Consider the following 115,343-nt stretch of genomic DNA (forward strand, 5'->3'; position numbering starts at 1 on the left):
CAAATTTCGATTTTTCACCGTTTTGCAACACGTCTTGCCACTCCGGAGACTTGTCCCCAATATGATTGAAAACCGCATCCAACATGATTTTAATGCCACGTTTATGCGCTTCTTGCACCAATTTACGGAATGTCTCTTTATCTCCAAAATGCGGATCGATTTCAAAATAATTAAGCGTATCATACTTATGATTCGTCGATGCCTCAAACACTGGTGTTAAGTAGATTCCGTTGATTCCAAGCTCTTCCAAATAATCCAAGTGCCCAATAATTCCAACAATATCTCCACCAAAAAAATCATCACGCCCAGGATCTTTGCTTCCCCAAGGTAACGCATTCGCTGGTGAAATTTCTGGATTCCCATTATCAAATCGCTCTGGGAAAATCTGATACCAAATCGTTTCTTTCACCCATTCAGGTGCCTGAAAAACCTCTGTCTCATGTAAAAACGGGAATTTGAAATAATAATCCATAATAGAACGGTTATCAGGTGTATTGTCGTAGAAACCACGCCCACCATAAAAAACGTCCTCTCCAACCGTATCTGTTAGAACAAAGCCATATTGCAGTCTACGTTGCTCTGGTTTTATAGCAACCAGCCAATAATCATGCTCTTTTGTCGTCGCAACTTTCCGAAGCGATGTTTCCTCAGATGCCCAGCCAGTCGTTGTTTGCAAATAAGGATCCGCGGCGATTAATACCACCTCTTTGATATCATCTCGCTTACTTCTAATCTTGATATGTAACGTTTGCGAATCATAGCCATATGCATAAGAACTGAAAGGCTGATGATAAATTGCTGCTTTTTCCATAACAAAAAAACCTCCTTTAATATCTACATCCAAGTTAGCATGCTTTGAAAACACTTACAATCAATTTTCGCTTGTTATCGGTAACAGAATGAAAACTTAGCATGAAAAACATGAAGGCTCACACTCCTCTTGATACTCTAATAAAGCAACTTGATATCAACTATTTCCAAGATCTTAAGCTAAACGGAAGCCAGTTTCGTTACAATCAAGTGCCTCGCTAGGATCTGGATTCCGAATATTTCTCAATCTATTTTGTTCTACTCCCTTCCAATCACCGTTGACCCTCTAATAATCAACTCTGGTGGAAACAAGATTGACCCCTGTTTCGCGCCGCCCTCATTAATTTTCTTCAATAATAATTGGGCACACGTTTCCCCCATCTCAATCACTGGCGAGCGAACGGTCGTTATTTTTGGCGAGGAAATTCTATCTAAGAAAACGCCATCGAATCCTGTCACTGCAACGTCTTCTCCAAATCGCTTGTTCAGCGACATCGCAGCTCGAACGACACCCACAGCCATACGATCTGACGCACAAATGACAGCTATTGGTTCCTTCACCTTACTCAAAATATCTAGCGCTTTCCTCTCTGCTATCCGTGAACTATTTTTCATGAAATAACTCTCTTCTGTCAAATCATGCTCCTTCATCACTTCCGAATATCCTGTGAGTCTAGAACGCATGAACTCTTCCTCTAACAAATTGATGCCAAAAAAAATAATATGACGAAAACCAATCTCATACACATGTTTCGTCGCAAGCTCTGCACCTAGCCGATTATCCACATCAATCGCGTCTAAATCACGCCTATTCTCCCCATAAGCAATCACTGGTTTTTCCAACCCAGACATCACTTTCTCAATTTCACGATCACGCATTCCTGTAACAATTAGCCCATCATAAGCACCAATATTTTTAGACTTCTGCGTCACTAATTGTAGTGAATATGAATGCTTATCCAACTCACGACTTATTCCCGTTAGTAAATTCATATAGTAAGGCTCCACCGTATCAATTTCCTCTAAAATGAGGAATTTAACAACTTGTGTTCGATTTTGCACGAGTGCTCTAGCTGCATAATTTGGAACATATTCCAGTTCTTCCATCGACGTGTATACTAATTGTTTCAGTTCATCAGAAACCTGATCCGGATGATTAATAACACGCGATACAGTCATCTTAGAAACATTTGCTTTTTTCGCAACATCAGCTAATGTAGCCATCCATATCCTCCCTTACTACTTCTTCTCCACTCAATTGTAGCAGGTTTTTTATAAAAAGGTAGTGTTTTAATTTTCAATAATTCCGCCTAAAAAGCAATTCTAGCCACAAAAAAAGCATCTCCCTATAGGAAAAATGCTTAGAATGTATGTAATCTATCTTTTTGGTACCGTTATAACTTTTTTTACAGTGCGATGTTCCTTCCAATTGTGAAAGAAGCGTACACACCATTTAATTCCAATCACAAGCCAGCCACATACAGTACCAGTCAGAATCGCAATTAGCCCCACAATGAGAAAGCCAGCGACAGGAGAAACAAGACCACTAATAGCAGCAATACCAAGAATAAATACAACAATCATCGGAATAACAAAATACCGTATCTCATGATCCCCCACATCAAGCGCTCCTTTGCAAACATAATACTGTAACTAGACTTTTGTACCTAAATCTTAGTTCCAGTATACTCCCAAAAATCACTTTTTTCAACACGTACAACGCTTACATTTACGGTGTTCTTAAAAATTTAATTCCTCGCCCACTCATTGGTATCACTCATTTCCATTGAAATCTGCTTATTTTTTTACATAAAAGAAATATTTGTCTACAAATTGTAATACTTATTTCAGCTTCAAAAATGGTCTATTTGCATATTTTTTACTTGGAAATACTCTTCTAAAAGAGATACGACGAACTGTGATGTTTTATTTTTATCATCATTTAGTGGGTTTATTCCAACAAAAGTCATGGCATCAATTTTATCACTTAACGCCAAATTTTTCATAAAGTAACGAATTTCTCGCCAATAAATTCCGCCTTGAGAGATGAAGTCCGTTCCCGGCGTAAATTCGGGATCAATGGCGTCTACGTCTAAAACTAGATGAACATTTCCATCCTGCTTAGCCAACCACTGAATAATTTCATCTGTTACCATCGCAAATCCCATTCTATCTATCGTTGTCATCTCGTAATGAAGAATTCCTTCTTCCTCAATCACCCTTAATTCATCGTAATCAATCCGCCTTGTGCCAACAATACAAACGTTATCCCCAGATACAAAACGATGATTCATAATAGCTCCAAGTTCTGCAGGGCCTCTCCCAATAACAGTCGCCATCACATTATGACATAAATTATCTTGCTTTAACTCCCGCCCCATATCTGCATGTGCATTCACCCAGATAACCGTCCGCTCTATCTCCTCGTCTTCCATACCAGCGATGGAACTAAGCGATATCAGTTGATCGCCGCCAAACACAATCGGTATGCCTCCCTCTACTTTCATATCCACGACAATCTCTCTCAGCTCTTTCAATTTATATGTAATCGCTTTCAAATCCTTCGATTTCAAAATGGCTTCTTGTTCCATATCCGTGAAGAAAGCCATATTGTGATAATCTTTAACCACATCCACCAGCTTTTCTAACATGCCCATAACACCCGTATATCTCATTGCATATGGCGCTAATGCCACTCCTTGCCGCTCCTCATGAAACATCCAAGGTACACCGAGGATCCCGATTTTCTTCATCCCATCCACCTACTCTACCTATTATTACCTTACATTCTATCATAAGTACTGCCTTTTCAAAAATATAAAACTTTTTATTTCTAGTTAAATTTGTATTTTAGTAACCATTTATGCCCTGAAAAGACGTTTTTCTTCTTAGACTAAAATGCAATTTCACTCTAAAAAATGGCTTCAAATTGCTTTTTTACTGCTTTTACACTTACCAACTTATTTGTTAGGATGATGTTAGTCCTCCTGTACAAGCTTTCTGTATGGTAGCGAATTGTTAAGAACAGGCGAAGAGATGACACGCTCCCCCCTTTTATTCCTAGGAGTTCCCCCAGAATTTTATAGGTTTAATCGTGGCATCTCTTTGCCATTTCTATTCTTTCAAATGATATGGATACGTCGCTACGACAACATCCTTCTTAAATAGTAATTTCGTTCGAATCAATAAACTTGTCTGATTGTGCAATATATTTTGCCATCCTTTTTTAGGAATGAACTGTGGTATTAGCACCGTTAATGAGTAATTATCTTGATTTGCTTTTTGCTGAGCCGTATCAATGAACTTCATCAAAGGCTCTGTAATCGAACGATACGTTGAATACAAATCCGCAATCCGAACTTCTGGATGTATCCTATTCCATCGTTCCACGAATTCTTTTCCTTCTTGTTTATCCAAAGAAACGTGAACCGCAATAACTGTATCCCCAATTGACTTAGCATAGCGAAGCGCTCCTTCAACTACTTTTGTTGTATCAGATACACAAATAATAACGGCATTTCCTTCAAACGCAGGCAGATTCATTTGCTCGTCAATCCTTAGTTGTGGCGCTAATTTTGCGTAATGACTTCGCGTTCTATGGAAAACATAGATCATAGCTGGCATAAAGATAAACACAGGCCACACCTCACTTATTCTCGTGATGAAAAGAACCATGAGTACAGTAAACGAAATAAGTGCGCCTAAAAGGTTGGCAGATAGCTTTTTCATATAACCTTCTGGCTTTTCTTTCACCCATTTGATAATCATACCAGTTTGAGACAAAGTGAAAGGAATAAAAACACCCACAGAATATAGCGGTATGAGCGATTCTGTTTTTCCTTGGAATAAGATGATAAGTAATATGGAGCCTAATGCCAATGTAATGATACCATTGGAGTAACCCAATCTGTCCCCTTTATCTAGATACATTCGTGGCATATATTTATCCTTGGAAAGGTTAAAAGCAAGCATTGGAAACGCTGAAAATCCTGTGTTCGCAGCTAATACTAATATAAGTGCAGTTGTCGCTTGAATAAAATAATAAAAGAAATTTCGACCAAATATATTTTCAGCAATTTGAGATAGTACCGTCGATTTTAATTCAGGTACTACACCATAGAAATATGCCAACAATGTCACGCCAACAAAGAAGAAACCAAGAATAGATGCCATCATAATTAACGTTCTAGAAGCGTTCTTCGCCTTCGGATCCTTAAATAGAGGAACAGCATTCGAAATTGCCTCAATCCCCGTAAGTGATGCTGACCCCGATGCAAAGGCTCTAAGTAACAAAATAAGTGTCACACCTGAAACATGTGTCCCTACAGAAGCTGTCTCATGCGAAACATCCTGTCCCAGCGCTAGCTTAACCAGACCTGTGATTATCATAACAACCATAGAAAATACAAAAAGATAGACTGGCACCGCTAAAATAGTAGCAGATTCTGTTACCCCGCGTAAATTAATGATGGTAACGATGATAACCAGTATAATCGCTAATGGAACAGTGAACTGATACAAAGATGGGATTGCTGCAATGATGGCATCCGTTCCAGACGATACACTTACTGCAACAGTCAACATATAATCGACCAGCAAAGATCCACCTGCAATTAGCCCAGCATTCTTTCCAATATTTTCTCTGGAGACAACGTACGCTCCGCCACCTTGTGGATAGGCATAGATAATTTGACGATAAGATAAGCTTAGTGCGAATAAGAGCACCAACACGCATAGTGCAATGGGTAGCGAATACCACATCGCCGTGGCTCCAACAGTTATCAAAACTAGCAATATCTGCTCTGTCCCATACGCAACCGAAGATAAAGCATCCGATGATAATACAGCTAAAGCCTTTAGTTTCCCTAATTTTTGATCTCCAGCCTCTGACGACTTAAGTGGCCTTCCAATCAGCATTCTTTTTAATGGAGATGCCATTTTACTCCCTGCCTTTTTTAACTAAATTTTTCTTCTGAAAATTCCATACGTCACATTATAACATAGCTATTTTAAAATGAAATAGCTTTTTATTTTAAACAGTATAAGCATGTTCATCTGTTTAAAATCAGCTCATTGCCCCTGTAAAAATCACGAATTCAAATAAATTTTTCAAAGTAATGTATCCTCCTATTCCCTTCTTGTTCTAAGCTTGAAACCTATTTTTTATTTTTCAGAATAAAAAGACTTTAATTTAAGTATTTACAAAACACCCATTCTCTTTATATAATAGTTTTCGGCTGGTAAATTTGCTAGCCACATGGCCCGTTGGTCAAGCGGTTAAGACACCGCCCTTTCACGGCGGTATCACGGGTTCGATTCCCGTACGGGTCATTTTTTAAAATTTATATAGCAAAACACTGGTCAAAACAGAAAATATGTTATATTATGAAGTAGTATCATTTATGGGGGCTTAGCTCAGCTGGGAGAGCATCTGCCTTACAAGCAGAGGGTCAGCGGTTCGATCCCGTTAGCCCCCACCATTCATCTGTAATTGTTACTAGGAAACAGTTCTCTTGGGCGGTTAAACAGTTTTTCTGTTTTGCCAACTTAGCTCAATCTGGTAGAGCAACTGAATCGTAATCAGTAGGTTGCGGGTTCAATTCCTGCAGTTGGCATTGATGATTTTGAAATTTTATATGGAGGGGTAGCGAAGTGGCTAAACGCGGCGGACTGTAAATCCGCTCCTTCGGGTTCGGCAGTTCGAATCTGCCCCCCTCCACCATTTTTATTGGGCTATAGCCAAGCGGTAAGGCAACGGATTTTGATTCCGTCACGCGTTGGTTCGAATCCAGCTAGCCCAGCCATTTTTAGAGCCGTTAGCTCAGTTGGTAGAGCATCTGACTTTTAATCAGAGGGTCGATGGTTCGAGCCCATCACGGCTCATCAAGTAAAAAAGGTAGCAGAATAAATTCTGCTACCTTTTTTGTGTTCATCTAAATAGAATACTGATTATGATAATAATACCTATAATAGCAACGATGGATAGCCATGCTATTGGTTTCGCCATGTTAATTGTCCAGCCAACACCAAAACGCTTTTCAACAAAGAGTGCAGGATCTTTATGATTGAAATAAAACACACCCATTTTCCAATTAGCGTCATCATCTCGAATTGGTCTTGGTTCATCTTTTTGTTCAGTTTCCTCTAATTTCAATCTGCTACCGCCTTGTCCCACCCGTACCATCAAGAATATTAGACCACCGAAAATAATAACAAGCATTGCGATTACCATGGTCATGATAACGGTTTGTGAGATGGCAAAGATAAAGGATAGTTGAATGACCATAAATAAGAGAATGAGTAGCAGGCACATAACAAAATTGAATTTACTATAGATAAGCCTGAATAATACGCTTCTTCGCATAGAATCTGTTGGGTTATCATTATCAATGACTTGTTTGCTACGTGACATCATATAGTTAATAAATAGGAATAGTCCTAGCATGAGCAACTGCATCACCGGCATCATCATAACTGTGCGATAGCTTTTAGTAGCCATTCTTGTTACTTCATTATCAAAATTATATTGCATCGGAATCTGGCTAGCAATTTGATTATAGTAAATAGCGGTTAACCCCACTGTGATAAAAATAAGAACAAGCGGAATCAGATACCAAGCGTAAGAAATTGTTAGCTTTTGACGGTGGAATGTTGTGTCTACCATTACTATGTCCACCTTATTTTCACCCCTCTGCAAATTCTCGTGTTTCCAAGCTAAAGATGCTTTGTAAAATCGGATGTATATGAGAAATGAAATAATGAGAATCGTAAAAATCGCGATAATGAAAATTGTTGCCTGCCCATTTTCATTGGATATCATGACTAATAATACTGTAGCAATAGTCGTTACTAAAATACCAATCACGATATTCCACTGTAAGAACTGTCGCTTCATTTTGCGCAGCACCGAGTCATTTGCTGCTTTTTCCCCCACCATTACACCAAAACTCTCGCCGCGACGTATGACATATGGTGTTACGGCTTGCAATACGATAATCACCAGCATCATCGCGATAAAAAATAAAATCTCCATTACTGCTCCTCCTCGGGTTCAATTTCTTCATAGATAGTCGCGCAGATTGTGTCCCACTCCGTTTTGGAAACAGATCGGGAAATTGATTCTGCAATGAGTGGTCTTACTTTTCTTCTTAGTTTTTCGTAAAAGACTTCCGTCGCTTTTTCTACACCATCAGGATGAATCACGACTCCCTTTTGGCGATGGATTAAAATAAAGCCTTCTTGTTTCAATAACTGGTAGGCTTTATTTACTGTGTGAAAATTTATCCCGATATCGCTTGCCAGACTTCGCACAGACGGCAAATCATCGCCTGGTTTTAGCTCTTTCTTTGCAATGCCCTCAATAATTTGATGCATAATCTGTGTATAAATGGGCTCCTCGGCCTGTAAGTCTATTTGGAGTAGCATCTACGCACCTTCTTTCTATAACTGTTATATATATAGTATAACAACTATACAGGTTAAGTCAAGTTATAGATTAGAGTGGTTTTTTCAGTGCGATAATGGTACTATTAATGGTAGTCTACATATGGAAAACGCTAGGCTCAGTAAGGTACTTACAAATACAATATAGAAAGGGGACCTATCATGAAAATGTCGCGCTTCAAAGAGTCCAAATTATTTTTTTGGACGTTAGAAATCTTAGCGTTAGTGGCAATCTTATTTGTACTTAATAAGATGAGCTTTATCTTCGCACCTGTTGGGACTGTTGTTTCTACGCTATTCCTTCCGATTATGATTGCTGGTTTTTTATTCTACTTGTTCAATCCAATCGTTTTATTTTTAGAAAAAAGGAAGGTGCCGCGATTAGTTAGTGTCTTAAGTATTTTTGTCGCTTTTATTGTTCTCTTAGTATTAGCCGTCGTACAACTTGGACCAATTTTAGCGGATCAAGTGGCTTCTCTCGTAAAAGCCGCACCTCAGTATTGGGAACAATTCCAACATTGGTGGGACAATTTAGTTAAGGATAGCAATATTAAAAATATCGATATTAAAGCGGAAATGGAGAAACTAAACATCTCGATTCCGAAAATTTTAAATACGGTTGTTAACAGTTTGACTGGTAGTTTGGGCTTAATTTTTGGTTTTATCTCCAGTTTTGTCATGATTCTCGTGACTGTGCCATTTATCTTGTTTTATATGTTTAAAGATGGTCATAAGTTCATTGATTCCACCGAGAAATTTTTCCCACAAGGTATTCGTACGGAGGCTCGTGAAATTATCAAGGCGATGAATAAAACCATCTCCACATATATTTCAAGCCAAGCGATTGATTGTATGTTTGTTGGTATTTTTACGATGATTGGGTATTTCATTATCGGTGAACCGTATGCTTTATTGTTCGGATTAATCGCTGGTGTGACGAATATTATTCCTTATTTGGGACCGTTTATCGGGGCGGCTCCGGCTGTTGTTGTGGCCCTATTTGATTCACCGCTCCAAGCAGTTCTCGTTATTGTTGTCGTAACGATCGTGCAACAAATCGACTCGAACTTGCTGTCACCTTACATCATGGGTAAATCGCTTGCCATCCACCCGTTAACAATCATTATTATCTTGATCGTGGCTGGTAACTTAGCAGGAATTCTAGGTATGATTTTAGGTGTACCAACATACGCTCTTGCAAAAACACTAATTGTAAACTTAACACGACTGATAAAATTACGACGCGAAGGAATCGAAGCTGAAAATAGCGAGAAACCTGTTGTTTAAATGAAATCTAAAAAAGCGCTGAAATCTTGAGTTATAAAAATTCAAGATTTCAGCGCTTTAGACTGTAGAAAAACTATATTTCACGCAAAACTTAGCTATTTCTCCAAACCTCAGCGTGTCGACAAATGCCTAGTTTCTAGGCAAAAGTGAGTACCGAAGCAGAGCCTACTAGAGTACGTGAGCATCGGAACGGAGCTTTTAACATAAAGGATTACAAGCTCACTCTGTTCTCCTGCATATTGGAGTCGTAACTCGTTTTACTTCGAACGATTCCAACAATAGGCGTTTGTCGACACGCTGTAGCACTTTTCTTATTTGAAAATAACGATAAACGTTAATACTTCCTCTTTCCATTCCACTTTGAAACTCGCTCCTAGCTTTTTCGCAAGTAAATCGATAATTGCTAGGCCCAGACCCGTGTTATTACCGCTACGGACGCGGTCAGCTGTGTAGAACCGCTCAATTAAGCGTGGAACATCCGCCTCGGTTAATTGGCTCGCTTTATTAGCGAACAGCAAAGTAGCCTTCCCACTTCGCTTCGTCAGCGTTATTTGCATTGGACCTTCGCCGTGTTTTAGCATATTCGAGATGAAATTATCCACCATTCGTTGTAATGCTTTACGGTCTGCGTTTACACTTATTTCAGAGGCAATCGATAGTTCTGGCGTCATTCCTTTTTTCGAAAAATCTTCATAATAGGATGCTACTGCCTCTGTCATGAAATCAGATAGGTTCACCGATTCTAATTGTAACTTTCCTTCATCACTGGATAGCTTCGACAGCACAAAGAAGTTTTCGACGAGTTCGGTTAAGGTCTGAATTTTACTTTTGATGATGAGGTTGTATTTATCGCGTTCTTCTGGTGTGAGCGTGTCGCGATCCATGAGTTGTAAATAGCCAGATAGAGAGGTTAGCGGTGTTCTTAAATCATGGGAGACGTTTTCGATTGTCTCGCGTAATTCTTTGTTTAGCGTCTGGAATTGTCGCTCTGTTTTTGACTTGGCTTCTAGTAATTCGTTGACATGAAGGAGCAGTTGCCTGATTTCTGGTGAAGCGATATCCATCGTTAGTCGCTCGTTGGATCCTCGTCTTGTCGCGATATCTTTTATTTTTGCTGATGTGGCACGTAGCTGTTTTTTGATTAGAAATATCCAGCCAAGTAAGACTACGATTACAGCGCCTAAGAGGTATACCATGCTATCCGCTCCTTCCTTCGTCTCTATTTTATCATACTACTTAATTTCTTTAAATCGGAATAACATCCAGCCGAGTATTGTGAAGACGGCCATGTATGCTACGCCTGTTAAAATGTTCGTCGTGATTACATGCTGGCTGAGGGCTGATAAATCCGACATTGTGCTGATTTTGCTGAACAAGAACATGTCTTTGATGATTGTCCATTTTGGTAGGAAAACATTGACTAGGTTCTTAATAATAGGTTCGATGAATAAAAATGCTAAGATATACGTCACAATGGCGATGCTTTCTTTTGGGATGATGATAAAGATGAAGAAACCAATCGTGATCAATGCTAGGTATAATGGGAGTTGTGCTAACATTCCGAGCAATATTGTCACAAAATCAACATGCCCTACAAAAAGTTGGGATGAGATCGCGATGGATGCTGTATACACGATTAGCATCAAGGCGCCAACTGCCCATCCTGTTATAAGTTTTGAAAAATAAAACGTCGTTCGTGAAACGCCTGATACGAGCACATTTTTCGCAACTCCAGCTGAGAATTCGATGCTCCATAGGTTGGAAAAAATCGAGATGAAGGCCATGGCTAGGACGATACTAAAGGAAAGCATCAACTGCGTCATTTGTGTGTCTGTTAATGTCGCGCTAAGTAATGCTTTATCTTGTGCCGTGAGTGCTTCCCCGTCTTGTGTTAAGGATATCCAATCTACGTTTAAAGCTAGATAAATCAAACCCGCGACTGCTACTGCAATCACCATCAACGTGACAAAAGGCATCCACATTTTTCCCTTTGTTAAACGATAACTATCCGCTCGAATCAATCCTATCATTTGTCTTCCCCTCCAATTAAATCAATAAAGTATTCTTCCAAATTTGCCTCAACAACACGAAGCTCGGTAATGATAATTCCTGCATCAAACATGACCTGACTGACTTTTTCCGGTTGATCAATGTAGTCAAAAATTCGGATACTGCCGTCGCTGTGAACCTCGTATTGGTTTACCCCCAGGAAACTTTCTAAATGTGGCACCGCAGCCTCTTTGTTTACTGTTTTCAGCACGAGATAGCGTCTACTTTCCGACTCTAAATCTTCTTTTGACAGCTCCTTCACAAGGCGACCATTATTAATGATGCCGTAGCGATTTGCGACCAGCGACAGCTCCGTCAAAATATGACTTGAAATAAAGACCGTCGTGCCGTATGTTTCATTCAGTTTTAAGATAATGTTCCGAATTTCGATAATTCCCATCGGATCCAAGCCGTTAATCGGTTCATCTAAAATCAGGAAATCCGGATGATGTAAAACGGCAAGCGCGATACCGAGCCGCTGCTTCATCCCCATCGAGAAATTACGATACTTTTTGCGTCCTGTATTTTCCAAACCGACAAATTCTAATACTTCATCAATACGTTTTTTATCTGGAATGCCTTTTTGTAAGATGTAATAGTTCAGATTCTGATACGCCGTTAAATTGGGATATAAAGACGGCCCTTCAATAACCGCGCCAATCCGCGTCCGAGCCTGACGAATATCCTTCGGGTGACTCGAGCCAAACAACGCAACATCCCCGCCGTTCGTATGCATTAAGTCCGTTACCAGACGAATAAAAGTTGTCTTCCCAGCACCATTTTTACCAATAAAGCCATAAATATCCCCCTTTTGAACCGTCATATTCACATGATCCACCGCATAATTATTCCCAAATTTTTTCGAAAGCGCTGCGGTCTCCAAAATCGTTTCTCTCATATCGCCCAATCCCTTCTTTCTTTTCGATAGGTTAACTATAACAAGGATGTCTCAAGGATGTGTGAAGGGGGGCTTAAGAAAGTATTAAGAATGAAAAGCTGAGGAAGCCCGTTATGCAAGGAACGAATGTTCACTATGTTCGCACTCGTATTGAGGCTCTAAATCGGCAAGCAATGCCTCATAAGAGCCACAAAAGTCAAAATACGCACACCTTTGTCGGACTTCTTGATGGATCAATAGGCTAGGGAATGCACAAAATAGCGCTAACAAGGCTGTTGTGGACAGCTTTGTTAGCGCTTTGGCATGTGAAACTTGAAGATTACACTGTCAATTATCAACAGCTACAAGTCATGCTTCTTACTCCACGTTCGTTTCCGCAAAAGAACCGTGATAAATCTGTTCCCCGCTATCCACCGTGATCGTATCCCCCGTCTGTAAGCGAGCTAATTGCCCTTTACTATTCAGGTTGAAGCGGCTATAAATTTTAAAATGGCCATCCTGTTCAATTTGTCCGGCACCTGAGCTTTGTGGCGTAATCACGCGTTGCGGGACCCCGTTGACTATCAGACGCAAGGTTTGCGAGCCCGGCAATGTTTGTCCCGTGATGTAGTCCGTACGCGCTTGTACCGGATCGAGTGTGGTTGGTCGGCGGGCGTCTTGTACGATTTGTCTGGTGATCAGATGTTCCGCGGTATTTGGGCCAAAATCGACTTGGATTTTATCGCCGCCACGAATGGGACGATTCGATAACCCATAGGACGTCACCAGCTTCCGCGCAGGTACCGTGTAATAGCCTTGGGCATCGGTATCGACTTCGCGTTGCACAATGCCATTCACGAGCACACGTACACGAGTTCGACCATCGATAACACGCCCGCTAATGGCTTGAAGTCCAGTTGTCACTGGGTTTAATTGCGGTGGAATACCGTCGACGATCGCCGCATGAACAGGAACGCCTTCTGTGCCCGTTGGATCACTAATGGTGACCACATATGGCGTCCCAACAGGATACATGCCGATTGTTACATCAAAAGCCCCCGTGTCATCCGCCACGACTTGGTAGGTTTTCCCGTCGATAGCCACTTGGACATGGTAATGTGGACTCGTTTTCCCGTGCAGCGTATCTTGTAGCTCCGATACGGGCGTTAACGTTGGTGGTTTAGGAATATCCAACACGTGAACCTTGGTCTGCACTTGATAACCAGGAATCACTTCACTTGTCAACGTGGTCATCCCGCCTTTCGTCGCTTCAATCGGAATACTCGTCTGCGTGGGTTTCGTACTTGTTAGAATCGCAGGGCTACTTGTCACCGTATTCCTTTGTTTCGCGAAGGGTACGTTGACATATTTGTCTATTAACAAATCTCCGTAGCTATCTGTTTCCAAGGGCACGCCATTGTAAGTCCACGTCATCGGCAATATGGTGCGCTCACCAATGGCTAATTCCGTTGTCTCGGTCGGCAATTGGGCGGCATACTGATTCGGTTGTCCTGGAATAAAATTGCCATCCCAGATGACATTTTGTAATGCAGGTAAGGCGTTAATCGAATCGGTTGACGTAAACCAATTATTCGTGAGATCCAAGTGTGTCAAATGAGCTAACGGCGCTAAGAAGCTTGCATCTTGTAATCCTTGATTCTGGATGCGGAGGGACTCTAAGTTGGACAATGTCAAGATAGGACTGAAATCTAATGGTTGGTTCGTATGGTACAGCGAGAGTGATTTTAATCGAGTTAAATGACGTAACGCCGAGATATCGGTTAGCGAATCATTTTCCTTAAATCTGCCCCCTAAATCTAGTGTTTCTAGTGCTGTATTCCCAGCTAAGAAATTCAAGTCAGCCATGTTATAGGGGTCCTTTACAGTGAGTTCCCGTAATTCGGTTAAGGAAGCAAAGGAAGGATACAGCTGGCGAGTTCCAGGGATAGGACCTAATTCCAAGGTCTCCAAGTGATGTAACTGGAGGATACGTGTCAAATTATCTCCTTTATAACCTTTATCCGTTGATATGAATTGACGCAAATTGACTGCATATTCTAAGCCGGTGGTATCATCAATCCCTCTGTATAGATTCAACGAAGTAAGTGAGGCCATCATTGATTGCGTCACTGGAGTCCCTTCTTTCAGATGTAGGGCATACGTGATGTAATCGTGCAGGTCACTATCAGGTATTGTCACCACCGGATCTTCCGCGGTTTTTGTAGGAGGTGCTTCCACCTGCTTCTCTGTTTTTGGTTCTGGTGGGGATGATTTCTCTGCTTGGCGTGGTACTTCTGTGTTTGTTTCTGCCGCTACGACAGGAGAGGTCGGTGCTACGATGCTGTTTTTTTCTTCTGTGGCACTTTCATCCTTGGCTGTTGAGATTTCTGCGGTTGCAGGTGCTGTTGTTTCTTCTGAATCTGGTGTTTCAGTTGACTCCGTTGTCACCGAGTCGTTTGGTGTTGAAGTTTCAGGATTCTCTTGTTCCTCCGTTGTTGGCACATCTGTCGGTGCCGCTGTTTCTTCGGATGCCCAGGTCATACTGGGGATAATCAAGGCGGTGATTAATACGGTGATACCTAGTTTCTTCTTCATCTGTTTCTCTCCTCATCTTCTCTATTTTTCGTTCGTCAGTAGGGGTTTCCCGCTCTCCATTTCATAATAGGAGCGTTCGTCTGGTAACAGGTTAGGTTCCTTTTCTAAATAATCCCAAGCTGGCATGCTCTCCAATGGCTGCGTTAGGATGGTAGGTAGTGTATCGGTTTGGAGCGCATTGGACGCGCTCTCGGCTTCTTGCAAAATCGCTTGGAAAGAAGCACCAACTCCTAGTATATTGTCTCGCACATTCGTACCTGCATCCGTGGGTTTATCTGGGATGGCGTAAACATTCGAGTCTTCCCCATTATTATGCGAGCCTCGAATACCAATATCTGCAGTTTTACCTGTTCCTGTATTATCTATCATGCCTGAGATCTTATTCCCCGACATATTGGTTTTTTTATTGGAACTCATGAAAACAAGGCCATTCATCTCGGAATTGGTCAAAATATTATTGACAATGTTCGCTGCTTTCGTCACATGAATACTAATCCCGCCGCGAGAAGGGATGGTGGTTTTAATGGCATTGACATGATTATTATCAATGGTAAGCCCTTCTAAAAAGCCAAGAGTATTTGGATTCTGTAACAAATCCTGATACTTGGTTCCTGTTGCCACAATCCCGCGTTCCGATGTTAGCTTGTTCGTCTGGTAGATTGTGCCATCTGAGTCTTGGTTAATAAAATTGTCCTTAATAAGAATTTTTTTTGGTGGATAGGCGGCAATTAGATTTTCCGTTCCCTCCTCTGGATAATCCATTCCACCGACGACAATCGGGAATCGCACCCCTAACAGCCGGTTATTTTTGAAATTAATATCATAGCCTGAATGGGTGTCGAGTCCTTCCCACGTCGGGATGTTCATAATAGTACTATTCGTTACGGTGTCATGTTGACTGCGATAATAGCCTTGCGTATACGTTGCATTACTCTGTGCGGCCTTTCCTTCTGTCGTCGTTGGGAATCGACTCGGGTCATCCTCCGCCAATTGATCCGCATCGGTGGTTCCTTTCTTCCAGCTAAACGCCATGCCATAAGCTTGTTGTCCAGAAACCCCGACACCATCCACGAATGTCCAATTGACATCTACGTTATTTGCAGAATACCCTGCAATCCCTGCGTAGCCGAGGTTTTCCAGTCGGTTCGTTTCTTTTCCTGCTACTGTAGGGCTTCCTTTGATTTTGATATTATCCACAAACTCCATATAAATCCCTGCCCCACCCATATTCCGAATCGTCATATCTTGAATGGTCACATCATGCTTGCGTCCCCAACCGACATAATATTTGGGAGAAGTAGGACTGGTTGGATCAGGTAGCTTGGTTAAGGGATGCAACACAATCCCACGTTGATAGATATCCAATTGTTTACTAGCGGGATCCCACTGGCCGTCCAAGGTCAGTTTCTGAATCGTCGTTGGTGCCTCTTTTGTTCCACTAGCCGCGGTGAGCATCGCCTTTTCTTCCGGTTTTGTTTGTGGCGCCAACTGGATGGTAGTGAGATTGTTCCCGTCGTCGGTCGTTCCCTCTAGGATAAGCGATTTGTTGACGTTTAATCGATGGGCTAGCGTATAAGTGCCTGGAGACAAATGGACGCGTGTATAGCCGTTTTCCGTTGCAATGTCCATGCTCCCATCTACCGCTATCGATAGGGCCTCTGGACTCAAATCTTCTGGACTAGCATGGTTTATTTTATCAATAATGTAGGTCCTTTCAAGTGTATCTCCGGTGTAGTAGGTAATTGTTGCGGGTTCTGCTGCATAAACTGGTGTGCTAGAGAGCATGACGCCAAGAGAAATGGCGCAACCTCCCATTATGTAGATTCTCCATTTAAGTATGTGTGGCATATGACTGCTCCCTTTCATCTGTTATTCTCTTGTAGTGAACACCATTATACTCCTTTCTATAAAGTAGACGAAACAGCCAGTATAGCAGATTCGAGGAGGACTTTTTTTGACCGGTACGCCTTTTTCCCCTTATTTTATGATGATTTTGTGACAATTAATGAATCTATATTTTTAAGGAACTTTACATATCGTTTTTTGCGCCATGCATGCATAATTGTGTAAATTATATCAAATGTAGAAAAGTACGCTAAGGTTCTTCAAGATAAATGAAAATACTATAGCAGATTGAAAGATAAGTGAACTAATTTCATAATTCAAAAGTGTTGCGGCACAGTGCCTTTCAGAACGTCAAAAAGGGCTACCTCCCCATGTCACTTATATAAATACCATAAAATAATTAATGTAAGGTTTTCAAATCTCATTGCCTGAGCTATTTCGAAATAAAATGGGGTATTATTCCTCCGAAAACAAAAGCGGAGTTATGAAATTGGTTCAATAATTATCGCTATCAATGGAATCTCAAAAAGACGGCTCCTGTACAATACAGAAACCATCTTCTAGCAAGTGCTTAATTCTTTTTTACAAATGTCCTTTACATAGGTACCACTTTACTTTTCATAATTGACTATTCTATCCTTTTAAAATTTGTCTCCCTACGAACTTGCTTTCTACATAGAAACAAGCCTCATCGTCTTATTTGGCTTGTTTCCACTTCTTATTCTTTGCAACTCATAACGGAGTCAATTACTACTTTGATGGATGACATTTTCAAAACAAAGTTCTTTCTATCTTTTCTTTTCCTCGCAAGGCCTCTATCCATTCCCTAGGTATCCCTTCCCATCCATATATAATACCAGCAAGACCACCTGTGACAGCTGCAACAGTGTCAGTATCTTTACCAAGATTCACTGCTTTTAAGACGGCGTCACGGTAATTATTCGTATGCAGCAGAGACCAAATTGCCGCTTCTAATGTGTGTACTACGTAACCGGTTGATTGTATTTCAGTTTCATCTAATGTCTGAATGTATGCCAATCTCTCGTAAGGAGTTTCAAATCTTATCGCACTTATTATTTCCTGTAAAGCATCACCTTTTATAAGCTTTCTTGCTATATCCACATATAAGACACAGCCATACGTCGAAGTATCATGCGCATGTGTTATGGCAGAAATCTTCTCAATATCCGCTCTACTGGCATCAACAAATGCTACTGGTAAGATTCTCATAAGCGATCCATTACCATTGGACCTTTCAGCATTCTCACCATATCCTTGTTTAATTGCAGCATACGTTGTTATTCCGTAGTCAAATACTATGCCGTCGACCGTATATTGACCATCAAAGATCCAGTTCTGAAACCTAGTATACATATCATGCACATCAATACTACCGCATCTCTTAATAGAATCACAAGTTGCAATAGTCAAACTTGTATCGTCCGACCACGTTCCCCGAGGCTGACTGTGCACTCCAAAACCTAGCATTTCAGTAACTCTAAACGTACCTCTATTTTTAAATTCTACTGGTACACCCAGAGCATCACCAATAGCAAGGCCAAATATAGCAGCTCTTAATTTATCCTTCATTCAGATTCTCCTCGATTCTATAAAGAATACTTCTTTCAATGGCACTAGCTCAGACTTATCTCTGGTGGGCTCTCATACACTGAGAGAAGGTAAGTAGAACAAGCCAAATCTTCTGAGCTGGCTTGTTCCGATTTCTTGCTATAGTTCATTTCAAATTAATGGGTGAAAGCAATTTTACTTGCTAAATCACCAGAGTAGGGCTCATGCGAAACGTAGACAGTAATATCTTTTCCTGCTGCATCTTTCCCAGTCCTTTTATAAGTAAATTTCTTGTTGTTAAGCTCTGTTAACTCCAATGGTGCTGCATAGTTTTTCCCCAGAGAGACGTGAAAACGCATTTTATTGTTATTCACCACATCGAAATAGCCGTAGTCTCCCGAAGTTGCTCCGGTTTCAGTATTAAAGAATTCGTATTTATTCGTTTTATTATCATATTTTGCAATACTAATGAAATTCTTATTGAATGCTGTCACGTCATTTCCTTGTTCATCCATCACAACCGTACCATGCCATAATGTATTAGCAAGGATATCTCTTCCTGGTTTGCTAGTATCGATATCGCCAGTAGATTTTGTTAAAGTCGGTGCAGGATTGGTAAACTTGAGGTCACCACTATACGGAACATGTTCCACTGAAACCTGAATATCTTTTCCATCTGCATCTTTACCAGTGCGTTCGTAAACAAATTTATCATTTTGCAAAGTTACTAAATCAACCACCACATTATAATTTTTCGTTGTTGATGATAAAACTCGTTTTGCGCCATCTTGTGTAACGAAATAATAACCTTCGTCACCACGCGCTTTTCCTTCTTTATCAAAAAATTCATATCTAGCCGTTACATTATCATACTTAGCGAGCCCAATGAAGTCTTGGTTGTATTGTGTTACGTCATTCCCTTTGTCATCGGTTACTTTTGTACCTTGCCAGTTGGTGCTGCTTAAAACGTCTTGTGTATCTTTGTTTTTAGCTGCTGTATCTTTTTTATTGCTCGTTTCTGTTGTTTTAGCTTTGTCGTTATCTTTTGCAGTATCATTATTATCACCGCAAGCCGCTAATACAGTTGTTGATAATGCTGTTACTGCCAAAATTGTAGCTAATTTCTTATTAAATTTCATTTTATTATCCTCCTCTTTTATCTCATGCTTGATATTAATTCGAACACTTCTGCACTAAGGAATCCACCCATACCATTTCCATTTCTCACTATTTTTCATGTCTTATCGCTCCGCTTTCGAATCTTTTTTCTCTATGTTCTACTAACATCTGCTGTTATAAAAGTCCCGTGCTTCTTATTCCTCATTATAACATTCGTATCTAAGGAAAAAAGTGACGATTCCATGAACCTTTTTTCTTGCCCAATTTCTCACTAGAATCCAAATAAAGATATAATAACTATTTTAAAAACAGTTATTACACCCTTATATATCAACACTTACAAAATATTTACCTTCTCTGTCTTCTATATGTATATCCTATTTATTCATAACAAAAAAATCAGAAAAAGATGCTACCCAGTAACATTTCCACCTGATTTACCTATTATTCCCTGTATAGTGAAATACGATTTCTCAGGTCCTTTTTGCTTTTCGGAGGATTCAAGCATAACGACCCACCAATCTCTAGAATCCTACTTCACTCCAACTCTAAAGAAAAAAACGAACGGTGTCTCCCGCTCAGTTTTATTTTATTAATCAGATGAATAGGAACGACAGTGAGTATACAAATTCATGCGTTACATCACGTTTCCCGCCTTCGGATCCAGCTTCAAGAGCCAGCCTCTCGGAAATTTCGTGGCCTCCGCAAAAGTCAAAAGAGGACTTTCACTGCGCCCTCTAACAATTTCTGTCGAGGCTAAACGGGCTCTTTCAGCTTTTCATTTTAAACCCAATCCCCCAAACCGTCTCCACAAACTCTCGGTCTGGCGCTACTTTCCCTAACTTCCCGCGAATATTACTCATATGTACATTCACCGTGTTCTCATCAATGAACTCCGTCTCGCCCCATACCGACGAAAAAATATTCTCCTTCGTGAAAACCTTGTTCGGATTACTAAGCAACAATTTTAAAATTCCAAACTCACGGGCGGTCAAACGAATATCCACACCATCAACCTGCGCACTATAACGATCCTCTGACAAAGATAACCCATTCCAAACTAACGTATCCGGGACGTCAGCCGCAGTACTCCCTTTTCGCAATTGAACTTCCACACGTGCCAATAACTCCTCAATATCAAATGGTTTCGTCATGTAATCACTGGCTCCCAATTTCAACAAATCCACTTTATCCATCACCGTATTTTTAGCCGAAATCACGATAATCGCCGCTGCTTGTTTCGCTGTAATTTCTTCCACCAACTCCTCACCAGTCATTCCAGGCAACATCAAATCGCACAGCAGCAAGTCAAACGCCTCACTGTTCCAATATAATTTTGCCTCTGTGCCGGAAAATGCTTGCGTTACGGTATAGCCCTCGCGCGTCAACACGTCTGAAATCAGATGGTTAATATCATTGTCGTCCTCTGCAATCAAAATTTTTCCTAAACTCATGAACCCACGCTCCTTCTTGTCCATCTTCTCACAATTAGTTAAAAATCGCAAAAAAAGATAGCAATCAAAGACCGCTACCTTTTTCTAACTTATAACTTCTCTTGTAAAAATTCACTGATCAATTCATACGTCTCATCCGTTGCAGCAGAAGGCGTACTCATGAAGCCATGTGTTACCTTCTCCAAACGTTTCGCGTAAACTGGAACGCCAGCATCTTTTAATTTCTCAGCATAAGCTTCACCTTGATCGCGCAATGGATCGTATTCAGCAGTCGCCACAAATGCTACTGGTAAGTCAGAAATATCTTTACTACGAATCGGTGCAACAAGTGGATCATATTTGCGATCGCCAGCACCGGATAAGTAAAGTTTGAAATATTTATCCAGTGATTCTTTCGTCAAAACATAGCCTTCCGCGAACTCATCCATGGACGGATAAAGTACCGAAGCATCTCTTGAGAAAATATCAACAGGCGGATACAGCAAAATTTGTTTGGAAATATTCGGTGTTCCTTTTGATTTAGCTAACTGGGCAACAACGGCCGCGATATTCCCGCCGGCGCTATCCCCTGCAACAACAATATCTTTTGATTTCGCACGTAAACTCGTTAAATGCTTCGAAACCCAAGCTACCGTCGCATATGCGTCTTCAATCGCTGCTGGGAACGGATTTTCAGGTGCTAAACGATAATCCACCGAAATCACGCGATATCCAGTTGTTTGGACTAATTTACGAGCAATGCCATCTGTTGTTTGTACGCTACCAGTTACAAAGCCGCCACCATGGAAATATACCATCAATGGATACGGGCCATCAGCTTCTGGTGAATAAATACGAAGACTGATTTTGCCGCCGGGGCCATCGATTTTCTTATTTTCAATTTCGCCGACTTCGATATCTTTCGCTGCTGGAAGTGCTTTTTCAGCTAGGCGGATGTATTTGTAACGGGAATCTACATCCGATAGTGGTGCTGTCTTTTTCACATAATCTTGTGCTGCTTCTTCTAGATTGTCAAGAACCTTTGGATCGTACTCCCGTTTACCGACTGCCTTCTTGTAAATAAAGAAAATAGCAACCAATGGTAACAATACAATACTGACTAAAACAATTCCAATCCATTTCAATGTCTGTTTCAATTACGCTCACTCCTCAAATATAATCTCAAGTAATTCACCTCTTAAGTATAGCAGTTTTAAAAAATTTTAACCAATTTGTAGGCTAGGAAAACACGCAAGTTGATGCGATTCCGCTTTCGTTTTTATGGATATTTAATCATTTTTATGAATAAAAATAAATAAAATAGTTGAATTAACATTAGTATGATGGTATTATTAGTTTTATCGAAATGTATATTTATTAATAAAAGGGGATGTAGAGATGACAAAAGAAAAAATCGTTCTTGCTTATTCTGGTGGTTTAGATACCTCCGTTGCGATTCAGTGGTTGGCCGAAGAAAATTATGACGTGATTGCCTGTTGTTTAGATGTTGGCGAAGGAAAAGACTTGGAATTTATTAAAGAAAAGGCTCTGACAGTCGGTGCATCGGCGTCATACACGATTGATGCGCGTGAGGAATTTGCGGAAGATTTCGCTTTAATCGCGTTGCAGGCCCATGCTTATTATGAAGGAAAGTATCCACTGATTTCAGCGCTCTCTCGTCCATTGATTGCGAAGAAGCTCGTGGAAGTGGCTAGACAAGAAGGTGCCGCTGCCATCGCTCACGGTTGTACTGGGAAAGGAAATGACCAAGTTCGTTTCGAAGTGGCGATCCATGCCCTAGCACCAGATTTGAAAGTCGTTGCGCCCGTTCGTGATTGGAAATGGTCGCGTGAAGAAGAAATCGAATATGCACAAAAACATAATATCCCGGTTCCAATTGACCTTGATAATCCGTTTTCTATCGATCAAAACTTGTGGGGACGTTCGAATGAGTGTGGCGTTTTGGAAAATCCATGGGTTGCTCCACCAGAAGCTGCGTATGACTTAACCGTGGCGCTAGAAGACACGCCAAATACACCAGAAATCATCGAAATCGAGTTTTTAGCCGGGGTTCCGGTTGCTTTGAACGGTGAATCCCTAAGCCTCGCTGTTCTGATTCAAAAATTAAACAAGATAGCCGGCGCGCATGGGGTTGGTCGGATTGATCATATTGAAAACCGTCTTGTCGGCATTAAATCACGGGAAGTCTACGAATGCCCTGCCGCGGTTGCCCTAATTACGGCGCATAAAGAGCTGGAAGATTTGACGTTTGTTCGTGAAGTCGCGCATTTTAAACCGGTAATCGAGCAGAAAATTAGCGAAGTTATCTATAACGCGCTTTGGTTCTCGCCGCTTACAAGTTCGCTCGTGGCCTTCTTGAAAGATACGCAAAAATATGTGAACGGTACGATTCGGATGAAACTTTTCAAAGGACATGCGATTGTGGAAGGTCGGAAATCACCGAATTCACTTTATGACGAGAACTTGGCGACATACACTTCGGCGGATACATTCGATCAAGACGCAGCGGTTGGATTCATCAAGCTTTGGGGCTTGCCAACGAAAGTTAGCGCAGAAGTCAATGCAAAATTAAACGCGAAAACAGAGGTGTAAACAATGGAAAAATTATGGGGCGGTCGTTTTCAAGGAAAAAGTGAGGCGTGGATCGATGAATTCGGCGCCTCGATTTCCTTTGATGCAAAACTGGCAAAACAAGATATTACGGGAAGTTTGGCGCATGTGGCAATGCTCGGAAAATGTGGCATTATTTCAGCGGATGAAGCGGCGCAAATCACGGCTGGGCTTGAAGTTTTAGCTGGAAAATTGGCGGCTGGCGAACTGGAATTCAGTGTGGTGAACGAGGATATTCATCTGAACATCGAGAAATTGCTACATGAAGAAATAGGCCCTGTAGCTGGGAAATTACATACGGCGCGGAGTCGGAATGATCAAGTCGCGACGGATATGCATTTGTATTTGAAGGAAGCGGTGACCGAGATTATAGCTTCTTTGGCGCATTTGCGAACGGTGCTTGTGGTGAAAGCGGAGAGTCATGTCGAGACGATTATGCCTGGTTATACGCATTTACAGCACGCCCAACCGATTTCTTTTGCGCATCATTTATTGGCTTACTACGGTATGTTTAGCCGTGACTTGGAGCGCTTGACGGAGAGCATGAAGCGGATTGATATTTCCCCACTTGGTTGCGCGGCGCTTGCTGGGACGACTTTTCCGATTGATCGGGCGTTTAGTGCTGAACAGCTTGGTTTTAGCGCGATGTATGATAACAGTTTGGACGGCGTTAGTGATCGCGATTTTATTATCGAATTTTTGAGTAATAGCGCCCTTTTGATGACGCATTTGTCGCGTTTTTGTGAGGAATTGATTTTGTGGACGAGTCATGAGTTCCAGTTTGTCGAGTTGATTGATGCGTTTGCGACGGGAAGCAGTATTATGCCACAGAAAAAAAACCCCGATATGGCGGAGTTGATTCGTGGGAAAACTGGTCGTGTTTACGGTAATTTATTCGGATTACTGACAGTCTTAAAAGGCTTACCGCTCGCGTATAACAAGGATTTGCAGGAAGATAAAGAAGGCATGTTTGACACGGTTCATACAGTGAAAACGAGCCTCGATATATTCGCTGGGATGATTGAAACAATGAAAGTCAACACGTCTGTTATGGAGCAATCGACGCAAAAAGATTTTTCCAATGCGACCGAACTTGCCGACTACCTTGCTAAAAAAGGCGTGCCGTTCCGTGAAGCCCATGAAATTGTTGGGAAACTAGTTCTCGATTGCACGCAAAAAGGGATTTATTTGCAGGATGTCACGCTCGAAGACTATCAAGCGATTCAACCCATTATTGAGCAAGATATTTATGACGCGCTTGCCTCCTATACCGCAGTCGCGAAACGTAATTCCTACGGTGGTACAGGTTTCGACCAGATTAGAGCCATGATTGAAAAAGCAAAACAAACGTTATAATTACAAAACGAGGACTACCCAATTTTCAGTGGAGTCCTCGTTTTTTGTTCACTTATTTTCAATGTATACTTTTTTGTATGGATACATTACAATGATAAGGATTAAAACTAAAAGGAGTGACAAAATGGTACAAGCAAAAATGGTTTTTCTAACGTTACCTGTAAAAAAATTAAACGCATCGGTGGATTTCTTCACAGCACTAGGCTTTGAATTCAACCCACAATTCACGGATGAAAATGCGACATGCTTGATTTTAAATGATACTACAATGGTTATGTTGGTAGTAGAGGATTATTTCAAAACGTTCACGAAGAAAGAAATTTCAGACGCTACAACATCAACTGAAGCTATTCTAGGCTTTTCTGCCGATAGTCGCGAAGGTGTCGACATGTTTGTTGAAAAAGCACTCGCTTCTGGTGGTTCTGTATCCAACGAGAAAGTAGACCACGGCTTTATGTATAGCGGCAGTTTCCAAGATGTTGACGGACATTTATGGGAAGTTATGTACATGGATCCCAACTTCGTACAATAAAATATAACAAGAGTCTTGATTACCTCAATAATAAGGTTCTCAGGACTCTTTTTATATTGCTTTATTTTATAGTCAATGCGCTCGCCGTTTTTGTTGCCTGTGTCATCATTTCTTGAATCAGCGCGTCAACTGGCTTGATTTCTGTAATCATGCCCGTAATTTGTCCAGCCATAACCGAGCCGTTTTCCGTATCGCCTTCTTGCACGGCTTTTCGTAAAGAGCCAAGCGTCAGTTCTTCAAGCACATCGCGATCCACGTTCTCATCCTCTAAACGCTGATATTCCTTGATCATCTGATTTTTAATACTACGAACCGGAGCACCATTTCGGCGACCAGTCACGACCGTATCACGATCTTTCGCCTTCAAACACGCTAATTTAAAATTCTCGTGAACCGGGCATTCATCCGTTGCAAGGAAACGCGTACCAATTTGCACACCTTGAGCCCCCAGCGCAAAAGCAGCCGCAATCCCGCGTCCATCACCAATTCCACCCGCCCCAATGACCGGAATCGAAACAGCATCAACCACTTGCGGCAAAAGCGCCATCGTCGTCGTCTCACCAACATGTCCACCAGCTTCCGTGCCCTCTGCCACCACCGCATCCGCGCCGAGCTGCTCCATTTTGCGAGCAATCATCACAGACGGCACAACCGGAATAACCGTTATGCCAGCCTCTTTCCAGATAGGCATATACGTTTTCGGCGTTCCAGCCCCAGTCGTCACTACTTTCACACCTTCTTCTATAATAACCGCCGTCAATTCCTCGATATTCGTCATCATCAGCATTAAGTTAACGCCAAACGGTTTATCCGTCAAGGCTTTTGTTTTCTGAATCTCAGCGCGCAATTCCTCTCCGCTCATACCGCCCGATGCGATAATTCCGAGTCCGCCAGCATTCGATACAGCTGCAACAAGCGGCGCCTTCGCGATTTGTGCCATCGCACCTTGCATAATAGGATATTTGATGTGTAATAATTCCGTTATTGACATGATTTTCTCCTCCGATACAGTTTTCCATAAGATCCTTACTCCATGTATATTTTCTCACAAAGATTCCTAAAAAACAACCACTTCTCCTAAAAATGGCTGTCCTTTCGTAAAAATTTACGCTTCATTCTTCGTCTGCACGGCTAGCAAGATGCACCCAGTAACCCCAGCATCATCCTCCAATTTCGGCGGTACAATATATTCCTCCAAATCCGGTAACTGAATATAGCCCGCAATCAACGTTTTTAATTTCTGACGAACGAGCGGGAAAACTTGGCGCTGCTTCATGACACCGCCCCCAATTACAATTCGTTCCGGTGACAAAATCAAACTATAATTCATCAAAGCTTGCGCGATATAATGCGCTTCCAAATTCCAAACTTCCTCATTTTCCGCTAGTTCCACGCCTTTCTTACCCCAACGTTTTTCGATAGCTCCACCTGCCGCGAGTCCTTCCAAACAATCATCATGGTACGGACAATTGCCCTGATAGCGATCATGCTTATGTCGGCGAACCATAATATGCCCCATTTCTGGATGTGAATAACCCTCTAACATTTTGCCATTCACAACAGCACCCGCACCGATTCCCGTCCCAATCGTGATATACATACAGCTCGAAAGCCCTTCTGCCGCACCAAGTGTCACCTCGCCAAGTGCCGCTGCATTCACATCCGTCGTAAAGCCAATTGGCACCTCAAATGCCTTTTTCAGCGCGCCAACAATATCATAATTCCGCCACGCTAATTTCGGTGTAGACGTGATGTAGCCGTATGTTGGGCTCGATTTCCGCACATCAATAGGACCAAATGAACCGACACCAATCGCCTCCAAATCCCCCTCATATTGCTTAAAAAACCGTTCCACAGATTTCATCGTCTCGGCCGGCTCCGTTGTAGGATACGTCTCACGCTTCAAAACCTTACCAGACGCATCTCCCACTGCCACAACAAACTTCGTACCGCCTGCCTCAATCGCTCCAAAAACCATTCCAATCCACTCCAATCTCATTATGTATTCGTTTACATTCTACATCAAAAAACACAACTTGAGAAGCTTATTATCTAACAATTATTATTATTGATTATATATACCTAATTTAACAGACAATTAAAGGTGAGGAAAATCACTTTCTGAAAATCCAATGACACAGTCGCTCATATTGCTTAAAATACGCCGGAATCTCCTCTTTTTCTAGTCCCACGTACATATTCGCCACAATGCTCTCATTGTACCATTTCTGCAAGTCATACCCACGCTTAAAATAGCTCCAGACCTTATTTCCTTCTGAGCTCAGCGCATATTTAACCGATTGCAAATTATCCAGTTTATCCGCCACAATAATCGCTTTTTGCTCCAATGTGCCCGTGCGAACAACATCAATCGTATGAGCCTTTCGTTCCTCCCAGGTCTGCGATTTATCCTCCGTATGAGAAGCCACAAGCTCCGCAACATCCATACCAAAAGCCGCTCGAATCTCCTCCAGCGTCACCGGCGTATCCTCCACCACATCATGCAAAAATCCCGCCGCCACAACTTCTTCACGAAATCCCGCATCACGCAATATATGAGCCACATTCCGCGGATGCGTAAAATAAGGCTCCCCTGTTATTTTACGACGCTGCGTCCGATGTGCCTGTTCTGCAAAATCACTAGCTAGCCGATACATCCCACATTTCCCCCTATCTATTTTTTAAAAGGGCCTTGGCAATTCACCAAAGCCCCAGTTTGAGTGCATTTCTCTAAAAATACAACGTCTGTCGTCACGCGCTGTGATGAATTTGCCTATCACCTAGCTCTTGAAGCGGTCGATTCGTATCCTCGATAATATCTTGGAAAGCTTCAAAATCTTCTTCAGCAACGCTCGTCGCGTCTCTCAGAACAATCCATGTCACGCCTTCAAAAGTCGGTGGCGTCGTGAGTGATCCTTGATACGTAAAGTATGCCCTATTATCAGGTAAAAATCCACTAACATCTAGCGAAAGCTCTTTTTCAATACCGAAATCAGCAAAAACCTCTGGGAAAATCGAAGCTAACTCCCCAAAATCGCTACCTTCCAATTCCTGCTCCATCCAAATCCCTAAAACGAGACGTTCACCCGCTTCATTCATATGCACCAAATGCCATTCCATCGCAAAATAATGCTCGTTTAGTGTATGTTCACTTGGGACATGACCATGAAAAGCAATCAAATTATACCGCTGTCCACCATACGTTAATCCCTGTTCCTTACTCTGTGGAAAAAGATGTACCGAATTCTCCACACGTCTCACCGTATATTTCGTTTCCTTGTAATCTAGTTCGAGCGGCGGAGCCCCCTGTACTTCCATCACTTTCTCCATATGAATATCAATTGGTGACTGATTCTTTCCTGTTTTCGCGATCTCATACTCATCACAAATATGTCCCCAATAATGCGGTCCCTTTTCCCCTTTATAGGACCATTTCACAAGTGGCTCTGTCATGCATCATTCCTCTTTTCATTAAAAAATTGCGCTCTATTTTGTAATCCCTATTATGCGAATATTTCGTGAATAGTTCTTCAAGTTGTTTTTTTATGTTCTTTTTATTATACTGAAAATCCGTCAAATTGCCAGTATGTTTTCTCGAAAGTGGAAAAAACAATTTCATAAAGCCGCAAGAATCCCACTAAATAGCCAATCCTTACACAAAAAAAGAAGACCACCAAAATCAGTAGTCTTCCCCCATTTAAAAGTAATCTGAAAAATACGGCGTCTCATTAGGAATCATTTTCTCCAACTGCTTCACAACCGCATCGCTCGCCATTAATCGTCCAATTTTACGCAAATATTTCGGGCGTTTGTAGCCAAAAAACATGGTCGTCAGCGTCTGAATGTCAATCTCAACCGCTTCCCCATCCGCCTCTTTGACCATCTCAAAATCACCATTTTCATGCCAAGTAAAAGCGAAAGTTCCCTGATTCCAATCCAGCAAATCATCCGTCACTCTGAAATGAAAATCCGCCTGCTTCTCCGCAAAAGGATACTTCTTGAAAAAGCCCTCCACATCAACAATCCGCGCCATATAATAAGGATGAATCGTCTCCGTAATATCACTATCCTCCATCAAAAATGCAATCGGCGCATTGGTATACATTTTCCCTTTTACATGCGTCACCATCGAGAAATGCGCACTAATAAAGTTCCACAAACCATGCCGCGCCTCTTGGGTTAAATACACCATTTCCTTCATATGAAAAATATCATCAGCAATCCAATAATACATAAATCCTTGGGGTTCGTTCGCCTCGTCATAATACACAGCCGCAATCATCTCTTCGCGTTCCCAGCGCCAGTATTCTTCCCAGGCCAGCGAATCACGAATCATCGCAACGTGCTGATTCCGAGCAAAACGGTCATACGTTTTCAATACATCTTCATGCTCAATATCGAGGCGCTCCACCATTCCCTTCACAGGAACATTCTCCGGAAGCTGCGTATCCTTAATCGAAAATGTCATCACGTCCGTTATAATCTCCCAACCTTTACGGCGATAATACGGAATAGAATACGGATACAAATAAGAAATCGTCTGCTCTCGGTCGCGCATCTCCTTCAAACTTTGTCGCATCAGACGGTGCATCAAGCCAAAGTTCGCATACTCAGGATACGTCCCAACGCCTGTCACACCGCCCATTTTATATATCTCGCCGAAAATATTCACATTCATCGGGTACACTGCCATTTGTGAAATCAGTTTATCTCCGTCGAACCAACCGATAACGTCCGCTTTTCGTAACACGGGACGTTTTGCTTGCTCAATTTCGTCTTCCGCCCAGCCAACTTCATGAAGCTCCTGATTCGTCACCTGGAACACGTACCGCAGCAAATCATTGAATTGCGATAAGTGCTCCATCTCTAATGTTTTCATTTTCAACCTATCTTGGACATTCTGCTGCCCCATATTTTCTACCTCTCTCCTAAAAGCTTGCCAACCTACCTCTATTGTACATTGAAATCATGCCCCTTCGCAATTCCTTTACTTCCGTTTCGCGACAACTTCTTGGTAGCGTTTCTCGAGCTCAGCTTTTTCGGTAGCGGTTAATCTCGGCTCCATTAATTTGGCCGCAATGGCTGACATCTCCATTTCCAACAACAATTTGTCCTCCTCAACCCGCGTTTCCACCGTCTTTTTCGCATTCTCCCAGTCCGCATACGTCCCGTCAAATAACGTCAATTTCGCCTCTTCCAAAACTAAAAGGGACGTCGCGACCTTCCTAACAAAAGTCCGATCATGCGACACGAACAATACCGTTCCAGAATAACCACTAATCAAACTTTCCAAAGCCTTCATTGCATTAATATCCAAATAATTCGTCGGCTCATCCAAAATAAGCACATTCGCATCACTCAGCAGAATCATCGCGAGCGCTAATTTCACCCGTTCCCCACCAGATAAAACTGTCGTATCTTTCGCCAAATCAGCCGCGGTAAACTGCAAACTCCCAAGACAATCTCGGTTCATTTGATCATCATGAATGCTCACTTCTTGTATGTTCTCCCACAACGTCTTCGTCAAATCCACTTGCTTTAACTGCTGATCAAAATAGGCAATTTTCACTTTATCGCCACGCTTAATCGCCTCGTTTGATTGCATAATTTGTCGTAGGAAAGTCGTTTTTCCACTCGCATTTTTCCCAATAAGCGCCACTTTCTCACCGCTCTTCAAGCTAAATGTCGCATCTGAAAACAACACTCGTTTGCTGACCTTCGCCTGCAATTGATTCACACGGATGACCGTATTCCCTTGCTTGATTTGATTCTGTTCAGGAAGCGTAATCTTAATCGCTTTTTGCTGAAACGGCTTGTCAACTCTCTCCAACCGATCAATTCGTTGCTCCAACGCCTTGATTGTTTTATGTTGCTTCTTCTCCTGCACGCCTTTTCCCGGTTTTGCAGCCCGAATCTGCCTTGACGAAAATCGCTTATTTGGCTTCCGAAGACCCTGCGCTGTTTTCTCGTGATGTTGTTGCGACTCCTCTAATTGTCGCTTTTTCGCCTGGTACTGCTCATACCCTGCTTCGGCCCTATCCTGCTCCGCTTGTTTCGCCGCCTCATAAGCACTATAATTCCCCGGATAAACTGTGATTCGCGCCTGATCCAGCTCCCAAATTGTCGTACAAATCGCATCCAAAAACATCCGATCATGTGAGATAACAAACAACGTCCCAGCATACCGCTTCCACTGGCGCTCCAAATGTTTCACGCTGTCCACATCCAAATTAGACGTCGGCTCATCGGCAAAAAGCAAGTTCGGCTGCTCCGCCAAAATCCGTTGCACAGCCTTCCTCGTTTTTTCACCACCAGAAAGTTTCGCATCCTCCGGCAAAATTTGCGGCAAGTAACCCGTCGTGCCATTTCGCGTCACAACCCCTTGATCCGGCGTCGTCACCCCAGCCATTATCTCAAGCAGCGTTGTCTTGCCGAGCCCATTCCGGCCAACAATCCCAATCCGCTCCCCACGATTCGCCATCAGATGCGGAATCTCAAACAACACCCGATCCGCTATCTCTTTCTTCACATCATGAATCTCTAAAATTAACATAAAAAAACCTCCTATTTATCTAGAATAGGAAGTCAGAAAACAAGCCTGTCAGCCATTTTGCCAACACACAAACCTGTCTTTATTCGCTCTGCGTCATTTTGAGCACAGCAATCCCATTCTAGAAAATTTCGTTCGCTAATAAAACAGACCACAATCCGTTCCATTCAACGCTTATTCGAATTCTCTTAAAAAATAGGATTACATTTTCATCGGCTCAAAAGACACCCCTTTGCATTTATTGACTTTATATTAACGCATTTCTTGAAAAAAATCAACCCCAGCGCACAGACTTAACGACGAAGATCTATGTTTGTCGGCTCGCTGGGGTTCGGTGGTACTTTCATGAACCTACAAGCTTTAGTCTTCTACTGGAATTTTTGCTTCGAATTCTTTTTCTTTTGGTGCGGCTTTTTTATAGGCTAGGTAGTAAAATAGGGAAACAAATATGGCGCCTCCGACTACGTTGCCTAAATAAACGGGGATTACATTGCTGATGAATTGGCTCCATGAGTAGCTTCCTGCAAAAATTGCTGCTGGAATGATGAACATATTTGCAACAACGTGCTGAAAACCAATCGCAACGAATGCCATAACGGGGAACCAAATTCCTAAAATTTTGCCGGTGAAGTCTTTCGCTGCGTAACAAAGCCAAACCGCAATGCTCACGAACCAGTTACAGCCAATGCCTGACACAAAGGCGACCCAGAATGGATCCTTAATCTTCGCACCAGCCGTGGCAATTGTTTTTGCTAGAAAATCGCCTTCTGTGAGTCCAACAAAATGCCCGAAGAAGAAGGCAATCGCGAGTGCTCCGACGAAATTCATAATCGTCACAATCGCCCAATTGCGTAATAACTGGCCAACCGAAATTTTGCGATCAAACCAAGCGAGCGCAACGACCATCATGTTTCCTGTGATCAATTCGCCGCCTCCCAGTAAAATACAAACAAGACCAACTGGGAACAGACTCGCCCCGATAAATGTAGCAAAGCTCCCCCACTCATGCGGCATTGTCCCAACTGCGCGAATATAAAGCAAATATCCAAGTGAAATAAAAGCGCCCCCAAGAAATCCTAAAATAATGAGTGTCAGCGTGGAAGAACCAGCCTTTGCTACCCCCTTTTTAATTGTTTCGTCTACTGTCTCTTGTGGTGTGAAATATGCAGCCACAAAAATCCCCTCTTTCTGCTCATGTATGTTTTATCTATATATGATCCTAGTTTACCATTGCGAAAATATGTTAATAATATCACAATATAACGCCTGACATTTCCTTTTTTTCAACATCTCGCGGTAAATCAGGTAATTGCAATCGCTTACTTTTATTATATGCAAGACCAAATAAACAACTTCACCAAAAGCTGTTTATTTGATCCATGTGCCTTAGCCTAAATGCTTCACGATTGGAATCATAATATGAAATCCCTGTTCGTTTCGTGGTACATCAATAGCGCTACTATACACCTCAATTTTGAATGGTAATTCGTCAAAAACGGGATATTCCACCGTAATATATGGTCGATAATCGCGTGCTGCAATGCGTTCTGCGACTTCTTTGTAAGTTTCATTTATATCCGTACCCGCAACATGATCGCACACAAAATACGTATGTGCTGGAATCTCAATCCACTCCATGTCATCCGGGATATTTTCAGGTTTCCAGTTGGCCTTCACAGCTGAATAATACGTGAAACCATCTTCTAAATTATGCACAGACATCCCGAGCAACGTCTTATCGTGCTTCAGACTCTCTTGAGACTCCGCCCAGCTTTCTATTCTCTTGATTGTTTTATGCACCTCACCGTGAAACGCTTCTTCAAAAGTGCCCTTCCAAACAAAAGCAAGCGCAGTAAATCCTTCATGTTCTTCAAAACGTGCAGCTGATAAAGCCATTTTAATCAACTCCTTCATGGGATTTCATTGCTTCTTCTAATCACGTAAATCATACCACAAATCGCAAAAATAATCTCATAATACGTATGAAGAAAATGACAATCCCACGTTTACCAAGAAATTGGCGCTTTCCCCACAGCTTGCAAATAAGCATTGATTTGGCTATACGGCTTGCTCCCGAAAAAGCCATTGTAAGCGGATAAAGGGCTCGGATGGACCGCTGTAATCACTTTATGTTGCCGATTCGTAATCAAAACCTGCTTTTTCTTCGCATCTGCCCCCCAGAGTACAAAAATAACCTGCTCTTCTTTTTCGTTCAGCAATCGGATAATCGCATCCGTGAACTGCTCCCAACCTTTTTTTCGGTGAGATGCGGCTTTTCCAGCTTGTACCGTGAGCACCGTGTTCAGAAGCAACACGCCTTGTTCTGCCCAATCCGTCAAGTTAATATCCGTCCGTGACACACCCAAATCCGCCTCGAGCTCCTTAAACATATTGCGTACAGACGGTGGAAATTTCGCCTCACTAGACGCCACAGAAAAACTCAACCCGTGCGCCTGATTCGGACCGTGATAAGGATCTTGCCCCAAAATAACTACTTTTGTATCCACATAACTCGTCAAATCCAGCGCATGATAAATTGCCTCGCGCGGCGGATAAATCGTCGTTGTTGCGTATTCCTCCTCCACAAAATGCATTAAATCCTTGAAATACGCCTTTTCCTGCTCTTCTTTTAAAAGTACTTGCCAATCATTTTGCATAAAAACGCCTCATTTCTGTATGTATACCCACATCACATATGCGGGCCTTGATTATTTCGATGAATCCAATCTTTAATCTCAGCGTCCGTTTGCTCCTGATTATCTGATTTTTTCCATTTACGATCCGTTAAATTAGGCAGGAAAAACAAAAGCGCGCATACGACCACAATAAGTAACATGATAAACCACATCTCCTGTGCCTCTCTCTATTTTTATAGTATAGCTTTTTTCTTGAACAGAAGCCAGATTTTCTATAAATTAGCAGAAAAATTGTAAACTTTTAAACCTTTATACCTATTAGTAGTTCAATATTACCAAACATCTTTTTTCATGGTAAATTAAAATAGTTTTAGTGAGCATTTTTAGCTACTAGGATAACTAACCATTTGAGGGAGAGATACAGATGCAACACAGGAAAACATGGGGGAAAGCAGTAATAGCCTTTCTTTTACTATTAACAGCTTTATCTATGAGTCTGAATAAAGCAAACGCAGCAGAAGTAACCGATTGGACAATGGTCACTTGGAATGTCATGGGAGATAGCTTGACAACGGAAAACAACACGTTAGCAACCAAGCGTTATTTCAACTACATCCAAGAAGACCTGCACATCAAGCAGGTCAACAACTACGGGATGAATGGCTCGACAGTTGGCAATCTTTTCGCACCGATAAGTGAACGCTATACAACCATGGACAGTACCGCAAACCTAATCACTGTTTTTGCGGGTATTAATGACTACGGCAAAGGGCAGCCACTCGGTATGGCCAGTGATACGACAAATAAGACATATTACGGTGCGCTCGATGTTCTTTTAAAAGGCCTAACTAAGAAATATCCCGGCCAAAAAATCGCGTTCATATCCATGTATAAACAAGCCTTTTTCCCACCAGAAAATAAGTTAGGCATTCCAGATTATGCATATATCAACGCAGCCATCGAGGTCTGTCACCGTTACAATATCAAGCATTTGAATCTTTACGATTTAGATTCGTTTGACCTTTCAAAACCAGACGTGAATGGCTATAGCGTTGGCGACGGCATTCATTTGAATAATAAGGGCCATCGACATCTTGCGGATACAATGGAAGTATTTTTTAAAGGATTGTAAAAGACAGAGAAGCCCCGAAACAAGCTACTATGTTCTTGTCTGGGGCTTCCTTATAAAAAAGCGTTTAAAACAAACCTTGATTGTAATCAGCCATTTTACCATTAAAATTAATGATTTCGCTGTTGTGATTCTTCCCATCAAAAATAATGTCAGCAATCAACTTTCCAGCCTCAGGAGCCGTTTTCATGAAATCACCTGTCATGTTGCCATTCAAATCCGTTGTTGTTCCACCTGGCATAATCGCGAAAATTTCCAGCGGTTTTTCTGCCTGCGTAAAATTCTGTGCTAAGCTTTGCGTTATTGCGTTCAGCGACGCCTTGCTCATTTTATAGGCAAACGGGTTGAAGAAATCCGACATGCCAATCGGTATCGAGATATTTAGGATACGCCCGCTATTAACTTCAAGGGTCGGCAACAATTGCTGCGTAAGATCGAATGTCCCGAAAACATTAGTTTCCATGACTTCTCTTAGTTCGTCTAAAGTGAACTCGTAACCAGGTTTTCTCATATCACCCGGAATCGCCACGTTATTAATCAGCATTGTAAGGTCTGGATGCTGTGATTTAATGGTGTTGACTGCGCTTGAAATTGTTTCTGGATTTTGCAAATCAATGTTTACATAAATCGCGTCGATGCCTTCTGATTTAAGCTCGTCAACAGCTGCGAGTCCTCGGCTTTCATCGCGCGCACCGGCCAAAATAGTCCAACCGTTCTTTCCCATTTGACGCGCGATTTCTTTCCCAATTCCTTTGTTTGCTCCGGTAATAAAAACTTTTTTTATCATCGTATATTCTCCTCCTCTTTCGTTACACTCTGGATTAAAAAATATCAATCCATACTGCTTTTTCTTTTAATATGCGTTTGACATCTACTTCTATTTTTTACACTAGTCGACAAATCTAAGGTATACCTAACCATTTTATATTACTCATAACTACCTTTTTAACATCTTCCATCAGTACTTTTCCCACATAACCAAACCCCCAAATTTAATCTACCTCACTGTCTGGCTTTTAATGTTTGAGCAAACGAATCTTCCAACGTAAATATGGTTGGTCTACTCTTGATTTTCTCTAGATATCCTAATTTACTATACTTCCATAAAATTGTATCCATTCTTTTTCTACCAAAACTAAATAACTCAGTCAATTCTGCTACGCTAATACAATATTTTTTATGTTCAAATAGCCATGCTTGAGCTAAGATAAATAATACATTTCTTTCATCATCATTTTTTATCAATGTATTTAAATTTTTACTGATAGTATGGAGAAGCTCCTTTTTTTCCTCTAAGTTCGCAATTATTTTTTCTTGCCCATTTTTCAATATAGTCAATGTGTCTATACAAAAAAAAGTCACCTCACCTTTATTAAGCGATTTAGAAGTATTCTCGAAAGATTTGTAATACTGATTCCTATTTCTATTCACCATATATGAAAAAGTTATAGAACTAAAATAGTCTAATTTTTTAGCAAGGTAAGAACACATAATATATCGTCCCGTTCTGCCATTACCATCATAAAATGGATGAATGTATTCAAAATAGTAATGAACTACCGCGTATTTATAGAGATCTGGAACAGAACTTTCTAAAAAAGAAATCATCCTCGCTAAACCTGAAACAATTTTAACCTCTGGCACTACTCCAACGTGGTATGTTTTACTTCCACCTTTTATATAAACAGGACCTTTCCTAAACAATTCTCCATCAAGCACGTCACAAGGCTTAATTTCATCAGATACCAAGACATCATATATTCGCCTAAAGTCCTCCACGTTTTTGATGTTATCTGATTCCTCTAAATAAGCATATAATTTAGCTAATCCTAGAAACCTCTTCTCTTTACTTGCATCTCCCTTTTTCTGCACGCTTTCTAAAACCTCAGCAATCTCTTGCTTACTACTCCTAATCCCCTCAATTTCATTCGTACTCTGCAATTCATTAATTAACAAATTAGTCATAAAATGTTGGACTGAAACCTTGGGCATATCCTTTAATAGCAACTCTATTTTTTTACTGTTCATTAAAACAGCTTCATTCAAAGCACTAAGCTCAGGAATATTTACTATGAATAGCTCCTCTGTTGTATCAGAAAAAGTCCCGTTCTCAATAGGTCTTATATACAAGTTGGTCTTATAAGTAGCATAGCTATAAAATCTATTATTATACTCTTTCTGATGCTCTTTATAATTATTCATATAATGAATTTTATCTAAAGGGTAGTATTTATCCATATATCTCACCTCTTATTCACATAATACTCCATAAGGTTTATTATAGCAAATTCAACTCCATTATAAAACGACTTTTTATGTAAAAAGGCGATTTATATTGAGGTTGAATGCCGTATAAATGAAAATAAGCTTAGACAAACTAGATGACGCAAGCTATGTAGAATCGAAGAAGAATATACCGCACAGCTTCTGACGCGTCACATTCGAAACGATGCAAGCATATAGTTTCATATAACCAGCAATATGAAGAAAGAAGCTTCTGCCAAGATAAATAATTTGGCTAAAAGCTTCCTTCCATAATTTTTTGTATTTTTAGTGGGCAAAACAATTAATTTTACCACCGTCACCTCATTTAAACGTTAGTATAAAGCTAATTGCAAGTGAAGCTTTACATCATTCCGCCCATACCGCCCATTCCCATATCAGGAACGCCGCCGCCAGCATTTTCGTCTGGACGGTCTGCAACGACTGCTTCTGTTGTAAGAAGAAGTGCGGCAACGGATGATGCGTTTTGTAATGCGGAGCGGGTTACTTTTGTTGGATCGACAATGCCGGCTTCGATCATGTTTACCCATTCGCCGTTCGCTGCGTTAAAGCCTACGCCGATTTTTTCATTTTTCAAGCGTTCTACGATAACGGAGCCTTCTAAGCCTGCGTTATGCGCGATTTGGCGAACTGGCTCTTCTAATGAACGAAGAACGATTTTCACACCAGTTGCTTCGTCGCCAGTTGCTTCGATGGCTGCCACTTTGTTGTATACGTTGACAAGGGCTGTACCACCGCCGGATACGATACCTTCTTCAACGGCTGCACGTGTGGAGTTTAGCGCGTCTTCAATGCGTAGTTTACGTTCTTGTAGTTCGGTTTCTGTTGCTGCGCCGACTTTAACGACCGCAACACCACCTGCTAATTTAGCCAAGCGTTCTTGTAATTTCTCTTTATCAAACTCGGAAGTCGTTTCTTCCATTTGAGCGCGTAATTGGTTCACACGAGTCGAGATTTGCGAGCTGTTTCCAGCGCCTTCTACGATTGTTGTTGCTTCTTTTGTAACCATTACTTTAGCCGCGTTACCAAGTTGTTCCATTGTTGTTGTTTTTAGCTCTAGGCCTAGTTCTTCGGTGATTACTTGGCCGCCAGTCAGGATGCTGATATCTTCCAACATTGCTTTACGACGATCGCCGAATCCTGGTGCTTTCACTGCAACAACATTGAATGTACCACGTAATTTGTTTAAAACGAGCGTTTGTTGCGCTTCGCCTTCTACGTCTTCTGCGATAATAAGAAGTGGGCGATTTTGCTGAACCACTTGCTCTAAAATTGGCAGGATTTCTTGCGTGTTGTTGATTTTTTTGTCCGTGATTAAGATATATGGATTTTCCAAAACGGCTTCCATTTTATCCGGATCTGTAACCATATAGGGGCTTGAGTAGCCACGGTCGAATTGCATACCTTCAACGACATCCAATTCTGTTGCAAAACCTTTCGATTCTTCAATTGTGATAACGCCGTCGTTTCCAACACGCTCCATTGCTTCGGCGATCAGTGTACCAACTTCTTCGTCTCCTGATGAGATAGCGGCAACTTGAGCGATTGATTCCTTACCTTCGATTGGTTTAGAAATGGCTTTTAGCTCTGTAATCGCTGTTGCTACTGCTTTCTCGATTCCGCGACGAATACCAACTGGGTTCGCGCCAGCTGTTACGTTTTTTAGGCCTTCTTGAATCATTGCTTGTGCCAAAACTGTCGCCGTTGTTGTTCCATCACCGGCAACGTCGTTTGTTTTGCTCGCAACTTCGGATACTAATTTTGCACCCATATTTTCAAAAGGATCTTCCAGTTCAATTTCTTTCGCGATTGTTACGCCATCATTCGTGATTAGCGGTGAACCGAATTTCTTTTCAAGTACAACATTACGTCCTTTTGGTCCTAGCGTTACTTTTACAGCATTTGCTAATTGATCAACACCACGAAGCATTGCGCGACGTGCGTCTTCACTAAATTTAATATCTTTTGCCATTTTTGTGTTTCCTCCTTAGTTAATCTTCCTTATTTCAGCTTTGTTGTGGCTCTATGGTTGTCAGTCTCGCGTTGCTCCACTGCCTATTGATTCACTAAATCAAACCAAACGACGGTTTGAAAGTTCATCAACATAAACAGGCTCTTTCTGCTTCCTTATTTAATTACTGCCAATATATCCGATTCTCTCACGATCAAGTAATCTTTCCCGTCATACGTGACTTCTGTGCCTGAGTATTTGGAGAAAATAATGTGATCTTGTTCTGCGACTTCTAGTGCTACTGCATCGCCGTTATCTAATACGCGGCCGCTTCCGACTGCTACGACTTTACCTTCTTGTGGCTTTTCTTGCGCCGAATCTGGTAGTACGATACCACTTGCCGTTTTCTCTTCTGCTTCCAAAACTTCGATAATAACGCGATCTCCTAATGGTTTTAACAATTAAAACAACCTCCTCAAGTCTATGTTTATGATTTTTAGCACTCTTAACATTAGAGTGCTAACCCACTTCTTATATTATAAAAAATGAGCGGAAAATGCAAGTATTTGCACCTAAAAAAGGAGACGCATTTCTTTACTGCGCATCCCCGTTGTTGCTTGTTACTCTAATAATTAGTACAATAGGGAAATGAGATAAATGGCAGACATTTGTACTGCTTATGTATTGAAAGGTCGTGTTATTTTTGAATAGACGTTATTGGTATGTGCTACTTACATACTTCGCTGCTTACTTTTCTTCGCTTATTGGAGCTCCGATTTTGATGGGGATTTTGCGTGCGGCAACTGATTTATCGGATAAGCAAGTCGTCACGTATGCCTCGGTTTATTGGAGTGTTTTCAGTAATTTAGTGGCCGTAATTATTATTTGGATGCTACTTCGAAAACAACCACGAACGACGAAAATTGAAAAAGGAGAACCTGCCTCAATCGGAAAAAGTGTCGCTTATGCGTTGCTTGGTTTCGTGGCACTACTTTTCGGCCAATCGCTATCCGTTTTTATCATGGGATTATTCGGCATAAGTGGACTCTCTCCGAATACCGAAATGCTCGGTGAACTTGCCCGTGCGGTGCCATTGATGATTGTCTTCACTTCGATTTTGGCGCCAATTTTGGAAGAAATCGTTTTTCGGAAAATCATTTTCGGGGGCTTGGCGTCACGGATGAATATTCACGTTGCGGCTGTGATTAGCTCTGTTTTCTTCGGATTGATGCACATGGATATGACGTTCCTACTCGTTTATGTCGTGATTGGGCTCATTCTGTGTTACATTTATACGAAAACCAAACGAATCGCGGTGCCAATAGCGGCGCATATGTTGATGAACGTATTGGCGATGGCTATGCAGTTCATTGTAGGAGGTAGCTTATTGTGAAAAATCCTTTAGCTATGCAGGGACTCATTTATTTAATACTCGCCATTGTCTTTACTTATTTCGCGATTAGCCAAGTGAATACAAGCGGTTGGTCGATTATGACGTATTTAATGATTGCGATGGCTACTGTTAATTTCGTGACTGGGATTAAGTTTGTAGCGATTGGTTTGGCGAAAAGGAAAGAGTAGGCTTAGGCTTACTCTCAGACTGTAGAAAAACTAAATCTCACGCAAAACCTAGCCGTTTCTCCAAACCTCAGCGTGTCGACAAATGCCTAGTTTCTAGGCAAAAGTGAGTACGGAAGCGGAGCGTACTAGAGTACGTGAGCATCGGAACGGAACTTTTAACGACGAAAATGGGCGGTTGTCGACACACTGAGAGTAGGCTTAGGCTTACTCTTTTTACATACCTTCATATTGAATTTCAGCGGCTTGTTTCTCTAGTCGTGATGCAAAGCGTTCTAGTTCTTGCTTGATTTCAGTCTCAAAACATGACTCTTCAAAGTAGGAAATCGTGAATTGTAGGTTTTCTTTTTTCCATTCGTATTTCCATAGTCCGATGGCGCGGTTTCCTGCTATGATAATCGCGGAGCAGTGGCCATTGACTGTCCAGGCTGATTTTCGCTGTGCTTCTGTCATTATCCATGTTGGATCTTTATAGGCGATCACGGATTGGTCGAATTTTCCTGATAAAAATACTTTTTCGGACGCTGGTACGGTTTGTTCGCCTTTTAGCGCATGATAGGTTTGGCCTTCTAGCGTGAATGTGTCGATTTCTGCTACCAGCCTTGCTATCGCTGGTTTTATTTCACCGATGTTCAAACCACTCCAATGTCTGAAATCATCCCAAGTCGCGGGACCATATCCTGCTAAATAGCGGCGTATCAGCGTCATCATTGCCTCGATATCTTGCTCAGGATTACTCGTCCACGTTTTATAATTGCCTAATCGCATGCGGTGGCTGTAATTTCTGATTGTATCGCTTGATGGCAGAAGATATAAAATGCCTTGTATCGCTGATTGTGCAATGATTGCGGATCTGATTTGCGCGGAATAATCGCCAATAATCGCCTCTAGTTCCTTACGACTCACCACTTCTTGATTTCTTCCAATCTTGTCTATTTCCCCCAAAATCGACTCTAAATCAATGCCTTCTTTTTTACAAAGTCGGTGTACAATATTCGCCCGTGTTCCAAAAACGCGGAACACCATTTCCCAATCCTCTACTAAAAAAGTATGGAGTGTCAATCGGTTTGCCCAAATTTTAATGACTTGGTTATCTTCAAAGAATTGTTCTGCGTCACGCCAACTCATGTCTACATGTTGCAAAAAGTTCACGAGTGCTGGTTGATGATTTTGTGATTGTAGGGCGATTGCTTGGTTCATGAATGTTGTTGGCTCTGTGAATGGTTTATTCATTCCAAGTTTGCTAAGTCTTATTTGCGTTATTTCTGCTTTTGTGAACAATGTCATCCCTCCTGTATGTCTCTTAATAAGCGCTTCATTCCTTCTATTTTAGCTGTTGGCAGTTCAAATTGGTAATGTTGGCTGATAAAATGTGATACTTCTTCAAATAAGGCGATTTCTGCCCACATGGCTTGCCAGTTTGCCGCTAATGAGTAATCTGGAAAAATTGATGGGAAACGCTTAAGATTACTCGGTTCCATCCAACTTTCAATTTTGCGGCCTGAAAAGAAGACATCCCGTTCATGGATGCGCGCTTGCTCTTCTAGGAATGGTAACAGGTAATTATCGCGTATTCCTGCTTGGATGCTCTGCACAAACCAGATTTCTTCACGTTTTAAGAACTTAGCTACGTAATGTAACTCGAACCAGAATTCGTTTACGATGTGATCGAAATATGATTTTTTCATCGAGATATACTTCTTTTCGCATAGGCACAAGTTGATTTGTTCTGTATGCCTGTCTTTATCCAGCAAAATTTCCATTTTTTCATAGTACGGGAATGGCTTTTCTAAGTAAGCAATTGGCCAGAAGGAAAAATCGACTTTGACGCCGTTTTGGAAGAGCACGAGTTGAGTTGCCACTTCCCCTGCTGGGGAATCCATATGTAGCTGATTTTCAATGAGCACGTCGCCGATTTCTGCGAGCCAGTCTACCGTTTTCCCGAATGACACGTCTCCTGTGAACCAGACGTTGATGTCTAAGTCTGACAGTTGATCCACGCCTTGCTGTTTTGCAAGTGAGCCTTCTAAAACGAGTGCACAAACCTGCTCCTGTTGCTCGCCCCATAGGATAATTTTTTCTACTATTTCTGTTCTTTTCAAATTCATGAAGTCAGCCCCCTTCTCATTACCTCTATTATGATAGAAAATCTTTTGTAAGTCGATGATTTTTATCTTGAGATTAGATATTGTATATTTTTACAAACGTAACATTTACACATCTTTCCTTACTAAAAAGCGAAAAAGCTAAGAAAGATTCTTTAAATTGACACATTTATTGGAAATTTTTCGTGGTAATATTAGTATATAAATATAAAAAAAGAGGTGGTCCAATGGTTAAATACTTTAGAAATGTAAAAGAATTTGGCGCTATAGGGGATGGAAAAACAGATGACACGCGTGCTATACAAAATGCTATTATTCAGGTCGCTGGAAATGATGGTGGGTTATATTTTCCAAATGGCAACTATCGAATAGATGGTTCTATCGATCTCCTTTCAAAACTACACATCAAAGGTAGCGGGGAAGCATGTCTCGATTTCTCTCAACGCAAATATTTTTCGACAGATCGTTATTTGATAGCCGGTGTTGGAGCAGCCACAGAAGTAGCAAGAATAAAGAGTACATTGAAAGGAACAGATGCTTTCACAATACACCCCAACAAAGTAAGCGCTTTAAAAGAAGGTGATTTAATTGGCTTAGCCTCCCCTGAAAAACAAGTAAGTGAAGGTGGGAGTATACAGTTAGGCGAATTAGCTCGAATCCAAGCCATTTCTGCGGATGCCATAGAACGAGTCTACCGAATGACCCACGAATATCACCATTCCTACCCTACTGATACGATTGTTTATAAAATCAACCCTATTGAGGATGTAACTTTGGAGGGGCTTCATTTCAAAGGAAAAGGAAAAAATAGCGTCTATCGAGAAACAACGAAAAAAATGGATATAGGCGACTTTGGAATTGGTATCATCTATGGAGAAAATGTACATGTGAAAGATTGTGTTTTCAATGATTTAGATCGTCTGCACCTTGAATTTAAAAGTTGCTATCAATTCAGCGCAACTGGTAATTATCATTACACTCAAAAATTGACATACTTTGATACGAAACTAAATCGTGTTCGAAGCTTTACAGAAAAAGATGGCGATGATTTTACGACTACTAATTCACCAGCTTTACAATATCAAATTCGTGTCGCAGATGCTTGTTATGACGGCTATATTTCTAATTGTTACGGTGAAGGTTCGCGTCATATGTTTAATTTAGGGTACTCCGATAGTTGGTTTGCTGATGGAGGTATATCGAAAGAGCAACCAGTTTTCGGATTTTCACACCATATCAATATTATCAACTGTGTTTCGACAGGAAGCACACTAGCCGCTTTTGCTTCACATGATTGTAGTCAGCATATTTTATTTAACGGTTGTCGCGCAGAGGCTGGCTGGGCCTATGGATTCGATTTTCGGTCTGACCACATAACGATGAAAAATTGTGTCGCCACTGAATGCATGTATGGAGCCATTCTTCGCGGTCCTTTTTCAAATGTTTTTATTAAAAACAATGAATTTATTCGCTCAGCGCATTCAGGAATTATCTTTGGTGGGGATTCGGAGCAAGATCATGGTGAAGTTATCATTTCAGATAATTACTTTGAAGCTGGGTTACAGGGCATTTATCTCTATAGCAGCCTAGCCAACAGTACACCGAAAGGAAGCGGTCACTTTCTTATTAAGGATAATGTGCTAATCGGCATGACAGTTACTAAAGAAGGTTACTCCAAGCATTGGGGCAGAGGCGCTATTTGTATTTCCTATTTAGGTGCTCCTTATCAATTCAATATTATGGACAATTATCTAGATCGATTTCAAATCAGTCCAGAGACGCCACAAAATGACGGTAACAATGTGGCGAGTGTCTTTTTGCGAGGCTGTGATGTAGTTCTATTGAAAAACAATACCATTAGTCGGACAACAAAGGGCATCGGGGCGGATAATACGAGAGAGATGACTTTATTGGATAACGTCTTTAAACAGATGGAGAGTATAAATCAAGTAGTAGAAGTATCCGGAAAAAATCTAAATAAAAATAGCTACTTTCTTCAAAATAATAGCTATTCTACTGTGGAAACTGGTTCATTTTCTGAGTTCACAAAGATTACAATATAGAAAAATTTCTTTGAGAAGCCTCCATAAAACGTGATCCCTTCTTCATAGTAAGCATAAAAATACCTCGTATCGGTGGGATAATATATATCGCCAACCAATGCGAGGTATTTGTTTATTAAATCATCTAGTTTATTTGTTCGGATAATTCTCTAGGAAGTAAATCAATGTTTGTAGTTCGGTTGTTAGATCAATATGATGCACGCGAACATGTTTTGGTACGCTAATACGTGCTGGTGTGAAGTTTAGAATTCCTTTCACATCGGCTTCTAGCAAGCGATCTACGGTTGTTTGTGCTTCGTCGGATGGCACTGTCAAAATAACGACTTCGACTTTGTTCTCCTTCAGCAAATCTTGCATGTCGTTTAAGTGAAAAATTGGAATATCTTGTTGCACCGTTCCAACTTTATTTGCGTCAACGTCAAATGCTGCGACAATTTTTATATTATTATTTTTCATGAAATTGTAGTGTAATAGTGCGGTCCCCAAATTACCAACACCGATAATGGCTACGTTCGTTTGCTTGTCTTGGCTCAGCGTCTTGCTAAAGAAGTCCAAAATGTAGGACACGTTATAGCCGTAGCCTTTCTTGCCTAGTGCTCCAAAATAGGAGAAATCGCGACGAATCGTTGCTGAATCAACTTTCACAGCCTCGCTTAATTCTGCGGATGATACGCGTTCTTTTCCTGATTCATGCAAATATTTCAAATAGCGGTGGTACAGCGGCAAACGCTTTGCTGTGGCTTGTGGAATCTTGCCCGTTTCCTCGATCATGTGTGTTTCCCTTCTTCCTTTTGATTTGTGAGTGGACAGTTGCTTTCGCGCGCCATCCTTGTGCTACTAAACATGGAGATTTAACAAAAACGATTGCGCTAATTCATATCGTTGTTCATTTCACATGCTTGCTTATTCACTATAAACATTTCACATAGATTTCACAATGTTTTTGCTCAAATGTTATGTTACTATTTTGTTACAACGCTTGTTGGATTCCATTATACAGCAAAAGATACCAGATTGCTAGTGATTTCACAAAGAAAAGTTTGTGAATTATTATACCGTAAGCGTTTCCTTTCTCAAGACATTGCTTCTCGCCTTGCTTTACGATAAACTAGGAAGAGATAGATCTTTGAGATGAAGGAGAAATTAGAAATGATACTTTTACAAGTGCAACAGATTGTCAAAAACTTTGGCGCTGAAACGATATTAGAAAATATAAAATTAGAAGTGCAGACGAATGATCGGATTGCGCTAGTTGGTCGAAATGGTGCGGGTAAATCCACGCTTTTAAAAATTATTGCTGGGCAAATTAGTTATGATGGTGGCACGATTTCGAAGCCGAAACATGTCCAAATTGGTTATTTAGCGCAAAATACTGGCCTTGAATCTTCGAAAACGATTTGGAATGAAATGCTGGATGTGTTTACAGGACTGCGAGCGATGGAACAGGACTTGCGCGCGCTTGAGACGCGGCTTGGTGACCCTGCTATTTATGAGAATAAGGAGCAGTATGAGCAAACAATGAAGGAATACGACCAATTGCAGCATGCGTTTAAGGAGCAAGGGGGTTACCAATACGAGGCCGATATTCGGTCTGTCTTGCACGGTTTGCGTTTTTTCGAAGCGGATTATGAGAAACTGATTGAATCCCTCAGCGGTGGTCAGAAAACGCGACTTGCTTTGGCGAAACTGCTTCTGGCGCGCCATGATATTCTGATTCTCGATGAGCCGACGAACCATCTGGACATCGCGACGCTTTCTTGGCTCGAGTCTTACTTGCAGAACTACAAGGGTGCGCTACTCATTGTGTCGCATGATCGGTATTTCCTGGATAAGGTCGTGAATCAGGTGTACGAAATTAGCCGTACGCAGATTGATCGTTATGTTGGGAACTACTCGCGCTACCTCGTTCAGAAGCAAGCGAAGTTGGAGCAACAATGGAAAGAATTTGATAAACAGCAGGATAAAATTTCAAAATTAGAAGATTTTGTGGCGCGAAATATCGTTCGGGCTTCAACGACAAAACGGGCGCAGAGTCGCCGGAAACAGTTGGAGAAATTAGATCGGCTAGACCGCCCGCAAGGTAGTGAGAAAACAGCCCATTTTGGTTTCCAATTTGACCGGGCTAGTGGTAAGGATGTCCTTTTTGTGGAGGATTTGGCGATTGGTTATGCGGTTGATAAGCGTGTTTCTGAAAAACTGACTTTCGATATGAAACGTCATGAAAGTATTGCGCTCGTTGGGCCGAATGGGATTGGGAAATCGACGTTGCTCAAAACATTGATTAGAGACATTCCTCCGCTTTCTGGTGAGTTTCGCTTTGGTACCAACGTTCAGATTGGTTATTATGATCAAGAGCAGGCGAAACTGAATTCCAATAAATCGATTTTGCACGAGCTTTGGGATGATTATCCTGAACTAAATGAGCAGGCGATTCGCACGACATTGGGGAATTTCTTATTTTCTGATGATGATGTTTTGAAGGTGGTCAATACGCTCAGTGGTGGCGAGAAGGCGCGTGTTGCCCTTGCAAAATTGACGTTGATTGGTGCTAATTTGCTGATTCTGGATGAGCCGACGAACCATCTGGACATTGAGAGTAAAGAAGTTTTGGAGGCAGCGTTGATTGATTTTGAGGGGACGATTTTGTTCGTATCGCATGACCGGTATTTTATCAACCGTATCGCTTCCAAAATTGTTGAGATGCATCCGGAGCACGCGCAGGTTTACCTCGGCGATTACGATTATTATCAGGATAAAATCGCAGAGCAAAAGGAACATGCGCGACTTGATGCGTTGCAAAAACAACAGACGAACCCTGAGGAGAAGCAATTAGCAACGAATAAGCAGGCGTATCATTTGGATAAGGAACAGCAAAAAGTGATGCGTCAGAAAAAGCGTAAATTAGAGGAAATCGAGGAACGTATGGAAGAAACCGACCTCAAAATAAGCGAGATTGAGCAAGAGCTCTTGGATCCAGCTGTATATCAAGATCATGAAGCTGCTTATGAACGGACAGAGCAGCTCGACCTTCTGAAACAATCAAGTGAGAATTTAATGGAGGAATGGACGATTCTGAGTGAGGAATTGGAAGAATAACATGAAAACAGGTTGCATCCATGAAACACGATGCAACCTGCTTTTTTAATCCCATTCGCGAATCTTCACGACTTTTTTCTTCGAGAGATATAGTGGGACATTTTCTACTTGAACATCGCTGTACTCTAAGCCAAACCAATTTTCAGGTGAGGTGGTGAATCGTTTGATGAACAATTTACTTCTCATGATCATGCGTTGCCAATTTGTAAGGTCAGCCTCTGTGCTCAGCTCGTCTTTCACAATAACAAAGCAGAAATCGCCGAGTTTTCGACCGTTCTTGGCTGTATACTTCCGTTTTTGCTGTTCGAGCGCTCCTTTTGAAATGAGGTCTTTCGCAATTTGCTTGAGGAAAACGTTAATATCTTGCTCGACGCGAAAACCTAGTTTCAATTGAACGCGGATAACGAAATCACTCTCAAAACTTTCGACCGTATAATACGCGGCGTATGGCCCATCAACAACTTGGACGTTCACAAACCAGTAGACATCCGCACGCTTTGGACGTTTATCAAGAATGGATGCCATGACTTCATGTTCGACGCGATACGGGTTTCGACTACTTGTTAAATAGACTAGGTTATGCGCAAATTTTGGATAGGCTGTATCTACTTTTAATTTGGCAAGCATTGGTATGAATTTCTTCAGGGAGACGTTTTTCACTAGCTTCGTTTTTAGTTGGTAGCCGCTGAACCAGATGTACATGAGCGCCATGATTACGACTGCCATAATAACCGCTACAAAACCACCGTGCATGAATTTCGCAGCGCTTGAGAGGAAGAAGGCAAATTCGAGCACGCCAAATGTCATGAGGATCGCTGTCGTGACCAGTTTTGAGAACCCTTTTCGTAATAGGAATTGGAAAAGAAGTACGGTCGTCATTAGCATCGTGACGGTGATCGATAGGCCGTATGCTGCTTCCATGTGCGTTGAATCTTGGAAATAGAGGACTACTCCCACACAAGCGATCCAGAGCACGGTCGTGACGGTTGGAATATAGACCTGCCCTTTCGTCTCGGATGGATAACGAATGCTCAAGCGTGGTAATAAATTCAATGCGATGGCTTCAGAAACGAGCGTGTAAGCCCCTGTTATCAAGGATTGCGAGGCGATGATTGCCGCAAGTGTCGCAATTAATACGCCATACATAATAAATGGTTCTGGCATACTTTGGAAAAATGGATTCACGAATGGATCGTCCACATTTTTTAGTGAGATAATCCACGCGCCCTGCCCAAAATAATTAAGTAGTAGGCACACTTTGACGAACGGCCATGTGATGTAGATATTTTTGCGACCGACATGTCCTAAATCGGAATACAAGGCTTCGGCACCGGTCGTGGCTAGAAATACGCTACCGAGGATGAGGAAGCCGGCTTTATTTTGATCGCTAAAAAGGAGTTCTATAGCATAGTATGGCGAAAAAGCTCGGAAAATCGATAAGTCGCCAAGAATATTGATGATCCCTAATATACCTAAAATAGAAAACCAGAGAAACATCGTTGGGCCAAAAATCCGCCCGATAAACATCGTTCCATATCGCTGCATAAAGAAAATAGCGCTAAGAATAACGATAACGATGATAATAATGAGTGTTGTGTTTCCTGTGAATAGCGCGTCAAAGGCCGGAATTTCTTCTAACCCTTCGATGGCTGATGTGACGGTTACGGCGGGTGTTAAGACACCATCTGCGAGCAAAGCTGCCCCACCGATCATCGCGGGAATAACGAGCCATTTGCCGCGTTTTCTGACCAACGCATATAAAGAAAATATGCCACCCTCTCCATGATTGTCTGCTCGTAGTGCGATGATAACATATTTGATTGTCGTAAGTAAGGTCAGCGTCCAAAAAATGAGCGATAATGAGCCTATAATATAGTCCTCAGATACGTGATTTAACCCGCCGTTACTCGCAACAATGGACTTCATAACATAAAGAGGTGACGTCCCGATGTCGCCATAAACAATGCCGAGCGTACCGATTGCCAACCCAAGCCGAATTTTATCTTTTCTTTCCATATGTATCCCCCTCATAAACGCTATACAACATGGACGTATTATACCACAATACTCTAAAAAGGCGAATATATTTCTACTCCTATTTTTCAGGGCAGAAATGTATTCGTCTTAACTTAATACGTATCTTCAAAAAGTAAGCCCGGACTCGCGTTCATCGTTAAATCGCCGTGGATTCCTTTTTCAAATAATACGGTTCCTGCTGCGGCAATCATCGCGGCATTGTCACCGCATAGTGATAAGGGCGGGATGATGAGCTGGACGTTTGGAATTTCTAACGTGGTTTCTTTAATAAGTCGTTCACGAAGGCCTTGATTCGCTGCAACGCCACCTGCTAGAAGGAGTTGTGTCACATTGAATTCTTTTGCCGCGCGGATTGTTTTTGCCACGAGAACATCGACAACGCTTGCTTGGAAACTGGCTGCTAAATCGGCTTCGTTGATTGGCATATCTTTTTGACGTAGGTTATGGACTGTATTGATAAAAGAGGATTTTAGTCCGCTAAAACTAAAGTCATAACTTGCTTCGTTCATCATTGCGCGCGGGAAATGAAACGTGTCTTCTCCGGTCGCTGCTAAACGGTCGATTTGGACGCCACCTGGGTAGGTTAAACCGAGTGTCCGTGCTACTTTATCATACGCTTCGCCGGCTGCGTCATCGCGTGTTTCACCGATAATTTCGAATTTGCCGTGTTCGTGCATGATAACGAGTTCTGTATGTCCGCCACTGACAACGAGGGACAGGAGTGGAAACGTCATTTCGGTTTCGAAACGGTTCGCGTAAATATGCCCTGCGATGTGATGGACGCCGATAATCGGTTTATTGTGAATGAACGCCAGTGTTTTGGCTGCATTGACGCCGATGAGGAGCGCGCCTACAAGTCCTGGCCCTTCTGTAACTGCAATCGCGTCGATATCATTCATCGTGATGCCGGCTTGCGACAGAGCTTCTTCTATGACAATCGTGATTTGCTCGACGTGATGGCGAGAAGCAATTTCCGGGACAACACCGCCAAACCTTTTGTGGCTCTCAATTTGGGACGCAATAACGTTCGATAGCATCTCTGTGCCATTCTTAACGACAGATGCTGCGGTTTCATCACAGCTCGATTCGATACCAAGTATTAATGTATTTTTTTTCATCATTCTTCCACCCACATAACTAGCGCGTCTTCTTGATTATCCGGATAGTATTTTTTCCGAATCGCGCCATCTTTAAATCCAAATTTTTTATATAGTTGCTGTGCTTTCGTGTTTGAGACGCGGACTTCTAGTGTTAATCGCGTCACGCTGTGCTCCTTCGCAATTCGCAGTAATTCGGCTAAAAGTGCCTTGCCATAGCCATTACCTTGCTGATCTGGATGAATCGCGACATTCGTAATATGACCTTCATCGAGAATTATCCACACGCCTGCGTACCCAATAACAGCTTCGTTTTGTTCCGCCACAATATAATACGCAAACTGATTCGTGTAAAATTCATTTCGAAAAGCTTTCTCGCTCCACGGTGAGCTAAATACGGCTGTTTCAATTCGTAACAGGCTTTTGACATCGGCTATTGTCGCTTGACGAAATGTGACCTCATTCATGTTTATTTGCCTCCAACCACTTGCTCTCCGCCTCGGCTAATTTTAAGTATGTCGGGACAAATGTATGCGCAGGAATACCATCTTTCGTTTTTGCGAGTTCACCGAGAAAAGCTGGTCGTGGATAGCAGAGAGTTGCATCTGCAATCGTTGCACGCGTGCCAATTGTCGCGGCAATATCTGCTTCAAAATTCGCTAAACCATCGCCGATAAATAGAATTTTGGACTTTTCCTCAAGTTTTGTAAGTAAATCCGTGAATGCGAGATGTTGGTCCACCTCCACGCTTTCCCCTTCTGCCGTATATATGCCCGCGTAAACATTGCCACGCCTCGCATCCATCACAGGTACGACAAGCCCATCAAAAAAGCGCCCATTTTGCGCCATTAAAGCTAAACTCGAAACGCCGACAAGTGGAATTTGTAAGTCCCAAGCCATTGTTTTTGCGACTGTTACGCCAATTCTAAGCCCAGTATAAGAGCCTGGTCCTTCTGCGACAGCAATCTTTGTCAGCTCTTGTGGTGTCACATCGCATTCCTTCATCAACTCCGCAATCGCCGGCAACAAACGAATGCTGTGATTTTTTTTCAAATTGGTTACGAGTTCTCCGATGACTTTATTATCACGCCATAAACTGACACCTAGCGTATCGTTGGATGTATCTATGCCAAGTATTATCATTCTCCAAAAACCTCCGAACAAAGTGCTTCATATCTCGCGCCCACTGGTTCTATCTCCATTGCACGCGTATTTTCTGTCAGGTGCTTCAACGTAATTCGAATATAATCAGCCGGAAGATCTTGCTCGATAAAGTGTGCCCATTCAACCACTGATACACCATCTCCCTGGAAATATTCGTCCAATCCCAAGTCGTCCTCTGCGTTTTCAAGTCGGTAAACATCCATATGATAGAGCGGAATTCGCCCTTTGGTATATTCGCGAACAATTGTAAATGTCGGACTTTTAACCATCTGCGGTATTTCTAGCCCCTCTGCCAGCCCTTTTGTGAATGTCGTTTTGCCTGCTCCAAGATCGCCTTCAAGTAAAATAACGTCTCCTGCTTGCATTTTCAGGCCAATCTTCTTAGCTATATCGCGCGTATTTGATTCGTCTGTCGTTTCTATATTATATTTCATCGCTTCACCTTTTTTATCATTTTCTGTACATATCATACCATAAAAACGGAGGCTGGTCAGTAATGCTCATTAGGTTCATTTTAGCGATCCTCTACATTTGTGTCGAAAAGTTCATAATTAATTCATTTAAAACTCGAGTATTAGAGAAGTCCTGTATTTTTTCTTCCTATGAATATTGTTAAGCTTTTTCTATGCCTGTTTGCACTGAATATGAGAAAAATAAAGACTTGTGCATCGTCAGTCAAGCACAGTTTCAGATATATCACTTGGCGCCCTTCTTGCATAGAATATAATAATAAAAAACGAGATACCTTAAAATCAGGACATCTCGTTTCTTCTAGATTTATTGTACTACGTCTGTATCTGTTTCCTGATCTGTTAAAGAATCGCCATACATCGACTTATAATAGCTCGCGGTTGCTTCTTCAATAATTTTTTGTAGCTCTGTTGTCGAAATAACATCAGATGCTTCTGGGAATTTCGGAAGTTTAGCTGAATCTGTCGTTTTCATCGTCATTGTAAAGGCTATTGATTCAGGATTTTCCTTATCTGACGTATCAGTGATTTTTACTTTCATTTTCATGTTTTCAATCGAGTCATTTTTACCAGGTTTGATCGTTGCATCAATTGTGATTGCTGCGTCTTTCTCATCCTCTAGATCTTTAATGGAATCTTTCGCTGATTTCACTGCTGATGCATATTGCTCATCAAAGTCAGATTTCGAGACACCTTGTGATGTTGCGATGACTTTTAAATCAGCTTTAACGTCTTTATCATCCGCAAGTTTCACTAATTCGTTCGCCAATTTTGTGACATCAGTCTTTGTTAATTTCACTGTCAACTCGCCATTGTCGCCCTCTTTAAAACGATCTTCTGGTAGGCTATTGAAATAGTCAGTCACTGTTTTCGTTACCTTTTTGCTCAAATCTTTTGTTGCTTTTTCTACTTCTTTCGTATCTGTTGCTTCTTTTTTCGCTTTCTCATCTGTTAAATCTTTTGCAAGATCAGATAGTTCCACATATTTTGTTGCTAAATCTGGATTGTCCTTCTTGATTTGTGAGAACATACCGCTTGTTACTTGATCCAGTAATGTTGTTAAATTACCTTTATCGTCATATAAATCGCTCAATGGGAAGTATACTTTCTCTGCTTTTGAATCTACTAAGAGATCTACTGTCGCGTCTAAGTTTACTAATCCCGCCGTTTTAACAGCAATAGTAGTCGCCGATTTTTGTGCTTTTTGATCATTAGCGACCGTCATTTTAACAGTTAGGCCTTCCAACATTGCCGCACTTTGTTGCGCTTTTAATGTGGCTGGTAACTCGTCAATCGTAATGCCAATCGTGGAAGTTGACTGATCAGCTGGTTCTGATGTTTTTTCAACGCTTTTCGTAAATTTTTCTTGCGGCGTATTGCCACATGCTACTAAGACAATACCCATAACCAAAGTTAAGACTAACAATGTAAGCTTTTTCATTTTCATGTATAAATTCCCTCGCTCTCTTTTATAGTCTAAATCTATCATAAAAGACACAGGAACTCAATCCCATTATGCATTTGTTCACAAATTTGGCAAAATCTAATTATCTGCCCCTTTAGGAATACCTATTTTGAATAACTACAAAAAAATTGACTTGCCTTTCCGAAAGCATACCCAGTATACTAGGAGTGTAGATATAGAAAAGAGGTTATAATTATGGTACTAGCTTATATCGCAGGATTTTTTATTATTTTATTTTTGATATTGTTCATTATTGACAAACGGAGAGTGAGTAACGGCATTTTTCTCACACTCGCATTATTTTTCACCATCCTTGCCGTGGCCTATGGTTTAATGTCAACGGATAGCAATCTCATAGCACTCATCGTTGTCGGTGTATTCTTCTTGATTTTGGCACTTTTCCCATTCCTTATCGTCGGTTTGGGTATCGGATTAGTTTATAATGGGCGGCTTATGGCGAAGCGCGAAGGTCGGAAAATACCGAATCTACTCACATTATTTGTTGGCATCATGATTCTTGCACTCATCGTCCTCATCATATTGCAAATCACGATATTCGACTCGGTTTGGTTAAGTATCTTTTTTACCGCATTATTTTTGATTTTAGGCTACTTTTCATTCCTACTTTTCAGTTTCCTGACTTCCTCCTATATTTATCAGTACAATCGACCGCGCTTGCAGCAGGACTTCATTATTGTACTCGGAAGCGGCCTGATAGATGGAAACAGAGTCCCTCCACTGCTTGCTAGTCGATTGGACCGAGCTATCGTTTTTTATTATAAACAAGCTGCGAAAAAATTTGCACCACAGATTATCGTGTCTGGTGGCCAAGGTCCTAACGAACTCGTATCCGAAGCTTTCGCAATGAAAAACTATCTTCTTGATAAAGGGATTCCGGAAGATCATGTCTTGATGGAAGATTTGTCAGTTAATACGTTGCAAAATATGCGTTTTTCAAAAACCTTAATGGATGATTTAAAACCGAAATACCGTAGCATCTTTGTCACGAATAATTTCCACCTGTTTCGAGCTAGTCTCTACGCACGGAAAGCTGGATTAAAAAGTCAGGGCATTAGCTCCAAAACAGCTCTTTATTATTTACCAAATGCACTGATGCGTGAATTTATTGCGATTATTGTGATGTATAAGAAATGGCATATTACAGTCACAGCACTCATTTTATTAGGCATGTTAGCCATAGGAATTGTTACTATTTCTTTTGGATAAACTACACAAGAAGAAGCTAGAACTTACATTTCGGCGTAAGTTCTAGCTTCTTTTTACATATTCTCAATAAAATGAGATGTATCATTCAGGCGTTCAATTTTGAATAGGCCGTTTTCATAGGTAAGGACCGTCACGCTAGCGTTATCTAGCACGAAATCGGCTTTCACACTTGGCTCTAGTTCATGTACAATGTTGCGTATTGTGTTGCCATGCGCCACAATCAGCACGTTACCACCCGTTTCTCGATGCGCATTGACCACGTGCAGAAAACCTTGCTCCACACGATTCCAAAATGTCATAAAATCCTCTGCATCATGCGTTGGATCAGCGACTTTCGTACCGTTCATCGTCTCGCGTACGTTCGCCTTGGCATAAAGTTCTGCTTTTGAGGCGAATCCCATCTTTTTAGCAACGCGGTCCCACGTCATCGCACTCGCATCGCCTTCAAATGAGCCAAAAAATGTTTCTCGGAATTCACTGCGCGGTTCTAGCGTTAAACCAAAACCATGTTTATTTTCCTTTAAAATAAGCTCTGCCGTCGCAATCGTACGGTGCAAATCACTAGAGTAAGCTGCAACAAACTCCGTATCGGCAAGCCCTCGACCGCTCGCTTTCACAATCTCTGTTCCCTCGGGAGTTAATGGTGAATCTGCCCAACCTTGCATTTTCTCATATTTATTTAAATACGTTTGACCGTGACGCACAAAATACAGTGATAATGGTTTATTCATTCCGTTTCCCTCCAAATCGATATGTACTTTCTTTACTATACCATATTTGGAAGGTTCTAAAAAATAATAGAGCTAGCTTATTTTAGTAGTTTTAGCTGCCTCCATCCGATTTTCCACCATTCGATTCGCCGCTTCTGCCGGTGTCACTTGTTCCATTTTTGCAATGTCGAATACTTTCCCAATCTGATCATAAATTTCACCGATTTTCTTTTGTGCACGGGCTTCGTTGTATGTGTTCAATTCATCGGCAATATTGATAACTCCGCCAGCGTTGACAATGTAATCTGGCGCGTATAGAATGCCTTCGTTTGCTAGCATTTCACCGTGTTCCGTTGCGTCCAACAGTTGATTGTTAGCGCTACCACAAACTGCCGCAACTTTTAACTTAGGAATCGTTTCATCGTTCAAAATACCGCCCAGTGCACACGGCGCGAAAATATCTGCTTCAACACCATAAATATCCGCTGGTGCCACTGCTTTCGCACCAAACTGCGTCACAGCACGATTTACGGCTTCGGTATTAATGTCCGTCACAATCAGGTTCGCGCCGTCTTCATGAAGCAATCGGCATAGCGCAAAGGCAACATTTCCGACGCCTTGTACCGCAATTGTTTTATCTGCTAACGAATCCGTTCCAAAAACTTCTAAAGCTGTGCGTCGCATCGCGCTATAAACACCGTACGCCGTCATCGGACTCGGATTTCCGGATGAACCAAAACGCTCGGATATTCCCGTCACATGTTTCGTTTCTTCATGCACTAAATCCATGTCTGCTACTGTGATACCAACGTCTTCCGCGATAATATAACTTCCATTTAAGCGCTCCACATAGCGTCCTAGAGCGCGGAACATCTCGTCTGATTTATCTTTCTTCGGATCGCCAATAATAACCGTTTTTCCGCCACCAAGGGGAAGTCCGGCAGCTGCGTTTTTATATGTCATGCCCCGAGCCAAGCGGAGTACATCCTGAAGCGCCTCTTCCTCTGTTTCATAAGGCCACATCCTGCATCCACCAAGCGCTGGACCGAGCGTCGTATCATGAATCGCGATAATCGCTTTTAACCCTGAAGCCTTATCGTGACAAAAAACAACCTGTTCATAATCATACTTTTCCATATCCTCAAACAACATTGCAATCCCTCCTCATATCTTCTCTCTTATTATACGAAATGAGACAATTGAAGGGAAATTTTTAGACTATATATAACATTTTTCATACTTTGTATCCAAACGTACGACAAAAGACATAGAAAGCGCTTACTTAAAAAGGACAAAAAAAGGCGGAAAAACCTGGGTATAAATCATTACTTTCCGTTATTTTTGTAATATTGCCGTTAGGTTTAATACATAAAAAAGAGACGCCTATCAAAGACGTCTTCTCTCTTATTCAGTTACTATCGCTGTGATTCCTTCTGTTTCAGAGAATCGTAATTCTAAGCCACAGTTTGGATCAAAATGAGCTTCTTTTGTTGCCCAGTAGCGGATAGCTTGGATGAGTGAAAAATGGTCTAAAGCCTGAACTAGTGTGTTATTTTTCATGACATCTGCGCCGAAACCTTTTTGATCATCATATGTCAAAATAACTTCTACGTCCTCTAATTGTAGGCCTTTTTCATGTGTGAAGAAATGGATGACTGCATTGGAAATGTTTCCTTCGTCGAGAACAATCGTGCTATTCCCAGTTTCCTGTGTTGCATTCGTCGTTCCTTGGTGATCGAAAACGTTCGCTTGCGGCTTCGGATTATTGCGGTTACGCCATTTTTGGAAAAGGTAAATCAATAGGCGGATGATGACAATAATCGCGATGACGTTGATAATTAGGGCTAAAATATCGCCGAATGCGCCCATATTACCTAGCATACTACCAAATAGTAGACCAGCTAAGCCACCAAACATTAGGCCGCCCCAGAAGCCACGATTGGATTTTTTTGCAGTTTGGTTGTTTGTTGCTTTGTTTGTCGTGCTGTTGTTATTGCGTTTGACCTGGTTGTTATTTGGTCGGTAGGATCGGCTTGGTGAGCGGTAGCCCTTAGCGTGCGCCTCACTTACTTGTTCATATTTTGATGGCATAATTGTGTTGTATGTCACGGTGCCTAGTGGTGAAAAAACGAGCATCATTGACATCACGAAAAAAAGTAGTTTCTTCAATAGTTTTCCTCCTGTTTTAACTAGATTGTTCGAATCAACTTGCCTGAGCGTTCTGCCATTTAAGCGCAATAAAAAGACCTCACGAATAAACGTAAGGTCTCGCAAACAATCGACAAAAATTGCTAACAATGCCGGGGTTTTATCCCGTACTGACGACATTGCTATACTGCTACTCCCCTTATCGGGCGTACTGATTTTGAATATGATAAGTATAGTATATTACGAGGTGATAAGCAAGTATTCTGTTTTTATAATCCTGAATTATAAAATTACTTCAAATGAAATAAAAGATACATTCCATTAATTTCTTTCTCTCTCTCTAAAAAGTTTATAAATAGCTTAACAGAGCCATTTAAATCGAATTTAAATCATAATTAATTGGCAACTTTTTCAGCAATATATGTATTCTTTATGAATTTCTCATAATTTTAAGCATTTAACTCCATTAGTGTGTTATATTTGTGGAAAGTATGTTAGGAGGAACACAAATAATGTCTCGAAAAAAACTGGTAGTATTTATCTCATTATTTATATTTATTTTTGCAGCTGGATTTTTAATCAATTATTTAATGCAACATAAGACAGAAACTACTGAATCTACACAAGTCGAAAAGAAAGAAACTAGCACTACGAAAGAAAAAAATACCGTCACTACGAAAAAAGCAGTGGAACCTGTAAAGAAACAAAAATTCCAAATGGCTGTCACAGGGGATATTATGTTCGATTGGGATCTCAAGCCTGTATTAGCTCAAAATGGAGCAGATTATCCGTTTAATAATGTCAGAGATAGCCTGAAATCAGCGGACTATACGTTTGTCGATTTGGAATCGGCTGTCACGACTCGGACGAAGAAAGTTCCTTATCAACTATTCTGGATTAAGAGTGATCCTAGTGCATTGAAGGCATTAACCAACGCTGGGGTAGATATGGTGAATATTTCGAATAATCACATTCTTGATTACTATGAGGATGGGTTGCTAGACACCACGGCAGCTTTGCGTGCGAATAATATTGCTTATGTTGGCGCTGGGAAGGATGAAGCTGAGGCTTATGAATTGAAAGTTGCTGATATTAAAGGAAATAAGGTTGGATTTATGTCCTTTTCTCACTTCTTTCCGAACACAGGCTGGATTGCTGGGAAAGACAAACCTGGCGTTACGAATGGTTATGATTTGAATCTGATTACAAGTAAAATCAAAGAGGAACGTGCGAAACATAAGGATATCGATTATATGGTTGTTTATTTCCATTGGGGCGTTGAGAAAACCAATACGCCTGTCGAATATCAGAAACAGTACGTGAAGAAGCTTGTTGATGAAGGGCTTGTTGATGCGATTATTGCTAGTCATCCACATTGGCTCCAAGGATTTGAAGTCTACAAAGGGGTTCCCGTTGCCTACTCACTCGGTAATTTCTTATTCCCTGACTATGTGAAGGGTCATGCAGCTGAGACTGGCATTTATCGGCTGAACTTTGATAATGGGAAGGTCACTGGGAATTTTGAGCCGGGGATTATTTCTGGAAATCAGGTTCATCTGTTGGAAGGCAGCGCTAAAACGGAGCAATTGAATTATTTGCAGTCCATATCACCAGATGCAACGATTGATGCGAATGGGAATATAACCGCAAAATAAGCAGAAAAAGTAGTAGACCTGGTTCGCGGATTAGAAGCGAATCAGGTCTACTGCTTTTATTTTTCTTCAAAAAGGACGACTTTATTCTGCTCGCCGGCTTCGATTAGAGCTTCGATTAGGCGGAGAACGCGGTGTACTTCATTATTTTTTACGATAGGTTCTGCTTTGGCATTCAAAACGGCTGCAAAATTATCGTAGAAACCTGACATATCGGCTGCTACCGGTGTGATTGGGCTTCTCGTTGTGGATTCTTCGGATGGTGGTGCCATTGTTTTTGTGAGACCCTGCCCTGCTTGGATTGGCTTAGGCTCGACTTTGGCAACCGTTCTGTCTGGCGCGATAATTTCACCGCTTAAATCCCAGTCTTGGATGACGGCTGTGCCTTCTGTGCCCTTAACGTACCAGCGTGGCAATTTAACGTAGTTGGTTGTGCCGACTTCGATTAGGGCTGTGACACCGTTTTCGAATGTGATAAAGCTCGTGAACCCATCATCGACTTCATCTCCGAGAATGTAGCTTAAGTTCGCTGATACTGTCTTGATTTTGCTGTCGGTCATGAATAGGAGTTGGTCGAGTAAGTGTACGCCCCAATCAAGGACCATGCCGCCACCTTGGGCTTTGAGGTGACGCCAATCGCCAGGGATTCCGTTTGCACCTTGCACGCGGGACTCAACATGAAATACGTTACCTATTTGGACTTCTTTTTGAACCATGTCGCGCACGATTAGGAAGTCGGAATCCCAACGTCTATTTTGGTGAACCATGAATGTTCGGTTTTCTTTTTCTGCAACCGTGAGAATGGCTTCTAAATCGGCACTCGTGATAGTGGCTGGCTTCTCGCAAACCACGTTTTTACCAGCCTCTAGAGCTTTGATTGCGAGGTCTTTATGGCTATCGTTCGGTGTCGCGATTAGTACTGCGTCTACTTTTTCGTCAGCAAGTACGGCTTCGAAGCTTGGATACGTTTCGAGGCCTTTTTCCGTGGCTGCTTGGATGCGGTTGGGTGCAATATCGTAGACGCCTGTTACGGTGATTCCGCTAGCTGCGCCAACAAGTTCAACGTGATAACTTCCCATACCGCCAAAACCGATGATGACTAGATTTTTCATTATGCCCACCACATGTCTAGCGGTTCGTCGTTGATAAGGATTGTTTGCAAATTCGTCACGGCGCGCTGGAAGCCTTCGTCGATCGACATAAGTGGATCTTCATGCTCGATGCTCACAACGTAATCGTAGCCGAACGTGCGCAGGGCACTCATCATATCGGACCATTCTTTCACGCTATGCCCGCACCCCACTGAGCGGAACGTCCACGCGCGTGTTTGGACATCGCCGTACGGTTGCATATCGAGCAGGCCGTAGCGGTTGATGTTGTCTTGGTCAAGATACGTGTCTTTGGCGTGGAAATGGTGAATCGCACCTTCTTTACCGAGAATCTTGATCGCGCCGACGGGATCGATGCCTTGCCACCAGAGATGACTTGGATCGAGGTTCGCACCGATTGCCGGACTCGTTGCTGTGCGTAGTTCTAAGAGCGTATGTGGCGTATGAACGAGGAATCCGCCGTGAAGTTCGATGCCGATTTTGACGTCGTATTCTTCTGCTAAACGCCCAATTTCTTTCCAATAAGGGATTAACTTTTCTTCCCATTGCCATTTTTTGATATCGCTGTAAACCGTTGGCCAAGGCGCTACTGGCCAGTTCGGAGCTTTCGCTTCGTCACTGTCCCCCGCTGTCCCTGAGAACGTGTTCACGACTGGAACGCCCATCATTGACGCCAAACGGATCGATTTCCGCAAAATTTCATCGGCTGCGCGCGCTTCTTCTGGGTCTGGTGAAATCGGATTATCATGACAGCTAAACGCACTAATGATTAAACCACGATCTTCAAACTTCTTCAAATAAGCCAAACGTGCTTCTTCGCTTGCGAGTAATTCGTCGGTTGGGCAATGATGGTTTCCAGGATTCCCACCTGTGCCAATTTCTACTGCGCCAAGTCCTGCCGCAGCTACCTTGTCCAGCATTTCATCCAAACTTAAATTTGCAAATAGTGGTGTAAATACGCCTAATTTCATGTTATTTTCCTCCGATCTTTTCTAACGGTTCTGCGTTACCGTATTTTGGATATACCCATGAAGTCGGGGCACACCAGTTCACGCCGTTTGTAATGACTTTTTGAATGTCTTGGTTATGGTATGTTGGATACGTTTCGTGGCCCGGCTGGAAGTAGAAAATCTTGCCGTTACCGCGTTTATACGTTGCGCCACTGCGGAATACGTGTCCGCCTTCGAACCAGCTGATAAAAATCAATTCTTCAGGAGCGGGAACGTCGAAATGCTCGCCGTACATCTCCTCTTTTTCAAGGTCAATATATTCGGGAACGCCAGCTGTGATTGGGTGATTCGGCGCAACGACCCAAAGCCGTTCTTTCTCGTCCGCTTCACGCCATTTTAAATCACAACTCGTGCCCATCAGCTTCATGAAAATTCGCGACATGTGCCCGGAATGTAAAACAACCAAGCCCATTCCTTCCAAAACTCGCTTATGGACGCGGTTCACGATTTCCTCCTCGACCTGATCATGCGCGATGTGTCCCCACCAAACGAGCACATCTGTATCTGCCAAAACTGCCTCAGTTAAACCGTGCTCTGGCTCGTCTAGCGTCGCCGTTTTGACATCTAGTCCTGACGCTTTTAAAAAGCTCGCAATTTGACCGTGAATGCCATCTGGATAAATTGCGGCAACTTCTTCGCTCTCTTTTTCATGGCGAAATTCATTCCAAACCGTTACCTTCGTCATTATTTGCCCACCATCTTTCTTAAGTTCTTCAAGCCAATTTCCACACTCACAAGCGGTGCCTTTTCAAATGCTTCCTGCTCAATCACAAACCATTTCACGCCGTTTTGTTCTGCGAGTTCTGCAAAACGTTTCACAGCCAATACACCATTACCGATTTCCGTACTTTCGATTGGCGCACGTTTCATATCTTTTAAGTGAATGAGTGGCATCCGGTCGGCCCAACGCGCCATATATGGCACAACGTCAACGCCCGCATGATGCACCCAATACGTATCCAGCTCGACTTCCAAGCCATGCACACCCGCCAACAATACGTCCAAAATGTAATCATTTCCTAGCTTTTCAAACTCATGCGCATGGTTATGATATACGAAATGCAGTCCAGCCGCGCGAATTTTGTCGGAAATCACTCGCAGCGACTTCGCAAATTCAATCCACTCCGCCTCCGTCTCAAAATCCGCATAAGGACAAACGAGGTAGTCATTTCCAAGCTCCTTTTCAAAAGCAATCACCGCGTCCAGCTCATCACGCAACCGCTCATACGGAATATGCGAGCCTGCAATCCCAAGCCCGAGTTCCGCCAATTTCGCCTTCAAAACCGCCGCTGACTTATCATAATAACCCGCGAATTCCACGCCATCGTAGCCCATCTCAGCAAGGTGTTCCAGCGTTCCGAAGAAATCCTCTGCGCACGCGTCCTGCACACTCCACAACTGAATTGCAATCGGCGTCGTCATTGGAAAAACACCGGTTGGCCCGTCTTCGAAGACTCATAAATCGCCTCTAAAATTTGCGTCACGACAAGCGCTTGCTCCGGTTTCACGACAGGTTCCGTCCCGTTTAAAATACTATCAATCCACTGCTTGGCCTCCAGTTCCTCCGGATTATCGCCCGTACCATCGTAAAAGTCAACGCCACCAACCTCAAGTTCAATCTCCGTTTGATGCGTTTGACCATGCGATTCGCCGTTAATCCGCAAACCATCTTCCATGTCCGCGCCACCTTCCGTCCCGCAAAGCGTCGTCATCGCCTCACCAACATCCAGCGTATTCAGCGCCCAGCTTGACTCGAGCACAATCGTCGCCCCATTTTCCATCGTGATGAACCCAAACGCCGAATCCTCCACGGTAAACTTCGACGGATCCCAAGGTCCCCACGCGTTCGCCGAATTCGCGCGTTGTGATAACTTATGATATGCGTTCCCAACCACATATTTCGGCTTATAATTATCCATCATCCAAAGCGTCAAATCGAGCGCATGCGTCCCAATATCGATCAGCGGGCCACCACCTTGCGCCTCTTCATCCAAGAACACACCCCAAGTCGGAACCGCACGACGACGAATCGCTTTGGCCTTCGCGTAATAAATCTCGCCCAATTCGTTATTCTCACAAACCTCATGCAAAAATTGTGAATCTTTCCGGAACCGGTTTTGATACCCAATCGTCAATTTCTTCCCAGTTTTCACGCTAGCATCAATCATCGCTTGCGCCTGTGCCGTTGTTTTCGCCATTGGTTTCTCACACATCACATGTTTTCCGGCTTCCATCGCCGCAATCGAAATCTCCGCATGTGAAATATTCGGTGTACAAACATGAATCACATCGATTGTTTTATCTGCCAATAACTCCTTATAATTTGTGTATACGCTTGCATCCGTTGTCCCAAAATCCACTTTCGCCTTCTCCGCGCGCCCCACCACGATATCACAAAACGCGACCATTTCTGCTTCTGCCACACTCGCCAAACTCGGCATATGTTTCCCATTTGCAATACCGCCACAGCCTATAATTCCAATTTTTAAAGTCATCAAAAAACCTCCATTTGTTTTATTATCTCCATGATACAAAACAAACCGAGGTTTTTCTTCCTACTTTATTGCTTACTTATTCCCGAATATTGTCCTCCTATATTTAAGCGGCGACACACCCATAGCACGCTTGAAGGCATGATGAAACGTCTTCACACTACTAAAACCCGCCAGCTCAGCCACTTCCGTCACCGGCGTCTCCTCATTTAGCAGTATCCATTTCGCCTTGCTGAGTCGGTAATCGTTTACAAATGTCATAAATGTAATCCCCATATTGCGCTTGAAAAGCTTTGTGAAATAATACGAACTGAACCCGACATGATCCGCGACCTGCCCAAGCGTAATCGTCTCCTGATAATGTTCCTCGACATACGCAAAAATCTGCTGCAATTTCTCAAGCGTTTCCTGTGATTTACTCGTCGCGTCCTCCGCGGAATCACGCACAAGTCTCGGCACATCCCGCTCCAAAACCGCCAGCATCTCGTACAATTTCGCCTTCACAACATAGCGATAGCCCGCTTTGCGCTGCGAACTCTCCAGATGAATCACCTGCATCAATTCCGCAACCAGCTTCGCCACATCCGGATTCCAATCCGCACTCGACGGCGACACATGCAAAAACAAATCGCGCAACCGCTTGCCCTCATCCTCCGTGAGCGAAAACTCCTGAAAAACATTCAAGTCAAACTGTAACACAATCCGTTCACTGTTCGGCGATGCCAAGAAATAATGCACATCGCCGCCATTAATCACATAAATTTCGCCCTCTGCCATCTGAATCGGCACATCATTCACGCCAAGGTTCAAACGCCCCTCAATCACGTAAATCAGCTCAATCTCCTTGTGCCAGTGAGGATACACGATGACGCCACCCTCATTCGTAAAACTCCGCATCGGAAAATCCTTATCTAACGCCGGAAACTCCAAATACAGTCCCACGTCGCTACGCCGCCTCGTTCATATGCATAATCTGAATCAAATTCCCACACGTATCATCAAAAACCGCAATCGTCACCTGTCCATGTGACGCCGGGTCCTTCGTAAACACGACACCAAGCCCGCGCAACCGCTCATGTTCCGCGTACACATCATCAACTGCAAACGACGTAAACGGAATACCTTGCGCATAAATCGACGCTTTAAAAGGGCCCACCGCAGGGTTCTCATCCGGCTCTAAAACCAGCTCCACACCGTCCGGTTCCTCTTTTGACACGACCGTAATCCAGCGAAACTTCTCCGTCACCGGCACATCCTCTTTTTTCACAAATCCTAAAATCTCCGTGTAAAAACGTAACGCCTTGTCCTGATCATCCACAAACACACTCGCTAAATTAATCCTCATTTTTCTCCATCTCCCTCACGTTAAATATGGATTTGTCGCTTTTTCATGGCCAATTGTCGTTACGTCCCCGTGCCCCGCATACACGCGCGTTTCATCAGGCAACACCAACAACTGAGTCGTAATGCTTTCAATCAGCGTATCAAAATCGCCCGTGTACAAGTCCGATCGCCCAATACTTCCTTTAAATAACGCGTCCCCAACGACCACAAAATCGTCAAAAATAAAGCTCACACTACCGATTGAATGCCCTGGTGTCGGTACCACACGGAACTCGAATCCTTCTATAGTATAGTCGCGAATCTCAAACTCGTTCTCCGCAGGCACACAAATGATTTCCTCTTTGCTATATTGCGACATCCCAACCGAACCGTTCAACTCCGGATTCCCAAGCCACTCTTGCTCTAGCGGACTCACATAAACCGGCACCCCGTAATGCGCCCGAATCTCCTCCAGCGCCCCGATATGATCATAATGACAATGCGTCAACAAAATCGCGACCGGCTTCGTTCCCGTCTCCTCGACTTTTGCAATGATATTTTCTGCGTCACTTCCCGGATCGACAATTAAACAATGCTTTTCATCCGAAATCACGTAACAATTCTCCTGCAACAAACCCGTTGCTAAACCACTAATTTTCACCATATTATGCGCCACCTTTTTCTTCTCATTTCTTAAAGTATATCGCAAACGAAAAGATTAACCAAGGAGGAGCATTTAAATATTCGCCATATATTTCTCTAAACCTTGAAGGATCGAAAACTTTGGCTTATAACCAATTTGCGTTATTTTTTCAATAGAAGCATATGAGTATTTAATATCTCCAGCGCGTGCTTCACTATATGCTACAGGAATCGCCATATCTAGCAACACTTCATAAGCCACGATAATGTCACGGAGCGAATGTTTTTCACCAGAACCAATGTTAAACGCGTTTGCCTGGCTTTCCTCTTTCGTACTTAGCAGGATAAGGCCTTGCACAATATCTTCGACGAATACAAAATCGCGTACTTGTTCCCCATCCCCAAATACATGAAATAATCCGCCCTTCCCTCGCCTCACTTGCTGTGCTACTTCCGTTAAAATGGACAACACACCAGAATACGGCGATGCTGGATTTTGTCGGGGACCATATACGTTGAAAAACCTTGCAACAGCAACATTTAATCCGTATAAATGCCCGTAAGAAGTCACATATTTTTCAGATGCATATTTATCGATACCGTAAGGCGTAATCGGGTCAATCACCGAATTTTCCGTTTTTGGTAACGTAGGCTCTGCTCCGTAAACCGCAGCAGATGATGCAAAAATAAATTTGCGAACCGTTTCTTCTTGAGCACGAGCGGCTTCTAATAAATAAATCGTGGCATCCATATTCACTTGATGCGTTGCGAGCGGCCTTTGAACAGATTCTGCAACACTCGCAACCGCAGCCAAATGATAGATATAATCGAACGAAAATGAGCGAAATAGGTGAGCGATATCCGCTTCATTATGCACATTTCCTTTCACAAATAGCACGTTTTTCTGGTCTGGAATATTCTCAAGACATCCGGTGCTTAAATTATCAAAAACAACAATGGTACTCGCTTCCTTTTTGGCTAATGTTTCTACAAGATGGCTCCCTATAAATCCTGCTCCACCTGTTACTAAAATTGTGTTCCTCACTATTGTGGCCTCCTCGTTTGAATGGGAATCAGTTGAAATCATACGGACGATATTTTTGACGCAGTTGGTTTTGTGCATTCGCTCGAGCCATAATCTCTTCTTTAAAGAACAGAACAGCGCCATCTTTTTTTACTTTTGTAATTTTATCTCGATGAATAAGTGAATAGAAATTTTGTTTGGAGATGCACAAAATAGCGAGTGCCTCCGTCGTTGAAAGAAAATAATTATCTAATAGTTGACGTTGCTCTTTCTTATTGAGTGTTACCATCACTCCTCACGCTCCATTCTGAAATAAGATGTCATTTAAGCTCTTAATATCAAATTCAGCAATTACTTTTTGTCGAGCGTTCGTTATAATCTCTGCTTTTTGATCTTCTGTTAAATGAAGATAATCCATAATCGCTCGGCCAAGGGCTTCCGCATTTCTCTCAGGAACCAGAAAACCAGTTTTGCCATGTATCACTAGTTCTGGAATTCCACTATGAATTGTCGAAATCACGGGTTTTCCTTGAGCCATCGCTTCCATCAATGAAACTGGAATCCCCTCCATGTCCCCATCTTGCGCGACCACACTTGGTAAAATGAAGATATCACTCGCACAAAATTGTTCTCTCACCTGTGTTTGATTTAAAAAGCCGTGGAACTTAACCTGATTTGGAAGTCCCAATTGTTTCACCATCGCTTCTAACGCTAGGCGATCCTCTCCATCTCCAACGATGTGCAATACGGTATCTATCCCGTGGTTTTGTAAAAACTGGACCGCATGAATGGCATCAGAAATCCCTTTTTTCTCAGTCAATCGTGCCACGAGTAGTAGTTGCAAGGTCGGTTGTGTGGCTTTAAGTGATTGCATCTGGAATGTTTGCGTATCGATTCCCATGTGATGAACTTGGACTTTCTCTTTTTCTGCACCTAGATAGACTAGTCGTTGTGCCCAAAAATCACTAATCGGTAAAAGGACTGTATCGGAGCTGAATAAAAATGCATAAAAAGTCTCTCCTTTTTGTTTGATTGTTCGAGTCAGGTCATACCCATGGAAAAATGTCAGCAAGCGCCCTGATAATAGGCCTTGATCCTGTAAAATACTTGCGACTAAACCAACATTGCCATAATGTGCAATAACTAGGTCAAAATCTTGTTTCGGTACTTTTTCTGCAACTAAAATGGGTTGCAGAGAATTTGCAATGGCGCCATATTTTTTCTTGTTCCACAGTTTTGCAGTACGGATAGGTGCCTTGATGCCACAAGCAATGCTTTGGATGACGCGCTTTCCTTTATTATCAGGCAAATCGACATACACTACTTTCTCTAATAATCCGTAAGCCGTCACATCCGCGTGTATCTTTGTTGTATTGCCTCTTTTCAGTGCTAAAATTGTGATATCATGGCCTAAATCAATGGCCCCTGTGATTTGGTTTAAAATAAATGTTTCGGAGAGTGTAGGAAACTCTGTTACAAAAAACAAGACTTTTTTACACATTAATTAGTTAACTCCTTTCGCCGTCGCTTGTTTCATATGAACCTTGCCATACGCCCACTTCTTCTCTTGGAACGTGTCTTTTAATGCATTTTTTGTATCTAAAATAAGTGGGCTTTCTGTACCAATTTGTTCAAGATCGAATACCTTGTGCGGCGTGACAATAACAACTAAATCATAGTTTGCGAAGGCTTTATAATCGACTGGGATACTGTTTTGCATGGTTCCAGCGGCGTCTCGAAAAGTTGGAGCCTCTGGATCACAGAACGAAACATCCGCGCCACGTGCACCTAATTGTTCATAAATATGAAGACCTGGAGACTCTCGTAAATCATTGCTGTTTTCTTTGTATGCCATACCAACAAGTAGGATTTTCGAGCCGTTAATCGATTTTTGATGCAGATTCAGTGCTTCCGCCGCATGATCTACCATTTTCTCTGGCATTAAATGATTCGTTTCGTGTGCCAATTCGATAAAACGACTATAAAAATTTTTCGATTTAGCTTTCCAAGATAGATACATCGGGTCAAGCGGAATACAGTGTCCGCCAATACCTGGTCCTGGCGTGAATTTCATAAAGCCAAATGGTTTACTACTCGCCGCCTCAATCGTTTCCCAAATATCTATCTCCATTTTTTCAGCTAAGAGGGCCATTTCATTGATGAAAGCGATATTAATGCTCCGGAATGTATTTTCGAGGAGCTTACTCATTTCAGCGACCTCTGCCGAATTGACGGGTACCACTGTATCAATCACTTGTCCGTATAAAATTTCACCGAGCTCCTTAGACATTTTATCCACGCCACCGACCACTTTTGGTGTGTTTAATGTGTGGAACTTCTTATTTCCAGGATCGACGCGCTCTGGGGAATAGCATGCAAAGAAGTTTTGCCCTAGGATATAGCCTTTTTCAAGCATTGGCGCACAGATGAGTTCGCGCGTCGTACCTGGATATGTCGTACTTTCGAGCGAAACAAATACCTCTTCTTTTGCATACGTGACGATATCTCGCACCGCGTGTTTAATAAAACTCATATCTGGCTCCATGGATTCAGTCAATGGTGTTGGAACGCAAATGATTATGGCATCCGCTTCGTGTAAGATTTCTGGGCTAGCCGACAATTCAAAGGCATCGGTTTCCAAGCATGATTGAAGCGTCTGATTTGAAATATCGGCAATATCCGATACGCCAGCCGCAAGTGATTGAACCTTCGTGATGCTGGTATCATAGCCAATGGTTTGGAATCCTTTTTGGACAAACGCAACAGCGAGCGGCAGCCCTACGTATCCAAGTCCAATAACAGCAATCTTTGCTTCTTTATTTAAAAATTTAGTTTTCATATTTAGTTTAATTCCTTTCTATTTTGAGGTTCTTCCAACAATCGAATAAGGTGATTTGTCACACGCATTTGGCCTGCTTGATTCGCATGATAAACGGAATCATATACTTCTGATGCATCCAATCGAAATAAGTCTGGTGATATCGTTTCGCCAAAATAGGCATATAATTTTTCGAGATAGGTAGTGGACACTTCTTTCGCGTAAAAAACAGGTGGTAACAGTGTCACACGGATGTTATTCGCTCGGCACCGCTTCGTAAATGCAGCGATTTCCTTCATTGTATCTGTCTCTTGAAATGTCTCAGGGAAGGGAATCGCTTTTAAAGAAGCAGGGTCTCGTAGTTGTATATCCAGTCCCAAATAACAACCCGTTTCTGTTAGTGTCGCGCCTTTACGTCTAGCAAGCTTCTCTGGTGTCGCAGAGGATCTGGCATGTTTAAGAGAAATAAGTAGTAGCCTCCATTTTTGTCGGTATTTCCTCCGATTTCGCCAATATTTGCGATAAACAAACGTATCAATCCCGAAGCCAAATACGTAATAGGGCGGATTCGTATACTGATTAAATTCTAAAGGTAACAGCACCTGGTCGCCTGGTTTTAAGTGAGGTTCTATATTATCGAGCAAGTACCGAAAACCTAGACCAACATTGACACCTACATTAAAAGTCGGTTGCCTGAGCCTTTGTTGTATTTCATTCGTATTAAAGCCGTACAATACGCTACTACCGCCCAAGACGACGATTTTTTTTTTCGTACAGGAGGCCAACATCGCTGTTTTTTTAGCAAGTAAGTCCTCCATATTTCGTATACTATCAAAGTTAAACAAACGTTCATCACCTTTCTTTTTACTTTTTATGAACTATTTTTGCTTGCAGAATTTGTCCAGCTTTTAAAAGAAGTGGATCGCGGAATAGAAGCAATATTCCAAAATATACAATCCCGCCAATAAGCACCTGTGCGGCAATCATGATAACAGCGTGCCTATCTGTTAAAAAGTATGTGATGCCAATTTCAAATCCAAAAGCTATCAGACTTGCCACCACATAGGGAATTATTTGTTGTATCATTTTTTTTACAGAAAAATATTTTCTAGCAAAGTAAGCTTGTAGCACACACGTCATGACGGTGAAAATGATATAGGAAACAGCTGTCCCGTAGCTTCCCCATAACTGAATGAACACTATATTGGTACCCAAGCTTATGACCGCCGCAATGAGAACACTGAAGGCATAGCTTTTATTTCTACCTGTAGTCACTAAAATTTGTAAGCCAAAGATACCAGCTAAACCGGAGAAAAATAAACTAGGGGCTAGAATTTGTAGATTAAGGATGGAGGCTTGAAATGCGTTACCTAAAAATAAAGGAATAAAAAGCGGTGCAATCGCGATTAAGCCTGTCACAAGTGGTAGCGTGCTGAGAGCTACATAGCGAAAAGAAAAATACATCGAACGTTCGAAGTCTTCGCTCTTTGCGCCATTATATTGTTTGACCATTCGCGGACTCATGACGGTTGATAAAGCAGTGACAAATACGACAAACAATGTCATCAATTTAAACGCTTGATTATAAAAACCGACATCCATCGCCGAGGTGATATTTCCTAAGATAACTTTATTCACAGCAAGTGGAATTAGCGTAATGATTGGTACGATAGCCACCGTCATAACTGGAACCAGATGTTTTTTCGCTTTCTCCCATTGAATTTCAATGCCCTTCCATTTTCTTAACAGAGGCAACCACGTAACCAGTTGACCTAAGAGAAGCGTCGCTGCATTAATCCAAACGTAAATCGCTAAATCATCTGGTCCTTTCACGAAACAAAAGATACCAACCATCGAGCCCAGCCGTACCACCATATTCCGAATCATGATGCTTTTTATATTCTCTTGTCCCGTGTAGAACCACGTAATATCAAAAATATAGGAGAGTATGGTCATAAGGAACAACATCTGATATTGCTTTGTCTGCAATGTGAAAATAAGATATGCGAAGAGGACAATAATAGAAAAGAAGATTTGTACCAAATATAAGCTGTAAAACTCCACTTTCAAATCCTCTTTACGCTTCACTCCCGCAATCACTTTTCGACCGTAATCTCCCATGCCAAGCGCGGCAAAAGCTGTGAAAATTTGTACAATAGAGCTCACATAGGCCTCCACACCAACATTTTCTGGCATTAAAACACGAATAACATAAGGCATGGTGAAAATCGGTGTAATAATAATGAGTACTTGATACAGTAAAACAAAAATATAGTTCGTGGTTACTTTTTTCATAGATTAAACCGCGTCCTTACCAGTTAACACCTGTTTCACGGTCATACCGATAATTTGGATGTCTAATTTCAAGCTGAATTTCCGTACATAATAACTGTCATAAGCCATTTTTTGACCATGATTCATATTGCTTCGACCATTCACCTGCGCCCACCCTGTCACACCAGGTTTCACAAGCAGTCTCGTTTGTTGCGTTCTTGAGTACAAATCCGTGATGGCTGGGATTTCTGGACGTGGCCCAACCAGACTCATATCACCGCGCAATACATTAAAAAGCTGTGGTAATTCATCTAAACTGAACTTGCGAACGAAAGCACCGATTGGAGAAACTTCTGGATCATTTCCTGATACCGATTTAAAAACAAAATCATCCGGTACACCATTTTCCCAGTCGTATGCATGTTTTCTAGCACCGCCCGGTTGATTACTCTTTCGCATGGAACGGAATTTAAAAATTGGGAACGGTTCATTTCTCAGACCTGTTCTCGTTTGAACAAAAATCACTTTTTCTTTCGGTGAATCTAGCTTAATTAGGAGAGCTACAACTAGAAAAATGGGGCTTAATAAAATGATCCCAATGAGCGCTAAAATAAAATCAATCATTCTTTTGACTCTTCTGTATTCATGGCTGACAACCAATGTTACTTTTTGTTCCATATTTGCTGACACCTCCTTGTTTTTTTGGGTTTGCTAATGGCGGTATCTACTTCACGAGTTTCACGGAACCACCTGTTCTTAAATGCTTCACAAGTCCATTCCACAAATAAAATGGGAAATGAGTCCAGGCCGTAAACACCGACATGTTTTGACTTTTTCGGTAGACTTGCCAAATGTGTTTTGCCATTTGAATTTTATTGCTGGATAATGATACATTGCCTTTACGGTAGAAAGCGAGCGATTTGGTCAGGCCTTTTGCGACGTGCCCTTTTTTCAAAATCGAAAGCCATGTTGCTGTATCTTCCGCGCCTTTAAAAGCAGGCATTTGCACGAGACCCGTTTGTTTTGTGTCAATCATGACCGTGAGACAACCAATAATCGTGTTGCGCAATAAATAGCGATAGGTCACCGATTCTGGTACATCCACGTGCCCAGTTATTTGTTTCCCATCTGGGCTCATCACATCGTAAGCCGTATAGCTAAGCGCGACGTTATTTTTTTGCATAAACGCTAGCTGTAACTCCAATTTCTCTGGTTTCCAACAATCATCACTATCTAAAAATGCTACATACCGACCTTTTGCTTGGCGAATACCGTAATTACGCGTTCCCGCCGCGCCTAAATTAGTTTTGAGCATATGCAATCGAATCCGTTGATCTGCATAAGACTGAATAAGCGCCACGGTCTGATCCGTCGAACAATCGTCTAAAATCAACAGTTCATAATCGTTAAACCTTTGCGCTAAAACACTGTCTATAGCTACTTGAATATGCGCCGCTGCGTTGTGAGCTGGCATAATAATACTAATCATCATGTTGTATCCTTCCTTTCTCTAAATAACGAATATTCAGGAGGGCAAGCCCAATTCCGATACCTAAACTAAGATGTCGCTTATCAATCGTGCTACTAAGACCAATACTCGCTGCTACAAAAGCAATCCCAATTAAAAGTGGAATCGCGGAAGCTGCACTGTACTTCTCCTTCACCCAATAACGAATCGCAAAAATATGATAGCCGATGAAAAAAGCAAGTAAGGGTATGAAAGCCAATAAACCACCATTCGCCAAAGCTTCCAACCAGTAATTATGTGGCGCCCAGTAATTATCGGAAACACGTTCAAAACCATACATATATTCATCAAGACGAATTGGCAAGTTTCCTGCACCAATCCCCATAAAATTTGATTGTTTGATCATATCCCAGGAAGCATAGTACATCTGCATCCGCTCCGTTGTCGAATCTCCTTTATCGGTGAATGAATTAGCCACCATGCCAAGTAATTTTTGAACGAAATCAGAGGCATGAAAAGTGGAGACAAGCAAAGCTCCTATGCCCAAAACATAGACTGCTACGAAAGACCAGATTTTAGACCAACCGAACAGCAGAATGAAAATTTCTAGAATAAGAACGACCATTGCAAGACGAGAATTGGTCATAATAACGAGGTAAAGAGAGAGCGAACCAACGCTCAGCAACCCACTAAGCATGATTAATTTCCGCTTCCAAGTGAAGATATGCATGATCACAATTGGAAAGAAAATCGTGAGTAAAGAGGCGAAATCATTCGTATTAAACTGAAATCCCGTCGGTTGGAAAGCACTCGTTGTGGTTTCATAAAAGAGTGAACCCGACTGACTTAAATGATTTCCAGTCAGGCATTCCCACACGCCGATCATTAAAATACCGATATAAAGAACCGTTAGCCATTTTGCAAATTGATGATATATTTTCTCGTTTCGAACATAGTAGACACATAGAAAAATGACATACAACCATTCAAAAATAAAATACAGATAGCGAATGCTTTGTCCTAATTGCGGTGCCCAGAATCCAGTTGCCATCATCCCGATAAGGAAGGCAATAAACAGGAAGAGAAAGGCTTTCACGTAACGCAACCGTAGCCAATCTTTTTTTACAAAGAACAAAAAGAGGAAAAGGTGAATCGGGATTAAGAGGCGAAATAAAAAGATGTTCTCGTTACCAGGTATCCCTAGATAAGAACCAAAAAATCCAGAAAATATAATCACAAAACTAAGTGCGGTTACGAATTTTCCCATATTGATTGGTAGAAAGATAATGATGGTAATTAAGAAAAGTGGTAAGACTAAGAAGCCATAGGGAAAGAATACGCATGCTTGTAGTACAAACGTTAACCCTAAGATGAATAACCCCGATTTGATATGGGTTTGTAGCCAATTAATAGTAGGCATACGTATTCTTTTCTTTCTTGTTGTACTGCTGTCCGTTTAGAATAGCACCAACAATTGGCACACCTGTATTCTCAATATGTGCTTTCGCTTCTTCTATTTCATTTAATTTTGTCACGCCATTACGAACGACTAAGACTACACCGTCACATAAAGTGGCGATCATACGCCCATCTGACAACACGCGAACTGGCGGTGTATCAATGAAAATCATATCGAATTCTTCTTCTAGTTTTGAAAACACATTCCCAAGCAGTCCTGAACTCACAACTTCTAATGGATTCGAGGGTAGCGGGCCTGTTGGTAAGAAAAAGAGATTTTCCTCAGCCAAAGGAAGAATTTGATCTGCTAACACCGATATATCGCGCACACCCAACATCAATCCACCAACTTCTCGAGGGGCAATAGACTGGGAGAGCCGTGGACGGTGTAAGTCTAAATCGACTAATAACACTTTTTTGCCTAACTTTGCGTATTCTTTGGCGATATTACTAATACAAAACGTTTTTCCTTCGCCTTTATTGGCAGATGTAAACATGATGGTTTGCGCTTTATTAAGCGTAGTAAGTGCAAACTGCAAACTTACTTGTGCCGAACGAATTTTTTCAGCTTCAAAGGATTTGGATTTCCCTTCAAAAAACAGTTTATTTTTCTTGAGTCTAGCCATATTTTTTCACTCTCCTTCTATCAGTGGAATGTCGCCTAAGAACCTGAGCCCAATGTCATCGAAACTTTCTCGTTGGCGGATAATATTATCGTAACTTGCTCGATATAGCACAATAACTAATGCTATTCCGAGGCCAAAGCCAGCTGCTAAGATATATTTCGTGATACTGCTGACAGTGACTGGCTCACTTGCTTTTTCTAAATTTATCATTTTCGTACCGCTGAACAAATCTGGAAAATCACTTTGGACAACGGATGCGATGCCATTCGCGATTAGCTCAGCTTGCTCGGGACTAGAATCAACCACGGTAATTGTAAAGACGAGTGAGTTGATGTTTCCTTTCACAGTGACTTTACTTGTAAGTTCTTCTGGTGTCATAGCTAAATCATATTTATCAATGACTTCTTGCATCGTTCTCGCGCTACCAATCGTTGTACTATAGGTATCACTCAGCTGAATCGAGGACCTTACACTATCTGAGGCTTGCGTTTCATTTTTTGGAGTGACCGTTGTAACTAAGACTTGTGTCGATGTCGTATAATTCGGAGTCAGCCAAAATTTTTCAATTCCGAATGTGAGCATGATAAGGATGGCAGGGACGATAACCAACCAGTACCAAGATTTTTTAAAACTACGTAAAATCTGCTTTGTTTTCATTCCTTCTTTCATATAATACCTCCGATTAATGCGGGTTATAAATCGTCGTTAGCATTTTCTGTGCTTCGATTCCCCAGTGATATTCTTTTTCATAAGTCAAGCGCCCTTGTTCTCCTTCTTGCGCATAAAAGTGTGGATTCGCCGCTCGCTTCTCTATTTCATGTATTAGCTTTTCTGTGTCAAATGGAGAACTGACCGTTCCACTTTGGTGTTTTTCGATAAAGGCTCGCCAATCTGGAAAATCAGAAGCAAGGATAGGTAGCGATGCCGCCATATATTCATATAACTTAGTAGCCATCGATTGAAGGTAGTTAGGAATCGGGTGCAACAGACAAAGACCTAAATCAGATTCCGCATATGCTTGCCAAATTTCTGGGTACGGGACACGACCGTATACTTGTACAACAGCTCCAAGTTGGTGCTTATGAATAAACTCTTGTACTTCTATCTCTAGACTATTTGTCATCGGACCTAAGAGTTTCAAACAATATTCCGATGGATGCTTCTCGTATAACCGACGAATCAGTTCTAACATCTCAAAAATACCGCGATCTTCCGTGATACTTCCGACATAGATAAGTGTGAATGGCGAATCGGATGGCGTTTTTGGAATAGCCTCCATGTAGGTAGGATAGTTATAGACAGTGGTTTTCTTACAGGTAATATGTTCATAACTTCCCGAATAGGATGCTTCCGCAAAAATAATATGATCACAGCACGCCATGGTCCTTTTTTCCATACGTAAAACCCATTGTTTCAATGGTTTTCGTAAAATGGCTGGAATCCAAGTTTTTGTTTCAATATCTGCTGGGAAATTTTCATGCATATCATAGGTTAGAACAGCCTCTGGTTTTTTCTTACGTAACTTCGGTAAAAGCAGGAGAAGTTCCGGGTCATGAATATGGTAGTACATCGCATCAGACGCTTTCGCGATTTTATAAAGTTTACGCCAACGAAGGGGCCGGGCAAGTCGTGATGTGCTTGCAGGTAGTAAATGAACTTGCAAACCTGGATGTTTCACGACCTCCATCCCGTTATCAATCGCGTAAAAATCGACTTCGAATCCCGCATCAGCTAGCGTCATTGCTTCTTTATAAAAAATGCGTGTATCGTTCCAAACATGAACCGAACTAAACATCATTATTTTTTTTGCATTTAGCACATTGGTACCTTCTTTTCTTTATTTTTTAGGTGCGCCGATTGTCCATTTCAACGTTCGTTCTTTTGCTGCATTCGCCGGATGGTAGACTAATGTATAATCTTTACCATTTTTCGGAATGGAAAAATATACGTTGCCGTCCAATATTTTTCCAGCGGGAATGATATCGCCGAAGCTGTCATGGTAACCAAATGTTTCGATTTTCTTTCCGTCCGCGGCTTCTAAGTGAAAGTCCCCTGCACCAACTCCGAATTCTGATTTTGTCTTATTCGCAATATGCATCGGGATAACCGTTAATTCTTTTCCTTTTTCATTAAAAGTATCATCTTGTTTATGTGTAAAATTTTTCGGTGTCATTTCAATGTCTGTGATAACCTTTTTCTTACCTATATCGGTTTGCGTTTGTTGTGTTTGTTTTGGAGTTTCGTCTTCTTTTGGAGCACTACAACCTGCCATTGTTGTACCTAATGTTAAAACAGTAGCTGCGGCAACCATTATTTTTTGATATTTTTTCATTAGAAAATCCTCATTTCTTTTAGTAGAGATATATAAAATCCTGTCAATATCAAGATTTGTTGACAATTTCAAACGTACCTATTTATTAAAAGGTGGCATCCTAAAACCATCGTCCTAGGATGCCTGCCTTCAAAAAATTAGTTTATAGTGACATCAATCGTTACTGGATTCCAGTTTTTGTCGTAACCTTTAATTTGAACTTTATCACTTGCGGACGTGATTTTGTCTTTTGCGTATACAGAGAATGTTTGTGTAGTGGCATCAGATCCACCTGTACGAACTTTCTCATCGTTTACCCAAAGTTCTACGCCGTTCATTGTGCCCGTGTATGAACCAGTAATATTATCTGTGTTTAGCGTATAAGAAATAGCTCCGATTTTTAGTGCGTCTGGTGACTCACTTGCGGCTTTGACTGTTACGGTTACGGTTACTTCTTTGCCATCTTTATCTGTTCCAACGACTTTTACGTCATCTGTTGCAGACTTGATTTTATCTTGTGCATAGATGGCAAATGTTTTGCCGTCTCCATTTATTTGACCTGTGCGGGCAAGTTCGCCATTCACGTACAGTTTGATACCTGTACTAACACCATCAAGCGTACCTGTTACATTAGAATCGCCAATTGTATAGGCATCTGGAGTAATTTTTAATGTTTGGCCTGCTGCCGCTTTTACGTTAACTGGTGTACGATCTAGTTCTTGCCAGTTTTTGTCGTATAATACAATTTCTACTTTGTCTGTCGCTGTTTTGATGTAGTCTTTTGCATAGACTTGATATGTGCCAGTTGCTGTGTCTAGCGCACCATTTTTAACGAGTACATCATTCACGAATAGTTGTACTTTCGCGCCAGCTCCTGTGTATGTCCCAGTGATATTGTTGTCGCCTAGGTTGTAATCTGTTGCTGTTACAACCGATGGGATACGTTCGCCTAAAACAGTTGATGTTGCTGCTAGACCAGGAACGTTCGCCGAGTTAATGGCGCGAACGGTGAAGTTATTGCCAATCACTTGCATGAATGCTTTATCCGATGCATAGATTTTGTACGTGCCATCTGGATTTACTAAGCCTGTGCGTAGTTGTGTGCCATTGTTGTCATAAAGACCGATTTTGAATGTTGCAAGGTCTGTTTTACCAGTGACATATTCGTCGCCTTTGTTGTAATCATTGATCGATGGTTTGCCTAAAAGCGCTGTTAGAATCGTGCTTTTTGTTGGTTCTGTTGCTGTTCCGGCTACGTCAATGGCTCTGACGGAGAATTCATCACCGACAACGCGCATCGCTGTTTTATCAGAAGCATAGATTTTGTATGTTCCTGTTGCTACATCTACTGCGCCGTAACGAAGTAAGTTGCCAGCTTTGTCGTAGAGACCAATTTTACTTGTCGCTTTGTCTGTTTTACCAGTAATATATTCTTGGCCTGCATAGTAAGCGTCAATCGTTGGTTTCGAAAGTGTTGCACCTTGTACCGTTGCAGTTGTTGGTGTACTTACATTACCTGCTGCGTCTTTGGCAACGGCTGTAAATTCTTTACCTACAATTTTCATATCAGCATTGTCATTCACATAGATTTTGAATGTGCCGTCTGCTGCTACGTCACCTGTGCGGATGTCTTTGCCACCAACTGAAATCGTTACTTTTGTTGCAGGAGCTGCTGCTTTACCTGTAACATAACCGCTGTCTACAACATAGTTATTGATTGTTGGAGGAGTGACTACCACGGCTTTTGCTTTGACTGTACTTGTTGTTTTATCGCTCGTTCTACCAGTAGCGTCTGTTGCATAAGCTTGGAAAGTTGTTCCTGCTACACCCATCGCTGCGTTATCATTGACATAGATTCTGTACGTGCCATTTGCTGCAACATCTACCGTACGAATGATTTTACCTGCTACTTCAATCGTTACTTTCTTCGCACCTGTTGGAGCTGTTCCAGTAACATAGCCGTCATTCACGTAGTAATCATTGATTGTTGGTGCTGCAAATTTATCGTCTATTACAGTCGTATTTGCATATGCTGTTTTTCCATTTTTTGTAGCTGTTGCTGTTACTACTGTTCCAGCGGCTTGTTTTTCAATCGTTAAGCTATACTTACCATCGGATGCCACTGTTCCTGAGCCAATTGTTTTTCCTGCTGCGTTTGTAATCACGATGCTCGCATTTGGTTCTGCTGTTCCTGTTGCAATTACAGTATCAGTTGTTAAAGCATTAATCGTTGTCGGTGCAATATTTTGTCCTGCTTTTACGACTGTCTCTACACTTGCGATTTTGCCATTTTTTGTCGCTGTTGCTGTAACTACTGTTCCTTCTGCTTGTGGTGTAATTATAAAGTTGTATTTACCGTCGGAGCCTACTGTTCCTGATGCGATTGTTGTTCCTGCTCCATTTTTAATCACGATTGCTGCATTTGGTTCTGCTGTTCCTGTTGCGTTTGTAGAATCAGCTGTTAATGTGTTAATCGTTGTTGGCGCAATCGCATCACGGATTACTGTTGTTTGGGCATAGGTTGATTTGCCATCTTTTGTGGCTGTCGCTGTCACTAATGTTCCCTCTGGTTGTTTCTCAATCGTCAAACTGTATTTACCATCAGACCCTACTGTTCCTGTTGCGATTGTCACTCCTGCTCCATTTTTGATTACGATTGCTGCGTTTGGTTCTGCTGTTCCTATTGCTTTTTCAGAATCAGTTGTTAAAGCATTAATCGTTGTTGGTGCAATATTTTGTCCTGCTTTTACGACTGTGTCTGTACTTGCTGTTTTGCCATCTTTTGTCGCTGTTGCTGTTACGACCGTTCCCTCTGCTTGTTTGTCAATTGTTAAGCTGTATTTACCGTCGGATCCTACTTTTCCTGATCCAATGATTGTTCCTGCTGCATTTTTAATCACGATATCTGCATTTGGTTCTGCCGTTCCTGTCGCCTTCTCTGAATCAGCTGTTAAAGCATTAATTGTAGTTGGCGCAATCGAATCGCGTATTACTGTTGTATGTGCATCCGATGTTTTACCATCTTTTGTAGCTGTCGCTGTTACGACGGTTCCTTCTGGTTGATTCGCAATCAACAGGACATAAATACCATCTGATCCGACACGTCCTTTTGCGAGTTCCTTACCAGTTTGATCGGTAATAACAATGTTTGCGTTTGGCTCTGCTTTTCCTGAAACAGATTCAGAATTCGTTGTAAGGGCGTTAATCGTCGTTTGATCAATACCATCACGTTCTACAATCGTTGATGCTGTAGATGTTAATCCTGCTAAAGCAGCTGTTACTGAAACAGTTGTTCCTTCTGGTTGTTTGTCAATCGTTACTTTGTAAATTCCGTCTGATCCGACGCGACCTGTTGCTAGTACTACATTATCTTGATCTGTTACAACAATTGTTGCGTTTGGTTCTGCTTTTCCTGAAACGGATTCTGACTCAGTAGTAAGCCCGTTAATTGTTGTCGTATCAATTTCACCACGAACAACTGTTGTTTGAGCGGTAGATGTTTTGCCATCTTTTGTGGCTGTGGCAATCACATCTGTCCCAGCAACTTGTTTTTCAATGGTAATTTTATATTTTCCATCAGAACCTACTTTTCCGCTTCCAAGTGTCTCACCAACACTATTTTTTATTACGATGGATGCATTTGGTTCTGCTGTTCCTTCTGCTAGCTCTGATTTTGTTGTTAACGCTGAGATAGTTGTTTGTGCAAGGTCACCTTGTGTGACAGTCGTTGTCGCTGAAGAAGATGCTGTTCCTTTTGTCGCTGTTGCTGTGACTCTTGTCCCTACATCTTGTTGTGAAATTGTGATGCTATATGCGCCGTCTGATCCCACTTTTCCAGATCCGATGACTTCCCCATTTGCTTTAATTTCAATATCCGCATTTGGTTCCGCTGTCCCTGTTGCATTTTTTGAGTCTGTTGTGATAGGTGCAATCGTTGTTTGTTCAATAGCTGCTTGGATGACTGTCGTTTTTGCAGAAGATTTAATGCCATTGGAGTCAGCTGTTGCTGTCACTTCTGTACCAGCGGCTTGTTTAGCAATAGTAATATCGTAGTAACCATCAGATCCTACTTTTCCAGAACCTAGTATTCCTCCTGTTGCATTCGTAATAACGATGTTTGCGTTTGGTTCTGCTACACCGACAACATGTATTGAATCTGTCGTAAGATTCTCAATTGTTGTTTGAGCAATATTCGTTAAGGCATAGCTACCACCAAATAATTTACCCGTCGTTTTACTTACAAATTGTGACTGGAATTGCGCGCTGTTTGATGTTAAATTCTGTTGACTTAAGTTACCTAGAGCCCAACCAGATAAATCAAATGTCGCTGTTTTAAAATCGTTGTAGTTATGCGTTGGCTTATCATTGTTGATGAAACCATAATCCCATGTGGATAGGCCTTTATCAGAATTGATGTTAATTTTGGTTGAAGCGCCAGCATAGTTAGCAAAAACAGAGCCTGTTGCATTCGTATTTGTAATGGCAAAATTCGAACCGTTCTCAAATGTTAATGCTTTACCCGTTTGGACAGTTCCTTGTACGCCCTTAGATGTTGCGACAAAATCCGCTCCTGTTTCAACTGTCAAACTACCATTTGTAATGGAAATACCTTCTTCAATAGTATCACCTGCATCAGCTTTGAATTTAGCTCCTGTTTTAACAACCATATTTCCTCCAGTTGCATAAATGGTTTGCTTCGTTGCAGATTTTAGCTCTAGATTTCCTGCGATAGAAATTTGTGCACTATTATTAGCCACATAAAGCGTATATGATTTCGAATCGACTTTCATATTAGAATTTGCTTCTTGGATCAGATCTCCAGTGACATAAAGTCCCGTCAAAGTAGATTCAATGGAGGAGAAATCGACATTTGCTCCCTCTTTAATTATCAAGTTCTTTCCTTCAAAAACTTCATGATAATCGGCAGTTGCTTTAATATTTCCTTCTAAAATAGTCGTGCCACTGCTGTTGTATACAAATTGTTTACCGCTAGCAGTCACATTCTTATAAGTGACTTGCACCCCAGCATATTGTGACCAGAATAAAGGATAAATAGCTTGATTAGTGATTGTTAAATCTTCTATGCGATTGACTGCATCCACTTTGGCAACTCCGATATTATTCAAATTCATATCTAGCGTGTGCCCGTTACCATATAGATTTTTTTGTGTTGTAAAGTTAAAGCTGGCTGTAAGCTTAATATCCGCTGTTAATTTAATGTCTGTTACACTTGTACTCACCAAAGCTGCTTTCAATTGTTCGGATGTTGCTACCTCCGTTGCGTTAGCAGGGGCAGCAGTAGGTGCCGCTTCTGACACTGCATTTTTAAGTGCTTCTTCACTTGCAAATACGTTAACCGGTAGTGTACTTAGTAGCGTGCTCCCAACCAAGACGGTTGCTAAAGCGATTGTTCCACTTTTTCTGACGATATTATTTTTCGTTGACATTAATTAATGTCCTCCTCTGATTTAAATTATTATTTGTACTTATAGTTGCGCAACTATTTTTTGGACTGAATTCAAAAGAGTTAACTTGAATCAATCGGATTATTTCGTTTTTCCATTTTTTACACCCTTTCTTATTTGAGTTTGACTATCTAAAAATTTAACTATAATTTTTTATCCAAATATTAAAAATTCAATATTACTAATAACTATTTTCATTTCAGCTCTACGGAACGTTGCTTATAATAAACCATCCTTGCTGTTGAATCTCAGTATATAATAGAAATCTTGGTCTGTTTTCCACTATTTAGAATTAAAATAATAATTTTCGAATACTTTGTGACAACTTACGAAAAAACTTCTAATTTCATTTCCAGCTTAGGTTGGTCCATGTAAATCGCACTTTTGATGGTATAGATGAATCCTTCTTCTTGTAGTTTTTGTAGCACGCTTGTAATCGTATTAGGATTTAAGTTTGAGTATTGAGCAATCATGCCTTTACTTATTTGCCTCGGAAAGCTGATGATATTTTTTTCTGCGGTCTCTTTACCGTATTTCTGACCTAACTCTAGGAGCACAGAGCTAATTCTTTGCCGGGTCGGAAGTCTGAGAAGCTCCTCTTTTTTCACCATGTGCTTCATCTGATTTTGCATGTGCACATAATGATAAAAGTAACCCTCTTGTGTGTTCATTATTTTTTCAATGATGTCCTCTTTTGCATATCTGGTCACAACCAATTCATCGGATAGAACCTGATATGTATACAATGGACTACTTCCAAGCATCAAATTAGAAAGTCCAAGTACATCTCGTGCTGTATAAAAATCAACAACTACACCTTTTCCAATAGTCGCCGTCACAATGCCTTCTTCAATAAAATAAATCGCATTTAAATCATCACTAGCTTTCAAAATAATATCGTTCCTATTGAAGGTTTTCTTCACACCTCTCACTGGAAATATGCAATCTTCTTCTATAAAGCGGCGGAATTTGTGCTCGCTAAACTGGCTTGCTATAGAGTCTTCACTGTACAAACTGTTCATGTCTAACATTTTATTCTGCATCTAAATGTCCTCCTTCCACACTATTGATTATTTATATGCATCTTCTCTTAGTAGTGAACGGAACTTAGTATAGAACAAAAATAGGAATCCATTTTCTAAAATCCAGAATAAATAGATAGTATTTTGAACATTTTATGACTTTTTGCTATACGTTTATGGTCTATAAAAAGCTATATTTCTACTTCTTTATCTTACATTTGCTGTTATATTCGATTCGCAATTATTTTTCTACTGATAATTTAATAATTATCAGAGAGGAGCTACAATTTATCTCTACTCTAGCTCCTCTTTGTAGTAAGAATATTCCGTGATATATGCAACTGCTTATACTAATCGTTTTATATTTTGCGGAGTTTCCACAACATATGTGATTGGTTCTTTGATATTCTCTAAAAGTTCATCCGTCAACGTGACACTGTTGATTTGATTATTTTCGTAGGAAGTGAAGTAGTACGTCTTGCTTTCGGAACACATCGACGCCACATACTGCGTGAAATCTGGGTCGCCGTTTTCTTTAATGACCGCGCCGTTCGGGATGCGGACACTATTCAAGATGTACCACACATTCGTGATTGCTTCTTCCTCGTTTTTCGCGGGAACCACGTTTTCTTTCAGGAATGCTGCGCGGACAAAACGTTCTGGAGGCGTGAATCCACCTGGTAATTTACTTGTCCCTGTTCCTTGTGAGAAAGGTTTCGCGATGTAATCTCCGAACTTCACTGGTGCTAGTTGTTGCGCTTGTAAACCTGTGTAGTTGCGCAAATTCTCAATATGCCATTCGAGACGCGGCGTGTTTGTCATGACGCCAACTGGGTTTTCCTTGATCCGTAGCGTCGTTTCCGTCGGCTCAATCACCGCACAGCGTCCACTCTTATCGGTGAAAATCCAATGTAACGGCGTCGTGATTCCCAGTAACGCAACCGGTTGATCCACCAGATTGATGTCCGCTAACTTCGCCTCCACATCTTCAATCGTCGCACACGTACCTAACATCCAAAGTAAGAATTCCTGCGGTGCCAAATTAATTTTCCCATCCACCGCTTCCGGCGCGTAAACCGCTTCGCCCGGCAGATAAAGGGACGCACAACTCAAGCCTTTCTCATTCAACCCGTCCGCGAAAATGTACTTATCTAGCTCTCTGCCAGCGCCAACAAACGCATAATCATTCGTGTAGCTCACACCATCTGTCGAAGATTCCCACGCATAATTCCTCGGGCTCACCGTCGGATTCGCCTCCAAGATAAAAGCGAAATCCATCGTTCTTGATAATACATGTTTCCCATCCAACGTTTCTAATACGAAGCTTGTGCACATAATTAATTCTCTCCTTCAAATTTGTATTTGTTTACTATACTACCTATTATAGCGAGTTTCTGTTCGACTGATTCTGTTCTTTTGTCGTTTTAGCGGTACATTTTTGACTGCCTTGCTTTTCCTTCTAAAACGTTGCCACATCTTCATGTCTCTCTCACTTACAATACCTATTATATCGAATCTAGTGCGCTGCAAATTCGCAATTTTGTCGTATTATCTGCACATTTTTAACCGAACAAAAAAAGCCGCCAAATTCAGCAGCTTCCCTTCATCATTTATTCCCCATTGTCTCAATCACAATATTCGATATGTTCGCGAAATCCCTAGCAGACAGCTCTGGCCCAATATAAAGTATCTTCCCGCGATGATACTGCTCCATCATCATCGGCGTCGAAATCGTTGTCAAAATCACATCCGCTTGATGCGCACTATTCTTATTCAAAAAATGGACCTTATAACGATATTTCAACGTATCATCAATCTGGTGACGCAAATTATTCTCCGCCAATTTCGGCAAATCCGTATCCAAAACAATCTGAACCTGCTCCTCAAAATACGTCAGCGGTTTAATAGAAGAAAATAACAAAGCATACCTCGTCAATAAAAACTGTTTCTCCAAAAATAACTCGTTCCGCGTCTCCTCATACAACTCATCCAATAATTCATCCAACTTTCCAAACAAGTTCGGATAATATTCCGCCACCCGATGCAAATACTCATATCCATTAATATCTACTGAAAAGCTCTTAAACAACGTACAAAAAAGATGCGCACAAAAACTGTTTTTGAAGAAGGTTTCTTTCTTTTTCTCCGGTATATCTATAATTTCTGCCGAGAAAGCACGCATCAGAGCTTCCGTCGCCAAATAAATATCCGATTCATTTTTCTGATGAGGCGCCATAATTCGCCGCGCCAGCTCACTATTTTCATAGAGTTTTGGACGCGTCTCCATCAACAAATAGAAGAAATAAATCTCGCCCTCCTTTTGAATATTCATCGACTCAAAAACAGCTTTCATTTTGTTCAACCTTTTAAAATCATTGTCCAAGTCCAGATAGTTTTTCCAATTCGGATTCATGTCCACCGTATGCCTTTTGCGGATTCGAATGATATTTATCGCCAAAATATAACCAATCTGATTCTTCTGCACATGCGTCAAGTTCAACCGCAAACTCGTACTCACCCGCTCCGTCGCATCTTCAATCGTTTCCTGATCCACAATATCGAACGGCCACAACGCCCCCCGATAAATCCGCCAAAACACACTATAAGCAAACATCCTGATCTGCGTCTCCGTCCCCACCAGCTCATACGTTTCGCGCTTCAAAGAAATTCCATACGGTTCCAGCAATTCCTGAAAAGTTTTTAACGTCCGCCGAACCGTCGTCTCACTCAAAAAATTATCCATCGCAAATCTCTTCACCGACGTAAATTCCTCGAAAAAAACAGCTTTCATCAACATAAACGTCACGTTATCCTCTAAAAGATACAATTCAAAACCAACAACATCCGCACCAGCCATTATTTCAAGGAATACGCCCTTATTCTTAGCCGTATGCAACTGAATTTTATCATCCTGATAGCCATCCACTTTCTCCAATAAATCCACCAAATAGCGTTGAACCGTCCGCGGAATCATATCTAAGCGCTCACTCAATTCATTCACCGTATACCAACGCGACTCCTCCGAAATCATCCGCAAAATCATCATACTATTCGTTGTACTCTGGTCAATCGCCCGATAAATATCGTTTTTCAAAAGAAATACCCCCTTTAAAAATATCTATAGCCATGCCTTATCCTGCTTTTCGATGCTTCCCAATACTTATACCCTCCATTCATACTTCTCATTCAAAATTTTCCCCATAAAAAAGGCCCTGCATCCATTTTAGAATACAGGGCCATCCTTATTAATCTTCTAAAGCTTGTAATTCTTGATTATTATCTAATTGAGATATGCCTTCAAGATGTTTCTTCTGCAATTGTTTCATACCGAACCATAGTAACGCTGCGAATACTGCGAAGATTCCTAGAAGAACGAAGATACTTTGCAAGTAAACGTTCATGCCGATTCCGCCTGTGATGGCTTGTCTGAATCCATAGATGGAGTACGTCATTGGCAAGAATGGGTGGATCGCGTTGAAGAATCCGTTTGTTAGTGGCATTGGGAATGTTCCGCCTGCACCGCCAAGTTGTACGATCAGTAGAATCATTGCTACAAAGCGACCTGGGTTATCGAACGTCATCGCTAGGAACATGATGATGAACATGTAAGCGAGTGAAGTCGTCATTGCCATGGCATAAAATTCGATTAGAGAATCTACGTGTAATCCGAGTACCAGCATCACTGTTGCTTGGATAAGTGCCATCACGATTGCGACAACTGCGCCAACCGATGCTTTACTTGCCCACCATGCTGTGCTTGTTTGACCACGCATCGAGATTTTTCTGATAGGGAATACAAAGTTGAATACTAGAGCACCAACATATAGTGCTAGTGACATGACATATGGTGCTAAAGCTGCGCCATAATTTGGAACTGTACTATAATTTTTGTGATTAACTTTATCTGGGCTTGCGAACATTTCAAAATTCTTATCTGTCGGGTGTAATTGACCAAGTTGTTGACTTCCAGCTGCTAATTGTGTCGAAAGTTCTGTTGCACCTGCATTTAGTGTGTTGATTCCTGATCCAAGTTGTCCCGAACCTGCTGCTAATTGTGCTGATCCGTTGTGAATTTCTCCTGCGCCATTGCTTAAGGCTGCTGCGCCATTTTGTAGTTTTGGAGCGTTTGCTACTAGTTGATTCGTGCCATCTGCAAGTTGTGCCGCGCCGTTATTTAACGCATTTACACCGTTTGTCAAAGCTGGTAATTGGCCAGAGAAAGTATTCATGCCACCAGCAAGTTTTGTTGCACCATTATTTAGAGCTGAGGATTTGCTACCTAATTCAGATGTACCATCATTGATTTTCTTCAAGCCACTGTTTAGCGCTTGGCTTCCGTCTGTTAATTGATTCACACCACTTGCTAGAGCCGGTACTTTTGCGTTCAATTCTTTCGCACCAGTTGTCGCGTCTGCAATACCGTTGTTCAGTGCCGTCGCGCCGCCAAGTAGTGTATTCTGATCGTTCGCACTACCGACTGCTTTTTGAATATCAGACATCGAACCGATAAGAGCATTCGTCCCGCTATAAATTCCAGGATTGCCGTTGAAACCATTGTTTAATTGGCTCACACCAGATTGTAGCGCTTCGATTTCGCCAACACTATCCGGAATATCCGCAATTAATTGACTCAATTCTTCTAAATCTTTGTGCATCAGTTGAATCACTTCGTTTTGCTTTTGCGCTTGATCAGTCAAAATGGGTGTTATATCGTTGACCAAAATTGCTTTTTCTTCTGGAGTTAAGGCTGAACCTTCAATTTTTGCAAGAATTTGGTCGTGATGCGTACCACTCGTTAAAGCTTCCAATGCCGCCAAACGTTCTTCTATTCTGTTGATCGTTGGCTCCATCGCGTTTCCTTTATTAACAATACTCGTCAATGTCGTGTTGTTTACTTGCTGGTTTAATTCCGTAAGTCCTGTTTTAAATTGATTCAAACCACTTTGTAATTCTGCGATTTGAGACTTGCTCGTCGGGCTTGAAAGATTCGTGCTCAGCTCTTCCAATCCAGATTTTAATTGCGCACTTCCTGTGTTCAGTTTTTCTAGACCAGTTTGTAGTTCGCCCGCACCTTTTTGTAAATTCGGGATTTGACCATTTAGATCAGTCAAACCTTGCGTTAAGCTAGATGAACCAGCAAGAGCAGAATTCGTGCCTTTATTTAACTCGTTCACACCAGATGTATATTGGCCAACACCGCTTGATAGTTGATTCGCACCAGCGTCAAGTGCCGCAACACCGTTCGTTAATGGGCCAACGCTTGAAGAAAGTTTCTTCGTACCAGCATCCAGTTGTGCCGCGCCATTATTCGCTTTTTCCACACCATCGATATACTCATTTAACCCAACATTCAGCGTATCTGCGCCATCTTCAAACGTCAGTGTACTACTCGCTAATTTATTCAGATTTGCCGTTATTTTATCATTACCAGCTTCTAGTTTTCCACTACCTGTCGCAATTTCGCCAGCACCGTTTGCCGCTTGTTCGATACCATTTCCAAGTTTACCAACCTGTCCATAAATCGTTTCTGCGTAACCTTTCGTTACACTCGTGCTCACTTGCGCCTTCAAATCCTCAATCGCCATCTTCGTTACTTCTTCCCCGATAAAATTAAGCGATCCATTCGTTTCATAACCAATCTCCATTTTCTTCGGGTCTTTATCTAGAAGTGTCGTTGCGTTTTTCGAGAAATCCTTTGGCAACGTCACGATCATGTAGTACTTCAAATCCTTCATTCCTTGCTGCGCCTCTTCTTTTGAAACAAAGCGCCAGTCAAGCGAATCATCTTTTTTCAGTTTAGCGACCAGTTGATCGCCGACATCCATCTTCTGTCCCTGAAAATCCACCGTCTCATCCAAGTTCACAACAGCTACTGGCAAATGACTTGCCTTACCATATGGGTCCCACACTGATTTCAAGAAAAAGCTCGCATACATAATTGGGATAAATAAAATTGCGATAAAAGAAATTAATAAAACCTTATTGCGAAATAGCTTTTTCCACTCATTTTTGACCATATTCATATTTGTAATTCCTCCTTCAAATTTTGGGGGTGTCTGTCATCTCTTGCTTACAAATACAAGTATATAATTTTTCAAGCCTCGCAAATTCTTGATTTTGTCGTTTTATTGGCACAAAAATGGCGCTGACGTTTAAAAACAACAAGCGAAGGGGAAATCTATATATAGGAAACCATTTCACGAAAGGAAGTCACTAATATGTCATTAAACAAAGCCAAACTAAAAAAAGTAACAGAACTCGCCAAAACAAACTGGAAAAGCGCGCGAATCACCGCCCACGCCGCCCAACTCACCTTTTACATATTGCTATCGATTTTGCCAATGATGCTCGTATTCGGCAATCTAATCCCCTTACTACCAATCCCAAAAGAAGAAGTCTACTCCACACTCCAAACATTCATGCCACCAGAAGTGTACGATATCCTGCATCCCGTGATTGAAAGCATGCTCACCAACGCAAGCGGCACCGCCATCTCACTCGGTCTAATCACTGCAATTTGGTCCGCTTCGAAATGTTTCAGCGCCCTACAAGAAGTTCTAAACATCGTCTACCAAGCTCCTGATCGCAAAAATTTCATCGTAACCCGCATCATGTCATTCGTGATGATGCTCGTTATCATCGTAATCCTCGGCGCTGTCGTCTTTGTCTTCGCATTTGGCGAACAAATCGTAGGGTTTTTGCAGGATCAATTCGACCTGAATCTTGATGCCCTCGCCAATTTAGGCGCCGCCAAATGGTTCATCACACCAATTTTCTTATTCATCCTGTTCCTCATCATCTACTGGCTCGTTCCAAACGTAAAATGGCAAATCAGAAAAAGCGTCATCGGTGCCCTATTCGCCACAGTCGGCTGGCTCGCTGCAACCGAACTACTCTCCGCGTATGTCAGTTTTCAAGGCGATAAAATTCTCGGCTTCGGCAGCCTAAGCATCATGATCGTCATCATGCTCTGGCTCTATTTCGTCTCGATTATCCTGCTACTCGGCGCGTTTATAAACGTCATCACCGACTCCTACAAACAACAAAATTTGTAATCAATGCGTGGATATATTACAATGAAAACGAGAGAAAATCGCTATTTAGGAGGAATTTTATCATGAGTATCAAAATGCTACATACATGCATTCGCGTCAAGGACTTAGACAAATCGCTAGCTTTCTACACCGAAGCATTTGGCCTGAAAGAAACACGTCGCAAAGACTTCCCAGACCACAAATTCACACTCGTCTACCTTGCATTTGAAGAAGGCGGATTCGAATTGGAACTGACTTACAACTACGACCAAGCAGAAGCCTACGATCTCGGAAACGGCTATGGACACCTCGCAGTTGGCGTCGATGATCTATCCGCAACACACGAAACCTTCGAAAAAGCCGGCTACAGCGTCACCAACTTAAAAGGCCTACCAGGAACAAAACCATCGTATTTCTTCGTGATGGATCCAGACGGCTACAAAACCGAAGTTATCCAAAATCGCTAATTAGAACGCAAAAAAGAGAGCAGTTTCCAGCATTGCTCTCTTTTACTATCTACATATAGGAGGAAACACGTTATGCAACACGCCGAATTTCAGCAAGACATCTACAATCTCGTCCGCCAAATCCCACACGGAAAAGTCACAACATACGGTCAAATCGCATACATGCTCGGACGCCCTAAAAATTCACGTCTTGTTGGCCAAGCCATGCGCTTAACACCGAGCGACGCCAGCATCCCAAGCCACCGTGTCGTCAACTCCCAAGGCCGACTCGTTCCAGGCTGGTCCGCCCAATACGACCTACTAAGAGCAGAAGGCATCCCTTTCACACCAAATGGCAACGTTCGCTTAAAAAGCTGTTTTTGGCAAGGTTAAGCCTCCAATCGCAACAACCGTTCCTTCATCGCGACACCACCACGGTACCCCGTTATTTTTCCATTTTTTCCAATCACACGATGACACGGCACCACCATCAAAACTGGATTCGCCCCAATCGCCGTCCCAACTGCCCGCACCGCTTGTGGCTTCCCAATCTCCTGCGCAATTTCCGAATACGTCCTCGTCTCCCCATAAGGAATCGCGGCTAACGCCTGCCAAACCGCCTCCTGAAAAGGCGTCCCAGCAATATCCAGCGGCAAATCAAAATCCCGTCGCGCCCCTGTCAAATACGCCGCAATCCCCTCCGCATATGGCTTCACCCGCGTCTCATCCACTATCAAATCCACGCGAACCCTCTCGCCCCACTTTTCCAACTCCGCTATATCCGCCCCATCCGAACCAACAAACGCCAATCCGCGCTCGCTAATCCCAATATAAAGCGCCATCCCAGCCACATCCAGCCGATCATAAAAAATCTGCTTCATCACGCCTGCAACTCCTTCCAATTTTTCCGATACCCGCTCGGCGTCACGCCCTGCGTCCGCTTAAACAACGTCGCAAACTGCGCCGCATTCGGCATTCCAACCGCAGAACCAATCTCCATCACCCGCATCTCCGTCGTTTCCAGCAACACACACGCCTCCCGAATCCGCACCACATGCACAAAATCAAGCGGCGTCATCCCCGTCTGCGCCTTAAAAACCCGATGCAGATGATAGGCACTGCCATGACACCCATCCGCAATCCGTGAAAGCGTCAAATGCTCCCGATAATGCTCACCAATATAAGCCTCAATCTGCGCCACCCAATCCGCATCCGGCAACCTCACGCCACCCGACTTGCACCGCTTACAAGGCCTGAATCCCGCATCCATCGCATCCTCCGCGCACAAAAATACCCGCACATTCTCAAGCTTCGGCGTCCGCGACTTACACGAAGGCCGACAAAAAATCCGCGTCGTACTCACCGCATAGAAAAACTGCCCATCATAATCCGCATCATTTTCACAAATTGCCCGCCACTGCTCCACCGTCACCAATTCCGCCACCTCGCTTCCCATCTTCTCATTACACCCATTATACCGCTTTTCTCCTGAAAAAATAACCCATTAATAACATAAAAGCAAGATTTGTAAAGTTAATCCACAGCATGACTATCTAAATTATCCCAAATCACCTCTACTCTAGTGAACAATATAAAAAGCCGTACGCGAGCAGTCCCCAAACACTGCTTGCATACAGCTTTCCCATCACACATAATTTCCCCTAATCTCCTCCACCATCGCATCAAAAATACTCTCCTGATACCCAGCCTTTCCATTTTCCAAAATCGCTCTTTTCAAATCAAGCAGGGCATCCGACTGCACCCCATCCAATTTCTTCATACTAGATTCCGTAATCACGCCGGCTGGATTTGATTCCTCATACAATTCCTCATTCATCGCAAAAACCCGTGCCTGATCCCCAAATCGCTGCAATAACGTCTCCGCCATCAGCAAGCCCTCTGGATCAAAATCCCCCGCGTAATAAAACATCACATTCCCAGGCGACATCCTTTTCAACAACAACCACGTCGCAAATCGGAACTGACCATGCGTACAAATTGCAGGTAAATCAGGAAAAACATCCAAAAGCGCCGAATAAATACTTGAGTTTTCAATCAACCAAACCGAATCCCCATTCGCCGGATAAGCCGCATCAATCTCTAATAAATGCTTTGCTGGCACATTCCAAGGAACATCCTCATCCACCGCCGCATGCCACATCGGATGCACCTTCCCATCTCGCTCCCCAAGCAGACCATTCACTGTCACAAAATTCATAATATCATCACGAATAATATTATTCTCCAGCAACACCTGATTTTTCCGCTCCGTATCAGAAATCCCATACGCCACATCGTCCGATTTCACAAGTAAAATTCGGTATAACAGCCCGCCTAATTCCCCATGTAAATCAAACGCATGCGGATTCCCCGTCACTTTCTGCGCAAAAACAGGAAGTCTCATCGGCACATCAGGCAACAACATCATCGCCTCGTTCAAAACACTTAACTCCGCATCCGTAAGTTCCGCATCATACAAAAATTTCTCGTTTCCCATCATAAATCGCAATCCATCAAGCGCCATCAGTTTCCTCGAAAATACCTCACGTTCCATTTCCATCCGCTTTCGCATTTCCAAATTGCTAACCAAAGCAACGCCCGTCACCTTCGCCACTACCTCCTCAAAAGATACCGTAGCAAACCTCCCACGCGCATAGACCTCCAGCCACCGCTTAAAAGAAATGCTCTTCTTACCAACCAAACTAAATTCCGAAACCCCAAGAAAATTTGCAATATCCGCCAGTCCAGCCTCATCAAATGACCCTAGCGAAAACGATCCCGTCACCTTCCCATACGTCCGATATTTCTTCCCAGCAAGCTCACAAATTTTCACATACGTCTTATTCCCCTTGAAAAAAAGAACAGCCTCATCGAACAGCTTCTGACTCATCCACTTCTTCTCCAATCTGCACACGCTTATTCCCGTTCCAATGATACGCCAAATACGTGACAAAGTTAGCATTTTTCGGTCTAATAAGCTGGTAAATATTCAAATCCTGCACTGTTGCATAATCACCCCAAAGCGACTGCGAATTAAGAATATAATCAAATCCAAGTTCCTCCGTCGCTTTAAATAATTCCGCAATATTCAGCTCATCAATACCAGCAAAAGCCTCATCCAAAGCAATAATGTACGGCGCCATATTCTCCGCGTCCTGATATCTCGAATACACCGCCGTAAATAATGGCAAATACATCGAAATCGCTTTTTCACCACCACTAAACTGATAGAATTTCGTATTCGATAACTCTCTTTTCGGCTCATTTTCCTTCTTATAACTCAGTTTAAACTCAAACCACTTACGATAATCCAGCACATATTTCATCACATCATGAAGCGTCTGAATCTCCTCATCCTTCTCCATCACAACTTTGGCATAATCAATCTTAGAACGGAAATGTTGAATCATCCGCTCCACTTCCGCCTCACTAAGCGTCTGAGGACCTCTACGCAGCAACTCCACAAGATCCTTCGTATGCAGCTCGCCCTCTTGCTCCGCGGCTCTTGCCCTCCATTCAATCGACAAACTAAGCCCCGAAGAATTCTCCTGCCGCTTCAAAATTTGATTCATCTGAATCGCCCATTTCTCCGCCCGGTTAATCAATTGACGCAGAACATTTCCAATCGAATGAAGCAAAATCTCCTCAAATAACTTGTGATCCTCCGCTTTCAAATAACCCTCTTGCTCCGAAATATACAGCTGCAATTCCTCAATCACCGCAAAAATCGAAGCCCTCCGATTTTGCTCGTCCGCCACATCTAGCAATTGCCGAACCGAGTATTCCCGCCATTCTGTAATCATCATTTGTAAATCATCAGGAAACGCTTCTTCCATCCAATTTTCCACTGGCAACATCACCGATTCCTGCAATGTCGGGCTATACTTACTCAAATCCTGCATCAATTCCACCGTCAAATTAGCCAACCGTTTTCGAGTATTGACCGTCCCATCTTCCTTAAATCGCTCCTGATAATAAAGCGCTAAAGCCGACCAATCAGCCGATTCCCCGTCCTCATACCGCGCATACTCCAGCTTGAAAAGTCGCTCCCAAGAAACCGTAATCTGCCCATAAAAATGATTCTCCGTTTGCAATTTTGCCAGCAACTGATCTGCCGTCCTTAAATCAGCGAGAATATACGGATGCTTATTGCGCAAACTCATTTCCTCCGCCGTCAATGTCGTTTTCTCTTTCAAACAACTATCGATACGCGCTAATATCTCATGCTCCCCTTCCAATTCCAGCTGAGCCCTAATCGAAGCTAGCGAATCAAGCACCTTCTCCAACTGCCGCGACCGATCTGAGAGCACCATTTCCTTCTCATCAATCTCCTCACGAATCCCATCTAACCGCAACTCACTATCCACAATATTTCGTTCCGTATGACGCACATTACGACTATTATCCTGCAAATCCCCCAACGCTCCGATATAATCATTTGCCGATTTCATACTATCCAAAATATCCGCTTCCGTCACTTTAAGCCCATATTCCTTTTTCCACTGATTCAGCTCTAATTCAATAATGGAATGCGCTTCTTTTTGCTCGACTAATTCTTGTTTTAACGTCTCTAACCGAACTTCAAATTCCTGCAGCCTCGTGCGCGTAGCCTTTATTTCCCTATCAGCCACGACCAAATTCGTATCCACTGGTAAGCGAAGTAATGCACTATTTCCCGCCTCAACGCGCTCCTCAATCTGCTGAATCGAATTCTGCAAGGCTAGCTTCTCCTGCTCTATCACAACAATAGCCGCTTCCAATTTCTCAATTTGCGACTGCCGGTAACGCTCCCGATTCTCACGCCCCACATACATCGCCTCATACATCGGCAAACTAGTCCCATCCAAAATTCCAATCCGATAATTACCATCACTCGCAATAACCGTTGCCGATTGCGCCACATCAGAATCCACCTCAATCGACTGCAAAACCGCAGCCACATACGCAGAACTAATCCCATCCACTATTTCCACAGGATACAAAAAATCCTCTAATGTTTGCGACAATAGAACCGGATTCGCAATGATTTGCCTGTTCGCCTTTAATTTCAGCGGCTTCTCAGAAACAAGCGCATCCATAATTCCCGCCTGATTCAAAGCCCCCTCCATACGATTCCTCACATCTTGCGGCACATGCTCATGAAAATCAACCAATTCATAAAATGACCAAACCCGTTCCCCAGCTGCTTCCAGCTCTCGTCGTTCCTCATTCAAAGCAGACTCACGTTCCGGCTCCGGTATCTCCGTCTGTTGCCAAGACTCCAGCTCCCGCCTCGTTTCCACTAGCAACCCCTGCTGCATCTCCATTTTATAATTCAAATCCACTTTCTTAAGCTCAAGTTCCCCTTTAAAACGATCCAAAGCCTTCCGAATCGGCTCCAACGCAAGATACAAACTCGGTGTCTCATCATACAATAAATGCAGTCTTTGCAACACCTCTTGCCACTCCAAATCAGAAATTGGAAAAATACTCCCCTCTTTCCAACTCAAAAGCGACATCTCTATCTTCTCCATTTCCACATCAAAAATCCGTAACCAATCCTTCTCCTGAATCAGCTCCGTATCCCGCGCCTTCTCGCATTCCCCAACTTTCCGAGAACTCACCACAAGCGCCGCCAGCAAGCGATCCTGCTCCACAATTTTTGCCCGAATATCCGTCAATAACAGCAAATGATCACGCGCCTCTTTCGACCAATAAGAAAAATCCATTTCCCCGAGCATCCGCGCGTAATCCTCATTCAACGTTTCATGAGCCTTAAAACCACTACCCTGCGCATGATCCTCCAATTCCTCCTGCAATTCCCGAATATCCTTTTGCGTCGTCTCCAATTGCATCACAAGCGCTTCCAAAGCCACCTGCTGACTCGTCAAATCCCGCTTCTTACGACCAAGCTGATCTTCCGCGTCCGTCCGCTCCCTCGTAAGCCGACTCTCCAACTCCTCCAGATTTTTGCGCTCCTTCCCCAACATAAACACATTATGCTGCTTCAAACTACTTTCTTCCTCGTTCAAAATTACCAATCTATTACGAATCACATGAAGATCTCGCTCAATCTCCTCTTTTTGACTCGTCAATGACTCCTGCTCTCGCTCCGTCTCCATGAGATCACTTTTTTTCTGCGCCAATTTCGCCTCAACATACAGCCACTTATCCGCAACCTTCGCAAGTACCGCCTGATGATACTTCGAATAAACATCACCCAACCGCTTCAAAAGATCAAACTCCTGTTTCGCCTGCAACAACTGCCCTTGCGCCACGTCAATATTTTCGAGCGAATCCGATACAGAATGAAGCGTATCATCTTTAAGTGGCGGCAACGCATCCTCAAGCAAACTATAAATAACCGTCGGCGTAAAATCCTTCGACAACTTCGGTTTCCGCAATTCCACCAACAAATTAACCATATCCTCAAAAGCATCCATCGTTTCAAATCCAAATAAAAAGCGATTCACAAGCTCAGCATACTCCCGTCTCGTCTGAACAACAAAACCACCGCCAGCCACAACATTCTCCAACTGTTTACGCGAAAGTGGCCGCTTCGAATCCCCCTCCTTTTTCAAAAGCTCAATATCCGTCCCAATCCGTCTACCATCCGTAATCACAAAATACCATTTCGTCGGCTTATTATCACGCCTCGCCTGAATCCCAATCCCCGTCGTAATATACTTCTCCATGCCCGCGCTTTTATACTCCAACATCAAATACCCCGTGCGCTCCTCATACGTCGAAATATCCTTCTCCCCAAGCAGATAATCCTCAATCTTCCGCGCCCCTGATCCAAACGGGTCCAGTCGCGTCGGATTTGTTTTCCCATCCAAAAGCATCGGCAAAAGACTCGCCGTCGTCACCGATTTCCCCGAACCATTAGACCCCCGCAACAACATCTTCCCATCCGAAAAATCAAAGTACGTCTCATCATAATACCAATAATTAAAAATCCCAGCCCGATTTAAATGCCACTTTGCCTCACTCATTTCTCCACCTCTTTCTTCTCATTCAAACTATATTTACCAGCAAATCTCGCAAAAGTCGGATAAATACAAATCCCCGTCACTTCTCGCTCCAAAAATCCCCACGACTTGCCATGTTGCACAATCGCCACATCCAAAGCATCCTTCTTTTTATCCCGATATTCCTTAGACCAGCCATATTGATATATCGCAATTAACTCATCCATTAAATCATCCCACTGTCCCGTCGACAAATGTATTTCCCCATGCGCATCCACAGAAAAATCCTTCTTCCGCACCAAAGCCATTAAATGCAGCAAAATATCATCCAACGCCTTGTTCGACGGAAACGACACACTTTTCGCCTTATTCTCATGCATCACCAACATCGCAACATCCTTATACAACTCCAAATGATACTCCGAATACCGCTCCGCAAAATGCTCAATCGACGGACGCTGGTTTCGTATGTAATAAAAATCCGCCTCACTCACTTCCCCGCGCAATAACTGCGGCTGCATAAACAACTTCTTATACACCAAATGACGCTGCGCATTCTCATTATCCAGCGTCTCGTCCTCTATCAAATCCGACCAATGCGCATAATCATAAATATTTTGAGGATACGGCCGCATAAAATAACGCGCATAAACCGTCGTCACATAAAGCACCTCCGCATCTTCCTCAAACAAAAACCGCTTCATATCGCCATCAATCGTCTCAATCAAATGCAAATCCAACATCTTCTTAATAACCCGAATCAACGACTTACGATGATTATAATTCAACCAATCCACTTTCGGCGTCCCCGGATAACTCTCCAATATCTCTTCACAAATATGACTCAACAAAAAATACTCCTTAATATCCTTCTCCTCAAAAAACGCGAGACCACAGCAAAACAACGCATAATCCATCGGCTCCTCAAACGAAAGCATCCCCATCCAAGCTTCAGGCTCCACAGGGATTTTCTCCAACTTAATAAAATCCGTATGAAAATACACACGCCATCCAAATTTATCCGAAATAATCTGACGCAAATCCTTCTCCATACTACGCAAAAACTGATATTCCTTAGGCGAAACACTACGTAACACCCAATAATTATCCATCAAAAGCTGCAATCCGTCCTTTAACTTATCATCCTTCGTTAACATCGATGTCACCATCCTCAAATGTAAAAGTGATTTTTGGTATCTTCATAACGCCATCATCCGATTCGATTTTTATCCGCTCACTCTCATCCACACGAACCCTGACCCGATTTCCAAACTCCGTAAGCACAACCTTAGATTCCTCCAACATCGCTTGCGAAACCCAGCCTAGCAGAACCTTACGCACACTCGTATCCACATAAGTCAGCACACTTAAATCAATTTCACCATCCCGAACATACCCGAGCATCTTCGCCTCCGTATTTTTCAACGCTTGCAAATACGCCTCTTTCGCCGCCTCTTTCTCCTCCGTATTCAACGTAAAACTAGTCGGCTTCGTTCGCTCACGATACCCCTGCACACGCGGTTTAAGCAGTTTCCAATCCGGTTCCGTCTCCCAAATTTCTCGGTAAGCCGTAGAACCCGTTTCTGGAGTCACAACATAATGACGTACTTCCGGCAATCCAAAAACAATTGCCGATAACTCATGCGCCCGCCCTATATCCGCCTCCTCCGCAAACCATTTCGCAATGTGCAAATAATCCCGCTTCCGACTAATATGCTGCTGATGCCGTTCCCCCAAACGCTTAATATTTCGCGTTATTTTCTTGATCGTATCATCCGTACGCGCTTGCAAAATACTATACTCACACAGATTTCCGTCCCGATCCAAGAACCACATCACAAAACTATCCCATATTTCAAATAACTCCTCTTTCTTCTCCTCCACATTAGGCACAATTTCCTCAAAACGAGGCGCAAAATCTGGTTTCTGACTAATTTCATCAAATATCCTGTCCAATTCATCCCGATCCAAATCCAACAAAATAGCTTGAATCTTTAATGCCGTCTGATGCGACCCCACAATAAAATCGCGTAAATAAGACACAAACCGATCCTTATACACCAAAAAGTTATCCTTTTGCATATTCTCTTCCGCATTCGCACTACTCACATACGCCAAATAATCCGCCGTATTCGTTCGTATCGTCGAAAACAAATCAATCATATCCTGCCACTTCTCCAAAATTGGCACATCATCCCGGCTCAAAAAAGCACGCAACGCAAGCAACACTTTCTCAAATGGGCGTTTATCAAGCGACCCCTGAAACTCATCACCAGACTGCTCCAATCCCGCCAACATCCGCTCAATCTGTACCGTATAAGGCGCAATCTGATAACGAAAAGACTTCTTATTAAACTCCATAATCGTCTTCGGATTCCGAACTTCTTGACGTGGCGTAATATTTCCCCACCTCACCAATGCCGCTAAATCCTGCTCTAACTCCGCATCCTTATACTCCTCCATACCTTCCACCGACCGCACATGCCACAAGATATCATTCGGATACAAATAATCCCGCATCCGCTCATGCTCCACAAAAAAATAACGCAAAATAATCCGATAGCGATGCACATTCTGGTCCGCCACCAAATAAGAAGCCTCACTAATTTTTCGGTAATCCTCTAAGTTTTTCGAGATTCTGCCCATTCCATCACCCACCGTTTTCTTAAATTTTAACATATATCTTCTACTAATACACAAAGTCCCAAAATATTTCATAAATTCATAACCAAAAAGCTTGCAAAATCCCTCTATCTGCATTAAACTAAATTTGTTGCACGAAGGAAACATTGAGAGGATTTTGACCATGACTGATAAAAAAGAAAAGAAAAAAATAATCCAACATACCCCACCCAACGGTTCAAGTTTGGGAGAAATAAATAATAGTGTCAGCATCCCTAAAAATGGCGGATTCTGGCGTAAACTCATCGCCTACTCAGGCCCCGGCGCGCTCGTTGCAGTTGGCTACATGGATCCTGGTAACTGGATCACGTCCATTCAAGGTGGATCACAATACGGCTATCTACTCCTAAGCGTCATCCTAATGTCCAGCCTTATCGCGATGCTCCTACAAAGCATGTGCGCCAGACTCGGCATCGTTACAGGTCTCGATCTAGCCCAAGCCACCCGTCTAAAAACCGGTAAAAAAGGCGGCTTTGCCCTGTGGATCGTAGCCGAACTCGCCATCATGGCAACAGATATCGCCGAAGTCATCGGTAGTGCCGTAGCCCTAAACCTGCTATTTGGCATACCACTCATACTCGGTGTCATCATCACCGTGCTCGACGTCTTCCTACTTCTCGTACTAGCCAAATTCGGCTTCCGAAAAATCGAAGCCATCGTCGTCACACTAATCATCACGGTACTTGTAATCTTCCTATATGAAGTCATCCTATCCGACCCAAACATGTCCGACATGCTCGGCGGCTTCATCCCACAAAAACAAGTCATCACAGACAAAGGCGCACTATTTCTGGCACTCGGCATCATCGGCGCAACCGTCATGCCACATAACCTATACCTACACTCATCCATTGTTCAAGCCAGAAAATACGACCGCAACGACAAAAAATCACTAAAAGAAGCCATCAAATTTTCGACAATCGACTCCAACATCCAGCTAACCGCAGCATTCGTCGTCAACTGCTTACTTTTAATACTCGGTGCCGCCCTATTCTTCGGGCAAGACACCAGCAACCTAGGCCAATTCACACAACTCTATGACGCCCTACAAAACAATGCCATCGTTGGCGCCATCGCGAGTCCCGTCCTCAGCGTTCTCTTCGCTGTCGCCCTACTCGCATCCGGACAAAACGCCACCATCACAGGCACACTAACCGGCCAAATCGTCATGGAAGGCTTCATCCATATGAAACTACCCGTCTGGATTCGCCGACTTATCACACGCATACTCGCCATCATCCCAGTTATCATCTGCATCGTAATCTACGGCGACCAAGAAAACGCAGTCGAGCAACTCCTAATCTACACCCAAGTATTCCTAAGCGTCGCCCTACCATTCTCCATGATTCCACTCACCATTTTCACCAGCAGCAAAAAACTAATGGGCGATTTCAAAAACCACCTATGGGTCACGATTCTAGCATGGGTCATAACTGTTGTCCTGAGTATCCTCAACATCCAGCTAATCATCCAAACACTCTCAGGAATCGGCTGATAAAAAAATCCAGAGTCACTCTAAATCTGAGCCGACTCTGGATTTTTTGTATTGTATAAAATCAAACTACATCAGAAACATCATTCCTAACTAACGATAAGATTCCTTTAAAACAAAGTGAATTAACATAATCCGCATCCCCATATGATATTTTTTCTCCACTGAAAGAGAATCAGAATCACTTATGAAATTTTTCATCTCATCCGCTGTTATTTCAGCATACAAAGCCAACGTTTCAAGACGCAGATTAAAATAATGAATCAGCCCCTCATAACTCCCAATAATTTCGCATCATCACTTGTTGCATCAAGAGACCCCACCAAAAAAGGCAGTACATATTCCGCATGATTCGTTTGACTGTTAGAATTAGACCTATAATCCTCATCCAAATTCACTCCATCGATTCCTAACAGCTTTGAAATTGATTTCTCAGTAAGTCCATACTTATCCTTTAAAATAGCAGTTCCTGATTGAATAGTTCCATCGAACATTCAAATCACTCCTCCACATCTGATGCTGTTTTCATGATATACGCCTTAACTAGTCCTATGAAATAAGGGCTAAATCAATATCTTAAAATCGAAAAAAGCCGCAACACAAGGCTACGGCTTTTCTCAGCGCAATCAAAAGGAGAAATTCACACAATCAAATAAAGGGGGTATTTGTATTGTGATTTATTTCACGTCAATAATATACCACATCTAAATCAATAATTCAACATTTCACAAACTTTATTTTTATAATATCTCCTTTCATTCCCACTTAGATAATCCTCATTCGTAAATAAAAATAGCCATCAACAAATAATAACTCGCATTTCCGCATGTATTACCTCTAAAATCCACGTTTTCCCCATCCCAATACCGATTATATAACAAAAAAAGTATTTCTAATCCATAAATAACAAAATAGGATTCTCATTTAAGAACCCTATTTTATCACTAATAAAAATATAAATTTATTTTCTAAATCAATTACTTTTCACAATCCTACCCTATTTAACCAACTTCTCTAGCTCATCCAATCGTTGCTCAAAAACCTTCAACGCATCCGTCACCGGTTTAGCCGTCGTCATATCCACGCCAGCTTTTTTCAACACTTCAATTGGAAAATCAGAACTTCCCGCTTTTAAGAATGCCAGATATTTCTCAACAGCCTCAGCACCACCATGCAAAATACGATCACTAAGCGCTGATGCTGCACTAAACCCTGTTGCATATTGGAACACATAATAATTCATATAAAAATGCGGAATACGTGACCACTCAAGCCCAATCTCCTCATCATACACAATCTCGCTGCCATAATATTTCTCATTCATCGCAAAATAGTTCTCCGTCAAGAACTCAGCCGTCAAGGCCTCTCCATTCTGATCCGCTTGATAAATAAAATGCTCAAACTCAGCAAATTGCGTTTGGCGGAATACCGTTCCTTTAAAACCGTCCAAGTAATGATTCAGCAAATACGCCCGCACTTTCGGATCATCATATTTCTTCAACATGTAATCCGTCAATAAATTCTCATTCGTCGTCGAAGCCACCTCGGCCAAGAATATCGAATAATCCCCATAAACAAAAGGCTGACTTTTGCGCGTATAATAACTATGCACACTGTGTCCTAACTCATGCGCCAACGTAAACACATTATCAATCGTATCCTGCCAGTTCATCAAAATATACGGATTCGTACTATATGCACCAGAAGAATAAGCCCCGCTACGCTTCCCTTTGTTCTCCACGACATCAATCCAGCGATTATCAAAAGCCTCTTTCAAAATAGCTTGATATTCCTCTCCTAATGGCGCCAAACCGTTCAAAACAATATCCTTCGCTTCCTCATACGTAAACGCTAAATGCACATCCGTTGAAAGCGGCGTATACATATCATACATCCGCAATTCATCCAGATTCAACAACTCTTTACGCAGCCCAACATAACGCTGTAATAGCGGCAACCGATCATTTACAGCCTCTACCAACGAATCATAAACAGTCTCCGGAATATGGTTCCCAAATAAAGCCGCATGACGCGCAGACTTATAGCCATGAACCTTCGCATAGAAATTCCCCTTCTTCACCTGACCCGTTAGTGTCGTTGCCAACGTGTTCTTCAAGCCGTCATACGCACTATACATCCCTTTAAAAGCAGCTTTACGAACATCACGGTTCTTCCCTTCCATCATCTTGCCATAACGACCATGCGTAATCTCCACCTGATTGCCGTTCTCATCCTCAATCACAGGAAACTTCATATCCGCATTATTTAAAATACTATACGTCCGCGAAGCATTCCCTAGAACTTCCCCCGCCTGAGCAAGCAAAGCCTCTTCCTTCTCAGAAAGCACATACGGACGATTCAAATTCACTTCTTCCAATAAATGCGCGTACAATTGCAAATCCTTATTCTCCGCAATAAAGCCCTTCAATTTAGCCTCATCCATCGCCAGTATTTCTGGTTCAAAATAAGAAATTGCCGCCGATGCCTCCGTCAACAGACTTCCCGCACGACTATTTAATCCCTGATACGCTGTGTTCGTCGTATCCTGATCTTGTTTTAAATGCGCATAAACATACAGATTCCCTAAGCGATCATACAATTCATCACGATAACGCAACGCTTGCAACAAACTATCACTACTATCGCCTAACTTCCCTTGAAACGCCTTACCTTCCTTCACTTTATCCTTCAACTGCGCAAAATCATTCTCCCACGCAGCATCATCTTTAAAAATCGTCGTTAAATCCCATGTTGCACTTACCGGCACTTCTTCCCGCGTTGGTAATGCAGCTACTTTATTCTCACTCATAAATACGATACCTCCAATAATTACTTTTTCATTCATTATGAGCTAATCCCATTAAAATTGCAAAAATCAAACATCCAAAAATCTCGCCTCTTCATTCACCAATTCCTTCATCTCCCTTATCACCGTAAAACCACCTGCCGCGTTCGCATACAAAATTCCCTGTTTACAAAGAAACTGCACATAAGCCAAACAAAGCTCCTCCCGGTCCTCATCCCAAATAAGCGGCATCGGAACAATGTACTTCTCAAAAATCGCCAATACACCGGCAAGCATAAACGAATCCCCCGTCCCCAACAGACGGAAAAACAGACTCCATAAATAAAACTGCCATTCCATCGCCGGTGTTTTCACTCTAAATTGCATCGACAATGAAACACCAACCTCCATCGGCAAATGCTGCAAATAATAACCTTGCTCATACACATCCTTCAAAAAGCCACTCTGCTTCTTAAACCGCGTATAAAAATAGCACTGTTTCTGCCTCTCAAAAGCCAAATCCCGCTTCACATAAAAAGTCGCATACTTAATCCGCTGCAATGCCTTCTTAATTACACCCACCCCTACACGCCCATCAAACGTCATCGCCCGCGCATAAAAGCGATTCGTCGTATCCATCGTAATATGATACAACACCGTCCAGCGGTTCACTTCCGGCAAGTACTGCATTAAATAATACCCCAAATTCGGCTCCTTTTTAATAAAAGCCTGCTGAAAAGCCGTTAAATAATATCTCCCCTTCACCATCCGGATATCCTGGCCTAGAATCCAGTGCACGCAAAGCCCCGCCATATGATAATCCTCGGTTCGCTGCCGCAACTCCTGCACAGGGACCGTAGAACACTGATATTCGATCACAGTACGCCCATCCACAAGAATATCCGCCTGACGCTTTATATCGCGTAGATACACCTCTACATCCGCCTGACGATCCTGCAAAATCAGCCACTCCAAAAAATACTTTTTTCCACTCAAATGTCGCTCCGACTCACCTTCCGAAGCAAATTGACACCTACTTGAAGCCAAATGTGCAAAATGAGGCATATTGATCTCGCCAGCCTTCAAAATAAGCCGTTCCGCGCAACACCCACACGTATATTGATCCCTTCTCGCTTTCAAAAAAGCCACATTTCCCCGTGTCACAACAACATCTCGTCCATTCTGGTCTTTTGCGGTAAACATAATTTTCACTGCCTCTCTAGGTCTGTATACTAACTATATTCGCCCAATCTTTCGTAACTCCTTCCTCTTCTTCCAAAAACGCAAAAAGACTCGATTCACGTGTTTTTCACAGCGTAAATCGAGCCTAAAAAGCTTTTTTAATTAAAATATTTCTTTACTTGTGGCAAGGCAGGATCATCAAAAATAACTTTGGCATATTCATCAAGAACATAACCCGTTAAATTCGTTTCATCGCCATACTCTAATAAAATACTGACTACATTGTCAATGTTTTTTTCATCAAATTTCGCTTCAGGAAACTCCACATACAGATAATAACTATCTTTGTAGTGGTACAGTTTCGTTGATAACTGATCAAGCCCAGTCGCTTTAGACAAGGTAATCAAGTCCTCAAATTCGCGGAACTGCAAAATAAATTCTAACGTATCTTCATCCCCGCCCTCGGTAATCTTGGCAGGAGTAAAATGTTCTTCTAGCAGTTTCTCAATACGTTCCTCGGCTAGCTCATCGGCCTGATCCATATTAATCTCAAAGCCCGATTCACCCTTGCCTAGGTTAGCCTTCGTAACTAGCACTTCTAAACCGTGCTTCAAAGCCTGTACCTGAATCCAGAGTGGTCCATCAGGAGAGAACTCGTCCTCATACTTAAGTTCGTCCATCATATCCCAGAAAAGCTCCTCGCTCTTCTCACGGTCATACCAAATTTCTTCATGATTAAAACCGCGTTCTTCCAAATCCATATAAGAGATATAAAACTTTATGGTATTCTCATTAATACGTTCAATTTCCATCGTCACACACTCTCCCTTCCATCTTCAACATTGACAATGAAGGGTAATTCATTTGTTGTTAGTATCATTGTAGCCTAATTCAAAAAAAAGGGCTAATAATTGATTTCGCTAAAAGCCACTATTTAATTGAAGAATACTATCTTAGCCTATATTTACCCAGAATTCAAGAGTAGAAACTCCCAATTCCCTCAAAAAAGCCTATATTTATAAAAAAATTATGATAATAATCCATGAAAACCCTAATCTGCTCCAAAAAAACTACCAATACCTAAAAAAGCATTGGTAGTCCAAATAAGATTAATTAACCAGTTTTTGAGCTTCACGCAATTGATACGTCCGAACGCGACGTGGTAGGAAACGACGAATTTCATCTTCGTTATAGCCTACTTGCAAACGCTTCTCGTCAATAATAATTGGGCGACGTAGCAAACCTGGATTTTTTTGGATTAGTTCAAATAATTCTTGAAGCGGTAAACTATCTAAATCCACATTTAATTTTTGGAATGTCTTAGAACGCGTGGAAATAATCTCATCCGTACCATCCTCTGTCATTCGTAAAATTTCTTTAATTTCGCCTAAACTTAATGGCTCCGAGAAAATATTTCTCTCTTTGTACGGGATATCATGTTCCTCTAGCCATGCACGAGCCTTACGACAAGACGTGCAACTTGGTGAAGTGTATAACGTTACCATTAGACATTCACACTCCTTATTGGTTTATTGTTTCATTCAATGTAACGAATTTCCTAACAATATATCTATTGGAAACGATCTCTTTTAAGACCTACTTTCATTATACACCAAAATAGCAAAAAGCAACACACTATTTCAAAAAAAGTTATCCAACTCACACAGATTGAAAGTTGCTCGTTATATGTATGTTACCCTTACTATACCGCTTTAAAACAAGAATCCGATGAAAAAATAAGCCTTTACATTAGAATTTAATGAGAAATTTGTTAGAATGCCATTGGAAAAGCCACCCTGAACATCAGGATGGCTTTTCATCATTATTCTACTATAGCTGCGGCTGCGGCAGTTAGTTTTGCGTGTTTCTCTTGATAAGTAGCTACTTCTTCAGGAGAACAATACACAAAATGTCCTGGTGCGATTTCACGCATCTGTAAATCTTCATTTCCTGTATAATTATGAACCGCTGGATCGTATGTTTTACGAATACGAGTACGTTCATAGTTAGGATCAGGTAATGGAATCGCGGAAAGTAATGATTCCGTGTACGCATGTAGCGGTGCACGATATAAATCATCAGCTGGTGCTAATTCCACCAATTTACCGAAATACATCACACCGATACGATCACTAATATATTTAACCATCGACAAATCATGCGCGATAAACAGATAAGTCAGGCCTTTTTCTTTTTGTAATTGTTTTAGCAGGTTGACGACTTGCGCTTGAATCGAAACGTCCAAGGCAGAAATCGGCTCATCGGCAATGATGAATTCCGGTTGAACAGCCAGCGCACGAGCAATCCCGATACGTTGACGTTGCCCACCAGAGAATTCATGTGGATAACGACCAGCGTGTTCCTTGCTCAAACCAACCGTTTCTAACAACTCATAGACTTGATTCGTTAGCTCAGACGGAGTTTTTGCCAAGCCGTGAATACGAATACCCTCTGCAATGATATCCTTGACTTTCATACGCGGATTTAACGATGCGTACGGATCTTGGAAAATCATTTGCATTTTGCGACGGAACTCGTGCATCTCTGTACGTGATTTACGACCATGTACATCCACGCCATCGTAAAGTACTTCGCCATCTGTTGCATCATATAGACGGATAATCGTACGCCCAGTTGTTGATTTCCCACAACCAGATTCGCCTACAAGACCAAGCGTTTCTCCTTTATAAATATCAAAAGAGATACCATCTACAGCGCGGACTTCACTTGCTTTGCCTTTATTAAAGTATTGCTTTAGATTCTTAATTTCGAGTAACTTTTCAGCCATCTACTTCAACCCCCTTCGCGTGAACAGCTTGCATACCGGGATGATCCGTTGCAAATTGCTCTTGACGACGTAATACGGCATCAGGAGGCGTTACCTCTGGTGCATCTGGATGCAATAACCAAGTAGCTGCATAATGCGTGTCAGAGACTTTGTACATTGGTGGTTCTTGTTCTAAATCGATTTGCATCGCGTATCTATTACGAGCCGCAAACGCATCTCCTTTTGGAGGATCGAGCAAATCAGGAGGCGTACCAGGAATAACAAACAGTTCTTCCTCTTCCGTATCCAAAGTCGGCATCGAACTAATAAGTCCCCACGTATATGGATGTTGCGGATTGTAGAAAATCTCATCTACCGTTCCAATTTCAACAATTTTACCGCCATACATAACCGCTACACGATCGGCTACATTCGCTACAACTCCAAGATCATGCGTAATGAAGATAATCGACGTATCAATTTTCTTCTGCAAATCTTTCATCAGGTCCAAAATCTGTGCTTGAATCGTAACATCCAGTGCCGTTGTTGGCTCATCGGCAATCAGGATTTGCGGATTACAAGCAAGCGAAATCGCGATAACAACACGTTGACGCATACCACCAGAAAACTGATGCGGATATTGTTTTAAACGTTCTTCTGCATTTGGAATACCAACCAATTGAAGCAAACGAAGCGCCGTTTTCAAGGCTTCCTTCTTCCCAATTTTTTGGTGTTTAATGATCGGTTCTGCAATTTGTTTACCGATGGTCATTGTTGGATTTAATGAGGTCATCGGATCTTGGAAAATCATCGAAATTTCTTTACCACGAATTTTTTGCATTTGTTTTTCAGATGCTTTCGCAATATCTATACCGTTAAATAGGATTTCTCCTGATTTAATTTTGGAATTACTTTCTGGCAATAGGCGCATGATGGACTTAGTCGTTACGGATTTCCCCGAACCAGACTCACCAACAATCGCTAGCGTCTCCCCTTTAATTAGGTCAAAACTCACGCCACGAATTGCTTTTACTTCACCAGCATACGTATGAAACGAGATATGCAAGTCTTTTACTTCTAATAGTTTTTCCATTTTTCCTCACCTCACCTTTAATCACGCATTTTCGGATCAAACGCATCACGTAAGCCGTCAGCAATTAAGTTAAATGCAATCATGATAATACATAGTACGAGCGTTGGATAAAGAACCATATACGGCAGTACTTGCAATGTCTTGTACCCTTCGCTAATGAGTGTTCCAAGCGATGCCTGTGGTGCAGGAATACCTAACCCGATAAATCCTAGGAAGGCCTCGAAGAAAATCGCACTTGGAATACTAAACATAACGTTAATGATAATAACACCCGATACGTTGGGCAACAAATGCTTGAATAAAATGCTCGGCGTCGAACCACCAAGCGTTTTAGAAGCTAATACAAACTCTTGATCTTTCAATTTCAAAACTTGTCCACGTACAACCCGCGCCATCGTTATCCAACTCGTCATCGCAATCGCAATGATAATGGACATGATACCGGGATCGAGGACGAGCAACATGAGGATAACTACAACTAAGTTCGGAATCGCCGAAGCAACCTCCAAAATACGTTGCATAAAGTTATCAACACGACCACCAGAGTAACCAGAAATCATACCGTATGTTACCCCAACAAGTAAGTCAAAGAATGCGGCTACTAAACCGATGAATAGTGAAATTTGAGTACCTTTCCAAACACGCGTAAATTGGTCACGGCCGAGTGTATCCGTTCCGAACCAATAATACGTTCCTTCAGGTACATTTTTTTGCTTATAAACGTCTACTTCTTCGCCACCAATGTTTTGCTTACCGTTCCAAAATGGCATATTATCAAAACCTTGAACTTTAGGTGGTAGTGAAGCATTAGGCGTTGTTTGTTCTGAATACGTGTATCCAGAAATCAGCGGGCCAACAAAAGCCATGATAATAACAAGCGCCAACACGATAATACTCACTAATGCGGCTTTATTTTTTCTGATACGAATCCAAGAATCTTGCATAAAAGTAAGACTTGGACGTAGAATTTTCTCATGTTCTGCTTCTTGTATATGCGCGGGTTGGAATAATTCTTTTGAAATTTTTGGCTCTGTCATAATTATTTACCTCCCGACACACGGATACGAGGGTCAATCAATCCGTAAAGAATATCTACCACTAGAATAACGAAAACAAGCATACCTGCAAAGAGTAGCGTAGTTCCCATGATTACAGGATAGTCATTGGTTTGTATAGATGACACAAACTGGCTTCCGATACCCGGAATACCAAAGATATTTTCGATAACAAGTGAACCCGTCATCAAGGCCACAGTTAGAGGTCCGATAACAGTAATAAGTGGAATCAGTGCATTACGAATCGCATGTTTCCAAGCAACTTCCACACGGTTATTCCCTTTCGCTTTTGCAAGCAACACATAATCCGAACCGAACACATCGATAAGCTCTGTCCTCATAAAACGAGCGGCTGTGGCGAGTGGGAACATGGCAAGCGCAAGTGCTGGCAGTATGGTGTATTCAAAGGTACCCCAACCGGCAACCGGCAACCACTGTAATTTTGCGCCGATCCAATACTGTAGCATGGCGGCGAACACGAAGGATGGTATCGATTTCCCAAGTATCGCGATAAACGTACTGGTGTAATCGGGCCACTTATTCTGAAACATGGCTGCTACAACCCCTAGTATAATACCAAATAGTAGTCCGAATACAATGGCTTCAACGGCAATTGTAATCGATGGTCCAATCAAGTTTCCTAATATTTCAGATACAGGTCGATTATCCAATTGGAAAGATACCCCTAGATTCCCTTGTAATAAGTCTCCCATGTAGTGAAGATACTGTACTGGCACTGGATCATTTAGTCCGTACTGGTCGTTCATAATCTGAATTTGTTCTGGCGTCATTTTAGCTTCGTTTCTATACGGTGAACCTGGTAGATATTGCATTAAAATGAATGTCACCGTTGCAATAATAAACATTGTAATAACCATATATAAGAGCCGTTTCAATCCATATTTAATCATCTCTACACCCCCCGAAAAATTTATTTTGTAGAATATTTTCTTATTTTATCATAAGCCTGCAACCATAGCGAGCTTTGTTTTCTCAATTCATTGTTTTTTTAAATTCTCGAATCCATTTTGGTCATAAAAGAATACGCTGATGCTTCCTTCTTGTCCCCAAAACATATCAAGTTATCTAAAAATTCATTGTGATTATTCTAAACGTAAAACATAATAAACTGAAATCTCAGCGTGTGATACTGATATCAAGAAAAGAGTATCTCCAGATCCTTCTGACCTTATTAGTTTACTATTCGGATATGTAACACACCCTCATTCATCATTAAAAGAGAGAGTATATAGAATATACTCTCTCAGGTTACAGTCAAGCATTTCTTAAAATGATATGCGTTTACTTATTTTCCGTCAATATACGTTGTTTTGAACGTATAATCTGGACCAAACGCATTTTTTTGTAGATCTTTCACGTATGGTTGTTGCAAGAATGCTTTCGCACGTTGGTAAAGTGGTTGAATTGCATAATCTTCTTCAATTAGAATTGGTTCAGCTTTAAGCATTTCATCCCAACGACCTTGTGTATCACCAGCAAGTGGGCCTGCAGCTTGGTCGATAATTTTATCGTAAGCGGCATTTGAATAACTCATTCTGTTTTGTGAGTTACCAGTTCTGAACAAGTTCAAGAATGTTGATGGATCTTGATAATCAGGACCCCAAGCACTTAGAGAGAAGTCATAATCTTGTTTTTGATCATTTGCTAAACGTATTTTGAATGGTACGTTTTTAAGCGATACTTTAAGACCAGATAGGTTTTTCTCCCATTGGTTTTGTAAGAACTCACTTGATTTCTTAGCATTTTCAGTATCATCACTTGTAAACTCAAGGTTTAGAGAAGTAACGCCAAGCTCTTTCAAGCCTTGTGTCCATGCTTTTTTCGCTTCGTCTAAGTTATAAACGCCAACATCGCCAACTTCATCGCGGTAGTCTTTGTTATCTTTAG

The 115,343-nt window shown here is 42.0% G+C and carries 98 protein-coding genes, 6 tRNA genes and 1 pseudogene (2 of these 105 cut by a window edge); 21 read left to right on the top strand and 84 right to left on the bottom strand.

The genetic code is table 11. From position 1 onward, the window contains the following. The 5 genes from HPK16_RS05295 to HPK16_RS05315 form a co-directional block, all read right to left on the bottom strand. On the bottom strand, nt 1-811 hold the beginning of the coding sequence (locus HPK16_RS05295) for a glycoside hydrolase family 13 protein (protein WP_181675972.1). Its footprint begins 965 nt before the window's first position; only the first 811 of its 1,776 coding nucleotides appear in the window; the start codon lies at nt 809-811; the stop codon falls past the left edge of the window. Nucleotides 812-1,068: 257 nt separating this feature from the next. Then, nucleotides 1,069-2,034, bottom strand: a complete 966-nt coding sequence (locus HPK16_RS05300; protein ID WP_181675973.1) for a LacI family DNA-binding transcriptional regulator — start codon at nt 2,032-2,034, stop codon at nt 1,069-1,071. Between the two features lie 153 nt (nt 2,035-2,187). Further along, nucleotides 2,188-2,430 carry a hypothetical protein gene (locus HPK16_RS05305; RefSeq protein WP_181675974.1) on the bottom strand — a complete coding sequence of 81 codons (243 nt, stop codon included), beginning with the start codon at nt 2,428-2,430 and terminating at the stop codon, nt 2,188-2,190. Nucleotides 2,431-2,663: 233 nt separating this feature from the next. After that, a complete protein-coding gene (locus tag HPK16_RS05310) occupies nt 2,664-3,563 on the bottom strand; it encodes an arginase family protein (RefSeq protein WP_181675975.1) in 900 nt (299 codons plus the stop codon). 361 nt (nt 3,564-3,924) lie between these two features. After that, nucleotides 3,925-5,748: an APC family permease gene (locus HPK16_RS05315; RefSeq protein WP_181675976.1), complete on the bottom strand. Its 1,824-nt coding sequence runs from the start codon at nt 5,746-5,748 to the stop codon at nt 3,925-3,927. A 321-nt stretch (nt 5,749-6,069) separates the two neighbouring features. Between HPK16_RS05315 and HPK16_RS05320 the strand changes: the two genes are divergently transcribed. The 6 genes from HPK16_RS05320 (at nt 6,070) to HPK16_RS05345 (ending at nt 6,693) form a co-directional block, all read left to right on the top strand. After that, nucleotides 6,070-6,141 (top strand) — tRNA-Glu (locus HPK16_RS05320). A gap of 73 nt (nt 6,142-6,214) precedes the next feature. Next, nucleotides 6,215-6,290, top strand: a tRNA-Val gene (locus HPK16_RS05325). A gap of 61 nt (nt 6,291-6,351) precedes the next feature. Then, nucleotides 6,352-6,425 (top strand) — tRNA-Thr (locus HPK16_RS05330). A 23-nt stretch (nt 6,426-6,448) separates the two neighbouring features. Further along, nucleotides 6,449-6,532 (top strand) — tRNA-Tyr (locus HPK16_RS05335). A 7-nt stretch (nt 6,533-6,539) separates the two neighbouring features. Then, nucleotides 6,540-6,614 (top strand) — tRNA-Gln (locus HPK16_RS05340). Nucleotides 6,615-6,620: 6 nt separating this feature from the next. Beyond that, nucleotides 6,621-6,693, top strand: a tRNA-Lys gene (locus tag HPK16_RS05345). Between the two features lie 46 nt (nt 6,694-6,739). Here HPK16_RS05345 and HPK16_RS05350 read toward each other — a convergent pair. Next, entirely contained in the window at nt 6,740-7,843 is a 1,104-nt protein-coding gene (locus tag HPK16_RS05350; RefSeq protein WP_181675977.1) for a DUF1648 domain-containing protein, read from the bottom strand. Beyond that, nucleotides 7,843-8,235, bottom strand: a complete 393-nt coding sequence (locus HPK16_RS05355; RefSeq protein WP_181675978.1) for a GntR family transcriptional regulator — start codon at nt 8,233-8,235, stop codon at nt 7,843-7,845. The genes HPK16_RS05350 and HPK16_RS05355 overlap by 1 nt, the downstream gene beginning before the upstream one ends. A 180-nt stretch (nt 8,236-8,415) precedes the next feature. On the opposite strand from HPK16_RS05355, the gene HPK16_RS05360 reads away from it, so the two are divergent. After that, nucleotides 8,416-9,540, top strand: coding sequence for an AI-2E family transporter (locus tag HPK16_RS05360; RefSeq protein ID WP_181675979.1), 1,125 nt, complete (start codon nt 8,416-8,418; stop codon nt 9,538-9,540). 311 nt (nt 9,541-9,851) lie between these two features. On the opposite strand, the gene HPK16_RS05365 is transcribed toward HPK16_RS05360, so the two are convergent. The 9 genes from HPK16_RS05365 to HPK16_RS05410 form a co-directional block, all read right to left on the bottom strand. After that, nucleotides 9,852-10,736: a sensor histidine kinase gene (locus HPK16_RS05365; RefSeq protein ID WP_181675980.1), complete on the bottom strand. Its 885-nt coding sequence runs from the start codon at nt 10,734-10,736 to the stop codon at nt 9,852-9,854. A 36-nt stretch (nt 10,737-10,772) separates the two neighbouring features. Then, nucleotides 10,773-11,570: an ABC-2 family transporter permease gene (locus HPK16_RS05370; RefSeq protein WP_181675981.1), complete on the bottom strand. Its 798-nt coding sequence runs from the start codon at nt 11,568-11,570 to the stop codon at nt 10,773-10,775. Beyond that, on the bottom strand, nt 11,567-12,487 hold the full coding sequence (locus HPK16_RS05375) for an ATP-binding cassette domain-containing protein (RefSeq protein WP_181675982.1): 921 nt from the start codon (nt 12,485-12,487) through the stop codon (nt 11,567-11,569). Before HPK16_RS05375 ends, HPK16_RS05370 begins: the two co-directional genes overlap by 4 nt. 357 nt (nt 12,488-12,844) lie before the next feature. Continuing rightward, entirely contained in the window at nt 12,845-15,061 is a 2,217-nt protein-coding gene (locus HPK16_RS05380; protein ID WP_181675983.1) for a leucine-rich repeat domain-containing protein, read from the bottom strand. 21 nt (nt 15,062-15,082) lie between these two features. Next, on the bottom strand, nt 15,083-16,876 hold the full coding sequence (locus HPK16_RS05385) for a hypothetical protein (RefSeq protein WP_181675984.1): 1,794 nt from the start codon (nt 16,874-16,876) through the stop codon (nt 15,083-15,085). An 801-nt stretch (nt 16,877-17,677) separates the two neighbouring features. Beyond that, nucleotides 17,678-18,496 carry an ADP-ribosylglycohydrolase family protein gene (locus HPK16_RS05395; RefSeq protein WP_181675985.1) on the bottom strand — a complete coding sequence of 273 codons (819 nt, stop codon included), beginning with the start codon at nt 18,494-18,496 and terminating at the stop codon, nt 17,678-17,680. A 155-nt stretch (nt 18,497-18,651) separates the two neighbouring features. After that, nucleotides 18,652-19,614 (bottom strand): DUF4822 domain-containing protein, encoded by a 963-nt coding sequence (locus HPK16_RS05400; protein WP_181675986.1) that lies wholly within the window; start codon nt 19,612-19,614, stop codon nt 18,652-18,654. A 750-nt stretch (nt 19,615-20,364) separates the two neighbouring features. Continuing rightward, nucleotides 20,365-21,048, bottom strand: coding sequence for a response regulator transcription factor (locus HPK16_RS05405; RefSeq protein WP_181675987.1), 684 nt, complete (start codon nt 21,046-21,048; stop codon nt 20,365-20,367). Between the two features lie 89 nt (nt 21,049-21,137). Next, the gene (locus tag HPK16_RS05410; protein WP_181675988.1) at nt 21,138-22,184 is read right to left on the bottom strand and encodes an alpha/beta hydrolase; all 1,047 of its coding nucleotides are present in this window, start codon (nt 22,182-22,184) and stop codon (nt 21,138-21,140) included. A gap of 241 nt (nt 22,185-22,425) precedes the next feature. Between HPK16_RS05410 and HPK16_RS05415 the strand changes: the two genes are divergently transcribed. The 3 genes from HPK16_RS05415 to HPK16_RS05425 all read left to right on the top strand — a co-directional run bounded on the left by HPK16_RS05415 (nt 22,426) and on the right by HPK16_RS05425 (nt 25,546). Continuing rightward, entirely contained in the window at nt 22,426-23,640 is a 1,215-nt protein-coding gene (locus HPK16_RS05415) for an argininosuccinate synthase (RefSeq protein ID WP_181675989.1), read from the top strand. A 3-nt stretch (nt 23,641-23,643) separates the two neighbouring features. Then, a complete protein-coding gene (argH, locus tag HPK16_RS05420) occupies nt 23,644-25,014 on the top strand; it encodes an argininosuccinate lyase (RefSeq protein ID WP_181675990.1) in 1,371 nt (456 codons plus the stop codon). A gap of 124 nt (nt 25,015-25,138) precedes the next feature. Then, a complete protein-coding gene (locus HPK16_RS05425) occupies nt 25,139-25,546 on the top strand; it encodes a VOC family protein (protein ID WP_181675991.1) in 408 nt (135 codons plus the stop codon). A gap of 61 nt (nt 25,547-25,607) precedes the next feature. Here the strand turns inward: HPK16_RS05425 and HPK16_RS05430 are convergent, their stop codons facing one another. The 10 genes from HPK16_RS05430 to HPK16_RS05475 all read right to left on the bottom strand — a co-directional run bounded on the left by HPK16_RS05430 (nt 25,608) and on the right by HPK16_RS05475 (nt 34,932). Continuing rightward, on the bottom strand, nt 25,608-26,537 hold the full coding sequence (locus tag HPK16_RS05430) for a nitronate monooxygenase (RefSeq protein ID WP_181675992.1): 930 nt from the start codon (nt 26,535-26,537) through the stop codon (nt 25,608-25,610). A gap of 114 nt (nt 26,538-26,651) precedes the next feature. Then, nucleotides 26,652-27,524 (bottom strand): ROK family protein, encoded by an 873-nt coding sequence (locus tag HPK16_RS05435; protein ID WP_181675993.1) that lies wholly within the window; start codon nt 27,522-27,524, stop codon nt 26,652-26,654. A 136-nt stretch (nt 27,525-27,660) separates the two neighbouring features. Next, nucleotides 27,661-28,203 (bottom strand): HD domain-containing protein, encoded by a 543-nt coding sequence (locus HPK16_RS05440; protein WP_181675994.1) that lies wholly within the window; start codon nt 28,201-28,203, stop codon nt 27,661-27,663. 94 nt (nt 28,204-28,297) lie between these two features. After that, nucleotides 28,298-28,999: a carbonic anhydrase gene (locus HPK16_RS05445; protein ID WP_181675995.1), complete on the bottom strand. Its 702-nt coding sequence runs from the start codon at nt 28,997-28,999 to the stop codon at nt 28,298-28,300. A gap of 244 nt (nt 29,000-29,243) precedes the next feature. After that, nucleotides 29,244-30,458, bottom strand: a complete 1,215-nt coding sequence (locus HPK16_RS05450) for a GNAT family N-acetyltransferase (protein WP_181675996.1) — start codon at nt 30,456-30,458, stop codon at nt 29,244-29,246. Nucleotides 30,459-30,533: 75 nt separating this feature from the next. Beyond that, nucleotides 30,534-32,099: a ribosomal protection-like ABC-F family protein gene (gene abc-f, locus HPK16_RS05455; RefSeq protein ID WP_181675997.1), complete on the bottom strand. Its 1,566-nt coding sequence runs from the start codon at nt 32,097-32,099 to the stop codon at nt 30,534-30,536. A 357-nt stretch (nt 32,100-32,456) separates the two neighbouring features. After that, on the bottom strand, nt 32,457-33,269 hold the full coding sequence (locus HPK16_RS05460; RefSeq protein WP_181675998.1) for a formate/nitrite transporter family protein: 813 nt from the start codon (nt 33,267-33,269) through the stop codon (nt 32,457-32,459). A 213-nt stretch (nt 33,270-33,482) separates the two neighbouring features. After that, nucleotides 33,483-33,992, bottom strand: coding sequence for a GyrI-like domain-containing protein (locus tag HPK16_RS05465; RefSeq protein ID WP_181675999.1), 510 nt, complete (start codon nt 33,990-33,992; stop codon nt 33,483-33,485). Nucleotides 33,993-34,102: 110 nt separating this feature from the next. Then, nucleotides 34,103-34,753: a uracil-DNA glycosylase gene (locus HPK16_RS05470; protein WP_181676000.1), complete on the bottom strand. Its 651-nt coding sequence runs from the start codon at nt 34,751-34,753 to the stop codon at nt 34,103-34,105. Between the two features lie 32 nt (nt 34,754-34,785). Next, nucleotides 34,786-34,932: a hypothetical protein gene (locus HPK16_RS05475; protein WP_181676001.1), complete on the bottom strand. Its 147-nt coding sequence runs from the start codon at nt 34,930-34,932 to the stop codon at nt 34,786-34,788. Nucleotides 34,933-35,156: 224 nt separating this feature from the next. Between HPK16_RS05475 and HPK16_RS05480 the strand changes: the two genes are divergently transcribed. Next, nucleotides 35,157-35,864, top strand: coding sequence for an SGNH/GDSL hydrolase family protein (locus tag HPK16_RS05480; RefSeq protein WP_181676002.1), 708 nt, complete (start codon nt 35,157-35,159; stop codon nt 35,862-35,864). 64 nt (nt 35,865-35,928) lie between these two features. On the opposite strand, the gene HPK16_RS05485 is transcribed toward HPK16_RS05480, so the two are convergent. From HPK16_RS05485 to groES, 4 genes are all read right to left on the bottom strand, one after another. Next, a complete protein-coding gene (locus tag HPK16_RS05485) occupies nt 35,929-36,648 on the bottom strand; it encodes an SDR family NAD(P)-dependent oxidoreductase (protein WP_181676003.1) in 720 nt (239 codons plus the stop codon). A gap of 215 nt (nt 36,649-36,863) precedes the next feature. After that, nucleotides 36,864-38,099, bottom strand: a complete 1,236-nt coding sequence (locus tag HPK16_RS05490) for a Fic family protein (protein WP_181676004.1) — start codon at nt 38,097-38,099, stop codon at nt 36,864-36,866. A gap of 388 nt (nt 38,100-38,487) precedes the next feature. Then, complete coding sequence (groL, locus tag HPK16_RS05495; protein ID WP_181676005.1) at nt 38,488-40,116, bottom strand: chaperonin GroEL; 1,629 nt, start codon at nt 40,114-40,116, stop codon at nt 38,488-38,490. Between the two features lie 155 nt (nt 40,117-40,271). Beyond that, entirely contained in the window at nt 40,272-40,556 is a 285-nt protein-coding gene (gene groES, locus HPK16_RS05500; protein ID WP_181676006.1) for a co-chaperone GroES, read from the bottom strand. Nucleotides 40,557-40,798: 242 nt separating this feature from the next. Between groES and HPK16_RS05505 the strand changes: the two genes are divergently transcribed. Continuing rightward, a complete protein-coding gene (locus HPK16_RS05505; RefSeq protein WP_220132260.1) occupies nt 40,799-41,488 on the top strand; it encodes a CPBP family intramembrane glutamic endopeptidase in 690 nt (229 codons plus the stop codon). Beyond that, nucleotides 41,485-41,676 (top strand): YdiK family protein, encoded by a 192-nt coding sequence (locus HPK16_RS05510; RefSeq protein WP_343064799.1) that lies wholly within the window; start codon nt 41,485-41,487, stop codon nt 41,674-41,676. The genes HPK16_RS05505 and HPK16_RS05510 overlap by 4 nt, the downstream gene beginning before the upstream one ends. Nucleotides 41,677-41,889: 213 nt before the next feature. On the opposite strand, the gene HPK16_RS05515 is transcribed toward HPK16_RS05510, so the two are convergent. Beyond that, nucleotides 41,890-42,954, bottom strand: coding sequence for a DNA glycosylase AlkZ-like family protein (locus HPK16_RS05515; RefSeq protein ID WP_181676007.1), 1,065 nt, complete (start codon nt 42,952-42,954; stop codon nt 41,890-41,892). Nucleotides 42,955-42,956: 2 nt separating this feature from the next. Continuing rightward, nucleotides 42,957-43,781, bottom strand: a complete 825-nt coding sequence (locus tag HPK16_RS05520; RefSeq protein WP_181676008.1) for an aminoglycoside 6-adenylyltransferase — start codon at nt 43,779-43,781, stop codon at nt 42,957-42,959. A gap of 224 nt (nt 43,782-44,005) precedes the next feature. Here HPK16_RS05520 and HPK16_RS05525 point away from each other — a divergent pair, with 224 nt between their 5' ends. Beyond that, a complete protein-coding gene (locus tag HPK16_RS05525) occupies nt 44,006-45,841 on the top strand; it encodes a right-handed parallel beta-helix repeat-containing protein (protein WP_181676009.1) in 1,836 nt (611 codons plus the stop codon). A gap of 129 nt (nt 45,842-45,970) precedes the next feature. Here the strand turns inward: HPK16_RS05525 and HPK16_RS05530 are convergent, their stop codons facing one another. Beyond that, the gene (locus HPK16_RS05530) at nt 45,971-46,612 is read right to left on the bottom strand and encodes a redox-sensing transcriptional repressor Rex (RefSeq protein ID WP_036094942.1); all 642 of its coding nucleotides are present in this window, start codon (nt 46,610-46,612) and stop codon (nt 45,971-45,973) included. 378 nt (nt 46,613-46,990) lie between these two features. Between HPK16_RS05530 and HPK16_RS05535 the strand changes: the two genes are divergently transcribed. Continuing rightward, a complete protein-coding gene (locus tag HPK16_RS05535) occupies nt 46,991-48,937 on the top strand; it encodes an ABC-F family ATP-binding cassette domain-containing protein (RefSeq protein WP_181676010.1) in 1,947 nt (648 codons plus the stop codon). A 45-nt stretch (nt 48,938-48,982) separates the two neighbouring features. Here the strand turns inward: HPK16_RS05535 and HPK16_RS05540 are convergent, their stop codons facing one another. The 6 genes from HPK16_RS05540 to HPK16_RS05565 all read right to left on the bottom strand — a co-directional run bounded on the left by HPK16_RS05540 (nt 48,983) and on the right by HPK16_RS05565 (nt 55,152). Further along, entirely contained in the window at nt 48,983-50,953 is a 1,971-nt protein-coding gene (locus HPK16_RS05540) for a KUP/HAK/KT family potassium transporter (RefSeq protein WP_181676011.1), read from the bottom strand. Between the two features lie 113 nt (nt 50,954-51,066). After that, complete coding sequence (gene tsaD, locus HPK16_RS05545) at nt 51,067-52,092, bottom strand: tRNA (adenosine(37)-N6)-threonylcarbamoyltransferase complex transferase subunit TsaD (RefSeq protein WP_181676012.1); 1,026 nt, start codon at nt 52,090-52,092, stop codon at nt 51,067-51,069. Next, nucleotides 52,092-52,538, bottom strand: coding sequence for a ribosomal protein S18-alanine N-acetyltransferase (gene rimI, locus HPK16_RS05550; RefSeq protein ID WP_181676013.1), 447 nt, complete (start codon nt 52,536-52,538; stop codon nt 52,092-52,094). The genes tsaD and rimI overlap by 1 nt, the downstream gene beginning before the upstream one ends. Further along, complete coding sequence (tsaB, locus tag HPK16_RS05555; protein ID WP_181676014.1) at nt 52,531-53,214, bottom strand: tRNA (adenosine(37)-N6)-threonylcarbamoyltransferase complex dimerization subunit type 1 TsaB; 684 nt, start codon at nt 53,212-53,214, stop codon at nt 52,531-52,533. Before tsaB ends, rimI begins: the two co-directional genes overlap by 8 nt. After that, entirely contained in the window at nt 53,211-53,669 is a 459-nt protein-coding gene (tsaE, locus tag HPK16_RS05560) for a tRNA (adenosine(37)-N6)-threonylcarbamoyltransferase complex ATPase subunit type 1 TsaE (protein ID WP_181676015.1), read from the bottom strand. Before tsaE ends, tsaB begins: the two co-directional genes overlap by 4 nt. A 343-nt stretch (nt 53,670-54,012) precedes the next feature. After that, nucleotides 54,013-55,152 (bottom strand): Lmo2079 family surface lipoprotein, encoded by a 1,140-nt coding sequence (locus tag HPK16_RS05565; RefSeq protein WP_181676016.1) that lies wholly within the window; start codon nt 55,150-55,152, stop codon nt 54,013-54,015. A 213-nt stretch (nt 55,153-55,365) separates the two neighbouring features. Here HPK16_RS05565 and HPK16_RS05570 point away from each other — a divergent pair, with 213 nt between their 5' ends. Further along, nucleotides 55,366-56,397 (top strand): YdcF family protein, encoded by a 1,032-nt coding sequence (locus HPK16_RS05570; RefSeq protein WP_181676017.1) that lies wholly within the window; start codon nt 55,366-55,368, stop codon nt 56,395-56,397. A 53-nt stretch (nt 56,398-56,450) separates the two neighbouring features. Here HPK16_RS05570 and HPK16_RS05575 read toward each other — a convergent pair whose 3' ends face one another. From HPK16_RS05575 to HPK16_RS05585, 3 genes are all read right to left on the bottom strand, one after another. Next, nucleotides 56,451-57,128 carry a histidine phosphatase family protein gene (locus HPK16_RS05575; protein ID WP_181676018.1) on the bottom strand — a complete coding sequence of 226 codons (678 nt, stop codon included), beginning with the start codon at nt 57,126-57,128 and terminating at the stop codon, nt 56,451-56,453. Nucleotides 57,129-57,200: 72 nt separating this feature from the next. Next, nucleotides 57,201-58,259 carry a Glu/Leu/Phe/Val dehydrogenase dimerization domain-containing protein gene (locus HPK16_RS05580; protein ID WP_181676019.1) on the bottom strand — a complete coding sequence of 353 codons (1,059 nt, stop codon included), beginning with the start codon at nt 58,257-58,259 and terminating at the stop codon, nt 57,201-57,203. 252 nt (nt 58,260-58,511) lie between these two features. Further along, on the bottom strand, nt 58,512-59,276 hold the full coding sequence (locus HPK16_RS05585; RefSeq protein ID WP_181676020.1) for a DUF2653 family protein: 765 nt from the start codon (nt 59,274-59,276) through the stop codon (nt 58,512-58,514). 488 nt (nt 59,277-59,764) lie between these two features. Between HPK16_RS05585 and HPK16_RS05590 the strand changes: the two genes are divergently transcribed. Then, nucleotides 59,765-60,910 carry a CapA family protein gene (locus tag HPK16_RS05590; protein WP_181676126.1) on the top strand — a complete coding sequence of 382 codons (1,146 nt, stop codon included), beginning with the start codon at nt 59,765-59,767 and terminating at the stop codon, nt 60,908-60,910. A 56-nt stretch (nt 60,911-60,966) separates the two neighbouring features. Here HPK16_RS05590 and HPK16_RS05595 read toward each other — a convergent pair whose 3' ends face one another. From HPK16_RS05595 to HPK16_RS05720, 26 genes are all read right to left on the bottom strand, one after another. After that, on the bottom strand, nt 60,967-62,019 hold the full coding sequence (locus HPK16_RS05595; protein ID WP_181676021.1) for a Gfo/Idh/MocA family protein: 1,053 nt from the start codon (nt 62,017-62,019) through the stop codon (nt 60,967-60,969). Further along, nucleotides 62,019-62,987: a sugar phosphate isomerase/epimerase family protein gene (locus HPK16_RS05600; protein ID WP_181676022.1), complete on the bottom strand. Its 969-nt coding sequence runs from the start codon at nt 62,985-62,987 to the stop codon at nt 62,019-62,021. Before HPK16_RS05600 ends, HPK16_RS05595 begins: the two co-directional genes overlap by 1 nt. Before the next feature lies 1 nt (nt 62,988). Next, nucleotides 62,989-63,711, bottom strand: a complete 723-nt coding sequence (locus HPK16_RS05605) for a ThuA domain-containing protein (RefSeq protein ID WP_181676023.1) — start codon at nt 63,709-63,711, stop codon at nt 62,989-62,991. Continuing rightward, the gene (locus tag HPK16_RS05610) at nt 63,711-64,448 is read right to left on the bottom strand and encodes a sugar phosphate isomerase/epimerase family protein (RefSeq protein WP_181676024.1); all 738 of its coding nucleotides are present in this window, start codon (nt 64,446-64,448) and stop codon (nt 63,711-63,713) included. The genes HPK16_RS05605 and HPK16_RS05610 overlap by 1 nt, the downstream gene beginning before the upstream one ends. Beyond that, the gene (locus tag HPK16_RS05615; RefSeq protein ID WP_181676025.1) at nt 64,445-65,521 is read right to left on the bottom strand and encodes a Gfo/Idh/MocA family protein; all 1,077 of its coding nucleotides are present in this window, start codon (nt 65,519-65,521) and stop codon (nt 64,445-64,447) included. The genes HPK16_RS05610 and HPK16_RS05615 overlap by 4 nt, the downstream gene beginning before the upstream one ends. A 72-nt stretch (nt 65,522-65,593) precedes the next feature. Continuing rightward, nucleotides 65,594-66,460 (bottom strand): AraC family transcriptional regulator, encoded by an 867-nt coding sequence (locus HPK16_RS05620; protein ID WP_181676026.1) that lies wholly within the window; start codon nt 66,458-66,460, stop codon nt 65,594-65,596. A 4-nt stretch (nt 66,461-66,464) separates the two neighbouring features. Continuing rightward, nucleotides 66,465-66,863, bottom strand: coding sequence for a VOC family protein (locus HPK16_RS05625; RefSeq protein WP_181676027.1), 399 nt, complete (start codon nt 66,861-66,863; stop codon nt 66,465-66,467). Nucleotides 66,864-66,878: 15 nt separating this feature from the next. Then, nucleotides 66,879-67,505 (bottom strand): MBL fold metallo-hydrolase, encoded by a 627-nt coding sequence (locus HPK16_RS05630; protein ID WP_181676028.1) that lies wholly within the window; start codon nt 67,503-67,505, stop codon nt 66,879-66,881. A gap of 72 nt (nt 67,506-67,577) precedes the next feature. Next, nucleotides 67,578-68,528 (bottom strand): NAD-dependent epimerase/dehydratase family protein, encoded by a 951-nt coding sequence (locus HPK16_RS05635; RefSeq protein ID WP_343064800.1) that lies wholly within the window; start codon nt 68,526-68,528, stop codon nt 67,578-67,580. A gap of 28 nt (nt 68,529-68,556) precedes the next feature. Then, nucleotides 68,557-68,796: a helix-turn-helix domain-containing protein gene (locus HPK16_RS05640; RefSeq protein WP_181676127.1), complete on the bottom strand. Its 240-nt coding sequence runs from the start codon at nt 68,794-68,796 to the stop codon at nt 68,557-68,559. A gap of 6 nt (nt 68,797-68,802) precedes the next feature. Beyond that, on the bottom strand, nt 68,803-70,008 hold the full coding sequence (locus HPK16_RS05645; protein WP_181676030.1) for a glycosyltransferase: 1,206 nt from the start codon (nt 70,006-70,008) through the stop codon (nt 68,803-68,805). A gap of 3 nt (nt 70,009-70,011) precedes the next feature. Beyond that, nucleotides 70,012-71,346 (bottom strand): nucleotide sugar dehydrogenase, encoded by a 1,335-nt coding sequence (locus tag HPK16_RS05650; protein WP_181676031.1) that lies wholly within the window; start codon nt 71,344-71,346, stop codon nt 70,012-70,014. Between the two features lie 2 nt (nt 71,347-71,348). Continuing rightward, nucleotides 71,349-72,170: a hypothetical protein gene (locus tag HPK16_RS05655; RefSeq protein ID WP_181676032.1), complete on the bottom strand. Its 822-nt coding sequence runs from the start codon at nt 72,168-72,170 to the stop codon at nt 71,349-71,351. A 19-nt stretch (nt 72,171-72,189) separates the two neighbouring features. Beyond that, on the bottom strand, nt 72,190-73,620 hold the full coding sequence (locus HPK16_RS05660; protein ID WP_181676033.1) for an oligosaccharide flippase family protein: 1,431 nt from the start codon (nt 73,618-73,620) through the stop codon (nt 72,190-72,192). A gap of 3 nt (nt 73,621-73,623) precedes the next feature. After that, the gene (locus HPK16_RS05665; RefSeq protein WP_181676034.1) at nt 73,624-74,277 is read right to left on the bottom strand and encodes a sugar transferase; all 654 of its coding nucleotides are present in this window, start codon (nt 74,275-74,277) and stop codon (nt 73,624-73,626) included. A 46-nt stretch (nt 74,278-74,323) separates the two neighbouring features. Beyond that, entirely contained in the window at nt 74,324-75,091 is a 768-nt protein-coding gene (locus HPK16_RS05670; protein ID WP_181676035.1) for a glycosyltransferase family 2 protein, read from the bottom strand. Further along, a complete protein-coding gene (locus tag HPK16_RS16755) occupies nt 75,081-76,487 on the bottom strand; it encodes an O-antigen ligase family protein (RefSeq protein ID WP_246369284.1) in 1,407 nt (468 codons plus the stop codon). The genes HPK16_RS05670 and HPK16_RS16755 overlap by 11 nt, the downstream gene beginning before the upstream one ends. Continuing rightward, on the bottom strand, nt 76,474-77,151 hold the full coding sequence (locus tag HPK16_RS05680; protein ID WP_181676036.1) for a CpsD/CapB family tyrosine-protein kinase: 678 nt from the start codon (nt 77,149-77,151) through the stop codon (nt 76,474-76,476). The genes HPK16_RS16755 and HPK16_RS05680 overlap by 14 nt, the downstream gene beginning before the upstream one ends. A 6-nt stretch (nt 77,152-77,157) precedes the next feature. Beyond that, nucleotides 77,158-77,820, bottom strand: coding sequence for a YveK family protein (locus HPK16_RS05685; RefSeq protein ID WP_181676037.1), 663 nt, complete (start codon nt 77,818-77,820; stop codon nt 77,158-77,160). A 13-nt stretch (nt 77,821-77,833) separates the two neighbouring features. Then, entirely contained in the window at nt 77,834-78,970 is a 1,137-nt protein-coding gene (locus tag HPK16_RS05690; RefSeq protein WP_181676038.1) for a glycosyltransferase, read from the bottom strand. An 18-nt stretch (nt 78,971-78,988) separates the two neighbouring features. Continuing rightward, on the bottom strand, nt 78,989-79,483 hold the full coding sequence (locus tag HPK16_RS05695) for a DUF4352 domain-containing protein (RefSeq protein ID WP_181676039.1): 495 nt from the start codon (nt 79,481-79,483) through the stop codon (nt 78,989-78,991). 137 nt (nt 79,484-79,620) lie between these two features. Next, a complete protein-coding gene (locus tag HPK16_RS05700; RefSeq protein ID WP_181676040.1) occupies nt 79,621-84,909 on the bottom strand; it encodes an Ig-like domain-containing protein in 5,289 nt (1,762 codons plus the stop codon). A gap of 344 nt (nt 84,910-85,253) precedes the next feature. Then, nucleotides 85,254-85,970, bottom strand: coding sequence for a Crp/Fnr family transcriptional regulator (locus tag HPK16_RS05705; RefSeq protein ID WP_181676041.1), 717 nt, complete (start codon nt 85,968-85,970; stop codon nt 85,254-85,256). A gap of 324 nt (nt 85,971-86,294) precedes the next feature. Then, nucleotides 86,295-87,284: a choloylglycine hydrolase family protein gene (locus HPK16_RS05710; protein WP_181676042.1), complete on the bottom strand. Its 990-nt coding sequence runs from the start codon at nt 87,282-87,284 to the stop codon at nt 86,295-86,297. Between the two features lie 271 nt (nt 87,285-87,555). Next, nucleotides 87,556-89,043, bottom strand: a complete 1,488-nt coding sequence (locus tag HPK16_RS05715) for an AcpB/EbpR/MafR family transcriptional regulator (RefSeq protein ID WP_181676043.1) — start codon at nt 89,041-89,043, stop codon at nt 87,556-87,558. A 151-nt stretch (nt 89,044-89,194) separates the two neighbouring features. Beyond that, nucleotides 89,195-91,972, bottom strand: coding sequence for a YhgE/Pip family protein (locus HPK16_RS05720; protein ID WP_181676044.1), 2,778 nt, complete (start codon nt 91,970-91,972; stop codon nt 89,195-89,197). Between the two features lie 195 nt (nt 91,973-92,167). On the opposite strand from HPK16_RS05720, the gene HPK16_RS05725 reads away from it, so the two are divergent. The 3 genes from HPK16_RS05725 to HPK16_RS05735 all read left to right on the top strand — a co-directional run bounded on the left by HPK16_RS05725 (nt 92,168) and on the right by HPK16_RS05735 (nt 93,822). Further along, nucleotides 92,168-93,004, top strand: coding sequence for a YihY/virulence factor BrkB family protein (locus HPK16_RS05725; protein ID WP_181676045.1), 837 nt, complete (start codon nt 92,168-92,170; stop codon nt 93,002-93,004). Nucleotides 93,005-93,066: 62 nt separating this feature from the next. Next, the gene (gene gloA, locus HPK16_RS05730) at nt 93,067-93,450 is read left to right on the top strand and encodes a lactoylglutathione lyase (RefSeq protein ID WP_220132262.1); all 384 of its coding nucleotides are present in this window, start codon (nt 93,067-93,069) and stop codon (nt 93,448-93,450) included. 72 nt (nt 93,451-93,522) lie between these two features. Then, complete coding sequence (locus HPK16_RS05735; protein ID WP_181676046.1) at nt 93,523-93,822, top strand: MGMT family protein; 300 nt, start codon at nt 93,523-93,525, stop codon at nt 93,820-93,822. Here the strand turns inward: HPK16_RS05735 and HPK16_RS05740 are convergent. From HPK16_RS05740 to HPK16_RS05765, 6 genes are all read right to left on the bottom strand, one after another. Next, a complete protein-coding gene (locus HPK16_RS05740) occupies nt 93,819-94,310 on the bottom strand; it encodes a methylated-DNA--[protein]-cysteine S-methyltransferase (RefSeq protein ID WP_246369286.1) in 492 nt (163 codons plus the stop codon). The genes HPK16_RS05735 and HPK16_RS05740 overlap by 4 nt on opposite strands. Next, nucleotides 94,310-94,885 (bottom strand): bifunctional transcriptional activator/DNA repair enzyme AdaA, encoded by a 576-nt coding sequence (locus HPK16_RS05745; protein ID WP_181676047.1) that lies wholly within the window; start codon nt 94,883-94,885, stop codon nt 94,310-94,312. The genes HPK16_RS05740 and HPK16_RS05745 overlap by 1 nt, the downstream gene beginning before the upstream one ends. A gap of 189 nt (nt 94,886-95,074) precedes the next feature. Further along, nucleotides 95,075-96,319 carry a DUF2399 domain-containing protein gene (locus HPK16_RS05750; protein ID WP_181676048.1) on the bottom strand — a complete coding sequence of 415 codons (1,245 nt, stop codon included), beginning with the start codon at nt 96,317-96,319 and terminating at the stop codon, nt 95,075-95,077. Beyond that, a complete protein-coding gene (locus HPK16_RS05755; RefSeq protein WP_181676049.1) occupies nt 96,297-100,403 on the bottom strand; it encodes a TIGR02680 family protein in 4,107 nt (1,368 codons plus the stop codon). The genes HPK16_RS05750 and HPK16_RS05755 overlap by 23 nt, the downstream gene beginning before the upstream one ends. Next, entirely contained in the window at nt 100,400-101,536 is a 1,137-nt protein-coding gene (locus tag HPK16_RS05760) for a TIGR02678 family protein (protein WP_181676050.1), read from the bottom strand. The genes HPK16_RS05755 and HPK16_RS05760 overlap by 4 nt, the downstream gene beginning before the upstream one ends. Then, the gene (locus HPK16_RS05765; protein WP_181676051.1) at nt 101,520-103,058 is read right to left on the bottom strand and encodes a TIGR02677 family protein; all 1,539 of its coding nucleotides are present in this window, start codon (nt 103,056-103,058) and stop codon (nt 101,520-101,522) included. The genes HPK16_RS05760 and HPK16_RS05765 overlap by 17 nt, the downstream gene beginning before the upstream one ends. A 127-nt stretch (nt 103,059-103,185) precedes the next feature. On the opposite strand from HPK16_RS05765, the gene HPK16_RS05770 reads away from it, so the two are divergent. After that, the gene (locus HPK16_RS05770; protein ID WP_181676052.1) at nt 103,186-104,556 is read left to right on the top strand and encodes an Nramp family divalent metal transporter; all 1,371 of its coding nucleotides are present in this window, start codon (nt 103,186-103,188) and stop codon (nt 104,554-104,556) included. 90 nt (nt 104,557-104,646) lie between these two features. Here the strand turns inward: HPK16_RS05770 and HPK16_RS17185 are convergent. The 10 genes and pseudogenes from HPK16_RS17185 to HPK16_RS05820 all read right to left on the bottom strand — a co-directional run. Beyond that, nucleotides 104,647-105,047 (bottom strand): annotated as a pseudogene (locus tag HPK16_RS17185) (HTH domain-containing protein). 503 nt (nt 105,048-105,550) lie between these two features. After that, a complete protein-coding gene (gene pepF / locus HPK16_RS05780) occupies nt 105,551-107,362 on the bottom strand; it encodes an oligoendopeptidase F (RefSeq protein WP_181676054.1) in 1,812 nt (603 codons plus the stop codon). Nucleotides 107,363-107,428: 66 nt separating this feature from the next. Then, nucleotides 107,429-108,541, bottom strand: a complete 1,113-nt coding sequence (locus HPK16_RS05785) for a competence protein CoiA family protein (RefSeq protein ID WP_181676055.1) — start codon at nt 108,539-108,541, stop codon at nt 107,429-107,431. A 137-nt stretch (nt 108,542-108,678) separates the two neighbouring features. After that, nucleotides 108,679-109,332 (bottom strand): adaptor protein MecA, encoded by a 654-nt coding sequence (mecA, locus tag HPK16_RS05790; protein WP_181676056.1) that lies wholly within the window; start codon nt 109,330-109,332, stop codon nt 108,679-108,681. Nucleotides 109,333-109,629: 297 nt separating this feature from the next. Continuing rightward, nucleotides 109,630-110,025, bottom strand: coding sequence for a transcriptional regulator SpxA (gene spxA / locus HPK16_RS05795; protein ID WP_036059428.1), 396 nt, complete (start codon nt 110,023-110,025; stop codon nt 109,630-109,632). Nucleotides 110,026-110,342: 317 nt separating this feature from the next. Next, on the bottom strand, nt 110,343-111,308 hold the full coding sequence (locus tag HPK16_RS05800; RefSeq protein WP_181676057.1) for an ABC transporter ATP-binding protein: 966 nt from the start codon (nt 111,306-111,308) through the stop codon (nt 110,343-110,345). After that, nucleotides 111,301-112,380 carry an ABC transporter ATP-binding protein gene (locus tag HPK16_RS05805; protein ID WP_036094819.1) on the bottom strand — a complete coding sequence of 360 codons (1,080 nt, stop codon included), beginning with the start codon at nt 112,378-112,380 and terminating at the stop codon, nt 111,301-111,303. The genes HPK16_RS05800 and HPK16_RS05805 overlap by 8 nt, the downstream gene beginning before the upstream one ends. 17 nt (nt 112,381-112,397) lie before the next feature. After that, nucleotides 112,398-113,417 (bottom strand): oligopeptide ABC transporter permease, encoded by a 1,020-nt coding sequence (opp3C, locus tag HPK16_RS05810; protein ID WP_181676058.1) that lies wholly within the window; start codon nt 113,415-113,417, stop codon nt 112,398-112,400. A gap of 2 nt (nt 113,418-113,419) precedes the next feature. Then, nucleotides 113,420-114,346 (bottom strand): oligopeptide ABC transporter permease, encoded by a 927-nt coding sequence (gene opp3b / locus HPK16_RS05815; protein WP_181676059.1) that lies wholly within the window; start codon nt 114,344-114,346, stop codon nt 113,420-113,422. Nucleotides 114,347-114,741: 395 nt separating this feature from the next. Beyond that, a protein-coding gene (locus tag HPK16_RS05820; protein WP_181676060.1) for a peptide ABC transporter substrate-binding protein crosses the window boundary here: on the bottom strand, nt 114,742-115,343 show its 3' portion. It continues 1,066 nt past the right edge of the window; the window shows 602 of its 1,668 coding nt (coding positions 1,067-1,668); its start codon lies off the right edge, out of view — the gene reads right to left on this strand; the stop codon is at nt 114,742-114,744.

Source organism: Paenilisteria rustica (assembly GCF_013820765.1).
GTDB classification, from domain to species: domain Bacteria; phylum Bacillota; class Bacilli; order Lactobacillales; family Listeriaceae; genus Listeria_A; species Listeria_A rustica.

Excerpts from the sequence above, each read along its gene's own strand:
- HPK16_RS05405 (WP_181675987.1), bottom strand. The coding sequence starts at position 21,048 with ATGAGTTTAGGAAAAATTTTGATTGCAGAGGACGACAATGATATTAAC.
- HPK16_RS05365 (WP_181675980.1), bottom strand. The coding sequence starts at position 10,736 with ATGGTATACCTCTTAGGCGCTGTAATCGTAGTCTTACTTGGCTGGATA.
- opp3b (WP_181676059.1), bottom strand. The coding sequence starts at position 114,346 with ATGATTAAATATGGATTGAAACGGCTCTTATATATGGTTATTACAATG.
- HPK16_RS05695 (WP_181676039.1), bottom strand. The coding sequence starts at position 79,483 with ATGAAAAAATATCAAAAAATAATGGTTGCCGCAGCTACTGTTTTAACA.
- HPK16_RS05700 (WP_181676040.1), bottom strand. The coding sequence starts at position 84,909 with ATGTCAACGAAAAATAATATCGTCAGAAAAAGTGGAACAATCGCTTTA.
- HPK16_RS05640 (WP_181676127.1), bottom strand. The coding sequence starts at position 68,796 with ATGGTAACACTCAATAAGAAAGAGCAACGTCAACTATTAGATAATTAT.
- HPK16_RS05350 (WP_181675977.1), bottom strand. The coding sequence starts at position 7,843 with ATGGAGATTTTATTTTTTATCGCGATGATGCTGGTGATTATCGTATTG.
- HPK16_RS05525 (WP_181676009.1), top strand. The coding sequence starts at position 44,006 with ATGGTTAAATACTTTAGAAATGTAAAAGAATTTGGCGCTATAGGGGAT.
- HPK16_RS05530 (WP_036094942.1), bottom strand. The coding sequence starts at position 46,612 with ATGATCGAGGAAACGGGCAAGATTCCACAAGCCACAGCAAAGCGTTTG.
- HPK16_RS05605 (WP_181676023.1), bottom strand. The coding sequence starts at position 63,711 with ATGACGAAGGTAACGGTTTGGAATGAATTTCGCCATGAAAAAGAGAGC.
- HPK16_RS05355 (WP_181675978.1), bottom strand. The coding sequence starts at position 8,235 with ATGCTACTCCAAATAGACTTACAGGCCGAGGAGCCCATTTATACACAG.
- mecA (WP_181676056.1), bottom strand. The coding sequence starts at position 109,332 with ATGGAAATTGAACGTATTAATGAGAATACCATAAAGTTTTATATCTCT.
- HPK16_RS05630 (WP_181676028.1), bottom strand. The coding sequence starts at position 67,505 with ATGGTGAAAATTAGTGGTTTAGCAACGGGTTTGTTGCAGGAGAATTGT.
- spxA (WP_036059428.1), bottom strand. The coding sequence starts at position 110,025 with ATGGTAACGTTATACACTTCACCAAGTTGCACGTCTTGTCGTAAGGCT.
- HPK16_RS05300 (WP_181675973.1), bottom strand. The coding sequence starts at position 2,034 with ATGGCTACATTAGCTGATGTTGCGAAAAAAGCAAATGTTTCTAAGATG.
- HPK16_RS05720 (WP_181676044.1), bottom strand. The coding sequence starts at position 91,972 with ATGAATATGGTCAAAAATGAGTGGAAAAAGCTATTTCGCAATAAGGTT.
- rimI (WP_181676013.1), bottom strand. The coding sequence starts at position 52,538 with ATGAATGAGGTCACATTTCGTCAAGCGACAATAGCCGATGTCAAAAGC.
- HPK16_RS05535 (WP_181676010.1), top strand. The coding sequence starts at position 46,991 with ATGATACTTTTACAAGTGCAACAGATTGTCAAAAACTTTGGCGCTGAA.
- HPK16_RS05565 (WP_181676016.1), bottom strand. The coding sequence starts at position 55,152 with ATGAAAATGAAAAAGCTTACATTGTTAGTCTTAACTTTGGTTATGGGT.
- HPK16_RS05765 (WP_181676051.1), bottom strand. The coding sequence starts at position 103,058 with ATGTTAAAATTTAAGAAAACGGTGGGTGATGGAATGGGCAGAATCTCG.
- HPK16_RS05710 (WP_181676042.1), bottom strand. The coding sequence starts at position 87,284 with ATGTGCACAAGCTTCGTATTAGAAACGTTGGATGGGAAACATGTATTA.
- HPK16_RS05770 (WP_181676052.1), top strand. The coding sequence starts at position 103,186 with ATGACTGATAAAAAAGAAAAGAAAAAAATAATCCAACATACCCCACCC.
- HPK16_RS05395 (WP_181675985.1), bottom strand. The coding sequence starts at position 18,496 with ATGAAGGATAAATTAAGAGCTGCTATATTTGGCCTTGCTATTGGTGAT.
- HPK16_RS05805 (WP_036094819.1), bottom strand. The coding sequence starts at position 112,380 with ATGGAAAAACTATTAGAAGTAAAAGACTTGCATATCTCGTTTCATACG.
- HPK16_RS05360 (WP_181675979.1), top strand. The coding sequence starts at position 8,416 with ATGAAAATGTCGCGCTTCAAAGAGTCCAAATTATTTTTTTGGACGTTA.
- tsaE (WP_181676015.1), bottom strand. The coding sequence starts at position 53,669 with ATGAAATATAATATAGAAACGACAGACGAATCAAATACGCGCGATATA.
- HPK16_RS05400 (WP_181675986.1), bottom strand. The coding sequence starts at position 19,614 with ATGAAATTTAATAAGAAATTAGCTACAATTTTGGCAGTAACAGCATTA.
- HPK16_RS05435 (WP_181675993.1), bottom strand. The coding sequence starts at position 27,524 with ATGGTTTTTGGAGCGATTGAGGCAGGCGGTACGAAGTTTGTTGTGGCA.
- tsaB (WP_181676014.1), bottom strand. The coding sequence starts at position 53,214 with ATGATAATACTTGGCATAGATACATCCAACGATACGCTAGGTGTCAGT.
- HPK16_RS05740 (WP_246369286.1), bottom strand. The coding sequence starts at position 94,310 with ATGAAGCAGATTTTTTATGATCGGCTGGATGTGGCTGGGATGGCGCTT.
- HPK16_RS05315 (WP_181675976.1), bottom strand. The coding sequence starts at position 5,748 with ATGGCATCTCCATTAAAAAGAATGCTGATTGGAAGGCCACTTAAGTCG.
- HPK16_RS05485 (WP_181676003.1), bottom strand. The coding sequence starts at position 36,648 with ATGATAAAAAAAGTTTTTATTACCGGAGCAAACAAAGGAATTGGGAAA.
- HPK16_RS05665 (WP_181676034.1), bottom strand. The coding sequence starts at position 74,277 with ATGGAACAAAAAGTAACATTGGTTGTCAGCCATGAATACAGAAGAGTC.
- HPK16_RS05520 (WP_181676008.1), bottom strand. The coding sequence starts at position 43,781 with ATGAATTTGAAAAGAACAGAAATAGTAGAAAAAATTATCCTATGGGGC.
- HPK16_RS05785 (WP_181676055.1), bottom strand. The coding sequence starts at position 108,541 with ATGTTTACCGCAAAAGACCAGAATGGACGAGATGTTGTTGTGACACGG.
- HPK16_RS05615 (WP_181676025.1), bottom strand. The coding sequence starts at position 65,521 with ATGACTTTAAAAATTGGAATTATAGGCTGTGGCGGTATTGCAAATGGG.
- HPK16_RS16755 (WP_246369284.1), bottom strand. The coding sequence starts at position 76,487 with ATGCCTACTATTAATTGGCTACAAACCCATATCAAATCGGGGTTATTC.
- HPK16_RS05380 (WP_181675983.1), bottom strand. The coding sequence starts at position 15,061 with ATGAAGAAGAAACTAGGTATCACCGTATTAATCACCGCCTTGATTATC.
- HPK16_RS05385 (WP_181675984.1), bottom strand. The coding sequence starts at position 16,876 with ATGGGAGGTTGCGCCATTTCTCTTGGCGTCATGCTCTCTAGCACACCA.
- HPK16_RS05595 (WP_181676021.1), bottom strand. The coding sequence starts at position 62,019 with ATGAAAAATCTAGTCATCATCGGTTTTGGCGGTATGGGAAGTTATCAC.
- opp3C (WP_181676058.1), bottom strand. The coding sequence starts at position 113,417 with ATGACAGAGCCAAAAATTTCAAAAGAATTATTCCAACCCGCGCATATA.
- HPK16_RS05370 (WP_181675981.1), bottom strand. The coding sequence starts at position 11,570 with ATGATAGGATTGATTCGAGCGGATAGTTATCGTTTAACAAAGGGAAAA.
- tsaD (WP_181676012.1), bottom strand. The coding sequence starts at position 52,092 with ATGAAAAAAAATACATTAATACTTGGTATCGAATCGAGCTGTGATGAA.
- HPK16_RS05660 (WP_181676033.1), bottom strand. The coding sequence starts at position 73,620 with ATGAAAAAAGTAACCACGAACTATATTTTTGTTTTACTGTATCAAGTA.
- HPK16_RS05490 (WP_181676004.1), bottom strand. The coding sequence starts at position 38,099 with ATGGATAAATACTACCCTTTAGATAAAATTCATTATATGAATAATTAT.
- HPK16_RS05375 (WP_181675982.1), bottom strand. The coding sequence starts at position 12,487 with ATGAGAGAAACGATTTTGGAGACCGCAGCGCTTTCGAAAAAATTTGGG.
- HPK16_RS05480 (WP_181676002.1), top strand. The coding sequence starts at position 35,157 with ATGCAACACAGGAAAACATGGGGGAAAGCAGTAATAGCCTTTCTTTTA.
- HPK16_RS05680 (WP_181676036.1), bottom strand. The coding sequence starts at position 77,151 with ATGGCTAGACTCAAGAAAAATAAACTGTTTTTTGAAGGGAAATCCAAA.
- HPK16_RS05310 (WP_181675975.1), bottom strand. The coding sequence starts at position 3,563 with ATGAAGAAAATCGGGATCCTCGGTGTACCTTGGATGTTTCATGAGGAG.
- HPK16_RS05465 (WP_181675999.1), bottom strand. The coding sequence starts at position 33,992 with ATGGCTTTATCAGCTGCACGTTTTGAAGAACATGAAGGATTTACTGCG.
- HPK16_RS05685 (WP_181676037.1), bottom strand. The coding sequence starts at position 77,820 with ATGAAAGAAGGAATGAAAACAAAGCAGATTTTACGTAGTTTTAAAAAA.
- HPK16_RS05425 (WP_181675991.1), top strand. The coding sequence starts at position 25,139 with ATGGTACAAGCAAAAATGGTTTTTCTAACGTTACCTGTAAAAAAATTA.
- HPK16_RS05475 (WP_181676001.1), bottom strand. The coding sequence starts at position 34,932 with ATGTTACTTATTGTGGTCGTATGCGCGCTTTTGTTTTTCCTGCCTAAT.
- HPK16_RS05755 (WP_181676049.1), bottom strand. The coding sequence starts at position 100,403 with ATGAGTGAGGCAAAGTGGCATTTAAATCGGGCTGGGATTTTTAATTAT.
- gloA (WP_220132262.1), top strand. The coding sequence starts at position 93,067 with ATGAGTATCAAAATGCTACATACATGCATTCGCGTCAAGGACTTAGAC.
- HPK16_RS05760 (WP_181676050.1), bottom strand. The coding sequence starts at position 101,536 with ATGTTAACGAAGGATGATAAGTTAAAGGACGGATTGCAGCTTTTGATG.
- HPK16_RS05600 (WP_181676022.1), bottom strand. The coding sequence starts at position 62,987 with ATGAAATTAGGCGTATTTACACCACTATTTGCAAATTTAAGTTTGGAT.
- HPK16_RS05705 (WP_181676041.1), bottom strand. The coding sequence starts at position 85,970 with ATGCAGAATAAAATGTTAGACATGAACAGTTTGTACAGTGAAGACTCT.
- HPK16_RS05750 (WP_181676048.1), bottom strand. The coding sequence starts at position 96,319 with ATGAGTCAGAAGCTGTTCGATGAGGCTGTTCTTTTTTTCAAGGGGAAT.
- HPK16_RS05540 (WP_181676011.1), bottom strand. The coding sequence starts at position 50,953 with ATGGAAAGAAAAGATAAAATTCGGCTTGGGTTGGCAATCGGTACGCTC.
- HPK16_RS05580 (WP_181676019.1), bottom strand. The coding sequence starts at position 58,259 with ATGTTGTTTGAGGATATGGAAAAGTATGATTATGAACAGGTTGTTTTT.
- HPK16_RS05575 (WP_181676018.1), bottom strand. The coding sequence starts at position 57,128 with ATGAATAAACCATTATCACTGTATTTTGTGCGTCACGGTCAAACGTAT.
- HPK16_RS05650 (WP_181676031.1), bottom strand. The coding sequence starts at position 71,346 with ATGAAAACTAAATTTTTAAATAAAGAAGCAAAGATTGCTGTTATTGGA.
- HPK16_RS05570 (WP_181676017.1), top strand. The coding sequence starts at position 55,366 with ATGGTACTAGCTTATATCGCAGGATTTTTTATTATTTTATTTTTGATA.
- HPK16_RS05645 (WP_181676030.1), bottom strand. The coding sequence starts at position 70,008 with ATGTGTAAAAAAGTCTTGTTTTTTGTAACAGAGTTTCCTACACTCTCC.
- HPK16_RS05735 (WP_181676046.1), top strand. The coding sequence starts at position 93,523 with ATGCAACACGCCGAATTTCAGCAAGACATCTACAATCTCGTCCGCCAA.
- HPK16_RS05440 (WP_181675994.1), bottom strand. The coding sequence starts at position 28,203 with ATGTATCGGCTAGCTAGTGATTTTGCAGAACAGGCACATCGGACGCAG.
- HPK16_RS05610 (WP_181676024.1), bottom strand. The coding sequence starts at position 64,448 with ATGACGACGCCGATTGCAATTCAGTTGTGGAGTGTGCAGGACGCGTGC.
- pepF (WP_181676054.1), bottom strand. The coding sequence starts at position 107,362 with ATGAGTGAGAATAAAGTAGCTGCATTACCAACGCGGGAAGAAGTGCCG.
- HPK16_RS05625 (WP_181676027.1), bottom strand. The coding sequence starts at position 66,863 with ATGAGGATTAATTTAGCGAGTGTGTTTGTGGATGATCAGGACAAGGCG.
- HPK16_RS05745 (WP_181676047.1), bottom strand. The coding sequence starts at position 94,885 with ATGGGAAGCGAGGTGGCGGAATTGGTGACGGTGGAGCAGTGGCGGGCA.
- HPK16_RS05800 (WP_181676057.1), bottom strand. The coding sequence starts at position 111,308 with ATGGCTGAAAAGTTACTCGAAATTAAGAATCTAAAGCAATACTTTAAT.
- HPK16_RS05470 (WP_181676000.1), bottom strand. The coding sequence starts at position 34,753 with ATGCAAAATGATTGGCAAGTACTTTTAAAAGAAGAGCAGGAAAAGGCG.
- HPK16_RS05445 (WP_181675995.1), bottom strand. The coding sequence starts at position 28,999 with ATGACAGAGCCACTTGTGAAATGGTCCTATAAAGGGGAAAAGGGACCG.
- HPK16_RS05430 (WP_181675992.1), bottom strand. The coding sequence starts at position 26,537 with ATGTCAATAACGGAATTATTACACATCAAATATCCTATTATGCAAGGT.
- groL (WP_181676005.1), bottom strand. The coding sequence starts at position 40,116 with ATGGCAAAAGATATTAAATTTAGTGAAGACGCACGTCGCGCAATGCTT.
- HPK16_RS05415 (WP_181675989.1), top strand. The coding sequence starts at position 22,426 with ATGACAAAAGAAAAAATCGTTCTTGCTTATTCTGGTGGTTTAGATACC.
- HPK16_RS05725 (WP_181676045.1), top strand. The coding sequence starts at position 92,168 with ATGTCATTAAACAAAGCCAAACTAAAAAAAGTAACAGAACTCGCCAAA.
- argH (WP_181675990.1), top strand. The coding sequence starts at position 23,644 with ATGGAAAAATTATGGGGCGGTCGTTTTCAAGGAAAAAGTGAGGCGTGG.
- HPK16_RS05450 (WP_181675996.1), bottom strand. The coding sequence starts at position 30,458 with ATGGGGCAGCAGAATGTCCAAGATAGGTTGAAAATGAAAACATTAGAG.
- abc-f (WP_181675997.1), bottom strand. The coding sequence starts at position 32,099 with ATGTTAATTTTAGAGATTCATGATGTGAAGAAAGAGATAGCGGATCGG.
- HPK16_RS05670 (WP_181676035.1), bottom strand. The coding sequence starts at position 75,091 with ATGATGATTAGTATTATTATGCCAGCTCACAACGCAGCGGCGCATATT.